This window comes from Sphingomonas insulae, assembly GCF_010450875.1.
GTDB classification, from domain to species: domain Bacteria; phylum Pseudomonadota; class Alphaproteobacteria; order Sphingomonadales; family Sphingomonadaceae; genus Sphingomonas; species Sphingomonas insulae.
The window spans coordinates 2,658,376-2,773,718 of sequence record NZ_CP048422.1 but is presented as its reverse complement, the minus strand read 5'-3'; the positions used below and the strand labels follow the sequence as shown (position 1 = coordinate 2,773,718).

101 protein-coding genes, 1 tRNA gene and 1 pseudogene (2 of these 103 only partly in view) are annotated in these 115,343 nt (G+C 67.2%); 53 read left to right on the top strand and 50 right to left on the bottom strand.

Annotation, left to right across the window (positions count from 1 at the left end):
- Positions 1-969: the 3' end of a ComEC/Rec2 family competence protein gene (locus tag GTH33_RS14810; RefSeq protein WP_208403968.1), read on the top strand. Its footprint begins 1,206 nt before the window's first position; only the last 969 of its 2,175 coding nucleotides appear in the window; its start codon lies beyond the left edge, outside the window; its stop codon occupies positions 967-969.
- 729 nt (positions 970-1,698) lie between these two features.
- Positions 1,699-2,583 (top strand): subclass B3 metallo-beta-lactamase, encoded by an 885-nt coding sequence (gene bla, locus GTH33_RS14805; RefSeq protein WP_163959055.1) that lies wholly within the window; start codon positions 1,699-1,701, stop codon positions 2,581-2,583.
- Here bla and lexA read toward each other — a convergent pair.
- From lexA to GTH33_RS14775, 6 genes are read right to left on the bottom strand one after another with little or no spacing between them, the layout of a single operon-like run.
- Complete coding sequence (lexA, locus tag GTH33_RS14800) at positions 2,574-3,257, bottom strand: transcriptional repressor LexA (protein WP_163959054.1); 684 nt, start codon at positions 3,255-3,257, stop codon at positions 2,574-2,576. The genes bla and lexA overlap by 10 nt on opposite strands.
- Before the next feature lie 58 nt (positions 3,258-3,315).
- Complete coding sequence (locus GTH33_RS14795) at positions 3,316-4,497, bottom strand: molybdopterin molybdotransferase MoeA (RefSeq protein WP_163960099.1); 1,182 nt, start codon at positions 4,495-4,497, stop codon at positions 3,316-3,318.
- On the bottom strand, positions 4,494-4,961 hold the full coding sequence (gene moaC / locus GTH33_RS14790) for a cyclic pyranopterin monophosphate synthase MoaC (protein WP_163959053.1): 468 nt from the start codon (positions 4,959-4,961) through the stop codon (positions 4,494-4,496). The genes GTH33_RS14795 and moaC overlap by 4 nt, the downstream gene beginning before the upstream one ends.
- Positions 4,958-5,749, bottom strand: coding sequence for an indole-3-glycerol phosphate synthase TrpC (gene trpC / locus GTH33_RS14785; protein WP_163959052.1), 792 nt, complete (start codon positions 5,747-5,749; stop codon positions 4,958-4,960). The genes moaC and trpC overlap by 4 nt, the downstream gene beginning before the upstream one ends.
- Positions 5,746-6,741, bottom strand: a complete 996-nt coding sequence (trpD, locus tag GTH33_RS14780; protein ID WP_163959051.1) for an anthranilate phosphoribosyltransferase — start codon at positions 6,739-6,741, stop codon at positions 5,746-5,748. Before trpD ends, trpC begins: the two co-directional genes overlap by 4 nt.
- Positions 6,738-7,322, bottom strand: coding sequence for an anthranilate synthase component II (locus GTH33_RS14775; protein ID WP_163959050.1), 585 nt, complete (start codon positions 7,320-7,322; stop codon positions 6,738-6,740). Before GTH33_RS14775 ends, trpD begins: the two co-directional genes overlap by 4 nt.
- A 165-nt stretch (positions 7,323-7,487) precedes the next feature.
- Here GTH33_RS14775 and GTH33_RS14770 point away from each other — a divergent pair, with 165 nt between their 5' ends.
- A complete protein-coding gene (locus tag GTH33_RS14770; protein WP_163959049.1) occupies positions 7,488-7,913 on the top strand; it encodes a hypothetical protein in 426 nt (141 codons plus the stop codon).
- Between the two features lie 654 nt (positions 7,914-8,567).
- Here the strand turns inward: GTH33_RS14770 and trpE are convergent.
- Both trpE and GTH33_RS14760 read right to left on the bottom strand, forming a co-directional pair.
- A complete protein-coding gene (trpE, locus tag GTH33_RS14765; RefSeq protein WP_163959048.1) occupies positions 8,568-10,109 on the bottom strand; it encodes an anthranilate synthase component I in 1,542 nt (513 codons plus the stop codon).
- A 13-nt stretch (positions 10,110-10,122) separates the two neighbouring features.
- Positions 10,123-12,063, bottom strand: a complete 1,941-nt coding sequence (locus GTH33_RS14760) for a peptidylprolyl isomerase (RefSeq protein ID WP_163959047.1) — start codon at positions 12,061-12,063, stop codon at positions 10,123-10,125.
- Positions 12,064-12,173: 110 nt separating this feature from the next.
- On the opposite strand from GTH33_RS14760, the gene tpiA reads away from it, so the two are divergent.
- Together tpiA and GTH33_RS14750 are read left to right on the top strand one after the other, a co-directional pair.
- Entirely contained in the window at positions 12,174-12,920 is a 747-nt protein-coding gene (gene tpiA, locus GTH33_RS14755) for a triose-phosphate isomerase (RefSeq protein WP_163959046.1), read from the top strand.
- An 80-nt stretch (positions 12,921-13,000) separates the two neighbouring features.
- Positions 13,001-13,744, top strand: coding sequence for an energy transducer TonB (locus tag GTH33_RS14750; RefSeq protein WP_163959045.1), 744 nt, complete (start codon positions 13,001-13,003; stop codon positions 13,742-13,744).
- A gap of 47 nt (positions 13,745-13,791) precedes the next feature.
- Here the strand turns inward: GTH33_RS14750 and GTH33_RS14745 are convergent, their stop codons facing one another.
- From GTH33_RS14745 to rimO, 3 genes are read right to left on the bottom strand one after another with little or no spacing between them, the layout of a single operon-like run.
- Positions 13,792-15,153, bottom strand: a complete 1,362-nt coding sequence (locus tag GTH33_RS14745) for a leucyl aminopeptidase family protein (protein ID WP_163959044.1) — start codon at positions 15,151-15,153, stop codon at positions 13,792-13,794.
- 1 nt (position 15,154) lies between these two features.
- Complete coding sequence (locus GTH33_RS14740; protein WP_163959043.1) at positions 15,155-16,561, bottom strand: serine hydrolase domain-containing protein; 1,407 nt, start codon at positions 16,559-16,561, stop codon at positions 15,155-15,157.
- Positions 16,562-16,616: 55 nt separating this feature from the next.
- Complete coding sequence (gene rimO / locus GTH33_RS14735) at positions 16,617-17,954, bottom strand: 30S ribosomal protein S12 methylthiotransferase RimO (protein ID WP_163959042.1); 1,338 nt, start codon at positions 17,952-17,954, stop codon at positions 16,617-16,619.
- A 143-nt stretch (positions 17,955-18,097) separates the two neighbouring features.
- On the opposite strand from rimO, the gene GTH33_RS14730 reads away from it, so the two are divergent.
- The gene (locus tag GTH33_RS14730) at positions 18,098-19,183 is read left to right on the top strand and encodes an anhydro-N-acetylmuramic acid kinase (protein WP_163960097.1); all 1,086 of its coding nucleotides are present in this window, start codon (positions 18,098-18,100) and stop codon (positions 19,181-19,183) included.
- Positions 19,184-19,534: 351 nt separating this feature from the next.
- Here GTH33_RS14730 and GTH33_RS14725 read toward each other — a convergent pair whose 3' ends face one another.
- The 5 genes from GTH33_RS14725 to GTH33_RS14705 form a co-directional block, all read right to left on the bottom strand.
- Positions 19,535-19,804 (bottom strand): hypothetical protein, encoded by a 270-nt coding sequence (locus GTH33_RS14725; protein ID WP_163959041.1) that lies wholly within the window; start codon positions 19,802-19,804, stop codon positions 19,535-19,537.
- Between the two features lie 11 nt (positions 19,805-19,815).
- A complete protein-coding gene (locus GTH33_RS14720) occupies positions 19,816-20,994 on the bottom strand; it encodes a vWA domain-containing protein (RefSeq protein ID WP_163959040.1) in 1,179 nt (392 codons plus the stop codon).
- A 166-nt stretch (positions 20,995-21,160) separates the two neighbouring features.
- On the bottom strand, positions 21,161-21,727 hold the full coding sequence (locus GTH33_RS14715) for a CHAP domain-containing protein (RefSeq protein ID WP_163959039.1): 567 nt from the start codon (positions 21,725-21,727) through the stop codon (positions 21,161-21,163).
- 372 nt (positions 21,728-22,099) lie between these two features.
- Positions 22,100-22,948, bottom strand: a complete 849-nt coding sequence (locus tag GTH33_RS14710) for an AAA family ATPase (RefSeq protein WP_163959038.1) — start codon at positions 22,946-22,948, stop codon at positions 22,100-22,102.
- An 83-nt stretch (positions 22,949-23,031) separates the two neighbouring features.
- The gene (locus GTH33_RS14705; protein ID WP_163959037.1) at positions 23,032-23,691 is read right to left on the bottom strand and encodes a DUF6975 family protein; all 660 of its coding nucleotides are present in this window, start codon (positions 23,689-23,691) and stop codon (positions 23,032-23,034) included.
- 181 nt (positions 23,692-23,872) lie between these two features.
- Here GTH33_RS14705 and GTH33_RS14700 point away from each other — a divergent pair, with 181 nt between their 5' ends.
- From GTH33_RS14700 to GTH33_RS14690, 3 genes are all read left to right on the top strand, one after another.
- Positions 23,873-26,146, top strand: a complete 2,274-nt coding sequence (locus tag GTH33_RS14700; RefSeq protein ID WP_163959036.1) for a S9 family peptidase — start codon at positions 23,873-23,875, stop codon at positions 26,144-26,146.
- Between the two features lie 132 nt (positions 26,147-26,278).
- Positions 26,279-26,995, top strand: a complete 717-nt coding sequence (locus tag GTH33_RS14695; protein ID WP_163959035.1) for an MgtC/SapB family protein — start codon at positions 26,279-26,281, stop codon at positions 26,993-26,995.
- 63 nt (positions 26,996-27,058) lie between these two features.
- Positions 27,059-28,087, top strand: a complete 1,029-nt coding sequence (locus GTH33_RS14690; protein ID WP_163959034.1) for an aspartate-semialdehyde dehydrogenase — start codon at positions 27,059-27,061, stop codon at positions 28,085-28,087.
- 4 nt (positions 28,088-28,091) lie between these two features.
- On the opposite strand, the gene GTH33_RS14685 is transcribed toward GTH33_RS14690, so the two are convergent.
- Together GTH33_RS14685 and GTH33_RS14680 are read right to left on the bottom strand one after the other, a co-directional pair.
- Positions 28,092-28,928 carry an endonuclease/exonuclease/phosphatase family protein gene (locus GTH33_RS14685; protein ID WP_163959033.1) on the bottom strand — a complete coding sequence of 279 codons (837 nt, stop codon included), beginning with the start codon at positions 28,926-28,928 and terminating at the stop codon, positions 28,092-28,094.
- A gap of 84 nt (positions 28,929-29,012) precedes the next feature.
- Complete coding sequence (locus GTH33_RS14680; protein ID WP_163959032.1) at positions 29,013-29,273, bottom strand: hypothetical protein; 261 nt, start codon at positions 29,271-29,273, stop codon at positions 29,013-29,015.
- Between the two features lie 368 nt (positions 29,274-29,641).
- Here GTH33_RS14680 and GTH33_RS14675 point away from each other — a divergent pair, with 368 nt between their 5' ends.
- Both GTH33_RS14675 and GTH33_RS14670 read left to right on the top strand, forming a co-directional pair.
- A complete protein-coding gene (locus GTH33_RS14675) occupies positions 29,642-30,403 on the top strand; it encodes an alpha/beta fold hydrolase (protein WP_163959031.1) in 762 nt (253 codons plus the stop codon).
- A gap of 99 nt (positions 30,404-30,502) precedes the next feature.
- Positions 30,503-32,326, top strand: a complete 1,824-nt coding sequence (locus GTH33_RS14670) for a M2 family metallopeptidase (RefSeq protein ID WP_163959030.1) — start codon at positions 30,503-30,505, stop codon at positions 32,324-32,326.
- A 115-nt stretch (positions 32,327-32,441) separates the two neighbouring features.
- Here the strand turns inward: GTH33_RS14670 and GTH33_RS14665 are convergent, their stop codons facing one another.
- The 3 genes from GTH33_RS14665 to GTH33_RS14655 all read right to left on the bottom strand — a co-directional run bounded on the left by GTH33_RS14665 (position 32,442) and on the right by GTH33_RS14655 (position 35,199).
- The gene (locus GTH33_RS14665; protein WP_163959029.1) at positions 32,442-32,987 is read right to left on the bottom strand and encodes a hypothetical protein; all 546 of its coding nucleotides are present in this window, start codon (positions 32,985-32,987) and stop codon (positions 32,442-32,444) included.
- Positions 32,988-33,063: 76 nt separating this feature from the next.
- On the bottom strand, positions 33,064-34,500 hold the full coding sequence (locus GTH33_RS14660) for an AMP nucleosidase (RefSeq protein WP_163959028.1): 1,437 nt from the start codon (positions 34,498-34,500) through the stop codon (positions 33,064-33,066).
- Between the two features lie 219 nt (positions 34,501-34,719).
- Entirely contained in the window at positions 34,720-35,199 is a 480-nt protein-coding gene (locus tag GTH33_RS14655) for a peroxiredoxin (RefSeq protein ID WP_163959027.1), read from the bottom strand.
- A gap of 121 nt (positions 35,200-35,320) precedes the next feature.
- Here GTH33_RS14655 and GTH33_RS14650 point away from each other — a divergent pair, with 121 nt between their 5' ends.
- The 10 genes and pseudogenes from GTH33_RS14650 (at position 35,321) to GTH33_RS18325 (ending at position 49,492) form a co-directional block, all read left to right on the top strand.
- On the top strand, positions 35,321-35,881 hold the full coding sequence (locus tag GTH33_RS14650) for a YqgE/AlgH family protein (protein WP_163959026.1): 561 nt from the start codon (positions 35,321-35,323) through the stop codon (positions 35,879-35,881).
- Positions 35,882-35,967: 86 nt separating this feature from the next.
- On the top strand, positions 35,968-37,404 hold the full coding sequence (gene ahcY, locus GTH33_RS14645) for an adenosylhomocysteinase (protein WP_163959025.1): 1,437 nt from the start codon (positions 35,968-35,970) through the stop codon (positions 37,402-37,404).
- A 186-nt stretch (positions 37,405-37,590) separates the two neighbouring features.
- Positions 37,591-39,942 carry a sensor histidine kinase gene (locus tag GTH33_RS14640; RefSeq protein ID WP_163959024.1) on the top strand — a complete coding sequence of 784 codons (2,352 nt, stop codon included), beginning with the start codon at positions 37,591-37,593 and terminating at the stop codon, positions 39,940-39,942.
- Between the two features lie 178 nt (positions 39,943-40,120).
- Entirely contained in the window at positions 40,121-40,573 is a 453-nt protein-coding gene (tsaE, locus tag GTH33_RS14635; protein WP_163959023.1) for a tRNA (adenosine(37)-N6)-threonylcarbamoyltransferase complex ATPase subunit type 1 TsaE, read from the top strand.
- Positions 40,570-41,535, top strand: a complete 966-nt coding sequence (locus GTH33_RS14630) for an aminoglycoside phosphotransferase family protein (RefSeq protein ID WP_166753115.1) — start codon at positions 40,570-40,572, stop codon at positions 41,533-41,535. The genes tsaE and GTH33_RS14630 overlap by 4 nt, the downstream gene beginning before the upstream one ends.
- Positions 41,532-42,287, top strand: coding sequence for a nucleotidyltransferase family protein (locus tag GTH33_RS14625; protein ID WP_163959021.1), 756 nt, complete (start codon positions 41,532-41,534; stop codon positions 42,285-42,287). Before GTH33_RS14630 ends, GTH33_RS14625 begins: the two co-directional genes overlap by 4 nt.
- On the top strand, positions 42,280-45,246 hold the full coding sequence (gene addB / locus GTH33_RS14620; protein ID WP_163959020.1) for a double-strand break repair protein AddB: 2,967 nt from the start codon (positions 42,280-42,282) through the stop codon (positions 45,244-45,246). Before GTH33_RS14625 ends, addB begins: the two co-directional genes overlap by 8 nt.
- Positions 45,233-48,654 (top strand): annotated as a pseudogene (gene addA, locus GTH33_RS14615) (double-strand break repair helicase AddA). The gene addB and the pseudogene addA overlap by 14 nt, the downstream one beginning before the upstream one ends.
- 59 nt (positions 48,655-48,713) lie before the next feature.
- Positions 48,714-49,037, top strand: a complete 324-nt coding sequence (trxA, locus tag GTH33_RS14610) for a thioredoxin TrxA (protein ID WP_163959019.1) — start codon at positions 48,714-48,716, stop codon at positions 49,035-49,037.
- A gap of 320 nt (positions 49,038-49,357) precedes the next feature.
- Entirely contained in the window at positions 49,358-49,492 is a 135-nt protein-coding gene (locus tag GTH33_RS18325; protein WP_276508869.1) for a hypothetical protein, read from the top strand.
- A gap of 13 nt (positions 49,493-49,505) precedes the next feature.
- Here GTH33_RS18325 and GTH33_RS14605 read toward each other — a convergent pair whose 3' ends face one another.
- Both GTH33_RS14605 and argJ read right to left on the bottom strand, forming a co-directional pair.
- On the bottom strand, positions 49,506-50,312 hold the full coding sequence (locus GTH33_RS14605) for an inositol monophosphatase family protein (RefSeq protein WP_163959018.1): 807 nt from the start codon (positions 50,310-50,312) through the stop codon (positions 49,506-49,508).
- 1 nt (position 50,313) lies between these two features.
- Positions 50,314-51,540, bottom strand: a complete 1,227-nt coding sequence (gene argJ / locus GTH33_RS14600; RefSeq protein ID WP_163959017.1) for a bifunctional glutamate N-acetyltransferase/amino-acid acetyltransferase ArgJ — start codon at positions 51,538-51,540, stop codon at positions 50,314-50,316.
- A gap of 40 nt (positions 51,541-51,580) precedes the next feature.
- Between argJ and GTH33_RS14595 the strand changes: the two genes are divergently transcribed.
- The 3 genes from GTH33_RS14595 to secA all read left to right on the top strand — a co-directional run bounded on the left by GTH33_RS14595 (position 51,581) and on the right by secA (position 55,355).
- Complete coding sequence (locus GTH33_RS14595; protein ID WP_163959016.1) at positions 51,581-52,174, top strand: energy transducer TonB; 594 nt, start codon at positions 51,581-51,583, stop codon at positions 52,172-52,174.
- Positions 52,175-52,246: 72 nt separating this feature from the next.
- On the top strand, positions 52,247-52,504 hold the full coding sequence (locus GTH33_RS14590) for a hypothetical protein (RefSeq protein ID WP_163959015.1): 258 nt from the start codon (positions 52,247-52,249) through the stop codon (positions 52,502-52,504).
- Between the two features lie 109 nt (positions 52,505-52,613).
- Positions 52,614-55,355: a preprotein translocase subunit SecA gene (secA, locus tag GTH33_RS14585; protein ID WP_163959014.1), complete on the top strand. Its 2,742-nt coding sequence runs from the start codon at positions 52,614-52,616 to the stop codon at positions 55,353-55,355.
- 157 nt (positions 55,356-55,512) lie between these two features.
- Here secA and GTH33_RS14580 read toward each other — a convergent pair whose 3' ends face one another.
- The 6 genes from GTH33_RS14580 to moaA form a co-directional block, all read right to left on the bottom strand.
- Positions 55,513-56,100, bottom strand: coding sequence for a CC0125/CC1285 family lipoprotein (locus GTH33_RS14580; protein ID WP_163959013.1), 588 nt, complete (start codon positions 56,098-56,100; stop codon positions 55,513-55,515).
- Between the two features lie 112 nt (positions 56,101-56,212).
- Entirely contained in the window at positions 56,213-56,629 is a 417-nt protein-coding gene (locus tag GTH33_RS14575) for a secondary thiamine-phosphate synthase enzyme YjbQ (protein ID WP_163960095.1), read from the bottom strand.
- Between the two features lie 52 nt (positions 56,630-56,681).
- Complete coding sequence (locus tag GTH33_RS14570; RefSeq protein ID WP_163959012.1) at positions 56,682-56,906, bottom strand: hypothetical protein; 225 nt, start codon at positions 56,904-56,906, stop codon at positions 56,682-56,684.
- A 315-nt stretch (positions 56,907-57,221) separates the two neighbouring features.
- A tRNA-Asn gene (locus tag GTH33_RS14565) sits at positions 57,222-57,296 on the bottom strand.
- Positions 57,297-57,375: 79 nt separating this feature from the next.
- Positions 57,376-58,155, bottom strand: coding sequence for an NAD kinase (locus GTH33_RS14560; RefSeq protein ID WP_163959011.1), 780 nt, complete (start codon positions 58,153-58,155; stop codon positions 57,376-57,378).
- A complete protein-coding gene (gene moaA, locus GTH33_RS14555) occupies positions 58,152-59,192 on the bottom strand; it encodes a GTP 3',8-cyclase MoaA (RefSeq protein ID WP_208403970.1) in 1,041 nt (346 codons plus the stop codon). Before moaA ends, GTH33_RS14560 begins: the two co-directional genes overlap by 4 nt.
- 107 nt (positions 59,193-59,299) lie before the next feature.
- Here moaA and GTH33_RS14550 point away from each other — a divergent pair, with 107 nt between their 5' ends.
- Together GTH33_RS14550 and GTH33_RS14545 are read left to right on the top strand one after the other, a co-directional pair.
- On the top strand, positions 59,300-60,955 hold the full coding sequence (locus GTH33_RS14550) for an EAL domain-containing protein (RefSeq protein ID WP_163959010.1): 1,656 nt from the start codon (positions 59,300-59,302) through the stop codon (positions 60,953-60,955).
- On the top strand, positions 60,949-61,359 hold the full coding sequence (locus GTH33_RS14545; RefSeq protein WP_163959009.1) for a YybH family protein: 411 nt from the start codon (positions 60,949-60,951) through the stop codon (positions 61,357-61,359). The genes GTH33_RS14550 and GTH33_RS14545 overlap by 7 nt, the downstream gene beginning before the upstream one ends.
- Before the next feature lie 127 nt (positions 61,360-61,486).
- Here GTH33_RS14545 and mfd read toward each other — a convergent pair whose 3' ends face one another.
- Positions 61,487-64,954, bottom strand: coding sequence for a transcription-repair coupling factor (mfd, locus tag GTH33_RS14540; protein WP_163959008.1), 3,468 nt, complete (start codon positions 64,952-64,954; stop codon positions 61,487-61,489).
- Positions 64,955-65,021: 67 nt separating this feature from the next.
- A complete protein-coding gene (locus GTH33_RS14535) occupies positions 65,022-65,288 on the bottom strand; it encodes an FAD assembly factor SdhE (RefSeq protein ID WP_163959007.1) in 267 nt (88 codons plus the stop codon).
- A gap of 72 nt (positions 65,289-65,360) precedes the next feature.
- Between GTH33_RS14535 and recG the strand changes: the two genes are divergently transcribed.
- A complete protein-coding gene (recG, locus tag GTH33_RS14530; protein ID WP_163959006.1) occupies positions 65,361-67,412 on the top strand; it encodes an ATP-dependent DNA helicase RecG in 2,052 nt (683 codons plus the stop codon).
- A gap of 7 nt (positions 67,413-67,419) precedes the next feature.
- Here recG and GTH33_RS14525 read toward each other — a convergent pair whose 3' ends face one another.
- The 4 genes from GTH33_RS14525 to serS form a co-directional block, all read right to left on the bottom strand.
- Positions 67,420-67,731 carry a PilZ domain-containing protein gene (locus GTH33_RS14525; RefSeq protein WP_249054909.1) on the bottom strand — a complete coding sequence of 104 codons (312 nt, stop codon included), beginning with the start codon at positions 67,729-67,731 and terminating at the stop codon, positions 67,420-67,422.
- Between the two features lie 70 nt (positions 67,732-67,801).
- Positions 67,802-69,046 carry a tyrosine--tRNA ligase gene (tyrS, locus tag GTH33_RS14520; RefSeq protein ID WP_163959004.1) on the bottom strand — a complete coding sequence of 415 codons (1,245 nt, stop codon included), beginning with the start codon at positions 69,044-69,046 and terminating at the stop codon, positions 67,802-67,804.
- A gap of 87 nt (positions 69,047-69,133) precedes the next feature.
- Positions 69,134-70,270 (bottom strand): M23 family metallopeptidase, encoded by a 1,137-nt coding sequence (locus GTH33_RS14515; protein WP_163959003.1) that lies wholly within the window; start codon positions 70,268-70,270, stop codon positions 69,134-69,136.
- 11 nt (positions 70,271-70,281) lie between these two features.
- Positions 70,282-71,562 (bottom strand): serine--tRNA ligase, encoded by a 1,281-nt coding sequence (gene serS / locus GTH33_RS14510; RefSeq protein ID WP_163959002.1) that lies wholly within the window; start codon positions 71,560-71,562, stop codon positions 70,282-70,284.
- A 103-nt stretch (positions 71,563-71,665) separates the two neighbouring features.
- Here serS and GTH33_RS14505 point away from each other — a divergent pair, with 103 nt between their 5' ends.
- Positions 71,666-72,127 carry a host attachment family protein gene (locus tag GTH33_RS14505; protein WP_163959001.1) on the top strand — a complete coding sequence of 154 codons (462 nt, stop codon included), beginning with the start codon at positions 71,666-71,668 and terminating at the stop codon, positions 72,125-72,127.
- Positions 72,128-72,203: 76 nt separating this feature from the next.
- Here GTH33_RS14505 and GTH33_RS18035 read toward each other — a convergent pair whose 3' ends face one another.
- Complete coding sequence (locus GTH33_RS18035) at positions 72,204-73,184, bottom strand: hypothetical protein (protein ID WP_163959000.1); 981 nt, start codon at positions 73,182-73,184, stop codon at positions 72,204-72,206.
- A 446-nt stretch (positions 73,185-73,630) separates the two neighbouring features.
- On the opposite strand from GTH33_RS18035, the gene dksA reads away from it, so the two are divergent.
- Positions 73,631-74,062, top strand: coding sequence for an RNA polymerase-binding protein DksA (gene dksA, locus GTH33_RS14495; protein WP_243848246.1), 432 nt, complete (start codon positions 73,631-73,633; stop codon positions 74,060-74,062).
- A gap of 127 nt (positions 74,063-74,189) precedes the next feature.
- Positions 74,190-74,528, top strand: a complete 339-nt coding sequence (locus GTH33_RS14490; RefSeq protein ID WP_163958998.1) for a PilZ domain-containing protein — start codon at positions 74,190-74,192, stop codon at positions 74,526-74,528.
- Between the two features lie 39 nt (positions 74,529-74,567).
- Here GTH33_RS14490 and GTH33_RS14485 read toward each other — a convergent pair whose 3' ends face one another.
- Positions 74,568-74,723: a YdcH family protein gene (locus tag GTH33_RS14485; protein ID WP_163958997.1), complete on the bottom strand. Its 156-nt coding sequence runs from the start codon at positions 74,721-74,723 to the stop codon at positions 74,568-74,570.
- A gap of 212 nt (positions 74,724-74,935) precedes the next feature.
- On the opposite strand from GTH33_RS14485, the gene GTH33_RS14480 reads away from it, so the two are divergent.
- Together GTH33_RS14480 and GTH33_RS14475 are read left to right on the top strand one after the other, a co-directional pair.
- Complete coding sequence (locus tag GTH33_RS14480; RefSeq protein ID WP_163958996.1) at positions 74,936-75,133, top strand: YdcH family protein; 198 nt, start codon at positions 74,936-74,938, stop codon at positions 75,131-75,133.
- 91 nt (positions 75,134-75,224) lie between these two features.
- Positions 75,225-75,683, top strand: a complete 459-nt coding sequence (locus tag GTH33_RS14475) for a DUF1465 family protein (RefSeq protein ID WP_163958995.1) — start codon at positions 75,225-75,227, stop codon at positions 75,681-75,683.
- 161 nt (positions 75,684-75,844) lie between these two features.
- Here GTH33_RS14475 and GTH33_RS14470 read toward each other — a convergent pair whose 3' ends face one another.
- Positions 75,845-76,810: an NAD(P)H-dependent flavin oxidoreductase gene (locus GTH33_RS14470; RefSeq protein ID WP_249054908.1), complete on the bottom strand. Its 966-nt coding sequence runs from the start codon at positions 76,808-76,810 to the stop codon at positions 75,845-75,847.
- 147 nt (positions 76,811-76,957) lie between these two features.
- Here GTH33_RS14470 and GTH33_RS14465 point away from each other — a divergent pair, with 147 nt between their 5' ends.
- Positions 76,958-79,555 (top strand): M1 family metallopeptidase, encoded by a 2,598-nt coding sequence (locus tag GTH33_RS14465; RefSeq protein ID WP_163958994.1) that lies wholly within the window; start codon positions 76,958-76,960, stop codon positions 79,553-79,555.
- 348 nt (positions 79,556-79,903) lie between these two features.
- Here GTH33_RS14465 and GTH33_RS14460 read toward each other — a convergent pair whose 3' ends face one another.
- Positions 79,904-80,401 carry a hypothetical protein gene (locus GTH33_RS14460; protein WP_163958993.1) on the bottom strand — a complete coding sequence of 166 codons (498 nt, stop codon included), beginning with the start codon at positions 80,399-80,401 and terminating at the stop codon, positions 79,904-79,906.
- Positions 80,402-80,456: 55 nt separating this feature from the next.
- Here GTH33_RS14460 and GTH33_RS14455 point away from each other — a divergent pair, with 55 nt between their 5' ends.
- Entirely contained in the window at positions 80,457-81,458 is a 1,002-nt protein-coding gene (locus tag GTH33_RS14455) for an NAD-dependent epimerase/dehydratase family protein (RefSeq protein WP_163958992.1), read from the top strand.
- Here the strand turns inward: GTH33_RS14455 and GTH33_RS14450 are convergent.
- Positions 81,455-82,378, bottom strand: a complete 924-nt coding sequence (locus GTH33_RS14450; RefSeq protein ID WP_163958991.1) for a LysR family transcriptional regulator — start codon at positions 82,376-82,378, stop codon at positions 81,455-81,457. The two genes, GTH33_RS14455 and GTH33_RS14450, sit on opposite strands and share 4 nt — an antisense overlap.
- A gap of 90 nt (positions 82,379-82,468) precedes the next feature.
- Between GTH33_RS14450 and GTH33_RS14445 the strand changes: the two genes are divergently transcribed.
- Both GTH33_RS14445 and GTH33_RS14440 read left to right on the top strand, forming a co-directional pair.
- Entirely contained in the window at positions 82,469-83,167 is a 699-nt protein-coding gene (locus tag GTH33_RS14445; RefSeq protein ID WP_163958990.1) for a pirin family protein, read from the top strand.
- Positions 83,168-83,229: 62 nt separating this feature from the next.
- The gene (locus tag GTH33_RS14440) at positions 83,230-83,820 is read left to right on the top strand and encodes an NADPH-dependent FMN reductase (protein WP_163958989.1); all 591 of its coding nucleotides are present in this window, start codon (positions 83,230-83,232) and stop codon (positions 83,818-83,820) included.
- Positions 83,821-83,836: 16 nt separating this feature from the next.
- On the opposite strand, the gene GTH33_RS14435 is transcribed toward GTH33_RS14440, so the two are convergent.
- Entirely contained in the window at positions 83,837-85,909 is a 2,073-nt protein-coding gene (locus tag GTH33_RS14435; protein ID WP_163960090.1) for a malate synthase G, read from the bottom strand.
- Between the two features lie 93 nt (positions 85,910-86,002).
- Between GTH33_RS14435 and GTH33_RS14430 the strand changes: the two genes are divergently transcribed.
- Positions 86,003-86,896, top strand: coding sequence for a LysR family transcriptional regulator (locus GTH33_RS14430; protein ID WP_163958988.1), 894 nt, complete (start codon positions 86,003-86,005; stop codon positions 86,894-86,896).
- A 9-nt stretch (positions 86,897-86,905) separates the two neighbouring features.
- Here the strand turns inward: GTH33_RS14430 and GTH33_RS14425 are convergent, their stop codons facing one another.
- Together GTH33_RS14425 and GTH33_RS14420 are read right to left on the bottom strand one after the other, a co-directional pair.
- Complete coding sequence (locus GTH33_RS14425) at positions 86,906-88,447, bottom strand: MFS transporter (RefSeq protein WP_163958987.1); 1,542 nt, start codon at positions 88,445-88,447, stop codon at positions 86,906-86,908.
- Between the two features lie 456 nt (positions 88,448-88,903).
- Complete coding sequence (locus GTH33_RS14420) at positions 88,904-90,268, bottom strand: cryptochrome/photolyase family protein (protein ID WP_163958986.1); 1,365 nt, start codon at positions 90,266-90,268, stop codon at positions 88,904-88,906.
- A gap of 167 nt (positions 90,269-90,435) precedes the next feature.
- Between GTH33_RS14420 and GTH33_RS14415 the strand changes: the two genes are divergently transcribed.
- The gene (locus GTH33_RS14415) at positions 90,436-90,912 is read left to right on the top strand and encodes a hypothetical protein (protein WP_243848222.1); all 477 of its coding nucleotides are present in this window, start codon (positions 90,436-90,438) and stop codon (positions 90,910-90,912) included.
- Here the strand turns inward: GTH33_RS14415 and paoC are convergent.
- The 7 genes from paoC to GTH33_RS14380 form a co-directional block, all read right to left on the bottom strand.
- Complete coding sequence (gene paoC, locus GTH33_RS14410) at positions 90,884-93,103, bottom strand: aldehyde oxidoreductase molybdenum-binding subunit PaoC (RefSeq protein ID WP_163958985.1); 2,220 nt, start codon at positions 93,101-93,103, stop codon at positions 90,884-90,886. The two genes, GTH33_RS14415 and paoC, sit on opposite strands and share 29 nt — an antisense overlap.
- On the bottom strand, positions 93,100-94,062 hold the full coding sequence (locus GTH33_RS14405) for an FAD binding domain-containing protein (RefSeq protein ID WP_163958984.1): 963 nt from the start codon (positions 94,060-94,062) through the stop codon (positions 93,100-93,102). Before GTH33_RS14405 ends, paoC begins: the two co-directional genes overlap by 4 nt.
- Positions 94,059-94,694, bottom strand: coding sequence for an aldehyde dehydrogenase iron-sulfur subunit PaoA (gene paoA / locus GTH33_RS14400; RefSeq protein WP_163958983.1), 636 nt, complete (start codon positions 94,692-94,694; stop codon positions 94,059-94,061). The genes GTH33_RS14405 and paoA overlap by 4 nt, the downstream gene beginning before the upstream one ends.
- A gap of 172 nt (positions 94,695-94,866) precedes the next feature.
- Entirely contained in the window at positions 94,867-96,165 is a 1,299-nt protein-coding gene (locus tag GTH33_RS14395; protein WP_163958982.1) for an OmpP1/FadL family transporter, read from the bottom strand.
- Between the two features lie 43 nt (positions 96,166-96,208).
- Complete coding sequence (locus GTH33_RS14390; RefSeq protein WP_163958981.1) at positions 96,209-96,619, bottom strand: DUF2147 domain-containing protein; 411 nt, start codon at positions 96,617-96,619, stop codon at positions 96,209-96,211.
- Between the two features lie 427 nt (positions 96,620-97,046).
- Entirely contained in the window at positions 97,047-99,365 is a 2,319-nt protein-coding gene (locus tag GTH33_RS14385) for a 3-hydroxyacyl-CoA dehydrogenase/enoyl-CoA hydratase family protein (protein ID WP_163958980.1), read from the bottom strand.
- Entirely contained in the window at positions 99,365-100,501 is a 1,137-nt protein-coding gene (locus tag GTH33_RS14380) for a thiolase family protein (protein ID WP_163958979.1), read from the bottom strand. Before GTH33_RS14380 ends, GTH33_RS14385 begins: the two co-directional genes overlap by 1 nt.
- A gap of 120 nt (positions 100,502-100,621) precedes the next feature.
- Here GTH33_RS14380 and GTH33_RS14375 point away from each other — a divergent pair, with 120 nt between their 5' ends.
- From GTH33_RS14375 to GTH33_RS14305, 15 genes are all read left to right on the top strand, one after another.
- The gene (locus GTH33_RS14375; protein ID WP_163958978.1) at positions 100,622-102,304 is read left to right on the top strand and encodes a long-chain-fatty-acid--CoA ligase; all 1,683 of its coding nucleotides are present in this window, start codon (positions 100,622-100,624) and stop codon (positions 102,302-102,304) included.
- Between the two features lie 29 nt (positions 102,305-102,333).
- Positions 102,334-102,747: a MerR family transcriptional regulator gene (locus GTH33_RS14370; RefSeq protein WP_163960088.1), complete on the top strand. Its 414-nt coding sequence runs from the start codon at positions 102,334-102,336 to the stop codon at positions 102,745-102,747.
- 127 nt (positions 102,748-102,874) lie between these two features.
- On the top strand, positions 102,875-103,234 hold the full coding sequence (gene hisI, locus GTH33_RS14365) for a phosphoribosyl-AMP cyclohydrolase (protein ID WP_163958977.1): 360 nt from the start codon (positions 102,875-102,877) through the stop codon (positions 103,232-103,234).
- Positions 103,231-103,725 (top strand): hypothetical protein, encoded by a 495-nt coding sequence (locus tag GTH33_RS14360; protein ID WP_163958976.1) that lies wholly within the window; start codon positions 103,231-103,233, stop codon positions 103,723-103,725. The genes hisI and GTH33_RS14360 overlap by 4 nt, the downstream gene beginning before the upstream one ends.
- A 37-nt stretch (positions 103,726-103,762) precedes the next feature.
- The gene (locus GTH33_RS14355; RefSeq protein WP_163958975.1) at positions 103,763-104,188 is read left to right on the top strand and encodes a MerR family transcriptional regulator; all 426 of its coding nucleotides are present in this window, start codon (positions 103,763-103,765) and stop codon (positions 104,186-104,188) included.
- A gap of 4 nt (positions 104,189-104,192) precedes the next feature.
- Positions 104,193-105,995: an acyl-CoA dehydrogenase C-terminal domain-containing protein gene (locus GTH33_RS14350; RefSeq protein WP_163958974.1), complete on the top strand. Its 1,803-nt coding sequence runs from the start codon at positions 104,193-104,195 to the stop codon at positions 105,993-105,995.
- Between the two features lie 355 nt (positions 105,996-106,350).
- Positions 106,351-106,932: an ATP-dependent Clp protease proteolytic subunit gene (locus tag GTH33_RS14345; protein ID WP_163958973.1), complete on the top strand. Its 582-nt coding sequence runs from the start codon at positions 106,351-106,353 to the stop codon at positions 106,930-106,932.
- 82 nt (positions 106,933-107,014) lie between these two features.
- The gene (locus GTH33_RS14340) at positions 107,015-107,800 is read left to right on the top strand and encodes a succinate dehydrogenase iron-sulfur subunit (RefSeq protein WP_163958972.1); all 786 of its coding nucleotides are present in this window, start codon (positions 107,015-107,017) and stop codon (positions 107,798-107,800) included.
- A 6-nt stretch (positions 107,801-107,806) separates the two neighbouring features.
- Positions 107,807-108,277, top strand: coding sequence for a PaaI family thioesterase (locus GTH33_RS14335; RefSeq protein WP_163958971.1), 471 nt, complete (start codon positions 107,807-107,809; stop codon positions 108,275-108,277).
- Positions 108,278-108,393: 116 nt separating this feature from the next.
- Entirely contained in the window at positions 108,394-109,500 is a 1,107-nt protein-coding gene (gene zapE, locus GTH33_RS14330) for a cell division protein ZapE (RefSeq protein ID WP_163958970.1), read from the top strand.
- Positions 109,501-109,545: 45 nt separating this feature from the next.
- Positions 109,546-110,610, top strand: coding sequence for an acyltransferase family protein (locus GTH33_RS14325; RefSeq protein WP_163958969.1), 1,065 nt, complete (start codon positions 109,546-109,548; stop codon positions 110,608-110,610).
- Positions 110,611-110,706: 96 nt separating this feature from the next.
- Positions 110,707-111,669, top strand: a complete 963-nt coding sequence (gene mdh, locus GTH33_RS14320; RefSeq protein WP_163958968.1) for a malate dehydrogenase — start codon at positions 110,707-110,709, stop codon at positions 111,667-111,669.
- A 7-nt stretch (positions 111,670-111,676) separates the two neighbouring features.
- Complete coding sequence (locus GTH33_RS14315; protein WP_208403972.1) at positions 111,677-112,171, top strand: hypothetical protein; 495 nt, start codon at positions 111,677-111,679, stop codon at positions 112,169-112,171.
- Positions 112,168-113,052, top strand: a complete 885-nt coding sequence (gene sucD / locus GTH33_RS14310; RefSeq protein WP_163958967.1) for a succinate--CoA ligase subunit alpha — start codon at positions 112,168-112,170, stop codon at positions 113,050-113,052. Before GTH33_RS14315 ends, sucD begins: the two co-directional genes overlap by 4 nt.
- Positions 113,053-113,235: 183 nt before the next feature.
- A protein-coding gene (locus GTH33_RS14305; RefSeq protein ID WP_163958966.1) for a 2-oxoglutarate dehydrogenase E1 component crosses the window boundary here: on the top strand, positions 113,236-115,343 show its 5' portion. The gene runs 865 nt beyond the window's last position; the window shows 2,108 of its 2,973 coding nt (coding positions 1-2,108); the start codon lies at positions 113,236-113,238; its stop codon lies off the right edge, out of view.

Sequence of the window (115,343 nt, the reverse complement as noted above, 5' to 3'; positions counted from 1 at the left end):
TGGTTCGCGCCGCGGGAGGAGGGGCGTGGCATGCGCCTGTTGCGCGGGCTCGGCTCGCTGCTGCTCACCGGACTGGTGGTGGAAGCGGCGCTGATGCCGATCGCGGTCTATCATTTCCACAAGGCCGGCGTGTACGGCGCGGCGGCGAACATCGTGGCGATCCCGCTCACCACCTTCGTGGTCATGCCGCTGGAGGCGTGCGCGCTGGTGCTCGACCCGCTGGGCTTGGCCGCCCCATTCTGGTGGCTCACCGATCTTGCGCTGCGCCTGCTGCTCGGACTGGCGCACACGGTCGCGGATGCGCCCGGTTCGTCGGTGGCGCTGCCGTCGATGCCGGCGTCGGCATTCGCCGCGATGGTGGTGGGCGGCCTGTGGCTCGCGCTTTGGCGCACCCGGTGGCGACGGCTCGGCTGGCTGCCGCTCGCGATCGGTGCGGGCGGGGCGGCGCTTGCCCCGGCGCCCGACCTGTTGGTCACCGGCGATGGCCGCCACCTCGCCGTCAGGATCGATGGCGAACTGGCGCTGCTGCGCGATCGCGCCGGCGACTATACCCGCACGATGCTGGCGGAGAACGGCGGCCTCGATGGCGAACCCGCGTTGCTGGCGGACCAGGCCGGCGCCCGATGCACAAAGGATGCCTGTGCCGCCGACCTGCGCGCCGACGGGCGACACTGGCGGCTGCTCGCGACGCGCAGCGGCTATCCGGTGGCCTGGACCGCCCTGGTCGCGGCGTGCCGGTCCGCCGACATCGTGGTGAGCGAGCGCCGCCTGCCACGGGGCTGCACGCCGCGCTGGCTGAAGCTGGACGGCATGGCCCTGCGCCGGACCGGCGGCGTATCGGTCACGCTGACGAACGGCGAGGTCCGGACCGTTCGGACGCCCGGCGATCGCCACCCATGGCTCGCGCCGCCGACCGTGATGCCGCCGCGTACTGCCAAGCCCTATCGGGTAAAAGCGTCACTCCGGTAGACGTGGCGCGGCGTGAATCTGCCGCCACCGTGTCCGGCAGACCCGCTATCGGACGCTCGCGTTCGTCATCACGATCGCACGAACGCATGGTCAGGCGCGGCATCCGTTTGGCCGATAGCGAGCCATCGCCGCCACGAACCCCGGCTGCCGGCGTCGCCCGTTCGGCAGGGATGCAGGGCCCATGCCGGCCGCATCCGAACGCCGCGCGATGGCGATCCGGTCCGATACCCCGTTTCCAAGGTGCATATCGTCATTGACCGCCAGAAAGCCGCAACGCCGCGGGTGCCCCTCCGCCGGATCATCGTCGTTACGGACGTCGTCTGCCGGCGTCGCCGGGTTGTTTGGAATATACCGCCGCTGCCGCGCGCATTCGAACGCCACGCTACAACGATCAAGCCGGTACCACGCTCATTCGGCGCATATCGTTAATTACCGCCGGAGCACTGGAAGGGTCGCAACGTCGCGGGCTACTCCACCCGCCGAGTCGTTGCGTATGGGAGCCAGCTGCCTGCATCGCTGGGTTGTTTGGACTATACCGCCGCTGCCGCGCGTATCCGAACGCCGCGCTACGGCGATCCAGTCCGATACCCCGCTTCTGCGGCGCATATCGTCGTTTAGCGCCGCCCCACCCGGAAAGCCGCGACGGTGCAGGATACCCCACCCGCCGGATCGGCGGTGTCAATCCGCGCCCTGAAATGCCATGATCGTTCGAGGTTACTGGAAGACACGATGACCCGCCTCGTCACCCTTGCCGCCGCATTCGCCCTACTCGCATCCGCCGCGCCGACGGCCGCGCAGGACGCGGCGCAGCGCCGTCAATGGAATGCCCCGGCCGCGCCGTTCCGGATCGTGGGCAACGTCTATTACGTCGGCACCGCCGGCCTGTCGTCGTTCCTGATCGCCGACCCCAAGGGGCTGGTGGTCATCGACGGCGGGCTGCCGGAAAGCGCGCCGCTGATCGTCGCCAACATCCGCCGCCTCGGATTTCGGCTGCGCGACATCCGCTTCCTGCTCAACAACCACAGCCATGTCGATCATGCCGGCGGCCTCGCGGCGCTACGGCGGGCAAGCGGCGCGCCGCTCGTCGCAAGCCTTGGCGATTCGGCCGATCTGATCGCCGGTCGCACCATCGGCCGTAGCGACCTCAGCGGCTTTCCGCCGGTCCGGCCGGCGCGAACGATCCGGGACGGCGCGGCGATCACCGTCGGCAAGACCCGGCTCGTCGCGCATCTGACCCCCGGTCACACCAACGGCGCCACCAGCTGGAGCCTGCACACCAGCGAGGGGGGCAAGCCGATCGACGTGCTGTTCCTGTCGAGCCTGAGCGTCGCCGGCCGTCCCCTCGTCACCCGGCCGCATGGCGGCGGGCCGGCGCGCGATACCGTCGCGGTCGCCCAGTTCCGCAACACCTTCCGCACGCTCGCGACGATGCGGGCCGACGTCGTCCTCAGCTATCACGCCGAACTGTTCGATCTGGCGGGCAAGCGCCGCGCGCAGCGGGCGGGCAATGCGCTTGCCTTCGTCGATCCCGCGGAATTGCCGCGTCAGGTCGCGAGTGCCCGGGCCGCGTTCGAACACGCGCTGGCAGCGCAGCGCCGTTCGCCTCAATCGTAACGGCGCAGGATACCCGACAATTTGCCCTGCACGCGGACATGCGCGGGCACGTAGCGCTGCGGTTCGTAGGCGCGGTTGGCCGGATCGAGCCGGATCATCGCCCCCTCGCGACGGAAGTATTTCAGCGTCGCCTCGGCATCGTCGATCAGCGCGACCACGATCTCGCCATCCCGTGCCACCTCGGTACGCCGGATCAGCGCATAGTCGCCATCCAGGATACCCGCCTCGACCATCGAATCGCCCGATACCTCCAGCGCGTAATGCTCGCCGGAACCGAGCAGCGCGGCCGGAACCGCCAGCATCGAACTGCCCTCGAACGCCTCGATCGGTACGCCGGCCGCGATGCGCCCGTGCAGCGGGATCTCGACCACGTCGTTGGCGGGCTGCGGCGCGGCGCGGACGTTGCCGCTTTTCGCCGGTGCGGGCGCCGGCGCCGGCGTCGCGGGCTTGCGCTCCGGCCGTTCCGGCATGCGCAGCACTTCCAGTGCGCGGGCGCGGTTGGGCAGGCGGCGGATGAAATGGCGTTCCTCCAGCGCGCTGATGAGGCGGTGCACGCCGCTCTTCGACTTCAGGTCGAGCGCATCCTTCATCTCCTCGAACGAGGGGGAGATGCCGGTCTCTTCCAGCCGGTCGTTGATGAAACAAACGAGCTCGTGCTGCTTCCGCGTGAGCATATGCGGTCCTTCCCCGTCAGAACAGACGCGGAACTTCTAGGGAACGAAATTAACCTCGTCAAGCGATGACGAGGATTTCCGCCGAGTCGCCGGCCATGGCCGGCGGGGCGCCGATTGGCCGTACGATCAGGCAGTGCGACCGCGCCAGCGTCAGCAGCATCGAACTGTCCTGAATGGTCGAGGCATAGGCCCGGCCATCGCGCAGTTCGGCCCGCAGATAGTCGGTGCGCGGCCCGTTGGCGGGCAGGTCCTCGCCCAGGATAACGTGCGTGGTGCGCGGGAACGGATCGCGCGCGCCCGCCAGATGCGCGATCAGCGGCCGCACGAACAGGGTCGCGGTGACGAAGGCCGACACGGGGTTGCCGGGCAGGCCCAGTACGCTGGCCGAACCGATCCGCCCTGCCATCATCGGCTTGCCAGGGCGCAGGGCAATCCGCCAGAAATCGATCGATCCGCCCGCGGCCTCCAGCGCCGGCCGGACGAGGTCGTGGTCGCCCACCGACGCACCGCCGGTGGTGACGAGCAGATCGGCACGGACCGCGGCGAAGGCGTCGCGCAACGTGTCGAGGTCGTCGGGCAGGATGCCCATGTCGATCAGCTCGATCGGCAGGTCGGCCAGCATCGCCGCCAGCATCGCCCGGTTCGATTCGGGCAATGCCGCCGCGTCGTGCGGCCCGCCCGGTTCGACCAGCTCGTCGCCGGTGGCACAGATCGCGACGCGGACCCGGCCGGCGACGGGCAAAGTGGCGATGCCGCCGGTCGCCGCCACCGCGATGCGCGCCGGCGTCAGCCGCTCGCCGCGCGCGATCAGCCGGTCGCCGGCGGTGAAATCCAGCCCCCGCCGCCGCGTGTTGCGACCGCGCGTCGGCGGCCCCTCGCCGGTCAGGCGGATCGTGCTGCCGGCGCTCGCCACCTCCTCCTGGATCATGACGGTATCGGCGCCGGCCGGCATCGCCGCGCCGGTAAAGATCCGCACCGTCTCGCCCGTGCCGACCGTGCCGGCGAACGGTCGCCCGGCAGCGCTTTCGCCGATCAGTGTCCATGGGCCGGGCAGGTCGGCGAAGCGGATCGCATAGCCGTCCATCGCCGACAGGTCGCTTGCCGGCTGCGTGCGGCGGGCGTGGACGTCGGCGCCGGCCCAGCGACCGTGCGCCTCGGCCAGCGGCACGTCCTCCACTGCGACCGGGGTCGCCAGCGCGAACAGGCGCGCCTGCGCCTCGGCGATCGGAAGCAGCATCAGGCGCGCCAGTGGCCGGATTTACCCCCGGCCTTTTCCAGCAGGCGGATACCGTCGATCGTCATGCCGCGATCCATCGCCTTGGCCATGTCGTAGATCGTCAGCAGCGCCACCGACACCGCGGTCAGCGCCTCCATCTCCACCCCGGTCTTGCCGTCGGTGGCGGTCAGTGCGGTCGCGGTGATGCCGGCATCGTCCAGCACCAGGTCGAGCGTGACGCGGGTCAGCGGCAGCGGGTGGCAGAGCGGGATGAGGTCGGCAGTCCTCTTTGCCGCCATGATGCCCGCGATCCGCGCCACGGCCAGTACGTCGCCCTTCTTGGCGCTGCCTGCGCGGATTGCCGCCAGCGCATCGGCGGCGATCGTGATGCGGCCGGTGGCGACGGCACGGCGGCTCGTCACCGCCTTGTCGCCGACGTCGACCATGTGCGCCGCGCCGTCCGCATCGATGTGGGTGAGGCCGCTCATGCCGCGGGGGCGGGCCCGATCAGCGCCCGCGTCGCCGCCTCGACGTCCGGTTGCCGCATCAGCGCCTCGCCGATCAGGAAGCATCTGACGCCATGCGCGGCCATCGCGTCCAGGTCGGCACGCGTCTCCAGCCCGCTCTCGGCGACGAAGGTGCAGCCCTTGGGCGCCTTGCCGACCAGTTCGTAGGTGCGGGCGAAATCGACGCTGAAATCGCGCAGGTCGCGGTTGTTGACGCCGATCAGCCGCGACTTGAGCTTCAGCGCGCGCTCCAGTTCGTGCGCGTCATGCACCTCGACCAGCACGTCCATGCCGCAATCCATCGCCGACGCCTCGATCTCGGCCATCTGATTGTCGTCCAGCGCGGCGACGATGATGAGGATCGCATCCGCCCCGATCGACCGGCTTTCGGTCGCCTGCCAGGGGTCGACCATGAAATCCTTGCGGATCACGGGCAGGTCGCACGCCGCCCGCGCCGCGATCAGATAGTCGTCATGGCCCTGGAACCATTGCTCGTCGGTCAGCACCGACAGGCAGGCCGCACCGCCCGCCTGATAGGCGCGGGCATGGGCGGGCGGATCGAAATCCGCGCGGATCAGCCCTTTGGAGGGGCTTGCCTTCTTGATCTCGGCGATCAACGCGTGGCCAGGCTTGGCATCCAGCGCCGCGCGAAAGCCCCGCGGCTTCGTCACCGCGGCGATGCGCGCGTCGAGTTCGGCGAGGCTGGTCGTCGCCTTGCGCGCGGCGACCTCGGCCCGCTTGGTTTCGACGATACGGGACAGGACGTTCATCGGTAGGCGATCCATCGGTCGAGCAGGGCGGCCGCGGCACCGTCGTCCAGCACGGCGGCGGCGGCGCGCGCGCCGGTTGTGAGGTCGGGATGCCGGCCGGCGACGACCAGCGCGGCGGCGGCGTTGAGCAGCACCGCGTCGCGATAGGCGCCAGCCTCGCCGTCGAGCAGGCGGCGCAGCGCGGCGGCATTGTACGCAGGGTCGCCGCCCCGGATCGCGGCGAGCGGATGGCGGCGCAGGCCGGCATCCTCGGGCAGGATGCGGCGCGGCAGATCGGCGCTGCCGACATTGACCGCCAGGCTGGGGCCGGCGGTCGACAGCTCGTCCAGCCCTTCCTCGCCGGAGATCACCGCGGCACGTCCGGTGCCCAGCTGCTCCAGCGCCTCCGCATACAGCCCGGCGTAATCGGGGCGGGCGATCCCGATCAATTGTCGGCCGACCCGCGCCGGATTGGCAAGCGGCCCCATCAGGTTGAAGATCGTGCGCTTGCCGATGCGGCGGCGGATCGGCGTGATCCGCGCCATCACCGGATGGTGGTTGGCCGCGAACAGGAATGCGATGCCGAGGTCGGCGAGGCTGCCTTCCGCCGTCGCACCGGCGACGTCCATGTCGAGCCCGATCGCCTCCAGCGTGTCCGCCGCGCCCGCCTTCGAACTGGCGGCGCGATTGCCGTGCTTGGCGACCGGCACCCCGCATGCCGCGACGACCAACGCCACCGCGGTCGAGACGTTGAGCGTATGGTGGCCATCGCCGCCCGTCCCGCAGACGTCGATCGCGCCGGGGCGGGTGGCGATCGGGATCATCCGCTCGCGCAGCGCGCGCGCCGCCTCGGCGATCTCGATGCTGGTCTCGCCGCGATCGGACAGCGCGATCAGGAACGCGCCGATCGCTTCTTCGGACACGCGCGCATCGAGGATGTCGGCGAACGCCAGCGCCGCGCTCTCCCGCGACAGTGGCGTCGCGGGATCGGGCAGCAGCGTAGCGACGCTCACGCCCGTTCCGTCACGGCGATGCCGGCGATGCGCAGGAAGTTCGCCAGCATCGCATGGCCATGTTCGGTCGCGATGCTTTCGGGATGGAACTGGACGCCGTGGATCGGCAGGCTTTCGTGGCGAAAGCCCATGACATTGCCGTCCTCGGCGCGGGCGTTGACCACCAGCGGCGCAGGCACGTCGTTGACGATCAGGCTGTGATAGCGCGTCGCGGTGAACGGCGAGGGCAAGTCGCGGAACAGCCCGCTGCCATCGTGGATCACGGGCGATGTCTTGCCATGCATCAGCCCGCCGCGTTCCACCCGCCCGCCGAAATGCTGGCCGATCGCCTGATGCCCCAGGCACACGCCGAGCAGCGGCCGGCCGGCATCGGCGGCGGCGGCGACCAGGTCCAGGCTCACCCCCGCTTCGGTCGGGGTGCACGGACCGGGCGAGATCAGGAACGCCTGCGCCCCCGACGACAGCGCCTGCCCCGCCGAGATGGCATCGTTGCGCACCACCTCTACCTCGCTGCCCAACTCCATCAGGTAGTGGACGAGGTTCCAGGTAAAGCTGTCGTAATTGTCGACGACCAGGATCATGGCCTCGCCATAGCCGATGGCCGCCGCGGTGCAACGCCTGTTGCGCCGCCGACATCGCCACGCAACGGCAATCCTGTAGCAATGTCGATCGGCCTATGCCGTGTTGCGTCGCACCGGGAGCAACGGTGTCGTCCGCACGTTATGCCCCTGAAGGAGACGCCTGCCATGATCCGTCCGTTGCTTTTCGCCGCCCTGGTCGCGCTGCCCGCGCTCGCCGGCGCGCAGACCGCCCCGGCGGCCGCGGACGGTGCCGCCTCGGGCACCCCGCCGCAGCGCGTGCGCAGCGTCACGCTGGGGGTCGGCCAGAAATGTCCGCAGAGCAGCGATACCGAGATCGTCATCTGTTCGACGCTCGACCAGCCCTATCGCATTCCGAAGCAGTTCCGCGACAGCGGCCCGATCCCGGCGCAGAATCAGGCATGGGGCAACCGCGCCGCCACCGTCGATCAGGTCAGCCGCGTCGCCGGCGGGTTGCCCGACACCTGTTCCCCGGTCGGCAGCGGCGGCCAGAGCGGCTGTGCGCTCGCTACCAACAAGCAATGGGCAGCAGAGCGGCGTGCGCAACGCGATGCGGAATCGACCGTCCCCTAAGGCGTATAGGATGACGACCGGATCGCCGCATGCCGCCCTCCCGGTATGCGGTCCGGCCGTGTCATAATTCAAGCCGTGATATCAGCGAGTTAAGAGCGTCTTCGACCTGTTGATGGCATATGGCCGAGACGCCGAGTAAACGGGCTGTCCTACACACCTGAAAAGATAGATGTGAATCTGGCCGTCGCATTCGGCGCGTCCCCATCCATCACCGCTTATGCGCAGGGGAGGGGCAGGCCGAAGGTCCTGCCGGCTCCCAGATGGCGAAACGGCAAGCGAAGCGCTCTTTGACACCGCGAGTCAGGACGTTCCGATCGCCGCCCTGGGCGGCGGTCCGGTCCGGCTGACGAGCGTTCGATCCTCCAAGTCTGAACTGGCGCCGATCGCGAACGCGCGGCGCCCTTCTTCCCGCATCGTGCCCGCGGTACACTCTGATAGGGAAGAAAACCGCCGCCGCCCCGTGGACGTCGATCGCTGTGGACCCTGCACGGATCACCCATCATCGAACGGCAATCGCCGTCCTTCGACAAGCGTGACGTTCGTGACGTTCGGACCCGCGGCATCACCCGTGGGCGACCTACGGCACCCCGTCGACAAGCGCGACTTTCGTGACCTTCCGTATCGGCGCCAGCCCCGTGCCGCCGCCCCGCGGGGCTATTGCCCGAACCCGCCCTCGCTCGCCCGCGTCACCGCATCCCGCGCCGCGGCCAGGATCGCACCCGCCTTCGCCTCGCATTCGCGCTGCTCATAGGCCGCGACGCTGTCGGCGACGATGCCGGCCCCGGCCTGCGCATGGACGACGCCATCCTTCACCACCGCCGTCCGCAGCACGATGCACGAATCCATCGACCCGTCCGGCGAGAAATAGCCGACGCCGCCCGCATAGGCACCGCGCCGCTCCGGCTCCAGCTCGGCGATGATCTGGCACGCGCGCACCTTCGGCGCACCGCTGACCGTGCCGGCGGGGAAGCCTGCGAACAACGCGTCGATCGCGTCGGCAGACGGCGATAGCTCGCCCACGACATTCGATACGATGTGCATGACATGGCTGTACAATTCCACGCCATAGCTGGCCGTCACCCGCACCGATCCCGGCCGCGCCGAACGACCGACGTCGTTGCGCCCCAGGTCGAGCAGCATCAGGTGCTCGGCGCGCTCCTTGGGATCGGCGAGCAGGCTCTCGCGGTTCGCCTCGTCCTCGGCAGCGGTCTTGCCGCGGGGGCGGGTGCCGGCGATCGGCCGGATCGTCACCTGTCCGTCGCGCACCCGCACCAGGATCTCCGGACTCGATCCGATCAGCGCAAAGCCGGGCAGGTCGAGGTGGTAGAGGAAGGGCGACGGATTGATCCGGCGCAGGCTGCGGTACAGCTCGAACGGCGGCAGCGCGAACGGCGTCGAAAACCGCTGCGCCAGCACCACCTGAAAGATGTCGCCCGCCGCGATGTAATCCTGCGCCCGCCCGACCATCGTCGCATAATCGGCCGGCGCCACAGCGGGGGTATAGCGCAGCTCGGCCGCCTCCGCGCGGACCGGCGCCGGTAACGCCGTATGCGCCAGCCGCGCGGCGGTGGCGTCCAGCCGCTCCTCCGCCGCCGCGACCTGCGCCGCCGGATCGCGCGCCGGATCGGGCCAGACCGGTGCGACGAGGTAGAGCGTGTCGGCCAGCCGGTCGAACACGCAGATGACCGTGGGGCGCACGAACAGCATGTCCGGCAGCCCGAGTGGATCGGCCGCCGGCTGGTCCAGCCGCTCGACCAGTCCGATCGTCTCATAGCCGAAATAGCCGACCAGACAGGCGAGCGCGCGCGGCAGGGCGGCCGGCACGTCGGCGCGACATTCGGCGACCAGCGCCCGCAGCGCCGCCAGCGTCGGTTGCTCCGCCGGCACGAATGCATCGCGGTCCGTGGCCCAATGCCGGTTGATCTCGGCCCGGTCGCCGGATGCGCGAAAGACCAGGTCGGGCGCCAGGCCGATCAGGCTGTGCCGGCCGCGCGTCTCGCCGCCCTCGACCGATTCGAGCAGATAGTCGCCGCGTCCCGGCTCGATCAGCTTCAGCGCGGCGGCGACCGGCGTCTCGGTATCGGCAACCTGCCGCCGCCAGACGAACGCCGGGCGACCGGCGGCCAACGCGGCGACCGGCCCGCCGGCTGGTGCAGCGACCGGCCCGCCGGCTGGCGCCGCGATCGGATCATCCATCGCGGCGGTCACCTCAGTTGCCGTTGCCGGCCAGGTCGGCGCGCACCTTGGCCAGCGCGGCGGCGTCCGTCTTGACCCCGACGACGCCGCGGATCGCGCGGGCGAACTGCTCGGCATATTCGCGGCCGACCACCTGGGCGATGCCGCCGCGGGCGCCGTTGATCGCGGCCGGGGTGCCGGCGGCATTGCCCGGCACGATCGTGTCCAGCTTGACGATCAGCCAACCCGCATTGTTCGGCGCCTCCAGCAGCTTGGCGCTGCCCTTGGTCATGCTGAACATCAGTGCGAGCGGGGCCGGTACGTTACCCTGCTGCTGCGCCAGCTGGGCGCGCGTCGCACTGGCGGGCTGGACCGGGGGCAGCGCCCGGCCCGACGTCGCCAGCGCCTGTGCCAGCGGCATGCCCTTGTTCACCTTGGCAAGGATGTCGCTCGCCAGCTTGCGCGCGGCGGCGCGTGCACGATCGGCGGTGACGTCGGCGGCGACCTGCTGGCGTACCTGCGCCAGCGGGCGCGGCGCGGCGGCGATGACGCGGCCGATCGCGACGACGGCAAATCCGCCGTCGGTGCCGATCGGGACCAGCTGCGCCGGGTCACCCTCGGCCATCTGGAATGCGGCGGCGACCACCGGCACCACTGCCGGGTCCGGCTGGGTCGCCGGCGCGTCCGGGTTGACGCCGTTGGCGAGCAGCGCCGGCGTGGTCTGCGCCGACAGCTTCTGGTCGGCGATTGCCTCGTCGAAGGTCGCGTTCTTGGCCAGCGCATCGTCCAGCTTGTCGTGCACGTCCGACAGCGCCTGTTGCAGCTTCTGCTTGGACAGTTCGGCGACCAGCTCGGGCCGCGCCTGCTCCAGCGTCTTGCCGGCGACCTGCTCGACCGCATCGACGCGCGCGACGATCCAGCCGAGCGGCCCGCGCACCGGCCCGATCACGCCGCCGCGCTGCGCGGCAAAGGCGGCGTCGGCGACGGCCGGCGTGCTGGCGGCGGCATAGGCCTGCTTGGTGACGCCGGTCTGCACCGCGGGCTCCAGCCCGGCGGCACGTGCGGCATCGGCGATCGACGCGCCACCCTTCACCTTGGCGGCAAGCGCATTCGCCCCCGCCTGATCGGCGACCACGACCTGGGCGATCGTGCGCTTTTCGGCGGCGGCGAATCGGCTTGCCTGCTGCCTGTAGGCGGCGGCGATCTCCGCATCGGTCGGCGTCGCGCTGGCCTTCACCTGCGCGGGGCTGACCATCGCATAGCGGACGACGCGGCGTTCCGGCACGGTGTAGCGGGCGACGTTGCGGCGGTAGAATGCCTGCAGGTCGGCATCGGTCGGCGCCGCGCCGGCATCCACCGCCTTGGCGGGGATGAAGCCGACCAGGCCGTCCCGCTTTTCGAGCAGCAACGATGCATAGGGCAAAGCGACCTTCATCGGTACCTGCGTCGCGCCCTGCGTCGGCAGCATCAACTGCTGGGCGATGATGTCCCGGGCGATGTCGCTGCGGACCTGCGCGTCAGTCAGCTTCTGGTCGGCGAGCAGGCGCTGGTAATTGGCCGGATCGAACTGGCCGTTAGGACCGCGCAGGCCGGGGATGCTGGCGATGACGCCGTCGATCGACCGCTTGCTGACCACCATGCCCTGGTCATGGCCAAAGCCCTCCAGCGCCAGTCCGTTGATCGTACGATCCAGGATGGACTGCAGCCCGCCCTGCGCCAGCAGCTGTTCCATCGTCGCGGTCGGCTGCTGCTGGCGTGCCGCCTGCAACTCGGTCTGCACTCGGCTGCGCAGCTCCGCGGCACCTACCTTCTGGCCGCCGACCGTGGCGACGTTGCCGCCTGACAGCGCGGTCGAACCACCGCCCAGGCCGGTGATGTCACCGGCGGCAAAGGCGAGGGCGATGACGCCCAGCACGATGAAGGTGACGACGATACCGGCCTTGGAATTGATGATCCGGCGAAAGAAGCTGAGCATGAAAAGGCCGATCGTCCCTTGAACAATTGGGCTCGCTTTAGGGGGGCGGCGCCTTGCCATCAAGCACGGGCGCAGGCATTGCCTGTTTAACACGTAAAACAGGAGGTTGGATGACACGGCGCAAGCTGGTGGCGGGCAATTGGAAGATGAACGGCTCACGGGCCGGGCTCGCCGAACTCGACGGCATCGCCGCGGCGGCCGCATCGGCGCCCGGCGTGGATGTCGCCGTGGCCGTACCCTTCACCCTGATCGCGCCCGCCGCCACGCGCGTGCCGGCGTTGCAGATCGGTGCCGAGGACGTGCACGAGGCGGATAGCGGCGCGCATACCGGCTGCGTCTCAGCGGCGATGGTGGCGGAGGCGGGCGCCCGGTTCGCGATCGTCGGCCATAGCGAACGACGCGCGGACCAGGGCGAAACCAGCCATGATGCCTGGGCAAAGGCGGCGGCGGCCCGGCGGCAGGGGCTCCACGTCATCTCCTGCTGCGGCGAGACGGAGGCGGAGCGCGACGCCGACCGCGCCGAGCGCGTGGTGCAGGCGCAGATCGAGAAATCCGTACCCGACAATGCCGACGGCAGCTGGTTCACGCTCGCCTACGAACCGCGCTGGGCGATCGGCACCGGCCGCACCCCGACGCTGGAACAGATCGCGGCCATCCACTCGATCGCACGCGCCAAGCTGCGCATGCTGATCGGCGACGCGGCCGACGGCGTTCGCATCCTCTATGGCGGATCGGTGACCGGCGACAATGCCGAGACGATCCTCGCGTGCGAGAACGTCGATGGTGCCCTGGTCGGCGGCGCCAGCATCACCGCGGCCAAGTTCGTGCCGATCATCGAGGCTGCCGCCCGGCTGTAGGGGGCATCGCGGCCGGGGGCAGGGCGCGGACCCGGGGTCGGTCAGCGTTGCGAAAGGCGGGGTGCGGCATCATCTTGCGCATGGTGATCGCTCCCACCCCTCTACGCGACCGGCTCGGTGCGGCGACTCTGACGGCGGTGATCGTCGCGGCGCTCGGCTACGCGCTGCTGCTCGGTCTGGCGTTCCACGGTGTAACCGGCCCGGCACAGCAGGCGCTGGCGACCTTCGACCTCTCTCCCGAACCGCCGCCGCCGGAGCGTGTCGTGCCGCCGAAGCGCAAGATCAACCGGGCCAGCGGCAAGGCGTCACCGCCCAATCTGCGCTCGAAGGCGACAGAGGTCACCGCCCCCATCCCGATCATCCAGGTCGTGCCGCCGACCCCGATCGTCGTCGCGCCGCTTCCCAACATCGGTGTGCAGGCAACGTCCGGCGCATCCGACCGGGCGGGGCCCGGCACCGGTGCCGGCGGGATCGGCAACGGCAACGGGGCAGGGGGCGATGGCGATGGTGACGGCAGCGGCTGGGAACGCGTACCCCGGCTTATCAACGGCCGCATCAAGGGGTCGGACATTCCCGATGCGATCCTCGACGTCGGCTTCCGCGGCGTCGTCGGCATGCGCTACCGGGTGGAGACGGACGGCCGCGTCACCAATTGCATCGTCGCCCGCTCCAGCGGCAATGCGCTGATGGACCAGGCGACCTGCCGCGCCGTCGAAAAGCGCTTCCGCTACGAACCGTGGCGCGATGCCGCCGGTCGACCCGTCCGGTCGACGGTGTTGCGCGACCAGCAATGGGACATCGACCCGCCGACCATCGACCGGTGACGGTCAGTCCATCGACCGGTGACGGTCAGCCCATCGACCGGTGACGGTCAGCAGGGATACCGCTGCTTCAGGACGGCGTAGCACGCGCGCACGGCATAGGCGTCGCCGCCCTTCGGTCGGCCCGGCTTCGCGCTCGGTCGCCAGGCAAACACGTCCATGTGCGCCCAGGCAACGCCCTTGGGCACGAACCGGCGCAGGAACAGCGCCGCGGTGATCGCGCCGGCGAAACCGCCATCGGGCGCGTTGACCATGTCGGCGATGTCGGATGCCAGCATGTCGTCATAACCGTCCCACAGCGGCAGGCGCCACATCGGATCGTCCAGGGCGGTGCCGGCGGCCAGCAGGTCGTCCGCCAGCGCGTCGTCGTCGGTGAACAGCGGCGGCAGATCGGGGCCCAGCGCGACCCGCGCCGCGCCCGTCAGGGTGGCGAAGTCGAGGATCAGTTCGGGCTTGCCTTCCCCCGCTTTCGTCAGGGCATCGGCCAGGATCAGCCGCCCTTCCGCATCGGTATTGGTGTTCTCGACGGTCGGGCCCAGCCGGCTGCGCAACACGTCGCCGGGGCGGAAGGCGTTGCCGGCGATGGCGTTCTCGACCGCCGGGATCAACAGGTGCAGCCGTACCGGCAGCCGCGCCGCCATGACGAGGTCGGCGAGCGCCAGCGCATGCGCCGCACCGCCCATATCCTTCTTCATCAACCGCATTCCCGCCGCCGGCTTGATGTCGAGCCCCCCGGTATCGAAAACTACCCCCTTGCCGACAACCCCGATCCGGGGATGCGCCGGGTCGCCCCATTCGAGCTCGATCAACCGCGGCGCGCGTTCCTTGACCGCCGCCTGACCGACCGCGTGGATCAGTGGATAGCCGGTGGCGAGCGCATCGCCGTGAGTCACCGTGACGGTGGCGCCATGCTGCTGTGCCAGTTGCTCGGCGATCACCTCCAACTCCGCCGGGCCGAGGTCGCCGGCACCGGTATTGACGAGGTCGCGTACGAGCGCCGTGGCCCTCGCGATGCGAAGCGTTTCGTCGATGGCGGCCGCATCGGACGTCAGCAGAATGCGCGCCGCCGTATCATCTGCCTTGCGGTATCGGTCGAAGCGATACTGCCCCAGCAACCAGCCCAGCGCGGCGGGACCCAAGTCGCCGTTCACGCGATACGTTCCGCCGGGCAGCGCCGCGACGGCCCGCGCGAGCGTCCAGGGGCCGGGCGTTGCGGCGACGATTATCGCCTGCACATTGTCGTCGACGTACACCGCATGGCCGCCCGCCTTGCCGGTGAAGCGCTGGGCGGCGAGCGCCGAGCGCACGCGAGGGGGCTGGACCTTCAGCCACGCGTCGACGCCATCGGGTGTCACGAGATGGATCGGATGCGCAGGCTGGCCGCGGTCGGGCTGAAGCAGGGTTTCGGGCATGTCAGTTCGCCGGGCTCACGAGGAATTGTTCGTAGCGTTGCTGGCCGTCCGGCTCGGCGAAGGTGCCGATCGACAGCTTTCGCTTGGGGTAGGTGACGGTGTAGCGTCGCTGTACGAACCCGCCGCGCAAACGCCTGGGTCCGGCAAGTTCGAAGCCGGTCGGTTCGCCGAGCGCGGACAGGCTGGAGCGATAGTCGGCGAGCACCTGCGGCGAGAAGTAATAGGCGGCGTTGGCGGTCAACAGACTGCGATCGAGCGTGCCGTTGCGGAGCGAATCGAACATCGCCCGTGCCGCCCTGGTCTTAGTCGCCTCGGTCGCATCGGCGCCGGCCGGGAGGACGGCCTTTGCAAGACCTTCGGCGATCGCCTGAAAGGCATCGCCGAAATCGGCATTGGTCAATACGACGATCGCGGCCTTCTGTTCGGGGAAGACGATGTTCTCCGACAGGAAGCCAACGGCCTCGCCGCTATGTTCGATATACGGCTGGCCGGCCCGTTTGCCGATGCTGACGCCCAGCCCGTAGTTGGTCGTGCTGCCGTCGTTCAGCAGCACCGCCTTTTCCTGCGCTGCCCAATCGTCGGCGGGCAGCACACTGCGATCCAGCCTCGCGACGTCCCATTTTGCGAGATCGCCGGCGCTCATCGAGAGTTCGCCGGCCGCGAACAGCCAGCCTGCGGCAGGCGGCGGCGCGGCGCGAACCGGCCCTAGCGCGTTGCGATGATACCCCATCGGGAAGCGGCCGCCGACCGCCTTGTCCTGATCGATCGCGGTGATGCCGAGCGGCGCGAAGATGCGGCGTTGCAGGAAGGTCATCAGCGGTTCGCCCGCCGCTTTTTCCGCGATCAGGCCGGCGACGACATAGCCCGTGTTGGAATATTGCCATTGCGTGCCCGGCGCGAAATCGAGCGGCTTCTTTGCCCAGCGGTCGACGATCGCCTGCGGCGTGGTCGGCGTTTCCATCGCGGCGAAGCTGTAGTCCTGCGGCCAGTAATCCTGCAGGCCCGAGGTATGGCTGAGCAATTGCCGGATGGTGATGCGATCGCCACCGCTGACGCCCGGCAGCCATTTGGCGACGGTGTCGTCCATCGACAGCTTGCCGTCGTCCTCCAGCATAAGGAGCGCGGCGGCGGTGAACTGTTTCGAGATGGACGCAATCTGATAGGGCGCATCGGTCCGGGCGGGCGCGGTGTCCGATTGCCGGCCGTACGCCTTCACCAGCACGATCTTTCCGCCGCGGACGATCGCGATCTGTGCCGACGGTGTGCCGGTCGTGGCAAGTGCGTCGGTGACCACCTTGTCGACCGCCGTCCGTTCGACGGGTGACAGGGTCTGCGCGGCGACGGGAGCGGCGACGAGCGCGAGGGCGGCGGCGAGCGAATGGGAGACCATGATCGCTAGCTGCCACATCCGTACCGGGACGCAACAGTGAAATCCCCGTCATCCATCGACGCAAGCCGTTGGATCAGGCCGGTACCCCGTAAAGGTCGTGATCGTCGGCGTCCTCGATCTCCACCGCGACGATGTCGCCGACCGAGAGGTGGGCGGCATCGCGCAGGAAGACCTGGCCGTCGATCTCGGGCGCGTCGGCCTGGCTGCGGCCGGTGGCACCTTCCTCGCCAACCTCGTCGATGATGACGGGGAGGGTGCGGCCGACCTTTGCAGCGAGCTTCGCGGCGCTGATCGCGGCGGTCTTGGCCATGATCCGCTGGTAGCGTTCTTCCTTCACCTCTTCCGGAACATGGTCGGGCAGGTCGTTGGCGGCGGCGCCCTCGACGGGTTCGAAACGGAAGGCGCCGACCCGGTCCAGCTGCGCCTCGTCGAGCCAGTCGAGGAGATATTGGAAATCCGCCTCCGTCTCGCCAGGGAAGCCGACGACGAAGGTCGAGCGGATGGCGATGTCAGGGCAGATATCGCGCCACTGGTGGATCCGCTGCAGCACCTTGGCATCGTTGCCGGGGCGCTTCATCCGCTTCAGCACCGACGGGGCGGCATGCTGGAAAGGGATGTCGAGATAGGGGAGCACCAGTCCATCGGCCATCAACGGAATGACCTGATCGACGTGGGGATAAGGGTAGACGTAGTGGAGGCGGACCCAGCCGTTGACCGGCGCGACAACCTTGCCGAGTTCGCGGGCGAGGTCGGTCATGTGCGGCACGACCTCCTGCCCCTTCCACAGCCGCGGTTCCTTGCGGATATCGATGCCGTAGGCGGACGTATCCTGGCTGATGACGAGCAGTTCGCGGGTGCCGGCGGCGACCAGCTTTTCCGCTTCGCGCAGGATCGCGTCGGGGCGGCGGCTGACGAGGTCACCGCGCAGCGACGGGATGATGCAGAACGAGCAGCGGTGGTTGCAGCCCTCCGAAATCTTGAGATAGCTGTAGTGGCGCGGCGTCAGCTTGAGCCCGGCATCGGGGATCAGATCGATATACGGCGACAGGTTCGCCGGGGCGGCTTCATGCACGGCCTCGACCACCTGTTCGTATTGATGCGCGCCGGTGACGGCGAGCACCTGCGGGAAGCGGGCGCGAATGACCTCCGCCTCCTTGCCCATGCAGCCGGTGACGATGACGCGGCCGTTTTCCGCAATCGCTTCGCCGATCGCCTCGAGGCTTTCTTCCTTGGCGGAATCGAGAAAACCGCAGGTGTTGACCAGCACGACGTCGGCGCCGGCGTAATCGGCGGACATCTGATAGCCGTCGGCACGCAGCTGGGTCAGGATACGTTCGCTGTCGACCAGGTTCTTGGGACAGCCGAGCGAAACCATGCCGACGCGCGGCGGGGAGGGGAGACGAGTTGCCATGGAACGCGGGCACATAGTGCTTTTTCGTGCCGATCGCCAGACACTAGCATTTCGCGCCGGGATAGCGGGCGTTCGTCGCATCGGCGCGCCTAGCCGCTCGACAGGGTGACGGGCAGGCGCCACAGCGGCGGCGGGAGGGCGTGATGCTGGCAATTGGATTGATGTCCGGGACATCGCTGGACGGGATCGACGCCGCCCTGATCGAAACCGATGGCGAGAGGCAGGCGAAGCCGGTCGCGTTCCGCGGTGAGCCGTATTCCGATACGGCCCGGTCGCAACTGGCGGCGGCGACCGCGCTGGCGTTGACGTTCGACCGGCCGCGGGCCAGCCCCGATCTGGTCGCGGCGGGTGAGCTGATCGACCGGACGCATGCCTTTGCGGTGCACAAGCTGCTGCGCGAGGCGGGGGTCGCGGCGGCGGATGTCGCGGCGATCGGCTATCATGGGCAGACGGTGGCGCATCGGCCGGACCGCGGCTGGACATGGCAGATCGGCGATGGTGCGGTGCTGGCGAAGGCGACCGGCATCACGGTCGTCAGCGATTTTCGCAGCGCCGATGTCGCGGCGGGCGGACAGGGTGCGCCGCTGCTGCCGGTCTATCACGGCGCGCTGGCGGCGGGACTGGACCTGCCGGTGGCGGTGCTGAACCTGGGCGGGGTGGCGAACATCACCTTCATCGGTGCGGACGGTGGGCTGATCGCGTTCGATACCGGTCCAGCCAACGGACTGATCGACAGCTGGATCGAGGCAGAGACGGGCGCGCGCTATGACGAGGGCGGTGCGCTCGCCGCGGCGGGTCGCGTCGACCAGGCGGTGCTGACCGGCATGCTGGATCACGCATTCTTTGACCTTGCGCCACCGAAGAGCCTCGATCGCAACGACTTCACGATCCAGCCGGCGCGCGGACTGGCCGCCGCCGACGGAGCGGCGACGCTGACCGCCTTTACGGCGGCGAGCGTCAACGAGGCGATCGACCGGCTGCCGGCGCGGCCGAGGCGGCTGATCGTTGCCGGTGGCGGTCGGCACAATCCGACGATGCTGCGAATGATCGCCGAGCGGACCGGGCTGGTGCCGGAGCCGAGCGATGCCCTGGGGTGGAACGGCGATGCGATGGAGGCGGAGGGTTTCGCCTATATGGCGGCGCGGACGCTGAAAGGGCTGCCGATCAGCTTTCCGGGCACGACCGGCGTCGCGGCGGCGATGACGGGCGGGGTGGTGAGCCAGCCGTAAAGCGGGACACGTTGAACACCATGGGCATTCGTACGGAAATGTAGGGGAGCGATCGTTTCCATTCTGGCGATGATGCGAAAGAGCGGTCGAGTGGTAGGTCGTGTAGCCGGCCGGTGGAGCGTAGGACAGACCGGCTCATAATCGCCAACCGTCGCGGCGGGTTACGCGAGCGGGCGTCCAACAGCGACGGGTCTGCGCCGATGAGCGGCCGGGTTATCGGCCGATCCAAATCTTCGTCGTCGCCAAGAACGCCGGGTCGATGGTGGCGGGCGGCTGACGAGGTCGCCGCGGCACCTGTTGTGTGACCATGGGTCCCGGCGTTCGCCGGGATGACGGCGGGCGGTGAGGCGATCAGCGTGCCGGGACGCTGACCGGCTTCGGGCAGCCGTCGATTTCGCGCAGCACCGTATAGATCGGCTTGGCCGGCGGCATCTCGCCGAGTTTGCGGATGCCGGGCGGCGGCACGTCGCCGACGTGGCGGGCGAGCGGGCGTTCGCATTTGGGATCGGCGGCCTTGCCGTGGACCGGCATGTTCGATCTCGGAATGGGGTTCGGTGCGGGATGCGGCTGGGCACCGGCGAGTGCGGGCAACAGGATGGTCGACAGGATCGGGTAAGGCATCGTCTTTCTCCCTATCGTTTGCGGGTCAGTTCCCGCATCGCATCGTCGAGGCCGGCGAGGGTCAGCGGGTACATGCGGTCGGTCATCAATTCGCGCAGGATCCGGATCGACTGGCTGTAGCCCCATTGCGCGTCCGGGACCGGATTGAGCCACACCGCGGCGGGATAGGTGTTGGTGAGACGCTGCATCCACACCGCGCCGGCTTCCTCGTTATGATGTTCGACCGAGCCGCCGGCATGGGTGATCTCATAGGGGCTCATCGATGCATCGCCGACGAACACCAGTTTGTAGTCGTGCCCGAATTTATGGAGCACGTCCCACAATGGCGTGCGTTCGGCGAAGCGGCGGGTGTTGTCCTTCCACACCCCTTCGTACGGGCAATTGTGGAAGTAGAAGAATTCGAGGTTCTTGAATTCTGCGGTGGCGGCGCTGAACAATTCCTCGCACAGCTTCACCCACGGGTCCATCGAGCCGCCGACATCGAGGAACAGCAATAGCTTTACCGCATTGCGGCGTTCGGGACGCATGCGGACGTCGAGCCAGCCCTGACGCGCGGTGCCGTCGATCGTCCCGTCGATATCGAGTTCGTCGGCGGCGCCCTCTCGCGCGAACCGGCGCAGGCGGCGGAGCGCCACCTTGATGTTGCGGGTGCCGAGTTCGCGCGTCGAATCGAGGTTCCTGAATTCGCGCTGGTCCCAGACCTTCAGCGCGCGACCGTGCCGGCTTTCGCCGCCGATACGCACGCCCTCGGGATTATAGCCGCCGTTGCCGAACGGGCTGGTGCCGCCGGTGCCGATCCATTTGTTGCCGCCCTGGTGACGCCCCTCCTGATCGGCGAGCCGCTGTTTCAGCGTCTCCATGATCTCGTCCCACGAGCCGAGCGACTTGATCCGCTCCATTTCCTCGGGCGTCAGGAATTTTTCGGCGACGGCCTGCAGCCAGTCGGCGGGAATGTCTTCGGCCTGCGTACCGTAGGTGGTGGCGATGCCGCGGAAGACCTTGGCGAAGACCTGGTCGAACCGGTCGAGCAGCCCCTCGTCCTTCACATAGGTGGCGCGAGCGAGATAATAGAAGGCTTCCGGCGTGGAATCGATCACCTGGGCATCCAGCGCCTCGAGAAGGACGAGATGTTCCTTGAGGCTGGCCGGGATGCCGGCGGCGCGAAGCTCGTCGAGGAAGTTCAGGAACATGCGATTCGCCCGCGGAAGTTGGCGAAGTTGACACTACGTCGCGGTCCGAGACGCCTTCCGCGTCCGACCGGGGGACGATGGACGGCAGGGGCGGGATGGAGCGATGCCATGATGCGCCGGACGCTACGCCGGTCGGGCCGTGTAGGACAGCCCGAAATGCACTCCGCTAGCGTCCGGCCCCCGGGACGTAGGCATCGATGAGGGCACCGACATAATCGGGATTGCGGCTGGTCAGTTGCGGCGAGGGGCGGCCGCCGTAGATGAACCCCTCGACCGGATAGATGCTGCCGCCCAGGCCCTCGACATCGCGATACCAGACCTTCACCTCGCTCCAGTCGTTGTCGTCGGAGACGTCGTAGAGCGTCACATCCTGTTCGGCATGGCCGCGTTCACCGTTCTGGCGCGACCAATTGGCATGGGTGAGCATCAGCACGCGCCGTTCGACGACGCGGCTGACCACGGCGACATGGCCGAGCGGCAGGCGGCTGGTCTTGGCGAACACGACGACCGAACCGATCCGCGGCGTGTGGCCGCGATCGTACTTGCCCTTGGCCTGGCCCCACCAAGTCCATGCATCGCCATAGATCTGGATGCCGGAGGCTTCGCGCGCAAAGGGCACGCACTGGCCGACGTAATCCAGCAGGCCGGCAGAAGCGGCAAGGGGAGCGGCAATCAGCGTTGCCGCCAATGTTGCAGCGGCCAACATGCCGCATCTGGGAAGAAAGCCCCGCATTCCTTGGTTTTACCGGGGGAGCGGTGACCAGCGGATTGGCAATTACGGTTAATCGGACATGAAAACGGCAATTTCTTGCCGGTCGTTTCGATTGCGGAACGGATGATTTGGTTCCCAGCAGGCTGGAAATTTTTTGGGCTGGGGATGGGAGCGGTGGCGCGCTTCGTTAAAGGCGTTGCGGAACGCCGGGGCTGGGGGAGCGGCTTCGGGTTAAGGTCGCGTGTCTGGATCCCCGCCTGCGCGGGGATGACGCAAACGCGGGGATGACGGCAACCGCGAAGATGACGGTAGAGGGGGTGCGGGGGGTGACCGTCCTTCAGGGCGCCGTCACGAGGTGCCGCGGCACGCGCGTGGTGTGGGGCGATCCGTCGGCTAGCGCCGCTCGCGCTTTGCCATGAAGGCGAGGCGTTCGAACAGCATGATGTCCTGTTCGTTCTTCAGCAGCGCACCGTGGAGCGGCGGGATCGCCTTCGTCGGGTCGCGGTTCTGGAGGATGTCGAGCGGCATGTCCTCGTGGAGGAGCAGCTTGAGCCAGTCGAGGAGTTCGCTGGTGCTCGGCTTCTTCTTGAGGCCGGGGACGTCGCGGACGTCGTAGAAGATGTCCATCGCCTTGCTGACCAGGATCTTCTGGATGCCGGGGAAGTGGACGTCGATGATCGCCTGCATCGTGTCGCGATCGGGGAATTTGATGTAGTGGAAGAAGCAGCGGCGCAGGAACGCGTCGGGCAGCTCCTTTTCGTTGTTGCTGGTGATGACGACGATCGGGCGTTCGACCGCGCGCACCGTCTCCTTCGTCTCGTAGACGTGGAACTCCATGCGATCGAGTTCCTGCAACAAATCGTTGGGGAATTCGATGTCGGCCTTGTCGATCTCGTCGATCAGCAGCACGGGCGGCCTCGGCCGCGTGAACGCCTCCCACAATTTCCCGCGGCGGATGTAGTTGGCGATGTCGTGCACGCGCTCGTCGCCGAGCTGGCCGTCGCGCAGGCGGGCGACGGCGTCATATTCGTAAAGGCCCTGTTGCGCCTTGGTCGTCGATTTGACGTTCCATTCGATCAGCTCGGCACCGGTCGCCTTGGCGATCTCATAGGCTAGCACGGTCTTGCCGGTGCCGGGTTCGCCCTTGACCAGCAGCGGGCGGCGCAGCGTGACCGCGGCGTTGACCGCGACCTTCAGATCGTCGGTGGCGACATAGCTTTGCGTGCCTTCGAAGCGCTTCATGGCCGTTCCCGAATTGAATGTCGGGTACGTCGTTGGCCGATTGCCCGCGCCGGCGCAAGGTGCGGGTTGGGACGCGGGTGGGGTCAGGCCCCGCGGGCGCTGGCGCGTGCCTCGAGCAGGTCCCACAAGGCGCGATGCTGGGCGAGCAGCTGCTGCGCGCCGAAGCGGACGGCGCGTTCGGTGGCGGGCGTGCCGCCGAGCATGGTGACGCTGGATGCGGTTTCGGCGAGCGGCGGGAAGCTCGCCGGCACCGCCTCGACCCCGAAGCGGGTGGCGGCGTGGTCGAGCAGCAGGCGGATCGTCGCCCAATCCTGCACCAGCGCGGCGACCGCACCGGTGGCGCAGCCGCGCCGTTCCGATGTCGCCAGCATCTCGATCGCATGGTGGCTGGTGATGAGCGCGGCTTCGGTTTCCGCCTGACCCGGCGTCGAGGGCAGGGGGCCGGCGGCGGCGGCGAGTTGCGCGATATAGCTGCGTTCGGCGACGAAGGCGTCCGCGACCGCGCTCAGCCAGTCGCAGGCGTCGGGCTGCACGCAATGGGTGCGCGCCTCCGCGGCGAGGCCGGGATGGTCGCCGTGGACGGCGCACAGCGCGTGGATGGCATCCGACAGGTCGCGCGGCGGCGCGTCGGCCGAGATCAGGAAGGCGAGATGCGGGTGCGTTGCGCTGCCGTCGGCGGCGCCCAGCTGGGTAACGAGGTCCCAGGCGCCCGTGTGCCAGCCGATATGTGCCGTATCCAACATGTTACCCCGAAACCAGACGCGCGCCGCCTCGCCTATCCGGAGCGGCGCCGTCCTTGTCCTCCCACGACCTATACCGAACCGCGTAAAAACGCGGTTTATGGCGCGTTAACCCCCGCGCAATGCACCTTTACGTCGCCGGAACGTGGCCTAAGAACGACGGCACGATGAATGGAGCAAGGTAATGCGGAGATGGATCTTAGGCGTGGCGCTGGCGTCGGCGGGGAATCTGGCGATGGCCGGTGAGGCGATCGGCCAGCAGGCCGCGACGACGGCGGCCACCGCGACCGGCGACCTGACGCTGGCGCGGGTGTTCGGCAGCCCCGACCTGTCGGGATCGCAGCCGCGCGGCGTCAGGCTGTCGCCGGACGGCACGCTGCTGACCTTCCTGCGCGCGCGGGCCGATGAGAAGGAGCGCACCGACCTGTGGGCGCGCGACACGCGGACGGGCGCGGAGCGGATGCTGGTCGACAGCAAGAAGGTCGGCAGCGGCGCCGAGCTGACCGAGGCGGAGAAGATGCAGCGCGAGCGCGCGCGGATCAGCGGGTCGAAGGGCATCGTCGCCTATGACTTCGCGCCGGACGGCCGGTCGATCCTGGTGCCGCTGGACGGCGACCTGTATCTGGCGACGCTGGATGGCAAGGTGCGGCGGCTGACCGCGACGCCTGGCGGCGAGCTCAACCCCGTGGTGTCGCCGAAGGGCGGCTACGTCAGCTTCGTGCGCGACCAGAACCTGTATGCGCACCCGCTTGCCGGCGGTGAGGCGCGCGCGGTGACGCAGGGTGGCGGCGGCACGATCCACTTCGGCGAGGCGGAATTCGTCGCGCAGGAGGAAATGGATCGCCGCACCGGCTATTGGTGGTCGCCGGACGAACGGTACATTGCGGTGGAGAAGTTCGACGAGGCGCCGGTCCGCGTCTTCACGCGCGCGTCGATCGGCGCGGCGGGGACCAAGACGTACGAACAGCGCTATCCCGCCGCCGGTACGCCCAACGTACTTGTGGAGCTGTATGTGATGCGGCCCGACGGGTCGGGGCAGGTGAAGGTCGATCTGGGATCGAACCCCGACATCTATCTGGCGCGGGTCGATTGGACACCCGATGGCAAGACGCTGCTGGTGCAGCGGCAGAGCCGCGACCAGAAGACGCTCGACATGCTGCGCGTCGACCCCGAAACGGGGAAGGCGAGCGTGCTGTTCACCGAGCGATCGGGCGCGCGCAGCTGGCTAAACCTCAGCGACGATTACAAGCCGATGAAGGACGGCAGCCTGATCTGGCGGTCGGAGCGGGACGGTTATGGCCACCTGTATCGCTGGACGCCGGACGGCAAGTGGACGCAGCTGACCAAGGGCGCCTGGGTGGTTACCGGTCTGGTCGGCGTCGACGAGGGCGCCGCGGGATCGGGCGGCGGGCGGCTGTATTTCACCGGCACCAAGGACGACGTGCTCGAACAGCATGTCTATGCCGTCGATATCGCGCGGCCGAACGTCATCACGCGGCTGACCGAGCTTGGCTGGACCAATAGCGCGACGATGGATGCCGCGGCGACCCGCTTCATCGTGACGCGCTCGAACCCGAAGCAGCCGGCACAGGTGTACATGGCCGACACGAGCGGCAAGCGGATCGCGTGGATCAACGAGAATGCGATCCGGCCGGGGCATCCCTATTACCCGTATCTCGCCAGCCATCAGCCGACCAAGTTCGGGACGATCAAGGCCAAGGACGGCACGACCCTGTACTGGGAGATGATCACGCCGCCGCTGGTCGCGGGCAAGACCTATCCCGTCTTCTTCGAACATTACGGCGGGCCCGGCACCGGTCAGCAGGTGACGCATGGCTGGCAGGGCGCGTTGCCGCAGTTCCTGGTCGATCAGGGCTACATCTATTTCAAGATCGACAATCGCGGGTCGTACAATCGCGGCAAGGCGTTCGAGGACCAGATCTATCACGCGATGGGCACGGTCGAGGTGGAGGACCAGCTGTCGGGCGCCGAGTATCTGAAGACGCTGCCGTTCGTCGACGCAACGAAAATCGCGACCTATGGCTGGTCGTATGGCGGCTATATGTCGCTCAAGATGCTGGAGAAGACGCCGGGCGTCTATGCGGCCGCGGTGTCGGGTGCGCCGGTGACGGACTGGCAGCTGTACGACACGCATTATACCGAACGGTATCTGGGCGATCCGGCGAAGGACCCCAAGAGCTATGCCACGTCGGCGGCGGTCGAGGATGCAGCGAAGATCAAAGATCCGCTGCTGCTGATCCACGGCATGGCGGACGACAACGTGTTCCTCGACAATTCGACCAAGGTCGCGGCGCGGATGCAGGCGACCGCGACGCCGTTCGAGATGATGTTCTACCCCGGCTATACCCACCGCGTCGGCGGACCGGTGGCGCCGCACCTGTGGGGCACGATCCTGGAGTTCCTGGATCGCACCGTGAAGAACAAGCCGGCACAGTAATTCCCCCGATCGTCATTGCGGGCGCAGCGCAGCAATCCGGAGCCGTACAGCGGCGCCCTGGATCGCCGCGCCTGCCTCGCAATGACGACGTGGCGACGTGATTTCGTCATCGTCGCGAACTAAGGGCGCGCGATGCGCTTTCTGACCCTGTTCCACCTCTGGCCGTTCCTCGACACGCTGGTCAGCTACGTCACCGCCTTTGTCCTCGGCACCGCGATCGGGGCGGAGCGGCAATATCGCCAGCGTACCGCGGGTCTGCGGACCAACGCGCTGGTCGCGATCGGTGCGGCGGCGTTCGTGGACCTCGGCCAGCGGCTGGGCGGTGACGTCGAATCGATCCGTATCATCGCTTACGTGGTGTCGGGGATCGGCTTCCTCGGCGCCGGCGTCATCATGAAGGAGGGGATGAACGTCCGCGGTCTCAACACCGCGGCGACGCTCTGGTGCTCCGCGGCGGTGGGGTCGATCGCGGGGTCGGACATGGTGGCCGAAGCGGTGCTGCTGACGATCGTCGTGCTGGTCGCCAACACCGCGCTGAGGCCGCTGGTCGATGCGATCAACCGCATCCCCTTTGCCGGCAGCACGGTGGAAGCGACCTATAGCGTCACCATTACCGTGCCGACGCCCGCTGCCGGACCGATGGGCGACCTGCTCGTCGGGCATCTGGAGGCGGCGCAGCTGCCGGTCGCCGATCTCAACACGCAGAAGCGCGGCGAGGATCATGTCGCGCTGGTCGCGACGCTGGTCGGCACCAACGTGCCCGACACCGAACTCGACGCGCTGGTCGCGCACCTCGGCCGCGTCCACGGGATCGATCATGCGACCTGGCAGGTCAGCACGCACGATTAGGAAAGCCGATGGACCTGACGGCGCAACCGTATTAGTCGGCGCGGCGTACGAATGGAGACTGTGATGGGTTATCGGGTGGTGGTCGCGGGCGCGACGGGCAATGTCGGGCGCGAGATGGTCAACATCCTCGCCGAGCGCGAATTCCCCGCGGACGAGATCGCGGTGCTGGCGTCGAGCCGGAGCCAGGGCGAGACGATCGAATATGGCGACACCGGCAAGATGCTGAAGGTGCAGAACATCGAGCATTTCGATCCTTCGGGGTGGGACATGGCGCTGTTCGCGATCGGCAGCGAGGCGACCAAGGTCTATGCTCCCAAGTTCGCCGCAGCGGGCTGTACGGTGATCGACAATTCGTCGCTGTACCGGATGGACCCCGACGTGCCGCTGATCGTGCCGGAAGTGAATGCCGCGGCGATCGACGGCTACAAGGCCCGCAACATCATCGCCAATCCGAATTGTTCGACCGCGCAGATGGTGGTGGCGCTGAAGCCGCTCCACGACGTGGCCCGGATCAGGCGCGTGGTGGTGTCGACCTATCAATCCGTGTCCGGTGCGGGCAAGGTCGGCATGGACGAACTGTTCGAGCAGAGCCGCAACATATTCGTCGGCGATCCCGCCGAGGCCAAGAAGTTCACCAAGCAGATCGCGTTCAACGTGATCCCGCACATCGACAGCTTCCTGGACGACGGATCGACCAAGGAGGAATGGAAGATGGTGGTCGAGACCAAGAAGATCCTCGATCCCAAGATCAAGGTGACGGCGACCTGCGTGCGCGTGCCGGTGTTCGTCGGCCATTCGGAATCGATCAACATCGAATTCGAGGACGAGATTTCGGCCGAGGACGCCAAGCGCATCCTGCGCGAGGCGCCGGGGATCATGCTGATCGATAAGCACGAGGACGGCGGCTACATCACCCCGATCGAGGCCGCCGGCGACGATGCGACCTATATCAGCCGCGTCCGCGAGGACCCGACCGTGGAGAACGGCCTGAACATCTGGTGCGTCAGCGACAACCTTCGCAAGGGCGCCGCGCTCAACGCGGTGCAGATCGCGGAGCTGCTCGGCCGACGGCACCTGAAGAAGGACGGCTGAGCCGTCAGCCCGGGCGGCGGAGCGTGCGCGGCCCGGGCCTGTCCGCCGGCGTGACGTCCGCGGATCGCGCCGCGGTCTGCCGGGCGGCCGTCGGTGCGCTCGCCCGCGGCGGTGGCAGGTCGCAGACCATCTGCACGGGATTGTGGTCGCTGCAATCCACCGCCTTCACGCTCGGTTGGCCCGCGCGGAAATCGACCGCAGGGTTGCGCGGCGTCAGCACGACGAAATAGTCCAGTTCCCGCTTGTCCTTGCCGGCCCCGCCCTGCGTCTTTTGGCCGGTCCGCCAGATCGCCGCGGCGAAGGGCCAAAGCGTCGCGGTCCGCGTGATCGCCTGCGCAGCGAGGCTGGCCTGGAGCGAATCGGGTTCGATGTTGAAATCCGCCCCGATCACGATCAGCCGACATTTCGCATAATCGGGGTTCGTATTGAGCAGGGCGACGAGCGCGATGGTATCCGCTGCGGTGTCGTTGGCGGTCGTGTGCATGGAGATCAGCAGCGTGTCGCCGAGCATTGCGGCGGCGCAGGTGCGACCGGCCACGCCGCCGGTGACGAACGCTGCCTTGTCCTTCGTCACCAGCATGACCGGCGTCGCCGGCACAGGAACGAGCAACTGGCAGGTGCATCGTCCGGCAAATGAGCCGACCTGGTCTCCGGTGAAGGAGGAATAGCCGGCAAGCGCGACCGGCTCGGCTCCCGCCTCTTGCAGGAACAGGATGTTGGTCTTGGCCGGCATCGGCAGACCTTTGAGGATGTCCTGCTTCTCCTGGCGCTTCAGGCTGCCCTGCGAATTCCAAGTCGTCAGGCAATAGGCGCAGTTATTGATCGGGACGGTCGAGGCCATGCGTCATCTCCTGCTGCGATGCAGGGATCAGGACACAGGGCGCCGCGAACCGGTAGGCCAACCGCCTCCGAAACGGATCGAGGGTCAGACGCGGCGGTGCTTGCCGCCGTAATGCTGGCCGACATAGGTGCCGATCCGCGCCATTTCGCGGGCAGCGGCCTGGGTCGCTTCGGCGCAGCAGGGAAGGGGGTCGCGCTCCGCCTGGGCGGCGCGCATCGCGACCCGATCGGTCAATTCCTCGATATCGGCGCGGCTGAGCACGTTCTTCTCACGCAGCAGGCACAACAGACTCTGGAGGATCACCAGGCTTTCGTCGCCGGTTTTGCCATACAGACCTTCGGTCATCGTCGCTCTCCTTATATTTTGAAGAGAGAGTATGCCTTTTTTCCTCGGTTGGGAAGAGTGTGGCGAACGATGTCGCAAGGGCAAGTCCGCTACGGCGTGGTCGGTGGAGCGTGGCGGGACGCGGCCGGGGCGGGCACGCTGGCGCAGGCGGCCGGCACGAATGCCTCGGATCTGCGGTATGGCTGGCGCACGGCCGGGCGCGGGGCATGGCGGCGGGTGGGCGGTCGCGCTTCGACACGTCATGCCGTTCCGCCCGATCGTGCAGGCCGCCATGACGCGCGGGCGCTTGTGAAGGGTGGACATGCGCGGCCTTCGGACCCAATCGACGGTGACGACCTAACGCACCGCCAGCACATGGAACGAGACCCTTGGCCCATCTCCCGACCGACACGGATTATTTCACCAGCTTCGATGGCACCCGCATTGCCTGGCGCGAACTGGGCGCGGGGCGGCCGGTGGTGTTGATCCACGGCTATTTTTCCACGGCGGAGGTCAACTGGATCAAATACGGCCATGCCGCGGCGATCGCCGCGCGCGGGTTCAGGGTCATCATGCCCGACCTGCGCGGCCATGGAGCGAGCGATCGGCCGCACGATATCGCCGCCTATCCGCCCGATGCGCTGATGCGCGACGGCATGGCGCTGATCGCGCACCTCGGCCTGACCGACTACGACCTGGGCGGCTATTCGCTGGGCGGGCGGACGACGATGCGGATGCTGGTGAACGGCGCGACCCCCCGCCGGGCGATGCTGTCGGGTATGGGGCTGACCGGTATCTTGCAGACGTCCGGCCGGGGCGAGTATTTCCGCAACATCCTGACCAACCTCGGCAGCTTCGAGCGTGGCACCAACGAATGGATGACCGAGGCCTTTCTGAAGACGACGAAGGGCGATCCCGTCGCGCTGCTGAACGTGCTGGCGACGTTCGTCGACACGCCGCGGTCCGCGCTGGCGAACATCGACGTGCCGGTCGCGGTCATCACCGGGGCGGAGGATGACGACAACGGATCGGGCGCGGCGCTGGCCGATGCGCTGCCGAACGCCGTGTTCCGCGAGATACCGGGCGGGCATATGAGCGCGGTGGCGAAACCCGAGCTGGGGCAGGCGATCGCCGATTTCCTGAGTTCCTGACGCCTGCGTTCCGGACGATTGCCGCACGGCCGCTTGACCGGCGGGGGGTGAGGCGCGCATCCTGACGGCAACACGATGTTTGTCAGGGGTTTTTCGTCCATGCGTCTCGTTTCCACCGCCGCGCTCGCCGTGGCGCTCTTCGCCGCGCCCGTTGCCGCCCAGACCGCAGCAGCACCCGCCGCCAAGCCGACCGCCGCCGAAGCCGACGCCTATGTCGCCGGCGTCGAGAAGGAGGCGGCGGACCTGTCCGTCCCCGCCAACCAGACGGCCTGGGTCAATGCGACCTACATCACCGACGATACCGATGCGCTGGCCGCCAAGTCCGGCGCGGAACTGACCGAGAAGGCGGTGCAGTGGGCGAAGGGTGCAGCGCGGTTCAACGGGGTCGCCGGCGTGTCGGGCGATACCCGGCGCAAGCTGGACCTGCTGAAGAACGGCGTCGGCCTGCCCGCACCGACCACGCCGGGCGCGGCGACGGAACTGGCGACGCTGACCACGCGGATGTCGTCGTCCTATGGCAAGGGCAAGGGAACGCTGGACGGCAAGCCGATCAACGGATCGGATATCGAGGCGGCGATGGGGACGACGCGCGATCCCGCCAAGCTGCAGGAGATGTGGGTCAGCTGGAACGACAACGTCGGCGCGCCGATGCGCAAGGACTATACGCGCATGACCGCCATTTCGAACGCGGGCGCGAAGGAGCTGGGCTTTGGCGACGTCGGCGCGATGTGGCGTTCGGGCTACGACATGAGCCCGCAGCAGTTCGAGGCGCTGACCGACCAGATCTGGAAAGAGGTCGAGCCGCTGTACATGGCGCTGCACACCTATGTACGGTGGAAGCTGAACGAGAAATACGGCGATGCGGTGCAGGCGAAGACCGGCCCGATCCGCAGCGACCTGCTCGGCAACATGTGGGCGCAGGAATGGGGCAATATCTACGATATCGTCGCGCCCAAGGGGGCCGGTGACGTCGGCTACGATACCGGCGAGCTGCTGAAGGCCAAGGGGTACGACCCTGTGAAGATGGTCCGCCAGGGCGAGGCGTTCTATTCATCGCTGGGCTTCGCGCCGCTGCCCGAGACGTTCTGGCAGCGTTCGCAGATCGTCAAGCCGGCGGACCGCGAGGTGATCTGCCACGCATCGGCATGGGATATCGACAATGCCGACGACATCCGCATCAAGATGTGCACCAAGGTGAACGGCGACGATTTCGTCACCATCCATCACGAGCTTGGCCACAATTACTATCAGCGCGCGTACAAGAACCAGCTGTTCCTGTACAAGAACGGCGCCAACGACGGATTCCACGAGGCGATCGGCGATACCGTCGCGCTGTCGATCACGCCGGATTATCTGGTGAAGATCGGGCTGCTCGCGCCGGCGCAGGTGCCGGCCCCCGACAAGGACATCGGGCTGCTGCTGCGCCAGGCGATGGACAAGGTGGCGTTCCTGCCGTTCGGCCTGCTGGTCGACAAATGGCGGTGGGACGTGTTTTCGGGCAAGATCGGGACCGGCGACTATCAGAAGGGCTGGGACGCGTTGCGCCTGAAGTACCAGGGCATCAAGCCGCCGGTGGCGCGCGACGAGACCAAGTTCGACGCGGGCGCCAAGTATCACATTCCCGCGACGGTGCCGTACACGCGCTATTTCCTGGCGCGGGTGCTGCAGTTCCAGTTCTACAAGGCGGCGTGCGATCAGGCGGGCTGGAAGGGGCCGCTGCATCGCTGTTCGTTCTATGACAACAAGGCGGTAGGGCAGAAGCTCGACGCGATGCTGAGCATGGGCCAGTCGAAGCCGTGGCCGGATGCGTTGCAGGTGATGACCGGATCGCGGCAGATGTCGGGCAAGGCGCTGGTCGACTATTTCGCGCCGCTGAAGACGTGGCTGGACCAGCAGAACAAGGGCAAGCCGACCGGCTGGTGACGGCACGCCGTCCGTCCTGCCGGCAGCAGGCGTGAGCGCGATGCCGTCCGGGGGATACGACCGGTAGGACGCATGCCCCGAACCCCCTCCCCGGCGGGGAGAAGGACTGGCGGGATCAGATCTTGTCGGGGATCGTGTTTTCGTCGGCGATACCCGCCTGGAACGACTTGGACGCATCCTTGCCGTCCGGCGTGTGCGCTTTCTTGCCGCCGTCCTTGGGCGTGCTGCTGCGCAGCGTCAGCAGCGCCGCTGCGGCGGCGGCGCCGACCGCGGCGACACCGGCACCGACGGCGGCGATGCCCCATTTGCTGGTGCCGGCATCGGCCGCGCCCTTTTTCGGACCGGGCTTCTTGCCGGTGGTGGCGCGGGGCGTCGCACGCTTGGTGGAGCGGGGCTTTACCGCCTTGGCCGCCGATGCGACCGCGCCTTCGGCCTTCGCCGCCGCCGATTTGGCGCGACGCGTCGTCTTTGCCGCGACGTCGGTGACGGCCGATTCCACCGTCTCGACCACCGATGGTTCCGCCTTCGCGCGCGGCGTGCGGGGCTTGGCCGTGCTCGCCTTCGCCGGGGTGCTGCGCGTCGTGCTGGTCTTGCGCGGCGCGCGGCGACGCGGGGTGGCGGGCGTGTCGGTCTTCGGCGAATCGGTGGTGTCGTCGGCCATGGGCTGCACTCCCTGATGTAATTCGGACTGAATTGGTTCGGGAGCGTAACGCATTAGCCGCGGTTCGGCTCCGCGATCACCGGAATGGCGGTTCGTCGAAGGCGCGCAGCTTGCGGCTGTGCAGCTTCTCACCTTCCAGCCGCAGCTGTTCGCAGGTTTCGATACCGATCCGCATATGCTCGCTGATCGCGCGTTCGTAGAAGCGGTTGGCCTGTCCGGGCAGCTTCAGTTCGCCGTGGAGCGGCTTGTCGGAGACGCACAACAGCGTGCCATAGGGGACCCGGAAGCGATATCCCTGCGCGGCGATGGTCGCCGATTCCATGTCGATGCCGACCGCGCGCGACAGCGAAAAACGCAGCGCCGAGGCGGAATAGCGCAATTCCCAGTTGCGATCATCGGTGGTGACGATCGTGCCGGTGCGCAGGCGCCGCTTCAGTTCTTCGCCCGACTGGCCGCTGACGATCTCCGACGCGCGGGCGAGCGCCTGCTGCACCTCGGCGATCGCGGGGACTGGAATTTCGGGGGGCAGCACGTCATCGAGCACATGGTCGTCGCGCAGATAGGCGTGGGCGAGGACATAGTCGCCGATGCGCTGGCTGGGGCGCAGGCCGCCGCAATGGCCGATCATCAGCCACGCCTCGGGCCGCATGACCGCCAGGTGGTCGCAGATCGTCTTGGCATTGGACGGGCCGACGCCGATGTTGACCAGGGTGATGCCGGTGCGATCGTCCGCCATCAGGTGATAGGCGGGCATCTGGTGCCGACGCCACGCGCTGTCGTTGACCAGTTTGTCGACGTCGCCGGGATTGTCGATGACGATGTTGCCGGCGCCGGACAGCGCGGTGAAGCGGCTTTCCGGGCCGAGTTGCGATGCGCCCCAGCGGACGAATTCGTCGACGTAGCGGTGGTAGTTGGTGAACAGCACGAAGCGCTGCGTGTGTTCCGACGGCGTCCCCATATAGTGGCGCAGGCGGGCGAGGCTGAAGTCGGTGCGCAGCGCGTCGAACAGCGCGAGCGGGCGGCTGCCGCCGTCCGATATCCACAGGCCGTCGGCGATCTCGTCGCCGATGTGCGCCAGTTCGGTGGCCGGGAAATGGCGGGCGAGTTCGGTCGCCGACACGGTGTCGAGGCTGAGGGCGTGGCCGGGGTCGAGGACGTAGGGGAAGGGGATTTCCTGCCGTCCCGCGACCGCTTCGACCGTGACGTCGTAATCCTCGATCAGCAGGGTCAGCTGTTCGGTCAGATAGTCGGCGAACAGCGCCGGCTTGGTGACGCTGATCGTATAGTCGCCGGGCGAGACGAGGCGGCCGAACGAGCGCAGCGGCGCCGGACGATCGCCGACGCTGGCGTAGCGCAGGCGGATGACGGGATAGGCGAACGAGCCGTCGATGCGGCTTTGCGGCGAGGGCGGCGTGCCATCGGTGAGATAGGCGTTGAGCGCGGTCTGCAAGCGGTCGACCGAAGCACGATAGAGGCGGTCGAGGTCGGCGACGATCTGGGATGCGGTTGTCATTGCGGATTGTTACGCAATGGGCGTGACGGTGGCAAGACGGGGGGCGTCGGTGCCTATACCGCGAAGCGAAATGCTCCCCTCCCTGGAAGGGAGGGGTCGGGGGTGGGTTGGTGCATGGGGCACCGCTGATGCTTCCTCGCGGGCCCACCCACCCCCAGCCCCTCCCTTCCAGGGAGGGGAGAAGGCATGCATCGACCGTGCGCGGGCGATGGGAACGGGTTACAGCTCGCCGAGAAGGTATTCGGCGCTGCTGACCTTGAACTCGCCCGGCTCTTCGACGTGGAGCTGCTTCACGACGCCGTCCTCGACCAGCATCGTGTAGCGCTGGCTGCGCTTGCCCATGCCGAACTTGCTGCCGTCCATGGTCAGGCCGATCGCCTCGGCGAAATCGCCGTTGCCGTCCGCCAGCATGGTGATGCCGTCGGCATCGGAGGACTTGCCCCAGGCGGCCATGACGAAGGCGTCGTTGACCGAGGTGCAGGCGATCTCGTCGACGCCCTTCGCGTTCAGCTCTTCGCGCTTTTCCACGAAGCCGGGCAGATGCTTGGCCGAACAGGTCGGGGTGAAGGCGCCGGGAACGGCGAACAGCGCGACGGTGCGGCCGGCGAAGAACGAATCGGTGGCGACCTGGTCCGGGCCGTCGGGCGTGACCTTGACGAGGGTGGCGCTGGGCAGTTTGTCGCCGACGGTGATCGTCATCGCATGTATCTCCGCAAAAGGGGGGCAGGGCCGCCGGACGGCGGTGCGCCCCACAGGTCGGGCGGAATGGGACCAATTTCAAGCATGGCGCACGGCCGCGACGCGCTTATGTTCGTCGGCGATGCAAACGCCAGTCTACCTTTCCGGCCAGTTCCTGCTCGCGATGCCGGGCATGATCGATCCCCGCTTCGATCATGCGGTGATCGCGATGTGCGCCCATGACGAGGACGGCGCGCTGGGGATCGGCGTGGGGGCGACGATCGACGGACTGGGCCTGCACGACCTGCTCGACCAGTTCGAGATACCGCATGGCGTCGCCCCCGACGCGCCGGTGCATTTCGGCGGCCCGGTGGAGCCACGGCGCGGGTTCGTGGTGCATTCCGGCGATTGGGGCGGGCAGGACACGATCGACGTCGCCGGACGCTGGTCGCTGTCGAGCACGCTCGACGTGCTGCGCGCCATCGCCGAGGGCAGCGGGCCGACGCGGTGGCTCGTCGCGCTCGGCTATGCCGGATGGGGGGCGGGACAGCTGGACGGCGAGCTGTCGCGGCCGGGATGGTTCCATGTCGAGGGCGATGCGGGCCTGCTGTTCGATCACCCCGCCGCGGCGCGCTGGGCGAGCGCGTTCGGCAGCGCCGGGATCGATCCACGCCTGCTCGCGCCGACCACGGGCAATGCCTGACGACATATAAAGATATCTTTATATTTGATCCGGCGCGGCAGGGCGGGTAAGGGCGCGGCATCCATCTCTCTTCAGGAGCATGACACGTGGCTACTGCGCTCGCGCCAAATGCCAAAACTGGCGAACATACCGATTACGTCATCAAGGACATCGCGCTCGCCGACTTCGGTCGCGCCGAAATCCGCATCGCCGAGACCGAAATGCCGGGCCTGATGGCGCTGCGCAGCGAGTTCGGTGCGTCGCAGCCGCTGAAGGGCGCACGCATCACCGGTTCGCTGCACATGACGATCCAGACCGCGGTGCTGATCGAGACGCTGACCGCATTGGGCGCCGACGTCCGCTGGGCAACGTGCAACATCTTCTCGACGCAGGACCATGCCGCCGCCGCAATCGCCGCGACCGGTGTGCCGGTGTTCGCGGTGAAGGGCGAGAGCCTAGCCGACTACTGGGATTATGTCGGCGACATTTTCACCTGGGACGCGGATGTCGACGGCCAGACCGCCAACATCATCCTCGACGACGGCGGCGATGCCACCATGTTCGCGCTGTGGGGCGCCAAGCTGGAAGCCGGCCACACGCTCGGCGAGCCGGAGAATGAAGAAGAGATCGAGTTCCAGCGTGCGCTGAAGGCGTTCATCGCCAAGAAGCCGGGTTACCTGACTGAGACGGTCAAGAACCTGAAGGGCGTTTCGGAAGAGACGACCACCGGCGTGCACCGCCTGTATGAGATTGCGAAGAAGGGCGAACTGCCTTTCCCGGCGATCAACGTCAACGACAGCGTCACCAAGTCGAAGTTCGACAACCTCTACGGCTGCAAGGAATCGCTGGTCGACGCGATCCGTCGCGCCACCGACGTGATGCTCGCCGGCAAGGTCGCCTGCGTCGCCGGCTTCGGTGACGTCGGCAAGGGTTCGGCGCAGTCGCTGCGCAACGGCGGCGCCCGCGTGATGGTGACCGAAGTCGATCCGATCTGCGCGTTGCAGGCCGCGATGGAAGGGTTCGAGGTCGTGACGATGGACGAGGCGGTGACCCGCGCCGACATCTTCTGCACCGCGACCGGCAACGCCGACGTCATCACCGCCGATCACATGAAGGCGATGAAGCCGATGTCGATCGTCTGCAATATCGGCCATTTCGACAGTGAGATCCAGATCGCCGCGCTGTCGAACTACAAGTGGACCGAGGTGAAGCCGGGCACCGACCTGGTCGAATTCCCGGACGGCAAGCAGATCATCGTGCTGGCCAAGGGCCGCCTGGTGAACCTGGGCTGCGCGACCGGCCACCCGTCGTTCGTGATGTCGGCCTCGTTCACCAACCAGACGCTCGCACAGATCGAGCTGTGGACGGCCGGCGAGAAGTACAAGAACGAAGTGTACGTCCTGCCCAAGCACCTCGATGAAAAGGTCGCGGCGCTGCACCTCGAAAAGCTGGGCGTGCATCTGTCGAAGCTGACGGCGAAGCAGGCCGGCTACATCGGCGTGCCGCTCGAAGGACCGTTCAAGCCGGATCACTACCGCTACTGATCGGACGCGATCGGTTTTGTAAGAAAAGGGAGGGCGGTGCCGCAGGGTGCCGCCCTTTTTCCGTCCGACGTCCTCGTCCCGTGGCGGGGAGGACGCTGGCCGGATCAACGACATTGCCGCTGCGGCCTGTTCCGTTCTACAGCTTGGTTCGAGCATGCCGTCCGGAGGCATGACGAGGGGCAAGCGTTGATCCAGCTTTCAGTGATGGCGGCAGTCGTATGCGGCGCGATTATCGCGCTGCTGCTCGGCGGGGCCGGCTATGCGCTGTTCGTCGGCTGGCGCCTGCATGGCGAGGCGGTGGCGGTGCTGGATCGCAGTCGCGAGGCGGAGGCGCTGCGCAGCGTATCGCCGGCGATGGCGATGCTGGTACGCGCCGACGGCCGGGTCGAGATGCCGCCCCGGCTGGTCGACTGGTTCGGGCTGAGCATGGCGCCGCGGTTTCTGCAGGACCTGGCGGCGGCCGATGCGGGGCTGCACCCGGTCGAGGCGCAGGCGCTGGCAAACGACATCAAGGCAGCGCAGCGCGCCGGCCGCGGCTTCGAACGCGCGTTGCACCCGCAAGGATCTGGGCGGGCGATCACGGTGCGCGGCAGCCGGGCGCCCGGCGAATTGGGCGCGACCGGTGCGGTGGTGGTCTGGACGCTGGATGCGACCGATAGCGAATCGGAGATCACGCGCCTGCGCGACGAGGTCGGGCAGCTGTCGATCGCGTTCGATGCGCTGACCGGCCTGATCGAGGCGGCACCGTTGCCGATGTGGTATCGCGGATCGGACCTGCGGCTGGCGATGGTCAACACCGCCTATGTAAGGGCTGTCGAGGGGGTGGATGCCGCCGACGTCGTGACACGGCAGCTGGAACTGGTCGAGGGATCGGGCCGCGGTGGTCCGCGTGCCGGCGCGCAGGCGGCGCGCGCGATGGGCCAGCCGCAGCGCGAGGTGCTGCCCGCGACGATCGAGGGAGAGCGACGCTCGCTGGAGGTGCACGACGTGCCGCTGCCGACCGGCGGCGTGGCGAGCTTCGCGGTCGACATCGAGGATCTGGAACAGTCGCGGGCGGGCGCCAAGCGCTTCGCCGAGGCGCAGCGCGCGATGCTCGATCGGCTGTCGGCCGGCGTCGCGCAGTTCGGGCCGGATCGCGGCCTCGTCTTTTGCAACCAGCCGTTTCGCCGCATGTTCGCGATGCGCGCCGAATGGCTCGCCGATCGCCCCGAGTTCGACCGCGTGCTGGAACGGATGCGCGAGGCCAGCCGCCTGCCCGAGGTGCGCGATTTTCCGAGCTGGAAGGCGGAGCGGCGCGCGTGGTTCGTCCCCGGCGACACGGCGATCGAGGAAAACTGGCACCTGCCCGGCGGCACCCACCTGCGCGTCGTCGCGCAGCCGCTGCCGGACGGCGGCCTGCTGGCGATCTTCGAGGATCGGACCGAGCAGGTCCAGCTGGCGAGCGCGCGCGACACGCTGCTGCGGGTGCGCACCGCGACCTTCGACAATCTGTTCGAGGCGCTGGCGGTGTTCGCCGCCGACGGCAAGTTGCAATTGTGGAACAACCGGCTGCGGTCGGTGTGGGGGTTCGAGGAGGAATTCCTCGCGGCCCATCCCCGCGTCGATGCCTTCGCCGAGGCGGCGGCTTCGAAGCTGGCGACCCCCAATCGCGCCGCGCTGATCCCCGAACTGGTGCGATCGGCGACCGCGGAGCGGCAACAGCGCGGCGGCCGCGTCGCCTTTGCCGACGGGCGGCATTTCGAATTCGCCGCGGTCCCGCTGCCCGACGGCAATGCGTTGCTGACAATGCTCGACATCACCGACAGCCGGCGCGCCGAACAGGCCTTGCGCGACCGTGCCAACGCGCTGGAGGCGGCGGACCGGGTGAAGACGCAGTTCGTCGCCAATATGAGCTACGAACTGCGCACGCCGCTGACCTCGATCAGCGGGTTCGCCGAAATGCTGCACGCGGGCTATGCGGGCGCCTTGAGCACGGATGCCGGCAGCTATGTCGAGGCGATCCTGCAATCGGTCGAGCGGCTGGGCCTGTTGATCGACGACGTCCTCGACCTGACGCAGGGCGGCGACGATGCCGAGATCGAGCGCGCCGACGTCGACCTGGCCGCGGTGGCGCGGACCGCGGCGGAGACGATCATGCCGGCGGCAAAGCGGCGCAAGCTCGATTTCGCGGTCGAACTCGCGCGGTCGACGGGCCGGGTGAGCGGCGATCCCAAGCGGTTGAAGGAAGTGGTCGAGCATCTGTTGCGCCATGCCGTAGCGTCGACGCCGGAGGGCGGGCGCATCCTGTTGCACGCCGATGGCAACGCGACGGGCGCCCGGATCATCGTGTCCGACGATGGCTTCGGGATGGACGCGGAGAGCGTGGCGAGGGCGTTCGACCGGTTTGGCGAACCGGGGATGCAGCCGACCGGCGAACGTGCGCTCGGCCTCGGCCTGCCGCTCGCCAAACAGTTCGTCGAGGCGCATGGCGGGCGGATCGATCTGGTGTCCGAGCCCGGCGAGGGGACATTGGTGACGGTGGAATTGCCGCGTCGGTGACGAGAACGCGTTTGTCCGCTGGCGGAGGCCGGGGTCGGGTTGGGAGAAGGCATGTGACGACGCGCGACGACCGGCCATCGGCGCTGCAACCGTCCGCCGGCCGTCGCCGGGGAACGGGAGCCGGGCTGGTGCGCGCCTGGCCCGACGTTTGCGGGATGGCGTCGAGGGTGCGGGGCATATGATCGCCCCCGTGGTGAACCTGGCCGATGCCGCTGCGACCGAGGCGTTCGGGGCATCGCTGGCGCTGCTGGTGCAGCCGGGCGACGTCATCGCGCTGAGCGGCGACCTCGGCATGGGCAAGACCAGCATCGCGCGGGGACTGCTCGCGGCGTTGGGGCTTGCGGGGGAGGCGCCCAGTCCCAGTTTCGCGATCGTCCAGCCCTATGACCCGCCCGACGTGCGGATGCCGGTGCTGCACGTCGATTTGTATCGGATCGACGACCCTGCCGAGATGGCGGAACTGGGACTGGACGAGGCCATGTCCGATGCGCTGCTGCTGGTCGAATGGCCGGAGCGGGCGCCGGGGTATTGGCCGCACGCGCTGGCGCTCACCCTCTCTCCGGCACCGGACGGCGGACGAATCTTGACAGCGGACGTGCCGACGGGTTGGAGGCGGCGATGGCCGACATGATCCCGCCCGCCGGCGCCCCCGCCTTCCTAGCGCAGCACGGCTGGACGGGTGCGATCACCCCCGTTGCCGGCGATGCCTCGTTCCGCCGCTATTTCCGGGTGACGGGTGAAGGGCGCAGCGCGATCCTGATGGATGCGCCGCCGCCGCACGAAGACCCGCGGCCGTTCATCGCCATCGCGCAATGGCTGCGCGGGCGCGGCTTTGCGGCGCCCGCGATCCATGCCGCGGATCTGGACCAGGGACTGGTGCTGCTGGAGGATTTCGGCGACGCCCGGCTGCGCGAGGCGGCGGATATGGACGAGCCGGCTGCGCTGCCGCTGTACGCCGCGGCGATCGACCTGCTGGTCGACCTGCGCGCACATCCGGCGGAGGGACTGGCGCCGTACGACCGGGCGGTGCTGCATCGCGAGGCGGGGCTGCTGGTCGAATGGTATTGCCCGGCGGTGGGGCTGGACGTCGACATCGAGGGTTATCGCGCCGCCTGGGATGCGGTGTTCGACCATGGGCTGACGGATCGGCCGGTGACAGTGTTGCGCGACTATCACGCCGAGAACCTGATGCTGGTCGGCGCGGAGCAGTCGCTGGGCCTGCTCGATTTCCAGGATGCGCTGGCCGGCCATCCCGCCTACGATCTCGTCTCGCTGTTGCAGGATGCGCGGCGCGACGTCGATCCGAGCGTCGAGGAGGCGATGTTGCGCCGCTATCGCGCGGCGACCGGCGCCGACGACGCATTCATGGCGGCCTATCACGTGCTCGGCGCGCAGCGAAACGCGAAGATCATCGGCATCTTCACCCGGTTGTGGAAGCGCGACGGCAAGCCGCGCTATCCGACGCTGTGCCCGCGGGTATGGGCCTATCTGGAACGCGACCTATCGCAGCCGGTGCTTGGCCCGGTGGCGCGCTGGTTCGATGACAACATACCGCCGGAATTGCGCGGCGACCCCGCGGTGCTGGGCGCATGAGCCGGCAGCGCACGCTGCGCCCCGATCCGGGCGGGCGGGTACCGGAGACGGCGATGGTGATGGCCGCCGGGCTCGGCAAGCGGATGCGGCCGCTGACCGCCACCCGGCCGAAACCGCTGGTCGAAGTCGCCGGCAAGCCGCTGATCGACCATGTCTTCGACCGGCTGGCGAGCGCGGGCGTCACGCGCGCGGTCGTCAACGTCCACTATCTGGCCGATACGCTGGAGGCGCATGTCACCAACCGGTTCGACGGGATCGACGTGGTCATCAGCGACGAACGCCGCCAGCTGATGGAAACCGGCGGCGGGCTGGTCCAGGCGCGCGACCTGCTGGGCGATGCGCCGGTGCTGGTCATCAACAGCGACAATCTGTGGATCGACGGGCCGGTCGACGCGCTTAAGTTGCTCAGTCATCGCTGGGACGATGCGACCATGGACGCGTTGCTGCTGGTGGTGCCCTATGCGCGTGCCAACAATCATCGCGGGCAGGGCGATTTCCGCGTCGCGCCCGATGGCCGCATCATCGGCCGGCGCAAGGAAGGCGCCACCGCGCCGTTCGTCTACACCGGCATCCAGATCATCCATCCGCGGCTGATCCGCGATTGGCCGGAGGGGCCGTTTTCCACCAACCTGTTCTGGAACCGCGCGATCGAGGCGGGGCGCGCCTATGCGCAGGTGCATCAGGGCCTGTGGTTCGACGTCGGCACCCCCGCCGCGATTCCGAAGACGGAGGCGGTGATCGCCAATGGCTGAGGCGCGCAAGCCGCAGCTTTTTACGATACCCTCTCACAAGGCGTTCGCCGACACGCTGGTGGCCGGATTGATGCGGCGGACGGCGGGGGATGCGATGGCGCTGGCCCGTGGGCTGGTGCTGTTGCCCAACAACCGCGCCGCGCGCGCGGTGACCGCAGGATTCGTCCGGGCGAGCGGCGGCGGGTTGCTGCTGCCGCGGCTGGTGACGCTGGGCAGCCCCGACCTTGGCGAGGCGGTCGGCGCCGCGCTCGATCCGGTCGACGATCCGGCCCCGCCGCCGCCCGCCATCGACCCGATGCAGCGCAGGATGATCCTGGCGCGGCTGGTGTTCGAGGAGCGCGCGCGCGCCGGTGCCGCGATCGATACGGCGGAGGCGGTACGGCTGGCGGGGGAATTGTGCCACACGCTGGACCAGTTGCTGGTGGAGGAGGTGCCGCCGGAGGCGCTGCGCGACATCGATCTTGCCCCCGAACTGACCGAACATTGGCAGCGCGCCCTGTCGACGTTTTCGATCGTGCTGGAACGCTGGCCGGTGGAACTGGCCGCGCTGGGGCGGATCGATGCGGCGACGCGGCGGCGCATGCTGCTCGACCGGCTGGAGCGGCGCTGGCGCGCGGTGCCGCCCGCAGGGTTCGTCTGCGCGGCGGGGATCACCGATCCGGCGCCGGCGGTGGCGCGGCTGCTGCGCTGCGTGGCGGAGGCGCCGCAGGGCATGACGGTGTTTGCCGGACTCGACCTTGCGATGCCGCAGGACGAGTGGGATGCGCTCGGCCCGCACAAGCCCGATCCCGAAACCGGCTATGCACGCCGATCGATCGAGACACATCCGCAATTCCACCTGAAGCTGATGCTCGACCGGATGAGCGTCGGGCGGGGCGAGGTGGCGAACTGGCCGGGCACCGCGGGGCCTGATGCCGGTGCCGTGCGCAGCCGCGCGATCGCCAATGCGCTGGCGCCGGCGGCGTTCACCGGCAAGTGGACCGAGCTGAAGGCCGAAGACCGGCGATTGACCGGCGTCGTCGCAGCCGAACTCGCGACCCCGGCGGAAGAGGCGCAGACGATCGCCTTGGCGCTCAGGGGGGCGCTGGAGCAGGAGGGGCAGACCGCGGCGCTGGTGACGCCGGATCGCGCCCTGGCGCGGCGGGTGGCGGTGCACCTGAAGCGCTGGAACATCGATGCCAACGATACCGCGGGCCGGCCGCTGTCGATCCTGCCGCCGGGAACACTGCTGCTCGCGCTGGCGGAGGCGGCGGCACAGCGGTTCGCGCCGATGGCGCTGCTGGCGCTGCTGAAGCATCCGCTGGTGCGCAACGTACCGGGCGACCGGGCGATCCGCGGCGCATGGCTGGACGGGACGCGCGGTGTCGACCGCGGCTTGCGCGGACCCCGGCCGGCCGCCGGGCTGGGCGGCATCACCGCGCATCTGGTGTCGAACAGGCGCGATCGGGCAGCGGCGTGGTTCGCCGAGGCGGCGGGGCTGCTGAAGCCGATCGAGCTCACGTGCGAACGGGGCGCGCAGCCGTTGCCGATGCTATTGGCGGTGCTGCGCGAGACGGCGCAGGCGCTGTGCGGCGATGACCTGTGGTCGGGGCCGGCGGGGCGGGCCGCGGCGGAATTCCTGGATGCGCTGGAGCGGGAAGCGGGGGTCGGACCGCCGCGGATCGCGCCGGACGGCCTCGCCCCGTTGCTGCGGGGTTTGATGGACGAGGTGGCGGTGCGGCCGGGGTCGGGGGTCGGCCATCCCCGCATCGCCATCTATGGCCTGTTGGAAGCGCGGTTGCAGACCGCCGACCTGATGGTGCTGGGCGGGTTGAACGAAGGCGTCTGGCCGGGGCGGCCGGCGCCCGATCCGTGGCTGGCGCCGCGCATCCGCGCGACGCTGGGGCTGCCGGGGCTGGACCGGGCGGTCGGCGTGGCGGCGCACGAATTCGGGCAGGCGCTGGGCGCACCGCGCGCGATCGTGACCCGGGCGCGCCGTGATGCCGCATCGCCGGCGCTCGCATCGCGGCTGTGGCTACGGCTGCAGGCGATGGCGGGCGACCGGTTCGTGCGTGCCCGCGATCTGGAGGGGTGGGCGCAGGCGCTCGACGATCCGGGCGAGCATGCGCCGGCGGCGCGACCGGCGCCGCTGCCATCGCCGGCGCTGCGGCCCAGGGTGATTTCGGTGACCGAGATCGATCGGTTGAAGGCGGACCCCTATGCCTTCTACGCCCGCCGCGTGCTCGGGCTGATGCCGCTGGACCCGGTCGATGCCGATCCCAGCGCAGCGTGGCGGGGTACGGCCGTGCACGACATCCTGGAACAATGGTGGAAGCTGGACGGCTGCGCGCCGGACCGGTTGATGGATCGTGCCCATGCGATGCTGGAGGACGAACGCACCCACCCGATGATGCGCGCGCTGTGGCGGCCGCGCCTGGTCGAGGCGGTCGACTGGATCGCGCGCACCGTGGCCGAACAGGACGCGGCGGGCCGCAAGGTCGCTTCGGCAGAGGGGCAGGGGCGGATCGCGGTCGATGGCGTCACGCTGTCGGGCCGGTACGACCGCGTCGACCGGCTGGCGGACGGCACGCTGGCGATCGTCGACTACAAGACCGGCAAGCCGCCGTCGTCCGCCGCGGTGCGCGCGGGCTACAGCCTGCAACTCGGATTGCTCGGCGCGATCGCCGAACGCGGCGGGTTCGCCGAAGTGGCGGGGCGCGCCGGCGGTTTCGAATATTGGTCGCTGGGCAAGAAGCGCGACCAGTTCGGCTATATCGAGAGTCCGGTCGATGCCGAGGGCAAGCGCGACAAGATCGTCACCGACCAGTTCGTCGGGATCGCGATGGAGCAGTTTCGCGCCGCTGCCGCAGCGTGGCTGACCGGGGACGCGCCGTTCACCGCCAAGCTGGTGCCGGAATATGCGCCCTATGCCGAATACGACCAGTTGATGCGCAGGGACGAATGGTATGGCCGGGACTGAACTCGCCACCCTGCCGCGGCTGAAGGGTGCGCAGGCCGCTGCCAGCGATCCGCAGGCGCACGTCTGGCTGTCGGCATCGGCCGGAACCGGCAAGACGCAGGTGCTGGCGGCGCGGGTGTTCCGCCTGTTGCTGGGCGGGACGCAGCCGGGGGCGATCCTGTGCCTGACGTTCACCAAGGCGGGCGCGGCCGAGATGGCGCAGCGCATCAACAACCGTCTGGCGGCATGGGTGCGGATGCCCGGGCCGCAGCTTGCCGCCGATCTCGAGGCGCTGGGCGAACGGGCGACGCCCGAATTGCAGGCGCGGGCACGGACATTGTTCGCAGGCGTCCTCGATGCACCGGGTGGCGGCCTGCGCATCCAGACCATCCATGGATTCTGCCAGAGCCTGCTCGCCGCATTTCCGGTCGAGGCGGGGCTTACCCCCGGTTTTCGGCCGCTGGAGGCGCGCGAGGAAGCGGTGCTGGCGCGCGAGACGCTGGCCACGCTGTTGGTCGATGCGGAGCGTGACGGCCGCAACCGGCCGATCGACACGATCGGCGCGTTGTCGCTGCGCATGGGCGAGGGCGGGGCGGAGGGCTTTCTGCTCGCGTGCGCCCGGTCGCTGGCGGCGCTGGATGCGCTGCCGAGTGGTATCGGCCCGTGGCTGCGGCGTGCGCTCGACCTGCCGCAGGGCGATATCGGCGAGGCGCTGGCGTCGGGGTGCGATTGTATCGACGAGGGGCTGGTGGAACGGCTGGCCGCGGCCAACAAGGCATGGGCGACGGCGACCGGCATGGGCCATGCCGAGACGCTGGACCGATGGCTCGCCGCGGCACCGGCGGATCGCGCATCGACGCTCGCCGAGCTTGCCGGCGTCGTGCTGACCGGCAAGAACGAACCGCGCAAGGCGTCGAAGAAGCTGGTCGACCTGGAACCGGACTATGCGGAACTGGCGGGTGCGCTCGGCGAGCATTGCCTCGACCTGCTCTCGCTGACCCAGCGTGCGGCCTATGCCGACCTGCTGGCGGATGCGCTGGAGGTCGGGCGAGACTATGCGCGCTCCTATGCCGCGGCGAAGCGGCGATCCGGCGCGGTCGATTTCGACGATCTGATCGGCGTGACCGTGCGGCTGCTGGAGCAGCCCGGCATCGGCGAATGGGTGCGCTACAAGCTGGACCAGGGCACCGAGCACGTCCTGATCGACGAGGCGCAGGATACCAACCTCAACCAATGGCGGATCGTCACCGCGCTGGCGGGCGAATTCTTCGTCGGGCGCGGCGTGCATGCGCCATCGACCCGGACGCTGTTCACCGTCGGCGATTTCAAACAGGCGATCTTCGGATTCCAGGGCACCGATCCGATCAACTTCCGCTGGGCGGAGGGGCATTTCGCGACCCGTGCGGGCGAGGTCGAGGGCAATGACGATTGGCCCGATACCGAGCGGGGCCTGCCGTTCCAGCGGCTGTCGTTGACCCACAGCTTCCGCTCGACCCGGCCGATCCTGGAATTCGTCGATGCGGCGGTCGCCGCGGCGGGCGATCCGGGGCTAGGTGCGATCGGCGAGGTGCAGGATCATGCCAGCGAAGTGCCCGGTCCCGGCACCGTCGAACTGTGGCCACCCGTCGTCGCCGGCGGCAGCGACGAGGACGAGGAAGCGTGGATCGACGACACCGTGCGCGAACAGGCAGTGCGCGTCGCGCGGGCGGTGCGCGAGTGGATCGACGGCGGGCTGATGCTGGAAAGCAAGGGGCGTGCGCTGCGGCCCGAGGACGTCATGATCCTGGTGAAGCGCCGGGGCGACCTTGCGTCGCTGATCGTCGCGCGCCTGTATGCCGAGGGCGTACCGGTCGCCGGTGTCGACCGGTTGCGGCTGAATGCGCCGCTGGCGGTGCAGGACCTGCTCGCGGCGGTGCGGTTCGTGTTGCAGCCGGAGGACGACCTGTCGCTGGCATCGTTGCTGGTGTCGCCGCTGATCGGCTGGACGCAGGACGAATTGATGCTGGCCGGCCCACGCGATCACGGCAGCCTGTGGCGCCATCTGACGCAGACGCAGCCGGACGAACGACTGGCGCCGCTGCGGACGATGCTGCTGCGCGCCGACATCGCGACGCCGTACCAGTTCCTGGAGGAGCTGTTGTCGGGGCCGCTGGACGGGCGGCGCAAGCTGTTGCGGCGGCTGGGGGCGGAGGCGCGCGATCCGATCGAGGAACTGCTCAACGCCGCTTTGTCGTTCGAGACGAGTTCGACGCCGTCGCTGCAACGCTTCCTCGACTGGTTCGACCGCGGCGATGTCGAGATCGTGCGCGATCCGTCCGCGCCGATGGATGCGGTGCGGGTGATGACCGCGCATGGCGCGAAGGGATTGCAGGCGCCGCTGGTTATCCTGGCCGACGCGACCGTCGATCCGACCGCGGCGCCGCGCGCGCTGGTGCGCTGGTCGCCGGAGCCGGCCGCGCAGCCGATCCCGATCTTTCGCCCGCGTTCGGCGGAGCGGGGCGGACCGCTGGACGAGGCGATCGCGGCGATCGAGCGGCGGGAGCTGGAGGAGCATTGGCGGCTGTTCTACGTCGCCGCCACGCGTGCCGAGGAACGGCTGGTGATCGGCGGGGCGCTGGGACCGCGGGCGAAGGGCGAGCCGCCGGTCGCCAGCTGGTACGCCGCCGCCGCGCGGGCGCTCACCGATCTGGGTGTCGAGGGGGAAGGGGTGCGCACCTTTACCGGGCGTGTCGCGCAGCCACCGGTCAAGGCGCGTGCCGCGGCCCGGCCGGCAGTCGATGCCGCCGTCGCGCTACCCGAATGGGCGCGGCGCGATGCCCCCGTCGAATCGCGTCCGTCGCGGCCGCTGGCGCCGTCGCAGCTGGGCGAGGACGAGGTCAGCGATCCGCCCCCGGACCGGCGATGCGCGCTGCGGCGGAGCGCGGGCGGCTGATCCATGCGCTGTTCGAACGTCTGCCTCCGGTGGCGCGGCAGGATCGGGCGGCCAGCGCCGACCGCTGGCTGGCCGCGGCGGGCGGCATCGGCGATGCGGCGGTGCGGGCCGACATCGTCGCGAGCGTGCTCGCGATCCTCGACGATCCGCGGCTGGCCGACGTATTCGCGGCCGACAGCCTGGCCGAGGCACCGATCGCGGCGACGCTGCCCAACGGCATGGTCGTGTCGGGGACGGTCGATCGCCTGCGCATCGCCGACGATCACGTCCGGATCGTGGATTTCAAGACCGGTCGCCGCGCACCGGCGAGCGCGGCGGACATCCCGTCCTATCACCTCGACCAGATGGCGGCCTATGCCGCTGCGCTGGCGACGATCTTTCCGGAACGTCGGATCGAGGCGGCGCTGCTCTACACCGGCGGGCCCACGCTCTATCCGCTCGATCCCGCAACGCTCGACCGGCACAAGCCGCGCTTTCGCGCGCGGGAGCAAAGCTAGGGCGCCGACGGTTGAGCCGGGGTCCGCGCCATCCTAGATGGGCTGCAAAGGAGAATATCATGGCTACCAAGGCAATCACCGACGCCAGCTTCGACACCGACGTGCTCAACGCCGATGGCCCCGTGCTGGTCGATTTCTGGGCGGAATGGTGCGGCCCGTGCAAGATGATCGGCCCCAGCCTGGAAGAGCTGTCCGAGGAACTGGGCGGGCAGGTGACGATCGCCAAGCTGAACATCGATGAAAATCCGGATGCGCCCGGCCGTTACGGCGTACGCGGCATCCCGACGATGATCCTGTTCAAGGGCGGCGCCCCCGCCGCGACCAAGGTCGGTGCCGAGCCCAAGGGCCGGTTGAAGGCCTGGCTGGAGGGCGCGCTCGCCTGATGGCACGCGCGACACGATCGACGGCGCGGAGGTGGCGCTGTCGATCGTGTCCGTGCGGGCAGGAAGACGTCCTTGCCGGAAGGCTGGCAGGATACGGGTAGTTGCCAATCGACGAATTTGGTGAACCCCTCGATCATGAAGGCCGATCCGATCTAATTGCGGCCTGATTCGCTCATACGATATCTGACCGACTGTACAATTGCCCGTCATCGCCCGAATAAAAGGTGTCAGCCAAACGGGTTGTGTCACCGGGCTTTCCACGCCGGCGCCGGCCGATTACTCGCTATCCGCAAGGCCGGTACATGTGAGCGAGGGCGGGAATGACGATCAATTCGGACGAGCGACCCCCTTCAAGTGGAAAGCTGTCCGAGGTGGTGGTCTGGTTATCGATCGGCGGCGTCCTCGGCGCGCTGTGGCGCGAAATCTTCGGAGCTATCTTTTCCGCGTTCAGCTGAGCGGCATGTGACGTTATGCGATCGTCGGTACAAGTACTTTGGCCGCGCGCTCCCATAAATCCGGCGAAGCGGCTGCGATCATGCCACGGCGCTGGTCGCCGACGCGATAGTCTTTACCGTCGGGCCAGCGCACCACGCCGCCCGCCTCGCGCAGGAACAGCGAACCCGGCGCGTGATCCCACGGCAGCGTCTTCTGAAAGAGCGCGATGTCGTTCGTGCCGAGCACGAGCCGCGGATATTGCTCCGCGGCGCAGCGTGGCATCGGCGACAGCGTGAACGCGGTCTCCGCGCGCCGGTACAGCGCGGCCTTTTCCTCATCCGTCATGAAATAGGTCGCGAGCGCCGCCGATGGCCGTTCCGCGCCGCTGGGCCGCGTGAAGACCCGTTCGCTGTCGATCCATGCACCTCCACCCAGCGTCGCATGGCACAGGCGGTCGCGGACAGGATCGAGGATCCACCCTGCCTGCGTCTCGCCATCGTTGACCAGCGCGATCATGATGCCGAACGTCGCGATGCCACTGGCATAATTGTTGGTGCCGTCGATCGGATCGATGATCCAGGCCGCGCCGCGATCGATGCCGTCGACCAGCGCAGCATCGGCGGCCACCGCTTCTTCCCCGATCACGCGGATCGCGGGGTCCAGCGCGGCAAGTCCGGCGGTCAGCGCTGCCTCGCTCTCGCGATCGGCGATCGTCACCATGTCGTCTGCGGCCTTTTCCTCCACCTCGTCGGCGGCGAGATTGCGGAAACGGGGCATGACGATCTGCGCCGCCACGTCGCGCATCAGCGCAACGACGGCGTCATGGTGCCGGTGATACATGCTAGCTCCTGTAATCGGCGTTGATCGAGATATAGCCGTGGGTCAGGTCGCAGCTCCAAACCGTCGCGGTGCCATCGCCCAGGCCGAGGTCGACGCCGATCTCGACCTGCTGCCCCTTCAGATGGGCGGCGACCGGTGCCTCGTCATAGCCCTCGACCGCCAGACCCTCGCTGGCGACCTGCGTGTCGCCGAAGCGGATAGAAAGCCGGTCGCGCTCCGCCGGTTCGCCGGCCTTGCCGACCGCCATGACGACACGGCCCCAATTGGCGTCTTCGCCGGCGATCGCGGTCTTCACCAGCGGGGAATTGGCGATCGACATGGCGATACGATGCGCGCTGCGGTCGCTCTCGGCGCCGGTCACCGCGATCTCGATCAGCTTGGTCGCGCCTTCGCCATCGCGCACCACCAGCAAGGCGAGTTGCGCGCAGAGGTCGGCGAGCGCCGCGGCAAACGCATCGGCACCATCGCTGTCCGGACCGGAGAGCGGTGCATTGCCCGCCGCCCCGGTGGCGAAGGCGAGCACCGTATCGCTGGTCGACGTGTCGCCATCGACGGTGATGCACGAAAAGGTGTTGCGGTTGGCGGCGTTCAGCGCGGCTTGCAGGAAGCCGGGTTCGACCGCAGCGTCGGTGAAGACGAAGCCGAGCATCGTCGCCATGTCGGGCGCGATCATGCCCGATCCCTTGATGATACCGACCAGCGTCACGGTGCGGCCATCGACGATCGCCGTCGTCGTCGCGCCCTTCGGATAGGTATCGGTAGTGCCGATCGTCTCGGCCGCCGCCTGCCAATCGCAGGGGGTGGCGGCATAGGCGGCGTCCAGTCCGGCCTCCGCCTTGTCGATCGGCAGCGGTACGCCGATCACGCCGGTCGAGGCGACGAACACGTCCGACGGCTGGCAGCCGAGGTGCTGCGCCGTCCGTGCTGCGATCGCCTCTACCGCCGTGCGGCCGCGATGGCCGGTGAACGCGTTGGAATTGCCGGCGTTCACTACCAGGGCCCGCGCCGTGCCGAGGGTCAGCGCCTTGCGGCACCATTCGACTTCCGGCGATGGGCAGCGGCTCTGCGTCAGTACGCCGGCCACCGACGTCCCCTCGACGAGCGTCACGAACGTGAGGTCGCAGCGATCCCATGTCTTGTAATGCGCGCGCGCGACATGCGGCACGACCCCGGCAATGGCTGGTAGAGCAGGAAAGGGGGTGGCGAGGGGGGAGATGGACGTGGACATGCCGGTGCCATAGGCTGGTTCCAAGACAGGGCAAAGACGCATGATCGACGAACAGCGGCCGGCACGGCGAACCGTCCTGGGTTCCACCCCGGCCGCCCCGGCGGCTGGGCAATCCCGGCTGACCGGCAACGGTCGCGGCCTGATGCTGGTCGTGCTGGCGACGATCGGTGCTTCGGGCGTCGCCGTCGTCGTGCTCGGCGCGCTGGCGTTCGGCGGGGCCTACACCGGCGTACAGCGTGAGATGGCCCGACGTTTTCTGGCGATGCAGGAGGAGGCGAAGGGCCTCGCAAGGGTGGAGCACACCGAGGCGCGACGGTCGGCAGCCATCAGCCGGGTCGATTCGGACAGCCCCGCCGCCCGGGTGCCGATCGGCGATCCCGCGCGGTGGATCGTGGCCGACGATTACCCGGTATCCGCGCTTCGGGCGAATGTGGAAGGGGTGGTTTCGATCGCCTGGACGGTGGGTTCGGACGGGCTGGTGACCGATTGCGTCGCCACGGCGAGCAGCGGTCACGCTGATCTGGATCGTGCGGCCTGTAACGCGATCGCCCGCCGCGGTCGCTATCCCGCGGTCGAGATTTCCGCCAAGCCCAGGGTATTCGAACGGCGCGTCGTCTGGCAGATTCCCGACTGATCGTGCATTCAGGGCAGCATGGCGCTGTACGCGGAGTGGACGCGCCCGCCTGCCGGCCGTATGGCTGCTTGCGTGAACCTGCTGCTGCTCCTGTCTGCCCTGCTATCCGCCATCACCGGCGGTGCATCGGCGATGCGCACGCCGACGGCCGCACATGCGGCGGCGAGCGCCAGCGTGGCGGTGCGGGCGGCGGTGCGATCGACGCGGATCGCCAGCCGTCCGCAGCAGGACATGATCGGGCTGGCGGCGGCTGCGGCCTTGCCGCTGATCGGTGCCATCCCTCGCGGCGACGCGATCGCGCGCCTGTATGCGAGCCGTCGGCGCGAATAGCGCGGGTTCGACGTTGCACCGGCTGCGGCCGGCCCCATTTCCGTGACCAGAGACGCTGCGCGTCCCCGTGCCTGATCGGGCTGCGCGCGCCATAATCCAGGATACATCTATGTTCGGCGGTATTGCCAAGTCCCTGTTCGGTTCGTCCAACGACCGCTACGTCAAGTCCCTCAACCCGATCGTCCAGAAGATCGCGGCCTTCGAACCGACGCTGCAGGCGCTGTCCGACGAGCAGCTTGCCGCACAGACCACGAAATTCCGCGAACAGCTGGCGCGTGGCGCCAAGCTTGACGATTTGTTGCCGGAGGCGTTCGCGACTGTGCGCGAGGCGGCGGTGCGGGTGCTCGGCATGCGCCATTTCGACGTGCAGATGATCGGCGGCATCGTCCTTCACCGCGGCGAGATCGCTGAAATGCGGACGGGCGAGGGCAAGACGCTGGTCGCGACGCTCGCCACGTACCTGAACGCGCTGCCCGGCGACGGCGTGCACGTCATCACCGTCAACGACTATCTCGCCGCGCGCGATGCGGAGTGGATGGGGCAGGTCTATCGTTTCCTCGGCCTGAACGTCGGCACGATCATCCCGAACCTGACCGACGACCAGCGCCGCGCCGCGTACAACAGCGACATCACCTACGGCACGAACAACGAGTTCGGCTTCGATTATCTGCGCGACAACATGAAGTACGAGCGTAGTTCGATGACCCAGCGCGCCTTTGCCATGGCCATCGTCGACGAGGTCGATTCGGTGCTGATCGACGAGGCGCGCACGCCGCTCATCATTTCCGGCCCGACCGACGACAAGTCGGAACTGTACATGAGCGTCGATGCGATCGTGAAGCAATTGCTGCCCGATGATTACGAGAAGGACGAGAAGCAGAAGTCGATCATCCTGACCGAATCCGGCACCGAGCGGATCGAACGGATGCTGGAGGTGGCCGGGCTGCTGGAGGGTGCCAACCTCTACGATTTCGAGAACACGCAGGTCGTCCACCACGTCAACCAGTCGCTGCGCGCGAACATGATGTTCAAGGCGGACACCGATTACATCGTCAAGGACGGCAAGGTCGTCATCATCGACGAATTCACCGGCCGCATGATGGACGGCCGCCGCTGGTCCGATGGCCTGCACCAGGCGGTCGAGGCGAAGGAGGGCGTGAATATCGAGCCCGAGAACCAGACGATGGCATCGATCACGTTCCAGAATTATTTCCGCATGTACCCCAAGCTGTCGGGCATGACCGGCACCGCGGCGACCGAAGCAGCGGAATTCTACGACATCTACAAGATGAACGTCGTCACCATTCCGACCAACGTCGGCGTCAAGCGCGTCGACGAGGAAGACGAATTCTACAAGGATACCAACGACAAGTTCCGCGCGATCGCCAAGAAGATCCGCGAACACGCTGCCCAGGGCCAGCCCGTGCTGGTCGGCACGGTGTCGATCGAGAAGTCCGAACTGCTCAGCGAATTCCTGACGCAGGAAGGCGTCGAGCATAAGGTCCTGAACGCGCGCTACCACGAGATGGAGGCGCACATCGTCGCGCAGGCGGGCCGCAAGTCGGCGGTGACGATCGCGACCAACATGGCGGGCCGCGGCACCGACATCAAACTGGGCGGCAACCTGGAGTTCCGCATGCTCGACGAGCATCCCGAATTTGACGAGGGCACGCCCGACTATGAAGCGATCGCCGCGCGTATTCGCGATGAGATCGAGATCGAAAAGCAGGAGGTGCTCGCCGCGGGCGGGCTGTTCGTGCTCGGCACCGAGCGGCATGAATCGCGCCGGATCGACAACCAGCTGCGCGGTCGTTCGGGCCGTCAGGGCGATCCCGGCCTGTCGCGCTTCTACCTCAGCCTGGATGACGACCTGTTGCGCATCTTCGGCCCTGACACGCTGTTCGCCAAGATGATGCGCAACAACATCGAGGATGGCGAGGCGATCGGCAGCAAGTGGCTGTCGAAGGCGATCGAGACGGCACAGAAAAAGGTCGAGGCGCGCAACTACGACGTGCGCAAGCAGGTCGTCGAATATGACGACGTCATGAACGACCAGCGCAAGGTGATCTACGAACAGCGCGCCGACATCATGGATGCCGATGCTGTGGGCGATGTCGTCACCGACATGCGCGCCGAGACGGTGAACGTCATCGTCGGTGGCGCCTGTCCGCCGAATTCCTATCCCGAACAATGGGACATCGCGGGCATGAAGACCGGCCTTGCCGAGGTGCTCAACCTCGACGTGCCGGTGGACGAATGGCTGAAGGAGGACGCGATCGATCCGGAGATCGTCGAGGAGCGTGTCCGCGAGGCGGCTGACGCGGCGATCGCGGCCAAGGCGACGGAACTGGAGCCGGAAACCTGGACGCAGGTCGAAAAGTCGATCTTGCTCCAGAACCTGGATCACCACTGGAAGGAGCATCTGGCGACGCTGGATGCGCTGCGTCAGGTCGTCCACCTGCGCGCCTACGCGCAGAAGACGCCGATCAACGAGTATAAGCAGGAGGCGTTCTCGCTGTTCCAGCGCATGCTCGATGCGATCCGCGAGGATGTGACCAAGACGATCGCGCATGCGCAATTCCAGCTGCAGGCGCCGCCGGAACTCCCGGAATTGCCAGACTTTATCACCACGCACTTCGATCCGTTCACGGGCGAGGACAATTCGAACGACATCGACGCCGGCACGATGGGCCGGATCACAACGCAGATCCCGCCGATGCAGATGATGCAGCCCGAGGCTCCGATGGGCGAGAATCCGGAGCATTGGGAAGGGCGGGTCAACCGTAACGCGCCATGTCCCTGCGGATCGGGCCGCAAATACAAGCATTGCCATGGCGCGGTAAGCGCCTGATCCTTTTCGGTCAGCGTTGCGAGAGTAACGGTGCCCTCCGGCACCTGCTTTCGCAGCGCCGGGTTGCCGCCGGTGGCCGGACACCGGACGCATAAGCAAAAGGGCCGGATCACCCGCTGGTGACCCGGCCCTTTTTCGTTGCCCGAACGCGTTGCGATTACTTCGGAAGCACCACGCTCGGCCCGATGCTGTCGACGACCGCGCGGGCGTTGAAGGCGCGCAGGTTGTCGCGCGGGATCGGCCCCTTGCGCATCACGATCTCGGCCGTCGCTTCGTAACGGTCGATGGTGCGGATATCGAAATCGTTGCCCCAGGGACCGAAGCCGCCGCCCCACGGGTCCCAACTGCGCCAGCCGAACCCGCGGCCGTAATAGCGCCACGACGGACCCCAATATCCGCCGAACCCGCCATAGCCGAACCCGCCGCCCAGGCCGGGCGTGCTATAGGTGCGCGATTGCAGGTCGGTATCGCGCTGCGCCATGACGAAATAATCATAGCCGCTCTGCAACGTCAGCTCTGCCGCGCGGAACAGCAGGTAGCGTTCCACGGTGTCGCGCGATGTCACGCTGTTGCCGGCGAAACTGACCAGGAAGCGGTTCGGTTCGACCTGACGGTCGCTGTAGCCGGTGCGGTTGAAGCCCTGCCCGGTGGCGGGGCGGTAGGTGGTTTCGGTCGCGCAGCCCGCGACCATCAGGGTGGAGGCGGCGAGCGCCGCGACCACAGCCTTGCGGCCTAGATGCATCATGACTCCAATTCTCCATGCGCTCGCGGATGCGGCGAACAATGCCGCTTTTAGTCGATACCAGTGGAACGAGCGATGAACGACTTGGCTCCGTGCAGCAACGGTTCGCCGCGCATCATTCGCCGATCAGGTGCAGCGCCAGGGTGCGCCGATGCGGACTGGTCCGATGTTCGAACAGGTAGATGCCCTGCCACGTTCCCAGCATCGCCATGCCGTTGATGACGGGGATGGACAGCTGCACGCCGGTCAGCGCCGTCTTGAGATGCGCGGGCATGTCGTCCGGCCCCTCGTCATCATGCTCGTAGCCGGCGCTCTCGGGCGCGAGGCGGTCGAAATATGCCTCCATGTCGCGGCGCACGGCCGGCGCCGCATTTTCCTGGATCACGAGCGAGGCCGACGTATGGCGGCAGAAGATGGTGAGCAGCCCGGCGGCGATACCCTGTTCACGGACCCAATCGTGCACCTGCCCGGTGATCTCGAGCAGCCCCTGCCGTCGCGTGTCCACCTGCATCGTCCTGACCGCCTGTCGCATATCCACCCTTCGTGCCTGATGTCGCCGATCAACTATCGGCCGGGCGATACGTTCAGACAGTCGGCGAGGGGCGGCCGCCGGCGAGTTCGGCGATGGACGATGCGTTGAGGGTGCGACGGCGGCTTGGTTCGGGCCCCTCGATCACGAGATACGCCGCGCCGCGGGTTGCGGCGTCCAGTCGCGACCAGCGGTCCAGGCAGTCGTCGACCGACGCGCGCCATGGCTGGTGAATCGAAGCGACGAGTTGTGCGGTCGAAGTAGGGAGCGACACGTCCATCGGCCGGATCCAATACGAGAGGGCGAGGTCTTGCCCCCCGCCCTAGACGTCATCGGTAATCGCCGCGTTAACGCTGTCCCGGCAATCGCGTCAGCGTGATCGTTGTCCGTCGCCGTCCGCCTTCCTGGCGGTCACCGCCATCAGCACCGGCACCGCCAGCAACGCAATGGCCATGCCGCCGATCGCCACTTCGAGAAACGTCATCATGCATCACTCTCCCGCGGGAGCGTGGTCGCCCCTCGTCATGACAGCGATGATGTCCGGGGATCAGGCCGACCGCAAGTGCAATCTGTCGGCATCGACGATGAAAGAAAATGGCTCCCTGAGTAGGATTCGAACCTACGGCCGCTCGATTAACAGTCGAGAGCTCTACCGCTGAGCTATCAGGGAACGTCGTCGTGGAGGGGGTCTATAGCCGGCAAAAATCGCGATGCAACCCCGTTTGTCATGCTTTTTCGGCCGATCCGGGTCAGGCGACGAACTGCTCCATGGTGATGCGGTCGTCGAGCGCGTGTTCCGGATCGAACAGCAACGTCAGCTCGCGCGCGCGATCGATGCCGATCGCCACTTCGGCGATGTCGCGAAATTCGCGCTGGTCGGCGACGGCCGACACCGGCCGCTTGGCAGGGTCCAGCACGCGCAAGGCGATCCGCGCCTTTTCGGGCAGGATCGCGCCGCGCCAGCGCCGCGGGCGGAACGGGCTGATCGGCGTCAGCGCCAGCATGTTCGACCCCAGCGGCAGGATCGGCCCCTGCGCCGACAGATTGTAGGCGGTGGACCCCGCAGGCGTCGCGACCAGGATGCCGTCGCAGGCCAGTTCGGGCATGACCACCCGGTCGTTCACCGACACTTCAAGCTTGGCGGTCTGGCGCGTTTCGCGCAGCAGCGACACTTCGTTGATCGCGGGCGCATGGTGCACGCGGCCGTCCATCCCGGTGATCGTCGCGGTGAGGGGCGTCACCCGGAACGGCTTCGCCCGGTCGAGCCGCTCGCCCAGGCCATGGTGCCGCCATTCGTTCATCATGAACCCGACCGTGCCGAGGTTCATGCCGAATACCGGCACCGTCGGCCCGCGGCGATCGAGCAGGCCGTGCAGCGTCTGGAGCATGAAACCGTCACCGCCGAGCGCGATGATGACATCCGCATCGGCCGGACCGACCCAGTCGGCCGCGTCGGCAAGCTCCGCGGCGGCGGCCTGCGCCGGCGCGGTGGGCGAGGCGACCAGCGCCCACCGCTCATACTGGCTCATCCGCCGGTGACGCTCATGTGACGCGATACCGCCGGTGCCGAGCCCGCCTCGATCTTGAAATCGTGGCGTGCGGGTTTTCGCAGCAGGCCGCGATCAATGGCATCGTCCAGTCCGGCGATGCCGCCGTCCCGCAGCGCGCCCTTCAAATCGACCTGATCCTCGTGACCGAGACACAGGTACAATTTGCCTTCCGTCGTCAGCCGCACGCGGTTGCAGCCATCGCAGAAATTGGCGGTCAGCGGCGAGATGAGGCCGAGCCTGGTCGTCGTACCCTCGACGCGCCAATAGCGCGCGGGTCCGCCGGTACGATGTGCGTCGCGGGTGAGGGGGAACCGCGCCTTCAGGTCTTCGAACACGCGGGTGAGGGGGACGAACCGGTCGGTGCGATCCTCGTCGATTGCGCCGAGCGGCATCGTCTCGATCAGCGACAGGTCGTGGCCCTCGTCGATGCACCATTGCAGCATCGCCGGAATTTCGGCTTCGTTTAGTCCGGCGAGCGCGACCATGTTGATCTTGACCGCCAGCCCGGCCGCCTTGGCCGCGGCGATCCCGCCGAGGACCTGGTCGAGGTCGCCATGGCGGGTGATGTAGCGGAAACGGTCGGCATCCAGACTGTCGAGGCTGACGTTGATGCGACGGATACCGGCATCGACCATGCCCTGGGCGTGTTGGCCCAGACGGGTGGCGTTGGTCGTCATGGTCAGTTCGTCGAGGCCGGCGCCGACGTGCCTGCCGAGCCGCCGCATCAGATCGCCGACGTCGCGCCGCACCAGCGGTTCGCCGCCGGACAACCGGATCTTGGTGACGCCGCGCGCGATGAAGCGTTCCGCGATGATCGCGATCTCGTCCAGGCTGAGCAGCTTTGCGCGCGGCAGGAACGTCATCTGTTCGGCCATGCAATAGCGGCACCGCAAGTCGCACCGGTCGGTGACCGAGATGCGCAGGTAGCGGATGGTTCGACCCTGAGGGTCGACGAGCGGCGGATCGACCATGCGGTCGACCAGCGGCTGATCGGATGGGAGGGGTGCGCTGGTCATATCTAGGAGCTAAGCGGTCAACCGTCCGCCGACAAGTCCGTTCCATTTGCGTCGGACGCCGGCGGTCTCCATTGCCGGTTAACGGTCTGCCGCCTAGGCTGGCGCCGATGAGGGATCAGGCCGATCGCAGGACGCTGTTCATCGTGTCGGCCGAGGCGGGCGAGGCGCTGGCGGCGTGCGTGCGTGTGGATGGCTGGCGCATCGTCGTCGACGGTGGCGGCGACGGGGTCGCTGGCCGGGCGCTGGCCAGCGGCGCGGATGTGATGCTGGTCGATACGCGCGCCGACGCGCCGGCGGGCGCTGCCGCGACGCAGGCGCTGGGCGGCCTGGCCGCCGCGACGGGGCGGGCGCTGATCGCCCTCACTGCCGACACCGCGTGGCTCGAAGACCTGCTGGCAGTCGGCGCGACGCATTTTTCGGTCGATCGCGGCGACGCCCACGAACTGCGTCAGGCGATCCGTTACGCGGCGGGTCAGGTCCAGCGCGACCATAGCGACCGGCGCGGACCGCGGTTCGGGGCCAATGCCGATCCTGCGGATGTGGCCGCATGGATCGACGCGCGGCTGGACGACGGCGAGCATGTCGGCGTGTCGATCATCGCGCTGTCCCGGCTCGACATCCTCAATGCCGCCCGTGGGCGCGCCGCGGGTGACACGCTGATCGCGGCAGCCCGAGCGCAGGTGGAGGCGGTGACGCGCGGGCTGCTGGGGCCAGCGGCGATGGTCGCCGCGGCGGGCGGTGGCGACATGATCGTCGCGTCCGCCGCGCCGCCGCCGGTGCTCGCGCGGCTTGCCGCGGCGCTCGACGCGGCGCTGGCGAAGCCCCTGCCGATCCGCGGCCGGCAAGCGGTGCTGGGCAGTCGCTGGGGCATGGCGGAGAGCGGGCCGGCGGACGATGCCGCCAGCCTGTTGCGCCGCGCCGCCGAGGCACTGGTGGCCGCCAAGGCGAGCGATGGCGCCACGGTGCGCGTCGCCGGCCCCGAAGGCGCCGCGCCGCTCGATCTGCTGGCGATCGACCTGCACCTCGCGATCGAGCGCGGCGAGATCGACGTGCTGTTCCAGCCGCAGGCGCCGATCGACGGCCGCCATGTGACTGGCGTCGAGGCGCTGGCGCGCTGGCGCCATGGCAAATTGGGGCCATTGGGTGCCGACGCCCTGTTCGCGGCGGCGGATCGCGCCGACCTGGGCGTGGCATTGTCGGACCACATCCAGGAACTGGTGCTGGCACGCGTCGCACGCTGGCCGCGACCACTCGCCGGATTGCGCGTATCGCTCAACCTGACGGCCGGCGATCTCGGCAGGCCCGGTTTCGCGGCGCTGTTCCTCGATCGGGTCGCCGCCAGCGGGGTGCCGTTCGAACGGCTGACCGTCGAGATCACCGAGGGCGGGGCGATCCGTAACCTCGAGATCGCGGCGGCGGTGCTGGCGACCCTGCGCGAGGCGGGGGTGCGGGTGGCGCTGGACGATTTCGGCACCGGCTATTCCAGCCTAGCCTATCTCACCGCGCTGCCGCTCGATTATCTGAAGCTCGACAAGGCGCTCGCCTGCGGGATCGAGGCGACGCCGCGCCACCGCGGCGTGGTGCGCGCGGTGATGACTCTGGCCCGCTCGCTGGGGCTGGCGGTGATCGCGGAGGGGATCGAGAGCGAAGCGCAGCGGGTTCTGCTCGCGGCGGAAGGCTGCACCTTCTACCAGGGGTTCCTGCTGGCGGAGCCGCTGGACGAGGCGGCGTTGATCGCGATGATGGAGATGGAACGATGCTGATCCTGCCGCTGATGCTGGCGATACCGGCGCCGGTCGTGGACGACGCCGAAGCGGGCATCCGCGCGGCGATGGAAAGCAGCGCGGCTGGCTGGAGCGCGGGCGACATGCCGCGGTTCCTTGCCGTCTATGCCGACGATGCGGTCTTCGTCACCAAGGATGGCGTGGTTCGCGGCAAGGCCGCGATCGCCGCGCGCTACGACAAGAGCTATGGTACGGATGCGACGAAGCGCGGCACGCTGTTGTTCCGGATGATGGGCTTCCGGCGGATCGATGCCGCGCACCAGATGCTGTGGGCGCGGTGGATACTCGATTATCCCGGCGGCAAGCAGAGCAGCGGCATGACGTCGCTGCTGTTCGAGCGGCAGCGCGGCGGCTGGAAGATCCTGTCCGACCACAGCAGCTGATCCCGATCGCTGTCGAAGGCGGGCGACCGGTGGTGCCGGCTCGCCCCCGCGTCGTTCGAGGGCTGAAGCACCTCCACCGGTGACATGGGCGGGGAGGGGGAGAGGAAGTGACCCGCGTCACCCAATCCTATCCCGCCGCCTTCGCCAGCCCCTTGGACAGTTGCAGCGCGCCGTGCAGCCGCGATTTTGCATCGGGCCATGCGCGTTGCAGCACCAGCTTGCTGTCGGGCCGCAGCTTGGCGACGCCGTTCAGCCGTTCGACATAGGCGAGCAGGCCCGGCACGTTGGGCGGGGTATCGTCGTGGAAGCCGACCAGCACGCCGCGCGGGCCGACATCCATCTTGGCGATGCAGGCCTTGCGCGCGTTCTGCTTGATCTCGATGACGCGGATCAGATTGTCGGTCGCATCGGGCAGCGGGCCGAACCGGTCGATCATCTCGGCGGCGAAGGCCTCGATCTCGCGGCTTTCCTCCAGTTCGTTGAGGCGGCGGTACAGCCCCATCCGCAGGTCGAGATCGGGCACGTAATCCTCGGGGATGAGGATCGGCGCGTCGACGGTGATCTGCGGCGAGAAGTCGCGCGGCCGGCTGGCGAGCCCGCCCGCCTTGGCATCCATGATCGCCTCTTCGAGCATCGACTGGTAGAGTTCGTAGCCGACCTCCTTGATATGACCCGATTGTTCGTCGCCGAGCAGGTTGCCGGCGCCGCGGATGTCGAGGTCGTGACTGGCAAGCTGGAACCCGGCGCCAAGCGAATCGAGGTCGGACAGCACCTTCAGCCGCTTTTCCGCGGTCTCGGTCATCTGGCGTTCGGGCGGCGTCACCAGATAGGCGTAGGCGCGCGTCTTCGACCGGCCGACACGGCCGCGCAGCTGGTAGAGCTGGGCCAGGCCGAAGCGATCGGCCCGATGGACGATCATGGTGTTGGCAGAGGCGATGTCGATGCCGCTTTCGATGATGGTGGTCGAAACCAGCACCTCGAACTTCTTGTCGTAGAAGGCGCTCATCCGCTCCTCGACCTCGGTCGCGCTCATCTGGCCGTGGGCGACGACGTAGCGCACTTCCGGCACTTCGTTGCGGAGGTATTCCTCCAGCTCTGGCAGGTCGGCGACGCGCGGCGTCACGATGAAGCTCTGGCCGCCGCGATAATGTTCGCGCAGCAGCGCCTCGCGCAGCACGACCGGGTCCCAGGGGATGACGTAGGTGCGGACCGCGAGCCGGTCGACCGGCGGCGTCTGGATCACCGACAGTTCGCGGATGCCGCTCATCGCCATCTGCAACGTGCGGGGAATGGGCGTCGCGGTCAGCGTCAGCATGTGGACGTCGGCGCGCAACGCCTTCAGCCGTTCCTTGTGAGTGACGCCGAAGCGCTGTTCCTCATCGACGATGACGAGGCCCAGGCGCTTGAAGTAGATGCTCTTCGCCAGCAACGCGTGGGTGCCGATGACGACGTCGACGGTCCCCTCGGCCAGCCCTTCCTTCACCGCCTTCGCCTCGGCGGCGGGGACGAGGCGGGACAATCGCCCGATCTTCATCGGGAAGCCTTCGAAGCGGCTGCTGAAATTGTTGAAATGCTGGCGGGCAAGCAACGTCGTCGGGCAGACGACCGCGACCTGCTTGCCGCCCATCGCGGCGACGAAGGCGGCCCGCAGCGCGATCTCGGTCTTGCCGAAGCCGACGTCGCCGACGATCAGCCGGTCCATCGGCCGCCCGGCGCCAAGGTCGCCAAGCACGTCCTCGATCGCGCGATCCTGATCGTCGGTCTCGTCATAGGGGAAGCGGTCGACGAAGCTCGGATAGCCGCTGGCATCGGGTTCCAGCACGTCGCCGGGGTTGAGCGCGCGTTCGGCCGCGGTCTTGATGAGCTCGCCCGCGATTTCACGGATGCGTTCCTTCATCCGCGACTTGCGGCGCTGCCATGCCTCTCCGCCCAGCCGGTCGAGCGTCGCGCCGTCCTCGCCCGATCCGTAGCGCGAGAGCACTTCGAGGTTTTCGACGGGGACGAACAATTTGTCGCCGCCGGCATATTCGACCGCGACGCAATCGTGCGGGCTCTGGCCGACGGGGATCGAGGTCAGGCCCAGATACTTGCCGATGCCGTGGTCGCTGTGGACGACGAGATCGCCCGGCGTCAGCGTCGCCAGTTCGGCGAGGAAGGCGTCGGCGGACTTCTTGCGCTTCGCCCGGCGGACCAGCCGGTCGCCCAGCATGTCCTGTTCGGTCAGTACGGCGACATCCGGCGCGGTGAAGCCGTGATCCAGCGGCAGCACGACGAGGGCGACGCCGGCGCTCTTGCCGGTGTCGGCGATGCCCAGCGCCTGCTGCCAGCTGTCCGCCGCCTTGGCGCCCTTCAGGCCATGGTCGTTGAGCAGGTTGCCGAGCCGTTCGCGTGCGCCGACCGAATAGCTGGCGAGGACGGGCTTGCGGCCCTGCTTGCGCAGCGTGGCGAGATGCTTGACGACCGCTTCGTAGACGTTGGCGCCGCTGCTGCGTTCCGGTCCGAAATCGCGCGGGCCGTCGACGGCGAAATCGAGGACCGTCGCGCTTTCGGGCTCATGGAACGGCGTCGTGAGATGCGCGTGGGTCGCATCGATGGCGGCGGCCCATTCCTTGGCATCGAGGTAGAGCGACTTGGCGGCGAGCGGCCGGTAGCTGCCGGGCTGCGCCGCTTCGGCGCGCCTGCGGTTGTCGAAATAATCGGCGATCGCCTCCAGCCGGCCCTCGGCGGCGCCGGTGACGCCCGAATCGCGGACGACGACATCATCGGCAGAGAGATGGTCGAACAGGGTTGCCAGCTTGTCCTCAAACAGCGGCAACCAATGTTCCATCCCGGCGAGCCGACGACCGTCGCTGACCGCTTGGTAGAGGGGGTCGCCCGTGGCGGTCGCGCCGAACTTGTCACGATAGCGGGTGCGGAAGCGCTTGACCGATTCTTCGTCGAGCAAAGCTTCGGAGGCGGGGAGCAGGGTGAACCCGTCGATCCGGCCGGTCGTCCGCTGGTCGTCGGGATTGAACGTGCGGACGGTCTCGACCTCGTCACCGAAGAAGTCGAGCCGCAGCGCCTGGTCCTCGCCGCTCGGATACAGGTCGACGATGCCGCCGCGGACGGCATATTCGCCCTGATCGTGCACCGTTTCCGTGCGGACGTAGCCGTTCGCCTGCAACAGCCGGGCAAGATCGTCGCGGTCGATCCGCGCGCCGGGTTCCAGCGTCGCGACCAGCTGACGGATGCGGAACGGCGTCAGCACGCGCTGGGTCGCGGCGTTGGCCGTCGTCAGGAACAGCTGCGGACCCTTGCGCGGCTGCTGGAGGCGGTAGAGCGCGGCGATGCGCTCCGCCATGATCCGCAGCGTTGGGCTGGCCCGGTCGTAGGGCAGGCAGTCCCATGCCGGGAAGCTGACGACGTCGAGATCCGGGGCAAAGAAGGTGGCGGTCGCGGCGATCGCGCGCATCGCCGAATCGTCTGCGGCGATGAATATCGCGCGCCCTTTCGCCGCCCGCGCGAGGTCGGCGAGCAGCGATGGCTGAAAGCCGCCGGGAACACCGGAAAGGGTAAGCGGGGTCTTGGCGGACAGGATCGTCTTAAGGGCGGGCATCGTGTTTCCGGTTGTGCGCATCGGGTGATGCGCTGGGGGTGCCGGGGTGTGTGGGGCGGCGCGGCGGCTAGCGCGCCACCGGAACGTAGCTCAACGAACGCATCGCCTGCATCATCGGCCCGTCCCATTCCGGCGGACACGGCAGCGATCCGATCGCCCAGCCCATGATGTCGACGTCCTGTTCCTCCAGCAGCGCCTCGAACCAGTCGAGCTGCTCCGGCGTCCAGCCGGCGCCATGGGCATCGAAGAAGCCGCCGATCATCAGATCGGCCTCTTTGGTGCCGCGGTGCCAGCTGCGGAACTTCAGGCGTTTCAATCGGATGGCGTGATCCATCGGGCTTCCAATGCAAATAGCCCGGTAACCGCTGGCGGCGGCTATCGGGTCGGGTATAGCGGCCATGTAGTCATGCGCCCCGCTATCCTCAATCCGCTGTTCGCCGAAGTCACCGCCCTGAAGGGCGTCGGCCCCGCGCTCGCCAAGCCGCTCGACCGGCTGGGCCTGGCGCGCGTGGTCGACGTCGCCTTTCACCTGCCGAGCGGATGGATAGACCGGTTGCCGCGCGAGGAGCTGGATATCGCGGATGCCGGACGGGTGATCGCGATCACGCTGACGCCCCGCGATTACCGGACCAGCACAGGACGCGGGCCGACGCGCGTGCAGGCGACGGACGCCAGGGGCAATTACGTCAGCCTCGTCTATTTCGGCGGATCGTCGGGCTGGGTGAAGAAGCTGTTGCCGCTGGACACGCCGCGCCGGGTGTCGGGCAAGCTGGAAAGCTATGGCGAGATGCTGCAGATCATCCATCCCGATCTGGGCGAGCCCGACGAGCCGTTCCGGGAGCGCGAGGCGATCTATCCGCTGTCCGAAGGGCTGACCTCGCGCCGGCTCGGTGGCTTTGCGGCGCAGGCGCTGGAGCGGGCGCCCGAGCTGGCCGAGTGGATCGAGCCGGGATTGAAGGCGAAACGCGGCTGGCCCGGTTGGCGCGAGGCGTTGCAGCGCATCCATGACGATCCCGCAGACACGCTGGCGCGGGAGCGGCTCGCCTATGACGAGATTTTTGCCAACCAGCTGGCGATGACGCTGGTGCGCGCCGACACGCGCAAGCGCCGCGGCCGCGCGCTGCTCGGCGATGGCCGCCTGCGGGACATGCTGCGGCTGCCCTATACGCCGACCGGTGCGCAATCGCGGTCCGTGGCCGAGATCGAAGGCGACCTGGCGCAGACCGCGCCGATGCTGCGGCTGCTGCAAGGCGACGTCGGGTCGGGCAAGACCCTGGTCGCGGCGATGGCGTTGCTGATCGCGGTGGAGGCGGGTGCGCAGGGTGCGATGCTTGCGCCGACCGAAATCCTCGCCCGCCAGCATTACGAGACGCTGCGCAAGACGCTCGCCGGGCTGCCGCTGGAGATCGCGGTGCTCACCGGCCGCGACAAGGGGCGGGCGCGCGAAGCGACGCTGATGGCGCTGGCGGCGGGTGAGATCGACATCCTGGTCGGGACGCATGCGATCTTTCAGGAGGCGGTCGGCTACAAGGACCTCGCCCTCGTCGTGGTCGACGAACAGCACCGCTTCGGCGTGGCCGAACGCATGATGCTGCAGGCCAAGGGCAAGGCGCCACCCCATCTGCTGGCGATGACCGCGACACCGATCCCGCGCACGCTGACGCTGGCGCAATATGGCGAGATGGACGTCAGCCGGCTCGACGAGATGCCGCCCGGTCGCGAACCGATCGAGACGCGAGTCGTATCGGAAGACCGGCTGGACGAGGTGGTCAACGCCATCGGCCGGCACATGGCCGACGGTGGACAGGCCTATTGGGTCTGCCCGCTGGTCGAGGAGAGCGAGAAGAGCGATCTTGCCGCCGCCGAAATGCGGGCGGAAACGCTGCGCGCGCGGTTCGGCGAGCGCATCGGCGTGGTCCACGGCCGCATGAAACCGGCGGAGAAGGACGCCGTCATGGAGGCGTTCGCCGGCAATCGGTTGAGCGTGCTGGTCGCGACGACGGTGATCGAGGTCGGTGTCGACGTCCCCAATGCCACGCTGATCGTCATCGAACATGCCGATCGTTTCGGGCTGGCGCAGCTGCACCAGTTGCGCGGTCGCGTCGGGCGGGGCGGGGGGCTGTCCCGCTGTCTGCTGCTGCGCGGCGCCGCGCTCAGCGAGACGTCGCGGGCGCGGCTGGCCTTGATGCGCGAGACCAACGACGGCTTCCGGATCGCCGAGGAGGATCTGCGGCTGCGCGGCGGCGGCGAATTGCTCGGCACGCGTCAGTCGGGCGAGGTGGCGTTCCGGCTCGCCTTGCCCGAAATGCTCGCCGATCTGCTACAATGCGCACAGGACGATGCGCGCCTGCTGATCGACCGCGACGGCGGCCTGGAGGGGCCAAGAGGGCAAGCGGCCCGCGTGGCGCTCTATCTGTTCGATCGGGATGCCGGGGTGGCGTTGCTCAGATCGGGGTGACCTGCGCTCACGCGCTCATCGCGGCCAGCACCGCATGATAGCGACCGGCGAGGATCGGCCGTTCCAGCTGACAGCCGATCCGCCCGCCGAGCGCCCAGCGGACCGCGACCTGCACCTCGCCCACGATCGGCAGCGGGATTCTTAGCCATTCCCCGACGCTGACCGGCGCGTCGCTGCGGATCATCAGGCCGTGCGGCGAGAGATTGACGATCAGCACGGGGACCGAGCGGCGATCGGCCAGCACCGCACGACTGCGATGATGCACCTCGTCACGGGGCTCGGCGCGATCGTCGATCGAGTTAAATGCTGTAGAGGACACACGACACTCCCGACGGCCAAGGCCCTGACCGTTTCGGACATATCGATACATCGAAGCGGTTTACAGAGGCTTACTGACCCAAAATGAGCAGGCCGTGGTTCTTTTTCCCGGCGGAAACGCGAACCGGCTCGCCGGTCACGGCGATCGCAAGCGTATCGTCGTCGATCCGCTCGCCGTTCACTCTCGCGCCGCCGCCGGCAACCAGCCGGCGCGCCTCGCCCTTCGACTTCGCGAAACCGAGCGCAACCAGCGCATCGACGATGCCGATCGAACCGTCCGATACGGTGGCGGATGGCAGGGCAGCGCCGCTTCCCCCTTCCTCGAAGGTCCGGCGTGCCGTCTCCGCCGCCTGATCGGCCGCGTCCCGGCCGCGGCACATCGCGGTGGCTTCGTTGGCGAGGATCTTCTTCGCTTCGTTGATTCCCGCGCCCTCCCGCGCTTCCAGCTCGGCGATCTGGTCGAGCGGCAGGTCGGTGAACAGCCGCATGAAACGGCCGACGTCGCGGTCGTCGGTGTTGCGCCAGAACTGCCAGTAATCGAAATGCGGCAATTGGTCTTCGTGCAGCCATACCGCGCCGGACATGGTCTTGCCCATCTTGCCGCCATCCGCGGTGGTGATGAGGGGGGTGGTGACGCCGAACACCTCGGTACCGTCCATGCGCCGCGACAATTCGATGCCGTTGACGATGTTACCCCATTGATCGCTGCCGCCCATCTGCAACCGGCATCCCATGCGCCGCGAAAGCTCCATGAAGTCGTAGGCCTGCAGGATCATGTAGTTGAATTCGAGGAAGCTGAGCGACTGTTCGCGGTCGAGCCGCAGCTTCACCGAATCAAAGCTGAGCATCCGGTTGACCGAGAAATGCTGGCCGACATCGCGCAGGAACGGGATGTATTCGAGGGCGTCGAGCCAGTCGGCGTTATCGACCATCACCGCATCGGTCGGCCCACCCGTCTCCCCCTCGGGCGCGAAGGTCAGGAAGCGTTCGAAGATCCGCTTGATCGACGCGACGTTCGCCTTGATGCCGTCCTCGCCCAGCAGCTTGCGCGCCTCGTCCTTGAAGCTGGGATCGCCGATCTTGCCGGTACCGCCGCCCATCAGCACGATCGGCTTGTGGCCGGTCTGCTGCAGGCGGCGGAGCAGCATGATCTGCACGAGGCTGCCGACGTGCAGCGACGGCGCGGTCGGATCGAAGCCGATATAGCCCGGCACGACCTGCTTCGCGGCGAGCGCGTCGAGCGCGGTCGCATCGGTCAGCTGGTGGATGTAGCCGCGCGAGGCGAGCGTGCTGAGCAGATCGGACTGGTAGGTCATCGGCGCCGGTTAGCAAGGCGCGGGCGGCGCGTCACCTGTCGTCCTCGTTGGCTCGCGCTGGACGATCGCGAGCGCGGGAGGCCGTGTCTATCCGCGCGGCAATTGTCCTTGCGGATCCACCGGCGTGCGGCCCTTGCGCAGTTCGAAGTGCAGTTCCGGCCGGTCGGCGAAGCCGGTGTCGCCGGACAGCCCGATCGTCTGGCCGCGCTTCACGCTCTGTCCGCGCTGGACCAGCAGCTTGCTGGCATGGCCATAGACGCTCGTCCAGCCGTTGCCGTGGCGGACGATGATAAGGCCGCCCAGTGCCGCGATGCCGTCGCCGGCATAGGCGACGACGCCGTCGGCGGTCGCGTGGATCGGCGTGGAGATGGGGACGGCGATCTTGATACCGTCGTTGCGCTCGCCGCTCTTGCCGGGGCCGAAGCGGCGGACGACCTGGCCATCGACGGGCCAGATGAAGCCGCCCTGCAACCGGGCGGGCGCTGCGACGACGGCGGTCGGCGGCAGCACGCGACGGGGGCTGGTGACCGGTTTGGCGGGTGCCTGACGCGGCGCCGGTGTCGGTTCGCCGCCGGTCAGGATGTCGTCGATATCGAGGCGAAAGGCGGCGGCGCGATCGGCGCGGCTGGGCGGTTGGGCGGGATCGCCCGGGATCAGCACGCGCTGGCCGGCCCGCAGGACATACGGCTCCTCAAGCTGGTTGGCGCTGACGATGCGCGACCATTCGACGCCATAGGCGCGGGCGATCGCGATGCCGGTCTCGCCCTGGCGGACGAGGTGATAGCGGCCGCCGGGGATGGTGAGCGTCTGGCCGAGCCGAATCGTGAACGGCGGCGCCAGCCCGTTCGCACGCGCGATCGCCTCCGACGCGGCGCCGGTCCGATCGGCGACGCGGCGCAGCGAATCACCGGGCGCGACGGTGTAGGTGCGAGCGGCGACGACCTGCGCGTCGGGGCTGACCGGCCGCGCTTCCCACGCGGGACGCGCGGTGCGCGGCATCGCGATGTCGTTGCGTTCGACCATGTCGCGGCCGGGTATGTCGTGTCCCGGTATCTCGCGTCCTGATACGTCGACGTCGCTAGGTGGATCGTCGCGCGGCGGCGGGTCGCGGCGGACCGGCGGCGGGCGATCGTCGTATGGGCCAGCGCCACCGACGCTCGGGATGCAGGCGGACAGCGTCAGCCCGGCCAGCGCCGTACCGCCGATGATCCGCCAAAGCCGCATGACCGCCGCCGTCAGCCGCGCGGTTCGAGCCGGGTCAGCCCGCCGAGATACGGCTGGAGCACGGCCGGGACCGCGACCGCGCCATCGGCCTGCTGATAATTCTCCAGTACCGCGACCAGCGTCCGTCCGACCGCGAGCCCCGACCCGTTGAGCGTATGGACGAAGCGCGTCGCCTTCTCACCCTCCGGCCGATAGCGCGCGTTCATCCGCCGTGCCTGAAAATCGCCGCAGGTCGAGCAGCTGGAAATCTCGCGATAGGTATCCTGCCCCGGCAACCACACCTCCAGATCGTAGGTCCGCCGCGCGGTGAAGCCCATGTCGCCCGCGCACAGCAGCATGCGGCGATACGGCAGTTCGAGCGCGTCGAGGATACCCTCGGCACAGGCGGTCATGCGCTCGTGCTCGGCATCGGAGGCATCCTCCGGGACGATCGACACCATCTCGACCTTGTCGAACTGATGCTGGCGGATGTAGCCGCGCGTGTCGCGACCCGCAGCGCCCGCTTCCGATCGGAAGCATGGCGTCAGCGCCGCGAATCGCAGCGGCAGTTCGTCCGCCGACAGGATCGCCTCGCGCACGATGTTGGTCAGCGACACTTCGGCGGTCGGGATCAGCCAGCGGCCATCGGTGGTGCGGAACAGATCCTCGGCGAATTTCGGCAGCTGGCCGGTGCCGAACACCGCCTCGTCCTTCACCAGCAGCGGCGGTGCCACCTCTTCATAGCCGTGATGCTGCGTCAGCGTGTCGAGCATGAACTGGCCGAGCGCCCGTTGCAGCCGTGCCGCGGGGCCGCGGACGAGCGTGAAGCGCGCGCCGGCAATGGCGACGCCGGTCTCGAAATCGAGCCCGATCGCCGGGCCGATGGCGTCATGCTCCCTGACCGGGAAGGCGAAGGCGGCGGGCGTGCCGCGCTGGTGGATGACGACGTTGCCGGTTTCGTCCTCGCCCTCCGGAACGTCGGGTGCGGGGCGATTGGGCAGCGCGGCGAGCGCGTCGTTCAGCGCCGCTTCGGCCGCGGCTTCGTCGGCTTCGAGCCCCGGCAGCGCATCCTTGAGCGCCGCCACGTCGGCCATCAGCGCCTGCGCGCGCGGTTCGTCCTTCTGCGCCTTGGCCTGGCCGATCTGCTTCGACAGGTCGTTGCGGCGGGTCTGCGCGTCCTGCGCGGCGGCGATGGCGGCACGACGCGCATCGTCGAGCGACAGCAGCCCTGCGGCCGGTGAGGCGACGCCGCGACGGGCGAGGGCGGTATCGAAGGCGGCGGGATCGTCCCGGATGACGCGGATGTCGTGCATGGTGCCGCGGCTATGGCCGGGCGTTCCTGCTCGCGCAAGCGGGCAACCCTCTCGCCCCCCACGGCGTTGACCACCCGATTGCAACGATCAGGAGTAAGCGACGATGCAGGTTCCCCACAATGCGTTCGTGCTGGTAGCGGATGGCCGCAAGGCCCTGTTCTTCCGGAACGAGGGTGATGCCGAATTCCCCAACCTGCAGGTCGAGCATGCAGAGGAGCATGTGAACCCGGCCGATCGCGACCAGAAGACCGATGCGGCAGGCGCGTCATCGTCGACCCGGAGCGGCGCCGACGGGCAATTCGCACCCTCGCGCGGATCGATGGGCGAAACTGACTATCACCAGCAGGAAGAAGACCGGTTCGCCGCCGACATGGCGGACATGCTGAAGCGGCGCGCGCTTGCGAATGCCTTCGAAGCGCTCATCATCGTCGCCCCGCCGAAGACGCTGGGCGAATTGCGCAAGCATTATCACAAGGAAGTCAGCGACCGGCTGAAGGGCGAGCTCGCCAAGGATCTGACCGGGCATCCGGTGCCGGACATCGAACAGGCGCTGCGTTCGGCCTGACGACCGGGCACGCGAAAAGGGCTGCCGGACCATGGTCCGGCAGCCCTTTTTCATGCGGGTCACCGATACGGCGCGATCAGGCGGCCTGCGGTCTGGCCAGTCGCTTGCGCGCCACGAGCGCGGCGGCAGCGGCGCCGAACAGCAGGACCATCGGCGGGGCCGGTACCGGTGCGGGCGGCCCGCCGGACGATCCCGGCGGGCCGGGAGGCGGGCCGCCGTGATGGCCGCTGGAGGTCCAGCCACCGTTCGACGACCAGCCACCGCTGGTGCTCCATCCCTTCGAGCTCGATCCGTAGGACGAGCTGCTCGACGAGGTCGAACTGGAGCCCGACGACGAACCGCTGCTGCTCGACGAGGACGAGACGTTACCGCTGGACGAGGACGAGGACGACGTCGAGGACGATACGTTGCCGCTCGACGAACTGGAGACGTTGCCGCTGGACGAGGACGATACGTTGCCGCTGGACGACGATGTACTGCTGACGTTGCCCGAAGACGACGTGCTGCTGACGTTGCCGCTCGAGGTCGATGACGTGCTGCTGACGCCTCCGGTCGAGGTCGACGAGCCGCCGCTCGAGGTCGACGACGACGAACCGCCGGACGATGTCGACGAACCGCCCGAGGACGTCGAGGACGAGCCGCCGCTGGAGGTGGACGAGATCACGATGCTGCCGCTCGACCCGGACGATCCGCCACCGAAGAAGCCGCCACCGAACCCGCCGCCGAAACCGCCACCCCAGCCGCCGCTACCGCCGACGACGACCGGAACGCCGCCGCCGCCACCGCCGACGAACCCTTCGGCGGCGGGCAGGGGCACCGGTACGGGGGCCGCCTGGCTGGCGACGGTGACAACCGTCGGCGCACAGGCCGTAGTGGTGGTGGTGACGATCCGGCGACGCGCACTGCGATGCACGGCGGCGACCTGCCGGCGGACCACGACACGCTTCTTCGCCTGCTTGACGTATGTCGGGCGGTTCGGACGTTCGGCGACATGGACGGCGCCGCCGCCGATCAATGCACCCCCACATGCGCAGGCGCACAACTTTGCCAATGCCATCCGTACGGACATAACGTCACTTTCTCGTTGCCGGCGCCACTGCCCCGGACGTCCGGTGCGAGCAGAGCCTCCCTGCTATGGGACCAAGTGCAAAACAAACCATTAAGCGCAAGCGTGTTAACCATGATCTTTGCCGGATGGCGCGCTTTTCCACGGTTTCAGGTGGGGCGATCGACGTTAACGTGCCAGACTGGAACACAACGCGACAGCATGGTTAACCACTCTCCGGCATGCCATTCCGCCGCGCGTAGTACATAAAGGACGCAAATCGCAATAAAAGGTCGCATCTTTGTATGATTCGGCAACTCTGATCGCTTGTGGTTCCCTACGCGCACGATTATAGGCGCCTTCACCATTTGGGGGCGGCCCTGGGTTCGAAAAGGGGCCGGAGGGAGAGTGGTATGGCAACGCAAGTCAGTCGCGTGAATGATGTGAGTTCGAACCCGATGCCGGCAAACGATGCAGGGGTTTGGCATGAGGACGGGTATCGGCCGAGTGCCGAGGAACCGTTCATGAGCCTGCGACAGCAGGCCTATTTCCGCAACAAGCTGCTGCGGTGGAAGGACGCGATCCTCGAGGATGCGGCCGGCACGCTAAACCAGCTTCAGCTCGATTCGCTGCGCGAGTCCGACCTGACCGACCGGGCGTCGAGCGAGACCGACTGGTCGATCGAACTGCGCACCCGCGACCGCCAGCGCAAGCTGGTGTCGAAGATCGAGGCGGCGATCCGCCGGATCGACGAAGGCGAATACGGCTATTGCGAAGTGACCGGCGAACCGATCAGCCTCGGCCGCCTCGAAGCCCGTCCGATCGCGACGATGACGCTGGAAGCACAGGAGCGGCACGAGCGGAACGAGAAGATCTCGCGCGAGGATTGACGTTCGGCCCACGCGGCCGATTGCAATATTCGCTATGGTTTCGACCTGCGCGCGGGCGTATCCAGCGGTCGTTGTGGCCGATGGTCCGCCCATGCCGATCAGTCGGCAAACGAAAGTCGCTTCATCGATGGACAGCTTTTCGCACGACCCGTTTTCCAAGTCCGACGATGCCGGCGGGTCGCAGCGTAGCCGTGTCCGCGACAGCCTGTTCCTCATGGCGCAATTGCGGTTCGTCGGGGAATCGGCGGTTCGCGACGTCCGCGTCCGGAACCTGTCGGAAGGCGGGTTGATGGTCGATTGTGCGATGGTGAAGGAACCCGGCACCGCCGTCACCCTCGATGTCCGTGGAATCGGAGAGGTGTCGGGCAAGGTCGCCTGGTGCACGGAAGGGCGCATCGGCATCGCGCTGGATCGCCAGATCGATCCCAAAAAGGCGCGAAAGCCGGTGGTGAAGTCCGGCCGCTGATCCGAAAAGCCCCTCCGCAAAGGGAGGGGCCGGCTATGCCTAGAGGCCTGTAAGCTCTTCCTTGAGCTTCAATTTCTGCCGCTTCAGGTCTGCGATGATTGCGGAGTTGGGCATCGGGCGGTGGGCTTCGTCGGCAATGCGGCGGTCGAGCGCCGCATGCTTGGTTTCCAGGGCCTGTTGATGCGTCGTCTGCATTTCGGTGTACCTCCTGATGCATGCGTGTTGGGGAAGCGAGTAAACCACCGAAGCTTTGAAAAGTCCTCACCGGAATCGCGGGAAAGCGATTAAGCGAGGGACATCGTGCGACGATCCGGTCCCGGGGGCGGGGCGGCGGGCGATGGTGCAGCGTGGTGCTTGGTCGATGGCGTGCGTTGGGTTAGGGAAACGCAGGTTCGAGGGATGTTGGCATGGACGAAACGCAGATCATCGCCCGGCTCGACCTGTTGCGGACCGAGCATCGTGATCTCGACGCGGCGATCGATGCGCTCGCCACCACCGGCATCCCGGACCAGTTGCAGATCGCCCGGCTGAAAAAGCGCAAGCTTCGGCTGCGCGACGAGATCGCCAATTGCGAAGACCAGCTGATCCCGGACATCATCGCCTGACGCATCGGGGCCGCCGCGACCGGCTCTGTTTGGTACAGTCGGCCTGCACGTCGTGCTGGGCAGCGCGTCATGGCTGTGCCACCACCGCGTCATGACCGGCCGCCCCTCTGAATCGCGTATCCACCGCCGCCTGATCGACTCGCTGTATACGGAAGCGATGTTGCTGGCGGACGAGGCGCGGTCGTATTTCGACGAGGCGGGTCGCGCCGAGCGGGAGGCGCTGGATCCCCTGATCCGTGTCGGCTTTTCGTGCGAATCGCTCAAGGTGACGACGCGGCTGATGCACGTCATCGCGTGGCTGCTCACCCAGCGTGCGATCGATGCGGGCGAATTGCGCCCGCGCGAGGCGCTGGACCCGGCGCGCAGGCTGGGCAGCGCCCCCCAGTTCGATGCGCATCTGATCGATGCCCTGCCGCGGCGGGCGCGAGCGCTGGTGGAGGCCAGCGCCAATTTGCACCGCCGCGTCGGGCTGCTCGACAGCGCACTGGAAACCCAGCTCGCGCCCAGTCCGGTCCACCACCTGCACGATCGGCTGGCGCTCGCCTTCTAGGGTATATCGACATTCAGCCTTGTACTTCCCCGGCGGAGGCCGGGGCCCGGTTGGGGCAGGCTGGTGATGAAGCGCATGCCAGCTTCACAGCGGCTTTCCCAATTGGGCCCCGGCCTCAACCGGTGTTCAATTGCCGTCGCACTGTTGAATGTCGATCCGACCTAGGCCAATCGGTCTTTCGCCAGGGTGTATTCGTGGCGCAGCCGCGCGACGCGATCGGCGACGCTTTCGACGCGGTCGACCACGCCGATCCCCTGTCCCGATCCCCAGATGTCCCGCCAGGCCTTGGCCTTCGACCCGTTGCCGCCGCCGAAGTCCATCGTCTTCAGGTCGCCCTCCGGCAGATTGTCCGGATCGAGCCCCGATGCCGCGATCGAACTGCGCAGGTAGTTGCCATGGACGCCGGTGAACAGGTTCGAATAGACGATGTCGGCAGCGCGGCTGGCGACGATCGACGCCTTGTAATCCTCCGCCGCATTCGCCTCGGTCGTCGCGATGAAGGGCGATCCGATATAGGCGAAATCGGCACCCATCGCCTGCGCGGCCAGCACCGCACCGCCGGTGGCGATCGATCCCGACAGGGCGAGCGGCCCGTCGAACCACTGGCGAATTTCCTGGATGATCGCGAACGGCGACAGCTTGCCGGCATGACCACCGGCACCCGCCGCGACGGCGATCAGGCCATCGGCGCCTTTTTCGATCGCCTTGCGCGCGAAGCGGTCGTCGATGACGTCGTGCAGCGTGATCCCGCCCCAGCCGTGGACGGCGGTGTTCAGGTCCTCGCGCGCGCCGAGCGAGGTGATGACGATAGGCACCTGCCGCTTGGCGCAGGTTTCCAGGTCCGCCTCCAGCCGGTCGTTCGATTTGTGGACGATCTGGTTGACCGCGAACGGGGCGGCGGGGGCGTCGGGATGGTCGCGATTGTGGGCCGCCAGTTCTTCGGTGATCCGGTGCAGCCATTCATCCAGCAGTGCCTGCGGGCGGGCGTTTAGCGCAGGGAACGACCCGACGATCCCCGCCTTGCATTGCGCGATCACGAGGTCCGGACCGGAGATGATGAACAGCGGCGATCCGATGACGGGCAGCGTCAGGCGGTCAAAGATGTTGGGTATCATAAACGTCGGCATCCTCTCGGAGTAGGTTGTTTACCGAAACCGATCTGCCTGTCCAGCGGGCGCCGACTTGCCGTCGTGGATCAAAGGCGTATGGCCGCTGACATACGTCAGTCCGTTTTACCGATCCCCCTGTTCCATCGATATGGAGTCGTCCGACAGATGAAGCTCGCCGTTGCCGCTGCCCTCGCACTCACCGTGTCCACGCCCGCCCTTGCTGCGGGAAGCCTGCCCACCGATGTCATACCGCTGGTCTACGACATTGCCGTCACCCCGAATGCGCAGGCGATGACCTTCACCGGCACCGAAACCGTCGCGATCGACGTCAAGGCCGCCACCCGGACGATCACGCTGAATGCGACCGATCTCGCCATCGGTGCGGCGACCTTCGATGGCAAGCCGGTCCGTTTCACGCTGGATGCCCCCAGTCAGCAGGTCACGCTGACCCTTCCCGGCGCCGCGACGGTCGGGCGTCACACCGTCGGTTTTCGCTGGACCGGCAAGATCGGCCAGTCCGCCGCGGGCCTGTTCGCGATCGATTACACCAATCAGGACGGGTCGAAGGCGCGGATGCTCGCGACCCAGTTCGAGGCGGCGGACGCACGCCGCTTCGCGCCGACGTGGGACGAGCCCGCGTTCAAGGCGAAGTTCCGGTTGAAGGCGGTGGCGCCGGCCGGGCAGCTCGCCTTGTCCAACATGCCGGTCACCTCGGTCGTCAAGCAGGCGGATAATACCCAATTGTACAGCTTCGCCGAGACGCCGATCATGTCGAGCTATCTCTTGTACCTCGGCATGGGCGATCTGGAACGCAAGACGGTGCAGGCGGGATCGGCCGGGCACCCTGTCGAGATCGGCGTCGTCACCCGCCGCGGCGTGTCCGATCAGGGCGATTATGCGCTGGAGCAGGCAAAGCGCCTGCTGCCGTATTACAACAGCTATTTCGGCCAGCCCTATCCCTTGCCGAAACTCGACATGATCGCAGGGCCGGGGTCCAGCCAGTTCTTCAGCGCGATGGAGAATTGGGGCGCGATCTTCTATTTCGAGCCGGAACTGCTGTTCGATGCCAAGCGCGCGACGGAAAGCAACCGCCAGCGCATCTTCACCGTCGTCGCGCATGAAATGGCGCATCAGTGGTTCGGCGACCTCGTCACCATGCGGTGGTGGGACGACCTGTGGCTGAACGAGGGTTTCGCCTCGTGGATGGAGAACAAGTCGGCCGCCGACCTCAATCCCACGTGGAAGGCGGATGCCGCCGCCGTATCGTCTGATCGCGAAGCGGCGATGGGGATCGATGCGACCGCCGCCACCCATCCGATCATCCGCAAGATCCAGACCGTGGACCAGATCGGCGAAGCGTTCGACGGCATCACCTATATGAAGGGGCAGGCCGTCATCGGCATGCTGGAATCGACGCTGGGCGCCGAGGCGTTCCGCGACGGCATCCGTCGCTACATGGCCAAATACAAATACGGGAACACTGAAACCGAACAATTGTGGGCCGAGCTGTCCGCCGCGGCGGGGCAGCCGGTGGCCGACATCGCCCACGGCTTCACGCTGCAGGGCGGTGTGCCGCTGGTGACGCTCAGCAGCGCGACGTGCGTCGGCGGGACGACCAGGGCGACGTTGGCGCAGGGACGGTTCGGCATGGATGCCGCCTCCAGGACGCCGCAGACATGGAACGTGCCGCTGGTCGTCGGCCCGCTGGGCGGGGCGGAGACGCGCAGCGTCGTCACCGGCCCGGCGACCACGGTATCGGTGAAGGGCTGCGGCACGCTGATCGTCAACAAGGGCAAGGGCAGCTATACTAGGGTCATGTACGACCAGCCCGCGCACGATGCGCTGGTGCGCGACTATGTCCGTCTGCCGCTTGCCGACCGCCTCGGCACGCTCGCCGACGATTACGCGCTGGCGGCGGGCGGCTATCAGGACCTGTCGCGCTTCTTCGCGATGATGGAGCAGGTCGGACCGGCGGCCGATCCGCTGGAATGGTCGCTGGTGTCGGCGCGACTGGGTGGCCTGAACGGCATGTTCGAAGGGACGCCGCTCGCCGCCCCGTTGACCGCGAAGACCGCTGCGATCCTCGCGCCGGTGCTGAAGCGGATCGGCTTTTCCGCGACGGCGGGGGAATCACCGCTGGTCGGCAACCTTCGCGAAAGCCTGATCGGGCGGCTCGGGCAGAGCGGCGACCCTGCGGTGCTGCGCCAGGCACGCGACTATGTCGACAAGCTGGCGACCGATCCCACCGCGATCCCTCCCGCGATCCGCCAGCCGATCCTCTCCACCTTCGCGGCCAATGCGACCGCGGCGGACTGGGAGCAGTTGCTTGCGCTGACCAGGGCGGAAACCAACCCGGTCGCCAAGAACCGCTTCGTTTCGCTGCTCGGCGCGGCGCACGACGATGCCATCGCCATGCGCGCGCTTGCGCTGCTGAAGACCGACACGTTCACTGCCCCGCAAAAGGCGGCGTTGCTGCGCGCGGTATCGGGCGGCCATCCCGACATGGCGTTCGACTGGGCCGTCGCCAATCGTCCGCTGGTCGAAGGCTTTATCGAAGAAAGCAGCCGGTCGGGGTTCGTCGTCGGCCTGGGTGCAGGCTCCGACGATCCGGCGATGCCCAAGAAGATCGAGGCGTTTGCCCAAACCTTGCCGGAAACCTCCCGCGGTCCGGCACGGCGCGTGATCTCCGGCATCGCCGTTCGCAAGGCTGCGGCGGACCGCCTGCGCCCCGCGGTGGCGGCGTGGGTCGCCAAGGCCGGCTGATCTATAACCCGGTCCATCCCCGACCCGTGTCGGGGATGGACCGGGGAACCGGAATTATAGGCAGGCCGTCCGCAACCGTCGTGCGCAATATCCGCTGACGGGATCGGATCGATATTCAGCAGCGCGACGGCATTTGGACCAGCTGGCTGCCCCGGCGAAGGGCTGGGCCCGGTTGGGAAAGACGCTGTGACGCTGGCATGCGCCTCATCACCAGCCTGCCCCAATTGGGTCCCGGCCTCCGCTGGGGAGGTAGCGGGCTGAATGTCGACACACCCTGCGACTATGTATGTGACGAGATCAGCTTTGGACCGTCCGCCGGGTTGCCCTCGACTATCGGGAGGCCCGGGGTCAGTTGCCAGGCGTTCCGGGAATGCCGGTGACATCGGCCATGCCATCGTCGCCGAGGGCGATCAGCCAGGCGCTGTTGTCGACGCAGCGCACCGCCCAGACCGGCTTGCCGTTGCGGTCACCCTGTCGCACCGCTTCGGCGATGCCCTGGCAGGGGCGCTTGGCATCGTCGATCGCGCGGTACAGCACGCCGTTCAACTGGCGCGGCGGCAAGGCGAGAACCTTGGCGATATACCCCTTTTCGGCCGGCGCGGCGCTGGTGTTGACGGTGGCTTGCTCCGCCGCGGGGGGCGATCCACATGCTGCCAGCATCGCGCTCAGTCCCAGTACGCCTACCGTCACACCACGCATCGCCATGCCTCCCGTCGGACCAATGCCACCCGGATAGGCGGCGCGACGGGTGAACGGCAAGAGCCGTTCCGCCGTTCCGCCGATCGTCCGCCATACTGCCCGATCGACGTTGCAGAAGACCGTCGAGCGTGCCGTCCTGTGTTCCATCCCTTAAGGCTTTGCCGGTAGGGCGTTCATGCAAGCAGGACTGGACAGGGCGGCGATGGCGACGATTTTGGTGACCGGCGTGGCAGGGTTCATCGGCATGAGTGTCGCCGATGCGCTGCTCACGCGCGGCGATACGGTGATCGGGATCGATGCGATCAACGACTATTACGATCCTGCCCTTAAGCACGCGCGGCTGGCCCGTCTTACGAAGCGGCATGGCGGGCGCTTCGTCTTCATGCGCGTCGACTTCGCCGATGCCGCTGCCTTGCGGGTGGCGCTCGCGCCTTACGACGTCGACAGGATCGTGCATCTCGGTGCGCAGCCGGGCGTCCGCTATTCGATCGACCATCCGGAAGCCTATGGCCAATCGAACCTGGTCGGTCATCTCAACCTGCTGGAGGTGGCGAGGGCCAGGGCGGTGGCGCATTGCGTCTACGCATCCTCCTCCTCGGTCTATGGCGGCAACACCTCGGTACCGTTTCGCGTCGAGGATCGCGTCGATCGCCCGGTGTCGCTCTATGCCGCGACGAAGCGCGCCAACGAGGTGATGAGCGAAAGCTATGCGCATCTCTATCGATTGCCGCTCACCGGCCTGCGCTTCTTCACCGTCTACGGTCCGTGGGGGCGGCCCGACATGATGATGTGGATCTTCACCAAGGCGATGTTCGAAGGGCGGCCCATACCGGTGTTCAACGATGGCCGCATGGAACGCGACTTCACCTTCATCGACGACATCGTGGCCGGGGTGATCGCCGCGCTGGACAACCCGCCGCCGGACGACGGGCAGGCAAAGGCGGGGGGCAGCATCGCGCCGCATCGGCTCTACAACATCGGCAACAACAAATCCGAACCGCTGGGACGCGTCATCGCATTATTGGAACAGGCGACCGGCAGGCCGGCGATCCGCCACAATTTACCGATTCAGCCCGGCGATGTCGTCCGTACCGCGGCGGACATCACCGCAATCGAGGTCGAACTCGGCTATCACCCAACCACCGCCATCGACGTCGGCGTACCGTGCTTCGTCGACTGGTATCGCGACTATCACCGGATCTAGGAGGTCGATGTCGCCCAAGGCGCTTTGGCCAGCGCCTTGGACAGATGATCGATCAGCACCTGCACGCGCAGCGGGCGCAACGCGCTCGGCGGGGTGAGCAGGTGAAGGCCCAGCGCGGGCACGCTCCATTCCGACATGGCGACCTCCAGCTCGCCGCGCTGGATCTCGCGCCAGACGAGGAATTCGGGCTGGAGCGCCAGTCCCTCACCCGCCAGCAGCGCGGGATTGAGCAGATCGGCATTGTCGGTCCACATACGGATTGGTGGCTCGACCGTCTCTTCCCCGAACCGCGGATGATGAAAGCGCCAGACCCCTCGACCGGTACCGCCGGTATAGCCGAGCGCATGATGATCGTTTAGCTGCGCCGGGTGCGTCGGTCGCCCATGACGGTCCAGATAGGCCGGCGATCCGACCAGCAAGATGCGCACGGTGCAAAGCCGCCGTGCGAGCAACGAACTGTCTTCGAGCGCGGCGATCCGCAGCGCGATGTCGAACCCGTCGGCGATCAGGTCGACGCGCCGGTCGCTCAAGGCAAAATCGAGCGTCACATCCGGATATTGGCGAAGGAACGCCGGCAGGGTGGCGCCGACATAGGCCGTTCCGAAGGACAGCGGTGCGCTGATGCGCACGCGACCGCGTGGGACATCGGATTGCTCGGCGGCTTCTTCCTCCAGTGCCTCGCCGTCCTCGAGAATGCGACTGGCGCGCTCCAATGCCGTGCGGCCAGCCTCGGTCAGGGATAGACGACGCGACGTGCGCGACAGCAGCGCCACGCCCAGCCGCGCCTCCAGCCGGGCGATCGCCTTGGACACGGTTGGATTGGACAGGCCGAGCGCCTGCGCCGCGCCTGCGAACGAGCCGCGTTCGGCGACCCTGGAAAAGATCGCCCAGGCTTCGAGATCGGGTAGACGTCGTGTCATTATCGGAAATGATGAAATGCCATCATTGCTCTTTCGTCAAGTCGGCAACGTCTTCATCTTGGGTTCAGCAGATCGATACGGAGATAGAGCATGATCGAACGTCGTCCTTTCGCCACCCTGGGCGGTGCCGACCACGGTTGGTTGGATGCCAAGCACCATTTTTCGTTCGCGAGCTATTACGATCCCAAACGGATGGGTTGGGGCCCGATTCGCGTGTGGAACGACGACACGATCGCGGCGGGAACCGGCTTTCCGCCGCACCCGCATGCCGACATGGAGATCGTCACCTACGTTCGCACCGGCGCGATCACGCATCAGGACAGCCTGGGCAACATGGGTCGCACCGAAGCCGGTGACGTGCAGGTAATGAGTGCGGGTTCGGGCGTGCGTCATTCGGAGTATAATCGCGAGACGGATGCGACCACGATCTTCCAGATATGGATCGAACCGAAGACCCGTGGCGCCGCGCCGTCCTGGGGCGCCAAGCCGTTCCCGAAAGGCGAGCGTTCGGGCAAATTCGTGACGCTCGCCAGCGGTTTCGCGGACGATGGCGACGCGCTGCCGATCCGCACCGATGCCCGGGTCGTCGGTGCGACGATCAAGGCGGGGGAAACCGCGGAATATGCGTTGGGCGCCGGCCATCACGCCTATCTCGTGCCCGCGACCGGCAGGATCGATGTCAATGGTGTGGCGCTGGACGCACGCGACGGCGCGGCGATCGTCGATGAGCGGGTGATCCGGGTCACCGCGACCGAGGATGCCGAGATCGTGCTGGTCGACGCGGCCTGACCCCCTGTTCCGTCCGGACCGGCGCGCTTGCGCTTTCCGGACGGAGCCCCGAAGGACAGGCGATGAGCGACAACATCCTGATCTTCTATGGCTCCTACCGATCCGATCGGCAGGGGATTCGATTGGCCGAATATCTGGTGAGGTCATTCCGCGAGCGGGGTGCCAGCCCCGAATTGATCGACGCCAAGGTGCTGGATCTGCCGATGCTCGACCGGATGTATAAGGAATATGCGCCAGGCGAGGCTCCGCCGGCGCTGGAAGCGCTCGCCGCCAAGATCAAGTCGGCCGATGCTTTCGTGTTCGTCACAGGCGAGTATAACTGGAGCGTCCAGCCCGGCCTCAAGAACCTGACCGATCACTTTCTGGAGGAATGGTTCTGGCGGCCCGCCGCCATCGCCAGTTATTCGGCGGGGCGTTTCGCCGGGGCGCGTGCCGGGCTCGCCTGGCACGGCATCCTGTCGGAGATGGGCATGGTCGTGGTGTCGAGCACGCTGGCGGTCGGCGGCATCGGCAAGGCGCTGTCCGAGGACGGCGAAGCGATGGGTGACGGCGGTGCGAGCCTCGTCAAGGCGTTCCCCCGCTTTGCCGACGACCTGTCATGGTGGACGGATGCGGCGCGTGCGCAGCGGCAGCGCCGCGCACCGCCTTATTGACCCCGCCGACCGGCGATCAGCCGGCAGCCTTTCGCGCCGCACGGAAGCGGTGGAGCAGGGGTTCGGTATATCCGCTCGGCTGGGCGATCCCGTCGAACACCAGCGCGCGGGCCGCGGCATAGGCGATGCTGTCGCGTTCATGGCCGCTCATCGGCCGATACAGCGGGTCGTCGGCATTCTGGGCATCGACCTTTGCCGCCATACGCGCGAACGCCGCATCGACGTCCGCCGGCGCCGCCACCCCATGGAGCAACCAGTTCGCCATGTGCTGCGACGAAATGCGCAGTGTCGCACGATCTTCCATCAGGCCGATGTCGTGGATGTCGGGGACCTTGGAACAGCCGACCCCCTGGTCGATCCAGCGCACGACATAGCCGAGGATGCCCTGCGCATTGTTGTCGAGCTCCGCCCGGACCTCGTCCGCCGCCCAGTTCCGTCCCGCCGCGGCGACGGGAACGGTCAGCAAGGCCGCCAGGGGCGCCACCGCCTCTGCCCCGCGTTCGCGCTGGCGGGCGATGACGTCCACCCGGTGGTAGTGGGTGGCGTGCAGCGTCGCGGCGGTGGGTGAGGGGACCCAGGCGGTGTTGGCCCCGGTTTGCGGATGGCCGATCTTCTGGTCCAGCATGTCGGCCATCCGGTCGGGTGCGGCCCACATGCCCTTGCCGATCTGCGCCTTGCCCGACAGGCCGCAGGCGAGACCAATCTGCACGTTGCGGTTTTCGTATGCGGCGATCCAGCTGCTGCTCTTCATCTCGCCCTTGGGGATCATCGGGCCGGCATGCATTGCGGTATGCATCTCGTCGCCGGTGCGATCGAGGAAGCCGGTGTTGATGAACACCAGGCGATGACGCACGGCATGGATGCAGGCCGCCAGATTGGCGCTGGTGCGCCGCTCCTCGTCCATCAGGCCGACTTTGATGGTGTGGCGCGGCAAGGCGAGCAGGTCCTCGACCGCGTCGAACAGGCGATCGGTAAAGGCCGCTTCGGCGGGGCCGTGCATCTTTGGCTTGACGATATAGATCGATCCGGTGCGGCTGTTGCGCCCCCGGTCGTGGAGCGCGATCAACGCGGTGACGATCGCATCGAGAATGCCTTCCGGTGCCTCGCCACCGGCCGGCAGGCGGACCGCCGGATTGGTCATCAGGTGACCGACGTTGCGCACGAACAGCAGGCTGCGTCCCGGCAGCGTCAGCGTGGTACCGTCCGGCCTGATGTATAGGCGGTCGGAATTGAGCGCGCGGGTGATCGTTCGGCCGGCTTTGGCGAAGCTTGCGGCGAAGTCGCCCTGCATCAACCCGAGCCAGTTGGCATAGGCCGCGACCTTGTCCTCCGCATCGACGGCCGCGATCGAATCCTCAAGATCGCAGATCGTGGTGAGGGCGGATTCGAGCACGACATCGGCGATGCCGGCGGGATCGCCGCGGCCGATCGGATGGTCGCGATCGATCACCACTTCGACGTGCAAACCGTTGTGACGGAACAGCAATGTGTCGCCGGCACTGCCGACGAATTGCGTGGGATCGGCAAGTTCGGGCGTACCGCCGGTCCAGTCGGCCCAATGGCCGGCGGCGAGTGGTACGGCATCGTCCAGAAACGCCTTTGCCCAGGCGATGACCTGCGCGCCGCGATCCGGATCGTAACTGCCAGGCTTGGCTATGCCGGGCAGGGCGTCGGTGCCGTATAGCGCATCGTACAGGCTGCCCCAGCGCGCATTGGCGGCGTTGAGCAGGAAACGGGCGTTGAGCATCGGCACGACGAGCTGCGGGCCGGCCATCTGCGCGATCTCCGGATCGACGTTCTGCGGGTCGATCGCGAACGCCTCCGGCTCGGCGACGAGATAGCCGATGTCGCGCAGGAACGTTTCATAACCGGCCGGGTCCGCGCCATGGCTGCGATGCCAGTCGTCGATCGCAGCCTGCAGTCGCTCGCGTTCGGCCAGCAGCGCCTCGTTTTCCGGCGTGAACCGGGCGAAGATCGCCGCGACGCCCGACCAGAAGACCTCGGGGTCCAATCCCGTACCGGGGAGGACGCGCCCGTTCAGGAACGTCGCGAGTTCGGGAGCGATATCCAGACCGGCCAAGTGCGTCATCATGCGTCCCCTCCAATTATCCCGTTGATAGACGCGGCAGCATCCATTCACTAGCATGCAAGATGTTGAAGCACTTGATCGCAGGAAGAACGAATGGGCTTCGATCCCGATTATGCCTTGTTCGCCGCGGTGGCCGATGCGGGTAGCCTGTCGGCGGCGGCACGGGCATTGCGGATATCGCCGGCGATGGTGTCCAAGCGATTGCAGCGGCTGGAGGCGAGGCTGGGTGTGACGCTGGTGCATCGAACGACGCGGCGACTGGCGCTGACCGAAGCCGGCGAGCGCTTTTGCGTCGATCTCGGCGCGATCCTGATTGCGCTACATGCTGCGGAGGCGCGCCTGACGGGGGCGCGCGGTCGCCCCGCGGGGCCGCTGCGCGTATCCGCCCCGACGTCGTTCGGACGGTTGCACATCGCGCCGCACCTCGGCAGCTTTCTGGTCGCGCACCCTGCCGTGGACCTGACCTTCGACCTGGGCGACGGGTTCGTCGACCTGCTCGGCGAACGGATCGATTGCGCGATCCGCATCGCCTCGGACGTGCCGGCAAATGTCGTGGCACATCGGCTGGCGACCAGCCGTCGCATCCTGTGTGCCGCGCCCGCTTATCTCGCCGCGCGGGGAACGCCCGCGACGATCGACGACCTTGCCCGGCACCGGCTGCTGGCCGCGGCGGGGCAGATGCCGTGGCGTCTGGTTGCCGGCGGGCAGCGCATCGAGATCACGCAGGACAGCCATGTGCGCACCAATTCGAGCGAGATGGTACGCGAGCTGGCGATCGGCGGCGTGGGTATCGCGCTGCGTTCGCTGTGGGATGTCGGCGATGCCCTGCGGAGCGGGCGCCTGGTTCGCGTTCTGCCGGAATGGGAGGGTTCGCAGGACGTCGGCGTCTATGCGGTGCATTTGCGCAGCCAGGCGATCCCTCCTGCTATCGAGGCGTTCGTCGCGTTTCTGCGCACGGTGATCGATGAGGCGGGGTGGGCGGTCTAATCGCCGTGCTCATGCGCTATCGCGGCCGCTCAGCTCCGCCCCGGCGCGCGGATCGAACGCCATGTTGACGAAGATCGCGAGCAACGAGATTGCCGTGACCGTCCAGAAGGCGAAGGTGAAATCGGGGAATGCGACCGCCTGTCGTCCCTGCCATACCATCGATACATGCAGCGCGGTCGCGCCGATGCAGATGCCGAGCGAGAGCATCAGCTGCTGGAAGGTCGAATAGAAGCTGGTCGCCGCGCTCATCCGCTCCTTCCCGATCTCGTCATAGGCGATCGTGTTATAGGCGGTGAACTGAAACGACATCAGGAAGCCGGAGGCGACCAGCACCGCAAATACGGCGGGCAATGGCCAATCAGGGCGAAACAGACCGCAGAGGGCGTATCCGGCGGTGGCACCCAACCCCATGACGATAAGGCTGTTACGGAAGCCGAACCGCTTCAGGATGCGGCGAGCCAGCCCCTTCATGCCGAACGATCCGATCGCGGTAGCGACCGTCATCGCACCGCTTTGCGCGGCGGTGAGGCCAAAGGCGAGCTGCATCATCAGGGGGAGCAGGAACGGCTGTGCACCCTGAGTGATCCGGGTCAGGGAGCCACCCAGCACCGACAGGCGGAACGTCGTGATCCGCATCAGCGACAGGTCGAGGATGGGGTGGGCAGCATGGCGGGCATGACGCCAATAGGCGGCACCGAACAGCGCACCGACGCCGACGAGGATCGCCGCCAGCGTGCCTTCGCCCGGACGGCTCGCCATTTCGAATCCGAACAGCAGGCAGCCAAGCGCCGCGCCCGACAGGACGAAGCCGGCGGGATCGAAGGGATGCGGCGTCTCCTCGCGGATGTCGGCGATGAACCGCCCCACCAGCACGATCCCGAGGATGCCGATCGGCAGGTTGAGCCAGAAGATCCAGCGCCAGTCGAGATAGGTGACGATGATACCGCCCAACGGCGGTCCGAGGATGGGCCCGATCAGCGCCGGCATGATGAGCCACGACATCGCCGACACCATGTCGCGCTTGGCGACCGAACGCAGCAGCACCAGTCGCCCCACGGGCATCATCATCGCACCACCGATGCCCTGCATGAAGCGCGCAACCGCCATCCATTCGAGGCTGGGCGCCAGTCCGCAGGCGAGGCTGCCGAGGACGAAGAGGCCGATGGCGGCGCGGAACACCGGCCGCGCGCCGAACCGGTCCGCCATCGTACCGGAGGCGGGGATGAACATGGCGAGCGCGAGCAGGTACGAGGTGAGCGCGATGCTCATCGCCGGCGCCGCGACGCCGAAGTCGCGCGCCATCGTCGGCAACGCGGTGGCGAGGACCGTCGCATCCAGATGCTCCATGAACATCGCCGTGGCGATGATGAGCGCGATCGTCCGGTAATTGCGTGTCGGCGCAGTGCCGCCGTCATGGTCGGCGGTGGTCGCGATCCCGTCGCCGGCGGGGACGATGCCGTCGCGAACCTCGGCGTTGACCGATGCTATCCCACGCCGCCGCGGCCGTAACAGGTGACGCGGATCGAGTACGGCGGGGATATGGAGATGCATGACGAGAGGGTACGGCTTTCTGTCGCTTACGATGCCTCTCCGGGTAAGCGGGGGCCGATCGTTGCTGCGGGGCCGCGTCGCTGACCGTCATATAGGGTCGGTTGCGAAAAAGTGGAGGGGGCGGCCGGGCGGCTTGCTCGGCGGTCAGCCAGTTACGCTGCCAGATGCCGGGAATCCGCAACCGATGCTATCGATCGCGCGATTGCGGAGAGGGATCGATGATGCTTTCCATGCCTGTAACCTCACGTTTGACGGGGGAGGGTCAGCAATCCCGACGGGGAAGGCCGCTTGTGTCGGGTTGGCCGCCCGGCAGCGGGACAGGTTCATTGGCCAAGATCGGCCGGGTTTCCCCGTGCGTCGACTTGCCATGCACGACCCGAAGCTGCGACGGCTGAACCGCGGACTTGGCCGATCGGTGCGCTGCCCGGTACGAGTTGCCCGCGGCGGACTGTCCGCTCACCTTAACGTTGCAGCCGCCGCCAATGCGCGTTCGCGTGCTTCGCGATGGCCGATGATCTTGGCCGGATAGGCGGCCGGACGGACGCCATGGTCGTCGGGGTCGTGGATCGCGGCGGCCGGCAGATCCTTCAGCTCCGGTACCCATTCGCGGATATAATCCGCAGCGTCGAATTTCTCCGACTGGCTCAGCGGCGCCATGATGCGGCCGAACATGTTGGCGTCCACTCCGGTGCCGGCGATCCATTGCCAATTGACCGCGTTGTTGCCGTAGTCGGCATCGACCAGGCAATCCCAGAACCAGCGCTCGCCTTCGCGCCAGTCGATCAGCAGGTGCTTCACGAGGAAGCTGGCGGTGATCATCCGTACCCGATTGTGCATCCAGCCGCTGGTCCACAATTGCCGCATGCCGGCATCGACGATCGGATAGCCGGTCCGTCCCTGCTGCCACGCCTTCAGGTCCGCCTTTGCCCCGGCACCCTTGCGCCACGGCAGGGCATCGTATTTCGGCCGGCCGTTCGTGTCGCCATAACGGGGCAGGGCCAGGAGAACACCCGACGTGAAATCACGCCAGGCGAGCTCGCGAAGGAACGCGGCGGCCTCCGCCGGTTTGCGCAAAGCGTGGTAGACGGTGCGCGGCGACACCTCGCCATGATGCAGGTGCGGGGACAGGCGGGACGTCCCTTCTTCGGACGGCAGGTTGCGCCGCCGATCGTAGGCGGCGACGTCGCGGTGCCAATCGTGCGCCTTCGCCAGGGCATCGGCTTCGCCCGGCGTCCAGTCGGTGGCAAATCCCTGCGACCAGTCCGGCGCGGTCGGCAACAGATCCCAGTCGGTCAGTGTATCGCTGGCCGGCCAATGCGCAGGGGCGGCGATGGTGTGCGGCACCGGCAGCGGTTCGGGCGGGGGCAGATGCGCCTGGATCGCCCGCCAGAACGATGAGAAGACCTTGAAGGGCGTGCCGGCGCCGGTGGTCACGTCCTCCAGCCGCGCGAGATGATTGCCATCGTGCAGTTCCAGCGCGTCGCCGAGGGCGGTCTCCGCCTCGCGCCACCAAGGCTCGTAGTGGCGAATGGCGTGGATGCGCGTGGCTCCCGTCTCCTGCATCAGCGAGGCAAGCGTTGCGGCCGTATCGCCGCGACGCAGGATCAGGCGGCTGTGCTTGGCCTGCAACGCCTCATCGAGGGCGGTCAGGCTGTGGTGAAGCCACCAGCGCTGGGCGCCACCGATCGCCCACGATCCGGCCGCGGCATCGTCGAGGATGTAGACGGGGATGACCGCGCCCTCATGGGCGGCGGCGACGAGGGCGGGCTGGTCGTGGAGGCGAAGGTCCTGCCGCAGCCACAGGATAGTCGGTTGGGTCATGCACGTCCTCAAGCGGCCCAATGCGGCCGAAGTTCCTGCCGCTGCCATATGCATCGTCTATTCGGGCTTGTTCGACGGTCGCGCTGGTCGCAATGGCGCTGGTGCGAGCAATAGAGCGTGTGCATGACCGCATCGTCGGTGATCGCATCGCGGAGCGGGACATGCAGATGAGGCGATCACTGACGGCGATGCTGTTGCTGGCGGGGTGTTCGCCTTCGGCGCCGGAACCTGCGCCGCCGCGCTTGCCCGTGCCGATCCGCGGTTCGGCCGCCATGACGCTCGTGCGCGGAGATGCGCTGGAAAAGCTTGTTCGCGGCAGCGTGCAAACGCGCGCAGCCGTCGGATCAGGGGCGCCGCCGGTCGAACGGTTCGCAGCCGTCGGCGACACCTATACATTGAGCTACGACCGACCCGACACGGTGGGACGCTATCGCATCACGCCGGATCGCGTCTGCCTGCGGTTTGCGGGCGATCGCAGCATCTTCTGCCGTTTCTACCTGATCGATGCCAAGGGCGGCACGTGGATGGCGGAGGATGACCGCGATTACCCCCTCCATATCGCGGCGGTGACGTTCGCTCGCGGAGACGGGCCGATTGCCCGTCCCCGCGACGCGATCACGCCACCATCGCCGGATCGCCGATGATCTTGTCCAGCGTGACCGGATATTCGCGCACGCGAACGCCCGTCGCGTTGTAGATCGCATTGGCGATCGCGGCGCCGACGCCGCACAGGCCGAGTTCGCCGACACCCTTCGCCTTCATCGGCGACGACATCGGGTCGACCTCATCAAGGAAGATCACCTCCTGGTGCGGAATGTCGGCGTGGACCGGCACTTCGTAACTGGCGAGATCGTGGTTGACGAAGAAGCCGAAGCGCGTGTCGACCGCGAGTTCCTCCATCAACGCCGCGCCGACTCCCATCGTCATGGCACCGATGACCTGACTGCGCGCCGATTTGGGGTTGAGGATGCGGCCCGCGGCACAAACCGCCAGCATGCGCCGGATGCGGATTTCACCGGTGTAGGCGTCGACTGCCGCCTCGACGAAATGCCCGGCGAAGGTCGATTGCTGCGCCTTCTTGGCCAGATCGCCGAATTCGATCGCATCCTCTGCCGAAATACCCTGATCGCCGGCGGCTTCGGCCAAGGACACGCTGCGATTGCCTGCCCGTACCTTGCCATCGGCAAATTCGACGTCGGCGGAGTTGAAGCCAAGCTTCTGCGCCACTGTCTCGCGCAATTTCATGCAAGCCGCATACACGCCCGCCGTGGAACTGTTGGCGCCCCACTGGCCACCCGATCCGGCGGCCACCGGAAACGAACTGTCGCCGAGCAGTACGACGACCTTGTCCAGTGGCACGCCCATCATCTCGGCGGCGGTCTGGGCGATGATAGTATAGGAGCCGGTACCGATATCGGTCATGTCGGTGGCGACCGTCACCACGCCCTTCTTGTCGATGCCGACGCGCGCGGCGGACTTCATCGTGATGTTGTTGCGGAACCCGGCGGCAACCCCCATGCCGACCAGCCAGCGGCCATCGCGCATCGAGCGCGGCGTCGCCTTGCGTCGCGCCCAGCCGAATGTGTCGGCGCCGATCCGCAGGCACTCGACCAACTGACGCTGCGAGAATTTACGTTCGGGCTTTTCCGGGTCGACCTGCGTGTCGTTGATGATGCGGAATTCCACCGGGTCCATCCCCAGCTTCTCCGCCATCTCGTCCATCGCGATTTCCAGCGCCATCAGGCCCGGTGCCTCGCCGGGCGCGCGCATCGCATTGCCCTCGGGCAGGTCGAGCACCGCAAGACGCATGGACGTCAGCCGATTGGCACCGGCATACAGAAGCTTGGTCTGCGACACCGCCGTTTCGGGGCCGCCGCCGGGCAGATCGCCCGAACCGCTCTCATGGGCGATCGCGGTCAGCTTGCCATCCTTGCCCGCCCCCAGCCGGATGCGCTGGCGCGTCGCCGGACGATGGGTCGCGTTGTTGATCATCAAGGGGCGCTGCAACGTCACCTTGACCGGACGACCGGCCTGCCTTGCCCCCAGTGCCGCAAGCACCGCATCGGCGCGGACGAACAATTTGCCGCCGAACCCGCCACCGATGTACGGCGAGATGAGGCGGACGTTGTCCTTGGGAATGCCGAGCGTTTTGGCGACATCGCCCTTGCCCCAGGCGATCATCTGGTTCGACGTCCACAAGGTCAGCTTGTCACCCTGCCAGCTGGCGATGCTGGCGTGCGGCTCCATCATCGCGTGGCTCTGGTCCGGCGTTGCATAGCGCGCGTCCAGCTTTACCGGAGCAGCGGCGAACGCCTTTTCGAAATCGCCGACGCGATCCACCGGCGACGCGGCACTGCCTTCGCCGCTGCTGTCACCCTTCAACGGCGCAGTCTTCAAAGCCGTGTCGAGGTCGAAGCGACCCTTGTCGCGGGCATAGTCGACGCGGATCATGGCCGCGGCGGCACGGGCCTGTTCGAACGTTTCGGCGACGACCAGCGCAATCGCCTGGTGGTAATGGTCCACCGCGGGGCCACCGAGCAGCTTGGCGGTGTTCATGTCGCCCTTGCCTAACGGCCCGGCGGTGTCGGCGGTGACGATCGTGATGACGCCCGGTGCCGACTTGGCGGCGGCGAGGTCCATGCTGGCGATCCGCCCCTTGGCGATGCCGGCGCCGACGACGTAGCCATAGGCCGCGTTCGGCGCGACGTCATGGCGTTCATAGGCATAGGGCGCGGTGCCGGTGGTCTTGAACTTGCCGTCGATGCGGTCGGTCGGCTTGCCGACGACCTTCAGCTGGTCGATCGGGTTCCGGCCTGCGGGTGTGTCGAACTTCATGAGATATTCCCGGTCTTGGCTTCTGCGATCACCGCGGCGAGCGTACGTTCGACCAGCGGAACCTTGAAGGCATTGTCCTGTGTCGGGCGGGCACCGGCGAGCAGCCGCATGGCGGTCGCCTTGGCCCCTTGCGGCAGCGCCGCCTCCGCCGCTTCGACCCGCCACGGCTTGGGTGCGATCCCGCCGATCGCAACATGGCCGCTGCCGTCACGCTGCAGGATCGCCGCGACCGATACCAGTGCATAGGCATAGGATGCCCGGTCGCGGACCTTGTGATAGATATGCGTGCCGCCGACCGGTTTCGGCAGGGTCACCGCGGTGATGAGCTCGCCGGCGCGCAGATTGGTGTCGATATGGGGGGTGTCGCCCCACAGCCGGTGGAAATCGGCGATCGGGATACGACGGGTTTGGCCGTCCGGCTGCACCGTCTCCACCGTCGCGTCGAGCACCCTCATGGCCACCGCCATGTCGCCCGGATAGGTCGCGATGCAATCCTGGCTGGTACCGATGATGCCGAGCTGCCGACTATACCCGCCGATCGCCGCGCAACCCGAACCGGGCTTGCGCTTGTTGCAGGGCTGGTTGGTGTCGTAAAAGTAGGGACAGCGCGTCCGCTGGAGCAGATTGCCTGCGGTCGTCGCCTTGTTCCTGAGCTGGCCCGAGGCCCCGGCGACAATCGCCCGGGTGAGAACGCCGTAATCGCGACGGACGCGTTCGTCGGCAGCCAGATCGGTATTCCGCACCAGCGCACCGATCCGCAGGCCACCATCCGGAGTCGGCTCGATCTTGTCGAGCTTCAGCCGATTAACGTCGACCAGATGCACCGGCTCCTCGATCTGCAACTTCATGAGGTCCAGAAGATTGGTTCCGCCGGCGATGAACTTCGCACCCGGCTTGGCCGCGACGGCCGCCGCAGCGGCTGCCGGCGACTGGGCACGTTCGTAGGTGAAGGCCTTCATGCTTTTACCCCCGCGACGTCGCTCATCGCCTCGATGATGTTCGAATAAGCGCCGCAGCGGCAGATGTTGCCGCTCATCCGTTCGCGCATTTCCGTTGCGGTCAACGGTGCGGCGCCGGTGATGTCGGACTGGACGTGGCTGGGAACGCCACGCTTGATCTCGTCAAGCACCGCCACCGCCGAACAAATCTGGCCGGGCGTGCAATAACCGCATTGATAGCCGTCATGCTTGATGAAAGCGGCCTGCATTGGATGCAGGTCGTCGGGCTTGCCGAGGCCTTCGATCGTCGTGATCTCGTCGCCGTCATGCATCACCGCCAGCGTCAGACAGGAATTGATGCGCCGGCCGTCGACCAGCACCGTGCAGGCCCCGCACTGGCCATGATCACAACCCTTCTTGGTTCCGGTCAGCTTCCAATGTTCACGCAGGGCGTCGAGCAGGGTGGTGCGGGTGTCGAGATCGACACGATTGGTCCGGCCGTTGACCTTTAACGTCACCGGCATGGTCGGCGGTGCAGCACGCTCCTGCAACGGCAACGGCGCGGCCTCGGCCGGCAACGCCGCCGCAGCGGCGCCGACTGTCCCGCCGGCGATCACGCTACGGCGAGACGGTTGGAATTCACTCTGGCTCATGAAAGGCCCCCTGATATCGTGGAAAAACGCCGCGATCGGGGACCACGGCGTTCACTGGCTCCAGAGGTGCACTAACGCGGCCTGTCCATCCAGAGCAAACGCTCGTTGGATGTACGCAAGACGATAGGTCCGGGTTCCACCCATCGTAGTGCGGAACCCGGATTTCCTATGATCAGAAGCCGATATGGGCGCCGGCGGAGATCACCACGGCGCTGGCATCGCGCAGGAAGCCGTTGGTGACGACCGGCGTCTGCACCTGGCTGCCGGCGTAGGCGGCCGTCACCCGGTCGATCGTCGTGTCCTTAAAGTCGACGTAATTCGCCGCGAGATCGATGCCGATCTTCGGCGTCAGCTGGAAAGTGCCGCCGGCACCGTAGTTCCAGCGGTTCGCATCCGGCACGCGCGCATCGCGCAGGCCGTTCTGCGTCGGCGTGGTGGCGTGCTGGACGCCCGCGCGCAGCGTAAGCTGCGGCGATACCGCGTAATCTAGGCCACCGGCGAGGCTGTAGCTGTCGCGGTAGTTTTCGGGGAGGGACTGGTTGAGCGGCGCGCCGAGGCGAATGGCGTCGAATTTGCTCCAATTGTAGCGAACGGCCTGGCCGTTGAGCGTCAGCGCCGGGGTGGCGCGGATGCGGGCGCCGACGATGACCTGCGCAGGCGTGTAGAAGCTCGCCTCGATATCGCTGAGCGTGCGGTTCTGCGCTGCGAGCGGACCCTGCAGGCCGTCGACCAGCAGGTCGCCCTTCAGCGTGTGCTCGATGCGCGACTTGTAGCTGACACCGACGGTCGCCCAGTCGTTGTGCATCTGCATGCCGGCGGTCCAGCCGAGATCCCAGCCGTCCCCCTCAAGCCGCTGGCGGCCGTCCGGCAGCGCCGCCGACAGGTTGGGCAGAGCGTTGGCGAGGCTGGCGTAGACGTGCTCGACGTTGGCACCGCCGCCGACGCGCAGCCAGTCGGTCAGCGCGATCGCGATCGACGGCTGGATATCGATCGTCTGCAACTTGGTGCGGGTCGCGCTGTAGCGGGTCCAGCTGGTCGTGTCGTAATCGGTGGTGAAGCTGTAGGGCGACGTCACGGCGAGGCCGATCGCGACCGGGCCGAACGGCATCGCGATCGCGCCCGAGGGCAGGATGCCGTTGTCGATCGGATTCTTGGCGAGCTGGTCGCCACCCACCGGCGCGAACTGGCCGCCCGGACGACGGATCACCGTGCCATTGTTGACGACCTTGCCCTTCGGCAGGATCGCAGACGCGTTGATCGCGGCCTCGCCACGCTCCATGCCTGCGATCGCGGCGGGATTCCACCACAGCGACTGCGGGCCGGTATCGGCGACCTCACCTGAAAAGGCGCGGCCGGCGCCACGCGCCGACTGTTCCTGAAGGTAGAATGCCTGGGCGTGGGCGACCGTGGCGAAACCGAACGAGCCGATGATCGCCGACGCGAGCAGGGGAGCCTTGAAACGCAGGGACATAGAGGGTCTTCCTAAAGCTTACTGGTAGAGGGTCTGACGAGGATTAGCGAACGCGCGTCCAGGTCTGCGTCTTGCAGAGCGGAACGAAGACGCAGCCGCGCACCTTCAGGGTGTTGGCGTCGACCGGCGTCACCTTCGCCTTGTAGGTCTTGCCGTCGTCGGGGTTGTAGATCTGGCCACCGGCCCAGGCGTCGCCATCGACGGTGAAACCGCTGATGAGCATGAGGCCCTTCAACGGCCGACCGCGCTGTGCGGCGTTCTGGTTGTTGGCGTCCTTCAGGTCGGGACGCTGGCGCAGGAGGTCGGAGGAGACGAGGCGACCGCAGATCGACGGCCCACAGCGCTGGATTTCGACGATGCCGTTCTTGGTCTCGGTCTTCCAGCGACCGACGGCGATGTCGGCAGCAGGGGCCGGGGCGGCGGCAAGCAGGGCGCCGAGCAACAGCAGGGACATTGCGGTAATCTCCTCTCCATGGCGCCCGCTAACAGCCGCGGGGACCGATCAAGCCGTGTGAGCTTCACGCCGTATCTGTACGGTCGCACTGGATTTCGCCTCACATTACCGTGCCAAGATGAACGGTAACCTAATGGCGAGTCCACTGCCGTATACGGCAGTTGGCGGCCCGCCTAGGCTTCTTGGGGCATGTGTCAAGCGGAAGCTTGCGGATAGGGATATACACGCGCAACGTTCGGGCATGCGGTCGAGTGCCATCCCTATGCGATTTCCGCGATGTCTGCGCATCTGCTGGCGTATCGCCCGTCCAAACCCCGTTACCGGCGCATGCCTGATCGGTGGCGGGATGGCTACGGCAAGCTAGCCGTACCATCCCGCCAGGGACCCGGGCATTTGCCGGAGAACAGGACTTGGACGCTGCGACCGCTCAGTTGCGCAGCGGCTTGCCCGTGGTCAGCATCTGCTGCACCCGAGCCTGGGTGCGCGGATCGCGGACCGCGTCCATGAATGCTGCGCGTTCCAGCGCGAGCAGGTCGTCTTCCTGCACGACGTCGACCAGATCGGCTTCGCCGCCGGTGAGGACATTGGCCAGCCGGGCGGAGACGACGGCGTCATATTCGGTCGCTACCCCCTTCTTGCGGAAGCCGTCGACGACGCCGGCGATGCCGACCCGTCCGCTTTCGCCGGGCAGGCGGAAGGTCGGCTTTTCCGGCACGACATAGCCATCGACCAGCGACAGCGCCTTTGCCTTGGCATCCGCCAGCAACCGGTCGCGATTCATCGTGATGCCGTCCGCCGGGCGAAGGAACATCATCTCCTTCGCCAGCGCCGCCGACTTCGACACCTGCGCGGTCGAGATCGTTTCGAACGCCTTCGCAACGGCGGGCATCGGCCCGCGTGGCATCATCGGCGCCCTGGCAAGCCGATCGAGCATCTCGCCATTGCCGCCCCAGCCGGGAAGCAGGCCGACGCCGCATTCGACGAGGCCGATGTAGCTTTCGGCATGGGCCTGCACTGCGTCGGAGTGCAGCAGCACCTCGCAGCCACCGCCCAGCGCCATCCCGGCGGGCGCGGAAACGACGGGGAAAGGTGCGTACTTCAGCGCTTTCAGCGCCTGTTGGCCGCCGGCGATCAGCTTTTCGATCTCGCCCCACATGCCCGCCGCGACGGCGAACATCGCCATGCCGAGGTTGGCGCCAGCCGAGAAGTTCGACCCCTCGTTATAGATCACCAACGCCTTGAACCGATCCTGCACCAGCGGGATTGCCTGCTGGATCAGGCCCATGATCTCGCCGTCGAGAGCGTTCATCTTGGTGGTGAATTCGAGCGCGGCGACACCGTCGCCGACGTCCCATAGCGCGGCAGAGCCATTTTTGAGCAGCGGTTCGGACGCGAGCTTGATGTCCTCCAGCAGCAGGACGCCTTCGCTACGCACCACGTCCCGATATTCGCCGGCCAGCGTCAGGAATTGGCGCTTGCCCTCGACCACGCGATAGAATGTGCGGTCACCGACGGTGTCCAGGATGGCGGGTACGCTGCGCCCTTCGTCACGCACGCGTGCAGCGAAGGTGGCCGCGCCGATCCGGTCGATCAGTTCGAAGGGCCCGAACTTCCAATTGTAGCCGAGCTTCATCGCGTCATCGATGGCGACCACGTCGTCGGCGGCCTCGCCGACCAGCATCGCGGCATAGCTCAACGTCTTGCCGAGGATTTCCCACGCATAATCGCCGACCTTGCCCGGTGTCGCGATCAGCGCGGCGAGGTCTTTCTCCGCCTTGGGCGGCAGCGCGGCGGGCTTGATGCCCTCGCGATAGTCGCCGGTGGCAAGGTCGAGCGCGAGCTTTGTCCTGGTCGCCTTGTCGAAGCGGTAGAAGCCGCCCTTGCCCTTGCGACCGGTGAAGCTATCCGCGATCATCCTGTCGACCAGCGGCATCGGCCGGACGGTGTCGAAATAGGGATCGCCCTGCGGCAGCGTCGACGACAGGCTTTTCGACAGCAGCGGCATGAGGTCGACACCGACGAGGTCGACGAGGCCGAATATGCCGGTCTTCGGCACGCCCATCGGCCGGCCGCCGATCTGGTCGGCTTCCTCGATCGTGAGGCCCTGATCCATCGCCGCGTTGATAGCGACGGCGAGCCAATAGGTGCCGATGCGGTTGGCGATGAAGCCCGGCGTATCCTTGGCACGGACGATCCGCTTGCCCATGAAGCGGTCGATGAAATCCTCGACCTTTTCCGCAACGGCAACGTCGGTGGCCTCACCGCGGACGATCTCGATCAGCCGCATGTAGCGTGGCGGATTGAAGAAATGGGTGATGAGGAAGTCGGCCTTGAACTGGTCCGACCGCCCCTCGACGAGGTTGCCCAGGGGGATCGTCGAGGTGTTCGACGACACCGCCGTACCGGGGCGCTTCAGTTCCTCCAGCTTTGCGTACAGCGCCTGCTTGATATCGAGTCGCTCGACGATCGCCTCGACGATCCAGTCGCATTCGGCAACGCGGTCGAGATGGTCGTCGATATTGCCCGTCTCGACCAGCTTTGCCGCACCCTTCGACATGAACGGCGCAGGGTCCGTCTTGAGCATCTTCGCGACAGCACCCTTGGCGACGGCGTCACGATCGTCACCCTCACGCGGCACGATATCGAGCAACAGCACCGGGATACCGGCGTTGGCGACCTGTGCCGCGATGCCGGCGCCCATGACGCCAGCGCCGATTACGCACACCTTTTTGATGGGTTCAGCCATTATGCGCGCTCCAGCACCGTGGCGATGCCCTGGCCGCCGCCGATGCACTGGGTCGCCAGCGCATAGCGCCCGCCCTCGCGTTCGAGGAGCGCGGCGGCCTTGCCGACGATCCGCGCGCCGGTCGCGCCGAGCGGATGGCCGATCGCGATCGCGCCGCCGTCCTTGTTGATCGTCTCCTCCTTCAGGCCGAGGTCGCGGATGCAGGCGATCGCCTGGCTCGCGAACGCCTCGTTGATCTCGACCACGTCGAGGTCGCCGACCGAGACGCCGGCACGGGCCAGCGCCTTTTGCGATGCGCTGATCGGGCCGAGGCCCATCGTCTCCGGCTCGATGCCCGATATGCCGACCGCGACGATGCGGGCGAGGATCTTCAGGCCATGCCGCTTCGCGAACTCCTCCGACGTCACCAGTACCGCCGATGCGCCATCGGTCAGCGGCGAGGACGTGCCGGCGGTCACCGATCCGTCCTGGCTGAATGCGGGCTTCAGGTTGCCAAGCGCCTCGACCGTCGTGTCGGGGCGGATCGTGCCGTCCTCGCTCACTGTGCCGGCCTTGGTCGTGATCGGCACGATCTCATCGCTCAGCCGCCCGTCGACGCGCGCCGCAGCCGCCTTGTGCTGGCTTTTCACCGCAAACGCGTCCTGTTCGCCGCGCGTGATCTGGTATTTCGTCGCGACGTTCTCTGCCGTGTCGCCCATCCCCATGTATGCGCCGGGATTCGCCTTCGCCAGCGCCGGATTGGGCAGGGGGTTGTAGCCGCCCATCGGGATGCGGCTCATCGATTCGAGGCCGGCGCAGATGAACGCCTCGCCCGCGCCGATCTGGATCTGGCCCATCGCGATGTGGATCGCGCTCATCGACGATCCACAGAACCGGTTCACCGTCATGCCACCGACCGACAGCGGCAGGTCGGCGAGCAGGCCGATCAGCCGCGCGACGTTGAGGCCCTGTTCGCCTTCGGGAAACGCACAGCCGAGGATGATGTCCTCGATCGCGGCGGCATCGACGCCGGTCTTCTCGATCAGCCCGCGGATCGTCTGCGCGGCGAGATCATCGGGGCGGACACGGGCGAGCGCGCCCTTGCCGGCGAGGTGGAACGGCGAGCGCGCGTAACCGGCGATGACGACGTTGGTCATGAAATCCTCTCTCGTGAGCATCCGCGCTTGCGGGATACCGTATAGGTGCGATACCTTCCCTTTACGTCAAGTGGTGCGAGCCGACAATATGCTCGATGATGCAGATGAGAGGATGGACCGATGAGCGACACCGCAACTATCGAAGCGGGCGCACCGCTGGCGATCAAGCAGGGCGTGCCGCTCGTCAGCCAGCCCCGCCTGCTGGGCGCGATGCTCGACCGGTCGGTAGCGCGGTTCCCACAGCGTCCCGCGGTCGACTTCATGGGGCGGATCACCACCTGGGCAGAGCTCGGCGCGGCCGTGGATCGCGCGGCGGCGGGGTTGCAGCGGCTCGGCGTGGTCAAGGGCACGCGCGTCGCCTTGTGCCTGCCCAACACCCCCTATTACCCCATCCTGTTCTTCGCGACGCTGAAGGCGGGCGGCGTGGTCGTCAACGTCAACCCCCTCTACGTCGAGCGTGAGCTGACCCACCTGATCGAGGATTCGGGTGCGGAGATCATCGTCACGCCCGACGTTGCCGAGATCCAGGCGCGCGTGCTGAAGGTCGCGGGCGAAACGGGCATCCGCCACGTCATCAGCTGCCCGATCGCCGACGTGCTGCCGGCGATCAAGAAGTTCGCCTATAAACTGGTCAAGCGCGCCGAGATCGGTCGTGCGCCGCGCACCCCGCAACATCTGTTCTTTGCCGACCTCATCGCCGGGAACGGCACGCCGACGCCGGTGCCGGTCCAGCCCGACGAGGTGGCGGTGCTGCAATATACCGGCGGCACCACCGGCGTGCCCAAGGCGGCGATGCTCAGCCATGCCAATATCGTCGCCAATACCGACGCGATGCTCGTCCATGTCGGCGGGGAGACGCCCGAGCAGGACCGGGTGCTCGGCGTGCTGCCGCTGTTCCACGTCTTCGCGCTCACCAACGTGCTGACTTTCGGCACGCTGGTCGGGGCCGAGATGATCCTGCTGCCCCGCTTCGAGCTGAAGCAATTGCTCGCCACGATGAAACGGACGCGGCCGACCTATTTCCCCGCCGTCCCGACCATCTACAATGCGCTCGCCAATCTCAAGGCCGACCAGATCCCCGACCTGTCGTCGATCAAGGTCTGCATTTCCGGCGGCGCCCCGTTGCCGATCGAGGTACGGCACGCGTTCGAGACGAACACCGGTGCCAAGCTGGTCGAGGGCTATGGCCTGTCCGAAGCGTCGCCGATCATCACCTGCAACCCGTTCGACGGGCTCAACAAGGAAGGCTCCGCAGGCCTGCCGTTCCCCGGCACCACGATCGAGATCCGCGATCGCGAGGACCCGGCGCGGATCGTCGCGGCAGGCGAGAAGGGCGAGGTCTGTGCGCGCGGTCCGCAGGTGATGGCGGGATATTGGCACAATCCGGCGGCGACCGAGGCGGTGTTCGCCGACGGGGCGCTGCGCACCGGCGACGTCGGCTACCTCGATTTGGACGGCTATCTGTTCATCGTCGACCGGATCAAGGACATGATCCTGTGCGGCGGCTACAACGTCTATCCACGCGTGATCGAGGAAGCGCTGTACGAACATCCCGCGGTGATCGAGGCGGTGGTGATCGGCGTGCCCGATGCGCACCGCGGCCAGGCGCCCAAGGCGTTCGTGGTGCTCGACCCGCCGGGAGCGGCGACGCCGAGCGAATTGCGCGATTTCCTGCGCGACAAGATCAGCAAGATCGAGCTTCCCCGGGAGGTCGAAATCCGCGACACTCTGCCCAAGACGCTGATCGGCAAGCTTTCGAAGAAGGAGCTGGTCGAGGAGGAGTTGGCGAAAGCGGCACGATAGATCGCGGCGGGGAGCGGACGGTGAACGGTATCGGCGACGACAGGGGAGAGTTGCAGGGGATCCAGGAGGTGGCCGACATGCTCGGCATCACCCCACGCACCCTGCGTTTCTATGAGGACAAGGGCCTGATCGAACCGTGCCGGATCGGCACCACGCGCGTCTATCGCCGGCGCGAGATCGCGCGGATGCAGCTGATCCTGCGTGGCAAGCGACTAGGGTTCTCGTTGACCGACATTGCCGAATTCCTCGACCTGTACGACGCCGACCCGCAGCATCTGGAACAGATGCGCGCCCTGGCCGAGCGGGTGCGGATGCGGATCGATGAACTGGAGGTGCAGCGCGATGCGCTCGACCAGACGCTGGCGGACCTCGCCAAGCTGGAGGGCGAGGCGTTGGCGCGCGTGCATGCGCACGAGCCGGACGGCGCGCGCGCGGTGGGGTGAGGGGCTGCGGCCCCGTTCGGGATGTGCCGGGTATCCGGTGCGCGACACAGCGGGGGATAGCCGGCTTGCCCTCCGGCGCGGGCCGGAACGTGTTGGCGATGATATGCGACCCCTATAGAGCGATCCCATGTCCGATCCCCGCGAAACCGAGCTTGTCCTCGACCCGAAATATGATGCCTCCGGCCTCGTCACCGCGGTCGTCACGACCCGCGCAGGTGCGCTGCTGATGGTCGCCCACATGAATGCCGAGGCGCTCGCCCTCACCCAGGCGAGTGGTGAGGCGACCTTCTGGTCGCGCAGCCGCGGCCGGTTGTGGAAGAAGGGCGAAACGTCCGGCAACGTGCTGCGCGTCGTCGAGATGCGCATCGACTGCGATCAGGACGCCCTTTGGATCATCGCCGATGCCGCCGGCCCGGCGTGCCACACGGGCGCGACGAGCTGTTTCTACCGCCGGATCGAAGGCGACCGGCTGCGGACGATCGCATGAGGCGCGCACCGGCGCTTGCGCTGTTGCTGGCCGCGTGCGGGACGCAGCCGCAGCCGGCGCAGGACACGCCCGGTGCGAAGCTGGAGGCCGCGGCGGTGCAGGCCGGGCTGGTCATCGATCCCGCAACGGCGAGCCTCGTCGGATCGTGGGCGCTCGACACCGACCGGCTTTGCGTTCTTCCCGCCGAGCGCGACACGTTCCGCATCGGCGCCCTGATCGATTACGGCGAAGGGCAGGGGTGCGCGGCGTCGGGCAGCGCGCGGCGGCGCGGCGACCGGGTGGCGGTGACGTTCGGTGCGTGCCGTTTCGATGCGACGTTCGACGGTGACCGCATCGTCTTTCCGGCGGAATTGCCCGCCGCATGCGACCGGTTCTGCACGGGCCGCGCCTCGCTCGCGGCGCTGACCGTCACGCATCTGAGCACCGCGACGTCGGAGGCGGAAACCCTGCGCACGCCGTCCGGCAGGGCGCTGTGTCATGACGGTGAGTAGGTTGACGTTGACGTAAACGTGATGTAGTTGACCCCACATGGCCTCGTCACCCGCTTACGCCTTGATCGAGCACCGCCACGATCGCGATCATTTCACGATTTCCGACCTGTCGGACGAGTTCGGCGTCACCGCACGGGCGCTGCGCTTCTACGAGGACGAGGGACTGATCGCGCCGGAACGCCGCGGCACGCAGCGGATCTATTCGCACCGCGACCGTGCGCGGCTGGCGTGGATATTGCGCGGCAAGCGCGTCGGCTTCTCGCTCGGCGAGATCCGCGAGATGATCGACCTGTACGATCTGGGCGACGGTCGCCGCGTCCAGCGCCAGGTATCGATCGACCGCTGCCGCGCGCGGATCGTGCTGCTCGAACGGCAGAAGCAGGACATCGACGCCGCCATCGCCGAACTCAATGAATTCGTGGAGGTCGTTGAGGCCGTCCATGCGAGCGACACACAAGGATAACCGGATGCCCCAGTATACGCCCCCCGTCCGCGACACGCGCTTCATCCTCGAACATGTCGTCGGCTTGCAGAATTATAGCAACCTGCCCGGTTTCGACGCGGCGACGCCCGATGTCGTCGAGGCGGTGCTGGAAGAGGGCGGCCGTTTCGTCGCCGACGTGCTGTTCCCGCTCAATCTGTCGGGCGATCAGGAAGGCTGCACCCGACATGAGGACGGCAGCGTCACCACGCCCAAGGGCTTCAAGGAAGCCTATGGCCAATATGTCGAAAGCGGCTGGGCGACGCTGGGCAACGCGCCGGAATACGGCGGGCAGGGCATGCCGCATGTCGTGTCGATCGCTTTCCAGGAATATATGATCTCGTCCAACATGGCCTTCGCCATGTATCCCGGCCTGACCCATGGCGCGATCGCCGCGCTGGTCGCCAAGGGATCGCCGGAACAGCAGGCTATGTACGTCCCCAAGATGGTGTCGGGCGAATGGGGCGGCACGATGAACCTGACCGAGCCGCAATGTGGCACCGACCTGGGCCTGATCCGCACCAAGGCGGAGCCGCAGGCGGACGGTTCGTACGCGATCACCGGCACCAAGATCTTCATCTCGGCGGGCGAGCACGACCTCACGGACAATATCATCCACCTCGTGCTGGCGAAGACGCCGGGCGCGCCGGACAGCTCGAAGGGTATCTCGCTCTTCGTCGTGCCGAAGGTGCTGGTCAACGACGACGGCAGCCTCGGCGAGCGTAATGCCGTCACCTGCGGCTCGATCGAGCACAAGATGGGCATCCACGCCAATTCGACCTGCGTCATGAATTATGACGGAGCCAAAGGCTGGCTGGTCGGCGAGGAGATGAAGGGCCTTGCCGCCATGTTCATCATGATGAACGCTGCACGCCTGGGCGTCGGCCTGCAGGGACTCGGCATTGCCGAGGTCGCGTACCAGAACGCCGTCCAGTATGCCGAGGATCGCCGTCAGGGCCGCGCGCTGACCGGCCCCAAGGAGCCTAATGAAAAGGCGGACACGCTGTTCGTACACCCCGACATCCGCCGCATGCTGATGGAGGGCAAGGCCTGGACCGAGGGCCTGCGGGCGCTCTGCCTGTGGGGCGCGCTCCAGGTCGACCTGGAACATCATGGCGCGACCGAGGAAGAGCGCGAGATGGCGGGCGACCTCATCGGCCTGCTGACACCGGTCATCAAGGGTGTCGGTACGGACAAGGGTTATGAGGTCGCGACCAACGCGCAGCAGGTCTATGGCGGCCACGGCTACATCGCCGAATGGGGCATGGAGCAATATGTCCGCGATGCCCGCATCGCGATGATCTACGAAGGCACCAACGGCGTGCAGGCGATGGACCTCGTCGGTCGCAAGCTGGCCACCAAGGGTGGCCGCGCGGTGCAGGCGCTGTTCAAGATCGTCGCCGAGGAGGCCGCCGCCGCCGAGGGGATCGAGGCGACCGCGCAGATCGCGGGTGCGCTGAAGAAGGCGCTGGGCGAACTGCAGGCGGCGACGATGTGGTTCATGGCCAACGGCATGAAGAACCCGGAGAACGTCGGCGCGGGTGCGGTGCCGTACATGCACCTGATGGGCATCGTCGCCACCGGGCTGATGTGGCTGCGCATGGCGAAAGCCGCCGCCGAGTTGAAGGCGGCGGGCGAGGGCGATGTCGCCTTCCTCGACGCCAAGCTCGTCACCGCGCGGTTCTTTGCCGAGCGGATCGTGCCGGACGCTGGCGCGCTGCGCCGCAAGATCGAAGGCGGGTCGGAGAGCCTGATGGCGCTGCCCCCGGAAATGTTCCGCGCGGCATAAGCCGGGCAGCCGGATCAGGCGTCCCGGCTGGCGGATCGTTCCGGTGCCGGGACGCCTGAGTGCCGTGTCGCCGGACACCTTGTGCCGCGCAACGGCATTGCGCGGTTGCCCTTGCGTTCTGGCAACGTATTGCCCGGCAGCGACCCGCGACAGGGCGTACGATGGCGGCGGGGTGTCGGTCGCACCTTGCGCAACCGGCGTAGCGACCCGCACGGCCTGTCGGCAGGCCTTCTTGACGGAGCATGCTGCGGCACAGGCCTCGGCGCCATTGCGCGCACTCGATTGCGTGTTCCGGGGGAGTGACAGTCATGCGATCGTATCGGAACCTTGCTGCACCGCGAATGTTCGCCGCGCCATGACCGATAACAACGCCGCCAACACCGCCAGCAGATATCCGTTGCTCGCGTTCCCCCACATCCAGCTGCATGGCGTCGTCGACGACATGATGTACGCCCGGTTCAAGACCCAGCTTGCCGAGGCGCCGCAGGACGGCCCGCTTGTGGTGTCGATCACCACGCTGGGTGGCGATCCGGAGATGGGGCGGGCGATGGGCGCCGACATTCGCCTGTTGCGCGACTACACGGGTCGGGAGATGCTGTTCCTGGGCAAGGTGGCGGTCTATTCTGCCGGCGCGACGTTCATGTCGGCATTCCCGGTCGAGAAGCGTTTCCTGACCCGCGGCACGCGGTTGATGCTGCACGAACGTTCGATGACCAGCACGATCAACTTGTCGGGCCCGCTCACGACGCTGCCCGCGATGCTCAAGGCCAAGCTGCATGAGATCGAGGAATCGGTGAAGATCCAGGAAGAGGGCTTTCGCGACATCGTACGCGGTTCGGGCGTCACGTTCGAGGAATTGCAGACCAAGGCCCCGTCCAACTGGTACATCGAGGCCGAGGAGGCGCGCGACCGCGGCCTCGTTCTTGATGTGATCTGATCGGCGGCCTATCTCTCGGGGGTTGCGCGCCGCCCGCGAAAGGCATAGCCGCAACGCAGCATTCAAGAGGAGCGTTGCGGCGATGGCCGAGTTCACCCTGCCCAAGAACAGCAAGGTCAAGGCAAAGGGCAAGGTCCACAAGGCGACCGGCGACGCCAAGCGGATCAAGACCTTCAAGGTCTATCGCTACGACCCCGACACCGCCGAAAACCCGCGCTACGACACGTTCGAGATCAACCTCGACGAATGCGGTCCGATGGTGCTCGATGCACTCATCAAGATGAAGGCGGAGCAGGATTCGTCGCTGACCTTCCGCCGCTCGTGCCGCGAGGGCATTTGCGGATCGTGCTCGATGAACATCGACGGCCGCAACGGCCTCGCCTGCACCACCGCGATCGAGGACGTGAAGGGCGAGGTGAAGATCACGCCACTGCCCGCGATGGACGTCATCAAGGACCTCGTCCCCGACTTCACGCATTTCTATGCGCAATACAGTTCGATCAAGCCGTGGATGCAGACGGTGTCCCCGCCGCCCTCGGGCAAGGAGCGTTTGCAGTCGCCGGAAGATCGCGCCAAGCTGGACGGCCTGTACGAATGCATCCTGTGCGCGTGCTGCTCCACGTCCTGCCCCAGCTATTGGTGGAATGCCGACAAGTTTCTCGGCCCCGCAATCCTGCTGCAGGCCTATCGCTGGCTTGCCGACAGCCGGGATGAGATGACCGGCGAGCGGCTCGATCAGCTGGAGGATCCGTTCCGCCTGTATCGCTGCCACACGATCATGAACTGCGCGAACACCTGCCCCAAGGGCCTCAACCCGGCCAAGGCGATCGCCGAGGTCAAGAAGATGGAAGCAGAACGCATCCTGTAGGTGACGGTGGCGGACGCATCCTCACCGGTCTTCCTCTACGAGGACGATCCGGACCTGCCGGGGTGGAAGCTCTGGCAGTTCCGTGACGCGACGCGCTACAATGCGTTCCTGGAGCCGTTGCATGTGCGCGTCGAGGGCGATGTCGCCCGAGTACGGATGATGCCGCGGCACGCCCATTCCAACCTGCGCGATGCCGTTCATGGCGGCGCGTTGCTCGGCTTCATGGACGTCGCGCTCTTCGCTGCGGTGCGCGGCTTCGGGATATTGGGGGCAGTGGGCGCGGTTACGCTCGACCTGTCCGCGCAGTTCGTCGGCGGCGGCGCGATCGGCGTACCGCTCGAAGCGCGGATCGAACTGTTGCGCGAAACCGGTCGCCTGCTGTTCCTGCGCGGTCTGGTGGTGCAGGACGCCATGCCCACGGTGGCCAGCTTTACCGCCACCCTGCGCAAGTCGTCGCCGCCGGCCGGGATGGCATAACCACGCGATCGCTGCCCGGCGACGTTCCTGATGAGGGCCGCTGGTCCGCCGATCGTGACGCCGCCTGCCGCCGCAATGGCAATCGATGATCCAAGACAGGAGCGTTTCGCCGCGCGATGACCAAAGTCCTCAACGCCTATGATGCGCTGGTCGCCACGGGCGAACTGCGTACCGATCCCGAACAGCGCGCCGCCGCGGTCCGCCTCGACACGCTTGCCGCCGAACTGGAGGCGCCGAAGAAGGCCGGTCTGCTCGCCCGTCTGACCGGTCGCGGTGCCGCTCCGCCATGCGGCGTCTACATGTTCGGCGATGTCGGCCGCGGCAAGTCGATGATGATGGACCTGTTCTTCGCCAATGTCGCGATTCCCCGCAAGCGCCGCGTCCATTTCTCCGAATTCATGCTCGAGGTGCACGGCCGCATCGCGATCGAGCGTCGCAAGGAGGCAGGCGACCCGATCGCGCCCGTCGCCGCCGCGCTCGCCGACGAGACGCGGCTGCTGGCCTTCGACGAGATGATGGTCACCAACTCGCCCGATGCGATGATCCTCAGCCGGCTGTTCACCGGGTTCCTGGAGGCGGGGGTGACGATCGTCACCACCTCAAACCGCGCGCCCGCCGATCTCTACAAGAACGGCCTCAACCGCGAACATTTTCTGCCCTTCATCGCGCTGATCGAAGCGCGGCTCGACGTCGTGACGCTGAACGGTCCGATCGACTATCGCCGCGATCGGCTCGGCCAGCAGAACACCTGGCTGGTCCCCAACGGGCCGGTGGCGACCGCCGATCTGTCCGCCGCCTTCTTCCGCCTGACCGACCACGAGGTGACCGAGCCGATCCCTTCCGAGGATGTCGTGGTGCAGGGCCGTACGCTCCACGTCCCCAAGACGCTGAAGGGCGTCGCCGTCTTCTCGTTCAGGAAGCTGTGCGGCGAGGCACGCGGCGCGGCCGATTATATCGCGATCGCGCGACGCTATCATACCGTCATCCTCGTCGGCATACCCCGGCTGGGGCCGGAGAATCGCAACGAGGCCGCCCGCTTCGTGGCGTTGATCGACGCCCTGTACGAACATAAGGTCAAACTGCTCGCCGCCGCTGACGCAGAGCCCGACGCGCTTTACCCGGAAGGGGATGGCCGCTTCGAATTCCAACGGACGGTCAGCCGGCTGGAGGAGATGCGATCCGAAGACTATCTGGCGCAGGGCCACGGCACCGCCAACGCCTGACCTTCGGCAACGCGATGTTAACCACCGCGCTGTAGCCATCGCCGGATGGGGCATGCGCGACAGCCGGCACTCGATGGCGTGCGCGGGATCGCGATCCTGCTCGTCCTGCTGTTTCATTTCCGCATGCCGTTCGGTTCGTCCGCGATCGACGCGTTTGTCCAGCCGTTCTGTGCCGTCGGCTGGATCGGGGTCGATCTCTTCTTCGTGCTCAGCGGCTTTCTCGTCGGACGCCTGATCCTGATCGAGGTCGACGCTGCGGGAGCGCTCGACCTTCGCCGGTTCTTCCTGCGCCGGGCCTGGCGATTGTGGCCGGTCCTGGGGCTCTATCTTGCAACGCTCGTCCTGATCGGCGGCGGCGATGGATGGCAAATGGTCTGGCCGGTGCTGCTCCACGTCCAGAATTTCAGCGATCACGCGCCGAGCCATCTGTGGTCGCTCGCGGTGGAAGAGCATTTCTACCTCGGCGCCGCGCTGCTCCTGCCCTGGCTGCTGCGCCATGGCGGCCATGCGATCGTCCAGCGCGCGCTGTTCGCCGTCATGGCCGTCTGCCTGCTGCTACGCCTCATCGGCGTCGCGACCGGCGTGCCGATGCTACACCTGCAATGGCAGACGCAATACCGGCTCGATGCGCCCGCGTTCGGCGTGCTGATGGCATCCATATCGCTCCACCGCCCGATGTGGTTCGCCAGCCTGAGCAGGCACCGGGCGCTGTGGCTCGCGCTGGCGGGCGCAGGCCTGCTCGTCATGATGGCCGGGGGTGAGGGCGGCTTCCGCCATGGCATCGGCTTCACTATCGCCTATCTGTCGGCCGGCGCATTCGTCGTTGCGATGAACGGAGTGTCGCCGCCGCCCCGGGTACAGCAGCGGATGGCGGCATTGGCGGCGCTCGGGATCATCGCCTATCCCGTCTACGTCTGGCACGCGAACATCGGCATCGTCGTCCGCTCGTTCGACCTTGCGCCCTGGCTTGCGATCACGCTGTCCGGCACGATCGCGATTGCCGTTGGTGCGGCGTTGCACGTCCTCGTCGAACGCCCGGCCATGCGTCGACGCCACCATCCCGTAGAGCCGACGTCCCGCCTTAATGCTATTGCGAGCCATTCGCTCTAACAATCGTGACCACGGGCGTTTAAGCGGTTGCCCCCCGCCCGCGATAGGCTTATGCGGCGTGACCAATCGACCCTTGCCTTGACGGAGATGGATTGAATGGCTCGCAAGAAGATCGCGCTGATCGGCGCCGGTAACATCGGCGGCACGCTCGCGCACCTCGCGGCGATCAAGGGTCTGGGTGACATCGTCTTGTTCGACGTCGCCGAAGGTATCCCTCAGGGCAAGGCGCTCGATCTCAGCCAGTGCGGTCCGGTCGAAGGCTTCGATGCGACGATCACCGGTTCGAACGACTATACCGACATCGCGGGTGCCGACGTCATCATCGTCACCGCCGGCGTCGCCCGCAAGCCCGGCATGAGCCGCGACGATCTGCTCGGCATCAACCTCAAGGTCATGAAAGCGGTCGGCGAGGGCATCAAGACCAACGCCCCCGGTGCCTTCGTGATCTGCATCACCAACCCGCTCGACGCGATGGTCTGGGCGCTGCGCGAATTCTCCGGCTTGCCGCACCACATGGTCGTCGGCATGGCAGGCGTGCTCGACAGCGCGCGCTTCAGCCACTTCCTGGCGGATGAATTCCAGGTGTCGGTGAAGGACGTCACCAGCTTCGTGCTCGGCGGCCATGGCGACACGATGGTCCCCGTCATCAGCTATTCGACCGTCTCGGGCATCCCGGTCCCCGACCTCATCAAGATGGGCAAGTCGACGCAGGAGCGCATCGACGCGATCGTCAAGCGCACCCGCGGCGGCGGCGGCGAGATCGTTGGCCTGCTGAAGACCGGATCGGCCTATTACGCGCCCGCGACCAGCGGTATCGCGATGGCCGAGGCGTATCTCTACGATCAGAAGCGCGTCCTGCCCGCGGCAGCCTATGTCGACGGCCAGTATGGCGTGAACGACCTCTACGTCGGCGTGCCGGTGGTGATCGGTGCCGGCGGCGTCGAGCAGATCGTCGAGATCGCGCTCGACGACGAGGCGAAGGCGAACCTCACCGTCTCAGTCGACGCGGTCAAGGAACTGCTGGTCGCTTGCAAGGGGATCGACGAGAGCTTGGCATAACGCTTCGATGAGTTACGACCTGCTCGTCTTTGATCCAGTCGCGGCCCCTATGGATCGCGTGCGGTTCATTGATTGGTATCAGCAACAGACCAACTGGTCCTCTGACATAAATGATACGGTCTTGCTGTCGGAAGGTTTGCGGCGCTGGCATCAGGCCATGCTGCCAAACTGGCCTGATATGCAGACAGTCGATGACGAGCAGGTCGATGATCCACACGTGACGGGCTACAGTCTCGGCGAGCATGTTATCTACGTCGATTTTCGTTGGTCGGTTGCGGAAGAGGCATATGAAGAGGTTCGGCGCTTGGCGGTCGAGCATCGGGTTGGATTTTACGACGTGAGCGGCGACGAGGGGGATGGAGAGATCTATTTTCCGAGCGACACGCCAAAGCCGCCGTCGGGTGGCGCTTGGTGTGATGTTGCCGATCAGTTCAGGTCGCTTGAAAATGAACCAGCGAAGCCGAAGGCGGGCTGGTTCGGTATCTTCCGGAGAACGCAATGAGCATCCTCGTCAACAAGAACACCAAGGTCATCACCCAGGGGATGACCGGCGAAACCGGCAGCTTCCACACCAAGGCGGCGCTGGAATATGGCACGCAGATGGTCGGCGGCGTGACGCCGGGCAAGGGCGGTACCGAGCATCTCGGCCTCCCCGTCTACAACACCGTCGCCGAGGCGAAGTCGAAGACCGGTGCCGATGCGTCGGTAATCTACGTGCCGCCGCCCTTCGCCGCGGATTCGATCCTCGAGGCGATCGATGCCGAGATCCCGCTGATCGTCACGATCACCGAGGGCATTCCGGTGCTCGACATGGTGCGCGTCAAGCGCGCGCTGTCGGGTTCGAAGTCGCGCCTGATCGGCCCGAACTGCCCGGGCGTGCTGACGCCGGGCGAATGCAAGATCGGCATCATGCCGGGCAGCATCTTCAAGCAGGGTAGCGTCGGCGTCGTCTCGCGTTCGGGCACGCTGACCTATGAGGCGGTGTTCCAGACCTCGAACGCCGGGCTCGGACAGACCACTGCGGTCGGCATCGGCGGCGATCCGGTCAACGGCACCAACTTCATCGACGTGCTCGAGCTGTTCCTCGCCGACGAGGCGACGCAGTCGATCATCATGATCGGCGAAATCGGCGGCGACGCCGAGGAGCAGGCCGCGCAGTTCCTGATCGACGAGGCCAAGCGTGGTCGCAAGAAGCCGATGGCCGGCTTCATCGCGGGCCGCACTGCGCCTCCGGGCCGTCGCATGGGCCATGCCGGCGCGATCGTGTCCGGCGGCAAGGGCGATGCCGAAAGCAAGATCGCGGCGATGGAAGCGGCCGGGATCAAGGTCGCGGCGTCTCCGTCGGAGCTCGGCTCGACCCTGCTGGAAGTGTTGAACAAGTAAATCCCTCTCCCGGCGGGAGAGGGAGGGAGCGGCAAGGGTCCCATGAAGTATTACTTTCATGGGTGCCCGAAGGCGCGGAAGGGTGAGGGCAGGTCGCTCTCCCCTTCGACCCTCATCCTCCCACCCGTAGACGCGGGTGGGCCCCTCCTTCTCCCGGTGGGAGAAGGGATAAGGAAGCGTACCATGGGCTACGAAGGTCAGGATTTCAGCGACATCGCGTCCGGCGTGTCGCCTGCGTTCATCGAGGCGCTCTACGCCAAGTACCAGGCCGACCAGTCGTCGGTCGATCTAGGCTGGCGTGGATTCTTCGAGGGGCTGGAGACAGGCACCGGCGGTCCTAGCTGGACCAACAAGCGCTGGCCGCTGACCACGACCGACGACCTGACCGCGGGGCTCGACCCGACGCAGATGGAGCCCGCGCCCAAGCCTGCCAAGGGCGGCAAGCCCGCTGCGGCCCCTTCGGCGGCGCCATCGAAGGACGACATCATCAAGGCCGCCGGCGACGCGATCCGCGCGCAGCTGCTGATCCGCACCTATCGCGTCCGCGGCCATCTCGCCGCCAACCTCGATCCGTTGGGCCTCTCGCACCGCGACATGCCCGAGGATCTGCGCACCGAATATCATGGCTTTACCGATGCGGACATCGATCGCCCGGTTTATCTCGGCGGCACGCTCGGCTTCGAATGGGCGACCGTGCGCGAGCTTGTCGACACGCTGCGCCGCAATTATTGTGGCAATGTCGGCCTCGAATACATGCACATCGTCGATGTCGAAGAGCGCCGCTTCCTGCAGGACCGCATGGAGGGCAAGGACAAGGCGATCGAATTCAGCGTCGACGGCAAGAAGGCGATCCTGACCAAGGTCATCGAAGCCGAGCAATGGGAGAAGTTCCTCGGCAAGAAGTATGTCGGGACCAAGCGCTTCGGTCTCGACGGTGGCGAGAGCATGATCCCTGCGCTGGAAAGCGTCATCAAGTATGGCGGCCAGGCCGGTGTGCGTGAGATGGTGTTCGGCATGGCCCATCGCGGCCGGCTCAACGTGCTCGCCAACGTCATGGCAAAGCCGCTGCGCGTCATCTTTCACGAATTCGCCGGCGGTTCGGCCAATCCGGACGATATCGGCGGCTCGGGCGACGTGAAGTATCACCTCGGCACGTCCACCGATCGCGAGTTCGACGGACACAAGGTCCATATGTCGCTGGTCGCCAATCCCTCGCACCTCGAGGCGGCGGATCCGGTCGTACTCGGCAAGACCCGTGCGATCCAGACGATCGCGAACGACCTGACGGAACACACGGGCGCGCTGCCCGTGCTGATCCACGGCGATGCCGCATTCGCGGGACAGGGAATCGTATGGGAATGCCTCGGCTTCTCGGGCATCCGCGGCTATAACACCGGCGGCTGCGTCCACTTCATCATCAATAACCAAGTTGGCTTTACCACCAGCCCGCAGTTCGCGCGCTCGTCGCCCTATCCATCGGACGTCGCCAAGGGCGTTCAGGCGCCCGTGTTCCACGTCAACGGCGACGATCCCGAGGCGGTCACCTTCGCCACTAAGATGGCGATCGAATTCCGCCAGAAGTTCCATCGCGATATCGTCATCGACATGTGGTGCTACCGCCGCTTCGGTCATAACGAAGGTGACGAGCCCGGCTTTACCCAGCCGCTGATGTACAACAAGATCCGCCAGCACCCCGGTGTCAGCGAAATCTACGGCAAGCGCCTGATCCAGGAAGGCGTGATCGATCAGGCTTGGCTCGACGAGAAGGTCCACCAGTTCACCACCCTGCTCGAAGGTGAGTTCGAGGCGGGCGCGAGCTACAAGCCCAACAAGGCGGACTGGTTCGCCGGCCGCTGGACGGGCTTGTCGGCACCGACCGACGGCGGCAGCGAGCGCCGCAGCGTCGAGACGGGGATCGAACTGAAGCTGTTCGACGCGCTGGGCCGGACGCTGACGACGGTGCCGGAGGGCATCCAGATCCACAAGACTCTATCCCGCGTGCTCGATGCCAAGCGGCAGATGTTTACGACCGGCGCCAATTTCGATTGGGCGACCGGCGAGGCGTTGGCGTTCGGATCGCTGCTGTCGGAGGGCTATGGCGTCCGCCTCTCGGGCCAGGATTCGGGTCGCGGCACGTTCAGCCAGCGTCATGCCGTGTGGGTCGATCAGACCGACGAGCACAAATACGTGCCGCTCACGACGGTGGAACATGGCCGGTTCGAGGTTCTCGACAGCCCGTTGTCCGAATATGGCGTGCTCGGCTTCGAATATGGCTATGCGCTGGCCGACCC

Bases quoted from the DNA above. Each gene is read 5' to 3' on its own strand.
- bla (WP_163959055.1), top strand. From the start codon at position 1,699: ATGACCCGCCTCGTCACCCTTGCCGCCGCATTCGCCCTACTCGCATCC.
- lexA (WP_163959054.1), bottom strand. From the start codon at position 3,257: ATGCTCACGCGGAAGCAGCACGAGCTCGTTTGTTTCATCAACGACCGG.
- moaC (WP_163959053.1), bottom strand. From the start codon at position 4,961: ATGAGCGGCCTCACCCACATCGATGCGGACGGCGCGGCGCACATGGTC.
- trpC (WP_163959052.1), bottom strand. From the start codon at position 5,749: ATGAACGTCCTGTCCCGTATCGTCGAAACCAAGCGGGCCGAGGTCGCC.
- GTH33_RS14775 (WP_163959050.1), bottom strand. From the start codon at position 7,322: ATGATCCTGGTCGTCGACAATTACGACAGCTTTACCTGGAACCTCGTC.
- GTH33_RS14770 (WP_163959049.1), top strand. From the start codon at position 7,488: ATGATCCGTCCGTTGCTTTTCGCCGCCCTGGTCGCGCTGCCCGCGCTC.
- trpE (WP_163959048.1), bottom strand. From the start codon at position 10,109: ATGGATGATCCGATCGCGGCGCCAGCCGGCGGGCCGGTCGCTGCACCA.
- GTH33_RS14760 (WP_163959047.1), bottom strand. From the start codon at position 12,063: ATGCTCAGCTTCTTTCGCCGGATCATCAATTCCAAGGCCGGTATCGTC.
- tpiA (WP_163959046.1), top strand. From the start codon at position 12,174: ATGACACGGCGCAAGCTGGTGGCGGGCAATTGGAAGATGAACGGCTCA.
- GTH33_RS14750 (WP_163959045.1), top strand. From the start codon at position 13,001: ATGGTGATCGCTCCCACCCCTCTACGCGACCGGCTCGGTGCGGCGACT.
- GTH33_RS14745 (WP_163959044.1), bottom strand. From the start codon at position 15,153: ATGCCCGAAACCCTGCTTCAGCCCGACCGCGGCCAGCCTGCGCATCCG.
- GTH33_RS14740 (WP_163959043.1), bottom strand. From the start codon at position 16,561: ATGTGGCAGCTAGCGATCATGGTCTCCCATTCGCTCGCCGCCGCCCTC.
- rimO (WP_163959042.1), bottom strand. From the start codon at position 17,954: ATGGCAACTCGTCTCCCCTCCCCGCCGCGCGTCGGCATGGTTTCGCTC.
- GTH33_RS14730 (WP_163960097.1), top strand. From the start codon at position 18,098: ATGCTGGCAATTGGATTGATGTCCGGGACATCGCTGGACGGGATCGAC.
- GTH33_RS14725 (WP_163959041.1), bottom strand. From the start codon at position 19,804: ATGCCTTACCCGATCCTGTCGACCATCCTGTTGCCCGCACTCGCCGGT.
- GTH33_RS14720 (WP_163959040.1), bottom strand. From the start codon at position 20,994: ATGTTCCTGAACTTCCTCGACGAGCTTCGCGCCGCCGGCATCCCGGCC.
- GTH33_RS14715 (WP_163959039.1), bottom strand. From the start codon at position 21,727: ATGCGGGGCTTTCTTCCCAGATGCGGCATGTTGGCCGCTGCAACATTG.
- GTH33_RS14710 (WP_163959038.1), bottom strand. From the start codon at position 22,948: ATGAAGCGCTTCGAAGGCACGCAAAGCTATGTCGCCACCGACGATCTG.
- GTH33_RS14705 (WP_163959037.1), bottom strand. From the start codon at position 23,691: ATGTTGGATACGGCACATATCGGCTGGCACACGGGCGCCTGGGACCTC.
- GTH33_RS14700 (WP_163959036.1), top strand. From the start codon at position 23,873: ATGCGGAGATGGATCTTAGGCGTGGCGCTGGCGTCGGCGGGGAATCTG.
- GTH33_RS14695 (WP_163959035.1), top strand. From the start codon at position 26,279: ATGCGCTTTCTGACCCTGTTCCACCTCTGGCCGTTCCTCGACACGCTG.
- GTH33_RS14690 (WP_163959034.1), top strand. From the start codon at position 27,059: ATGGGTTATCGGGTGGTGGTCGCGGGCGCGACGGGCAATGTCGGGCGC.
- GTH33_RS14685 (WP_163959033.1), bottom strand. From the start codon at position 28,928: ATGGCCTCGACCGTCCCGATCAATAACTGCGCCTATTGCCTGACGACT.
- GTH33_RS14680 (WP_163959032.1), bottom strand. From the start codon at position 29,273: ATGACCGAAGGTCTGTATGGCAAAACCGGCGACGAAAGCCTGGTGATC.
- GTH33_RS14670 (WP_163959030.1), top strand. From the start codon at position 30,503: ATGCGTCTCGTTTCCACCGCCGCGCTCGCCGTGGCGCTCTTCGCCGCG.
- GTH33_RS14665 (WP_163959029.1), bottom strand. From the start codon at position 32,987: ATGGCCGACGACACCACCGATTCGCCGAAGACCGACACGCCCGCCACC.
- GTH33_RS14660 (WP_163959028.1), bottom strand. From the start codon at position 34,500: ATGACAACCGCATCCCAGATCGTCGCCGACCTCGACCGCCTCTATCGT.
- GTH33_RS14655 (WP_163959027.1), bottom strand. From the start codon at position 35,199: ATGACGATCACCGTCGGCGACAAACTGCCCAGCGCCACCCTCGTCAAG.
- GTH33_RS14650 (WP_163959026.1), top strand. From the start codon at position 35,321: ATGCAAACGCCAGTCTACCTTTCCGGCCAGTTCCTGCTCGCGATGCCG.
- tsaE (WP_163959023.1), top strand. From the start codon at position 40,121: ATGATCGCCCCCGTGGTGAACCTGGCCGATGCCGCTGCGACCGAGGCG.
- GTH33_RS14630 (WP_166753115.1), top strand. From the start codon at position 40,570: ATGATCCCGCCCGCCGGCGCCCCCGCCTTCCTAGCGCAGCACGGCTGG.
- GTH33_RS14625 (WP_163959021.1), top strand. From the start codon at position 41,532: ATGAGCCGGCAGCGCACGCTGCGCCCCGATCCGGGCGGGCGGGTACCG.
- addB (WP_163959020.1), top strand. From the start codon at position 42,280: ATGGCTGAGGCGCGCAAGCCGCAGCTTTTTACGATACCCTCTCACAAG.
- trxA (WP_163959019.1), top strand. From the start codon at position 48,714: ATGGCTACCAAGGCAATCACCGACGCCAGCTTCGACACCGACGTGCTC.
- GTH33_RS18325 (WP_276508869.1), top strand. From the start codon at position 49,358: ATGACGATCAATTCGGACGAGCGACCCCCTTCAAGTGGAAAGCTGTCC.
- GTH33_RS14605 (WP_163959018.1), bottom strand. From the start codon at position 50,312: ATGTATCACCGGCACCATGACGCCGTCGTTGCGCTGATGCGCGACGTG.
- argJ (WP_163959017.1), bottom strand. From the start codon at position 51,540: ATGTCCACGTCCATCTCCCCCCTCGCCACCCCCTTTCCTGCTCTACCA.
- GTH33_RS14595 (WP_163959016.1), top strand. From the start codon at position 51,581: ATGATCGACGAACAGCGGCCGGCACGGCGAACCGTCCTGGGTTCCACC.
- secA (WP_163959014.1), top strand. From the start codon at position 52,614: ATGTTCGGCGGTATTGCCAAGTCCCTGTTCGGTTCGTCCAACGACCGC.
- GTH33_RS14580 (WP_163959013.1), bottom strand. From the start codon at position 56,100: ATGATGCATCTAGGCCGCAAGGCTGTGGTCGCGGCGCTCGCCGCCTCC.
- GTH33_RS14575 (WP_163960095.1), bottom strand. From the start codon at position 56,629: ATGCGACAGGCGGTCAGGACGATGCAGGTGGACACGCGACGGCAGGGG.
- GTH33_RS14570 (WP_163959012.1), bottom strand. From the start codon at position 56,906: ATGGACGTGTCGCTCCCTACTTCGACCGCACAACTCGTCGCTTCGATT.
- GTH33_RS14560 (WP_163959011.1), bottom strand. From the start codon at position 58,155: ATGAGCCAGTATGAGCGGTGGGCGCTGGTCGCCTCGCCCACCGCGCCG.
- moaA (WP_208403970.1), bottom strand. From the start codon at position 59,192: ATGACCAGCGCACCCCTCCCATCCGATCAGCCGCTGGTCGACCGCATG.
- GTH33_RS14550 (WP_163959010.1), top strand. From the start codon at position 59,300: ATGAGGGATCAGGCCGATCGCAGGACGCTGTTCATCGTGTCGGCCGAG.
- GTH33_RS14545 (WP_163959009.1), top strand. From the start codon at position 60,949: ATGCTGATCCTGCCGCTGATGCTGGCGATACCGGCGCCGGTCGTGGAC.
- mfd (WP_163959008.1), bottom strand. From the start codon at position 64,954: ATGCCCGCCCTTAAGACGATCCTGTCCGCCAAGACCCCGCTTACCCTT.
- GTH33_RS14535 (WP_163959007.1), bottom strand. From the start codon at position 65,288: ATGGATCACGCCATCCGATTGAAACGCCTGAAGTTCCGCAGCTGGCAC.
- recG (WP_163959006.1), top strand. From the start codon at position 65,361: ATGCGCCCCGCTATCCTCAATCCGCTGTTCGCCGAAGTCACCGCCCTG.
- tyrS (WP_163959004.1), bottom strand. From the start codon at position 69,046: ATGACCTACCAGTCCGATCTGCTCAGCACGCTCGCCTCGCGCGGCTAC.
- GTH33_RS14515 (WP_163959003.1), bottom strand. From the start codon at position 70,270: ATGCGGCTTTGGCGGATCATCGGCGGTACGGCGCTGGCCGGGCTGACG.
- serS (WP_163959002.1), bottom strand. From the start codon at position 71,562: ATGCACGACATCCGCGTCATCCGGGACGATCCCGCCGCCTTCGATACC.
- GTH33_RS14505 (WP_163959001.1), top strand. From the start codon at position 71,666: ATGCAGGTTCCCCACAATGCGTTCGTGCTGGTAGCGGATGGCCGCAAG.
- GTH33_RS18035 (WP_163959000.1), bottom strand. From the start codon at position 73,184: ATGGCATTGGCAAAGTTGTGCGCCTGCGCATGTGGGGGTGCATTGATC.
- dksA (WP_243848246.1), top strand. From the start codon at position 73,631: ATGCCGGCAAACGATGCAGGGGTTTGGCATGAGGACGGGTATCGGCCG.
- GTH33_RS14490 (WP_163958998.1), top strand. From the start codon at position 74,190: ATGGACAGCTTTTCGCACGACCCGTTTTCCAAGTCCGACGATGCCGGC.
- GTH33_RS14485 (WP_163958997.1), bottom strand. From the start codon at position 74,723: ATGCAGACGACGCATCAACAGGCCCTGGAAACCAAGCATGCGGCGCTC.
- GTH33_RS14480 (WP_163958996.1), top strand. From the start codon at position 74,936: ATGGACGAAACGCAGATCATCGCCCGGCTCGACCTGTTGCGGACCGAG.
- GTH33_RS14475 (WP_163958995.1), top strand. From the start codon at position 75,225: ATGACCGGCCGCCCCTCTGAATCGCGTATCCACCGCCGCCTGATCGAC.
- GTH33_RS14470 (WP_249054908.1), bottom strand. From the start codon at position 76,810: ATGCCGACGTTTATGATACCCAACATCTTTGACCGCCTGACGCTGCCC.
- GTH33_RS14465 (WP_163958994.1), top strand. From the start codon at position 76,958: ATGAAGCTCGCCGTTGCCGCTGCCCTCGCACTCACCGTGTCCACGCCC.
- GTH33_RS14460 (WP_163958993.1), bottom strand. From the start codon at position 80,401: ATGGAACACAGGACGGCACGCTCGACGGTCTTCTGCAACGTCGATCGG.
- GTH33_RS14455 (WP_163958992.1), top strand. From the start codon at position 80,457: ATGGCGACGATTTTGGTGACCGGCGTGGCAGGGTTCATCGGCATGAGT.
- GTH33_RS14450 (WP_163958991.1), bottom strand. From the start codon at position 82,378: ATGACACGACGTCTACCCGATCTCGAAGCCTGGGCGATCTTTTCCAGG.
- GTH33_RS14445 (WP_163958990.1), top strand. From the start codon at position 82,469: ATGATCGAACGTCGTCCTTTCGCCACCCTGGGCGGTGCCGACCACGGT.
- GTH33_RS14440 (WP_163958989.1), top strand. From the start codon at position 83,230: ATGAGCGACAACATCCTGATCTTCTATGGCTCCTACCGATCCGATCGG.
- GTH33_RS14435 (WP_163960090.1), bottom strand. From the start codon at position 85,909: ATGACGCACTTGGCCGGTCTGGATATCGCTCCCGAACTCGCGACGTTC.
- GTH33_RS14430 (WP_163958988.1), top strand. From the start codon at position 86,003: ATGGGCTTCGATCCCGATTATGCCTTGTTCGCCGCGGTGGCCGATGCG.
- GTH33_RS14425 (WP_163958987.1), bottom strand. From the start codon at position 88,447: ATGCATCTCCATATCCCCGCCGTACTCGATCCGCGTCACCTGTTACGG.
- GTH33_RS14420 (WP_163958986.1), bottom strand. From the start codon at position 90,268: ATGACCCAACCGACTATCCTGTGGCTGCGGCAGGACCTTCGCCTCCAC.
- GTH33_RS14415 (WP_243848222.1), top strand. From the start codon at position 90,436: ATGAGGCGATCACTGACGGCGATGCTGTTGCTGGCGGGGTGTTCGCCT.
- paoC (WP_163958985.1), bottom strand. From the start codon at position 93,103: ATGAAGTTCGACACACCCGCAGGCCGGAACCCGATCGACCAGCTGAAG.
- GTH33_RS14405 (WP_163958984.1), bottom strand. From the start codon at position 94,062: ATGAAGGCCTTCACCTACGAACGTGCCCAGTCGCCGGCAGCCGCTGCG.
- paoA (WP_163958983.1), bottom strand. From the start codon at position 94,694: ATGAGCCAGAGTGAATTCCAACCGTCTCGCCGTAGCGTGATCGCCGGC.
- GTH33_RS14395 (WP_163958982.1), bottom strand. From the start codon at position 96,165: ATGTCCCTGCGTTTCAAGGCTCCCCTGCTCGCGTCGGCGATCATCGGC.
- GTH33_RS14390 (WP_163958981.1), bottom strand. From the start codon at position 96,619: ATGTCCCTGCTGTTGCTCGGCGCCCTGCTTGCCGCCGCCCCGGCCCCT.
- GTH33_RS14385 (WP_163958980.1), bottom strand. From the start codon at position 99,365: ATGGCTGAACCCATCAAAAAGGTGTGCGTAATCGGCGCTGGCGTCATG.
- GTH33_RS14380 (WP_163958979.1), bottom strand. From the start codon at position 100,501: ATGACCAACGTCGTCATCGCCGGTTACGCGCGCTCGCCGTTCCACCTC.
- GTH33_RS14375 (WP_163958978.1), top strand. From the start codon at position 100,622: ATGAGCGACACCGCAACTATCGAAGCGGGCGCACCGCTGGCGATCAAG.
- hisI (WP_163958977.1), top strand. From the start codon at position 102,875: ATGTCCGATCCCCGCGAAACCGAGCTTGTCCTCGACCCGAAATATGAT.
- GTH33_RS14360 (WP_163958976.1), top strand. From the start codon at position 103,231: ATGAGGCGCGCACCGGCGCTTGCGCTGTTGCTGGCCGCGTGCGGGACG.
- GTH33_RS14355 (WP_163958975.1), top strand. From the start codon at position 103,763: ATGGCCTCGTCACCCGCTTACGCCTTGATCGAGCACCGCCACGATCGC.
- GTH33_RS14350 (WP_163958974.1), top strand. From the start codon at position 104,193: ATGCCCCAGTATACGCCCCCCGTCCGCGACACGCGCTTCATCCTCGAA.
- GTH33_RS14345 (WP_163958973.1), top strand. From the start codon at position 106,351: ATGACCGATAACAACGCCGCCAACACCGCCAGCAGATATCCGTTGCTC.
- GTH33_RS14340 (WP_163958972.1), top strand. From the start codon at position 107,015: ATGGCCGAGTTCACCCTGCCCAAGAACAGCAAGGTCAAGGCAAAGGGC.
- zapE (WP_163958970.1), top strand. From the start codon at position 108,394: ATGACCAAAGTCCTCAACGCCTATGATGCGCTGGTCGCCACGGGCGAA.
- GTH33_RS14325 (WP_163958969.1), top strand. From the start codon at position 109,546: ATGGGGCATGCGCGACAGCCGGCACTCGATGGCGTGCGCGGGATCGCG.
- mdh (WP_163958968.1), top strand. From the start codon at position 110,707: ATGGCTCGCAAGAAGATCGCGCTGATCGGCGCCGGTAACATCGGCGGC.
- GTH33_RS14315 (WP_208403972.1), top strand. From the start codon at position 111,677: ATGAGTTACGACCTGCTCGTCTTTGATCCAGTCGCGGCCCCTATGGAT.
- sucD (WP_163958967.1), top strand. From the start codon at position 112,168: ATGAGCATCCTCGTCAACAAGAACACCAAGGTCATCACCCAGGGGATG.